The sequence below is a fragment of the Streptomyces sp. NPDC002144 genome (assembly GCF_053593695.1).
In genome coordinates this window covers 1-109,856 of sequence record NZ_JBSFDB010000027.1, presented here as the reverse complement: position 1 = coordinate 109,856, position 109,856 = coordinate 1, and the positions used below count along the sequence as shown (strand labels likewise).

The 109,856-nt window shown below is 72.1% G+C and carries 109 protein-coding genes and 1 tRNA gene (1 of these 110 running past the window's edge); 40 read left to right on the top strand and 70 right to left on the bottom strand.

The features are described 5' to 3' along the window. Window positions 1–768, bottom strand: partial view of a sulfite exporter TauE/SafE family protein gene (locus tag ACWCQ1_RS33880; RefSeq protein WP_451028102.1) — the 5' portion only. 6 nt of this gene lie to the left of the window's left edge; only the first 768 of its 774 coding nucleotides appear in the window; the start codon lies at window positions 766–768; its stop codon lies off the left edge, out of view. A 118-nt stretch (window positions 769–886) separates the two neighbouring features. On the opposite strand from ACWCQ1_RS33880, the gene ACWCQ1_RS33875 reads away from it, so the two are divergent. From ACWCQ1_RS33875 to ACWCQ1_RS33850, 6 genes are read left to right on the top strand one after another with little or no spacing between them, the layout of a single operon-like run. Continuing rightward, window positions 887–1,708: an alpha/beta hydrolase gene (locus ACWCQ1_RS33875; protein ID WP_451028101.1), complete on the top strand. Its 822-nt coding sequence runs from the start codon at window positions 887–889 to the stop codon at window positions 1,706–1,708. A 27-nt stretch (window positions 1,709–1,735) separates the two neighbouring features. Further along, the gene (locus ACWCQ1_RS33870; protein ID WP_358597290.1) at window positions 1,736–2,017 is read left to right on the top strand and encodes a WhiB family transcriptional regulator; all 282 of its coding nucleotides are present in this window, start codon (window positions 1,736–1,738) and stop codon (window positions 2,015–2,017) included. Beyond that, the gene (locus ACWCQ1_RS33865) at window positions 2,014–2,496 is read left to right on the top strand and encodes a Dps family protein (protein WP_133048044.1); all 483 of its coding nucleotides are present in this window, start codon (window positions 2,014–2,016) and stop codon (window positions 2,494–2,496) included. The genes ACWCQ1_RS33870 and ACWCQ1_RS33865 overlap by 4 nt, the downstream gene beginning before the upstream one ends. A 39-nt stretch (window positions 2,497–2,535) precedes the next feature. Beyond that, window positions 2,536–2,868, top strand: a complete 333-nt coding sequence (locus ACWCQ1_RS33860) for a DUF3140 domain-containing protein (RefSeq protein ID WP_451028100.1) — start codon at window positions 2,536–2,538, stop codon at window positions 2,866–2,868. Continuing rightward, the gene (locus tag ACWCQ1_RS33855) at window positions 2,865–3,512 is read left to right on the top strand and encodes an endonuclease (RefSeq protein ID WP_133048046.1); all 648 of its coding nucleotides are present in this window, start codon (window positions 2,865–2,867) and stop codon (window positions 3,510–3,512) included. The genes ACWCQ1_RS33860 and ACWCQ1_RS33855 overlap by 4 nt, the downstream gene beginning before the upstream one ends. Window positions 3,513–3,565: 53 nt before the next feature. Beyond that, window positions 3,566–4,378 carry an SAM-dependent methyltransferase gene (locus ACWCQ1_RS33850; protein WP_451028099.1) on the top strand — a complete coding sequence of 271 codons (813 nt, stop codon included), beginning with the start codon at window positions 3,566–3,568 and terminating at the stop codon, window positions 4,376–4,378. Here the strand turns inward: ACWCQ1_RS33850 and ACWCQ1_RS33845 are convergent. From ACWCQ1_RS33845 to ACWCQ1_RS33800, 10 genes are all read right to left on the bottom strand, one after another. Next, window positions 4,368–5,303, bottom strand: coding sequence for an NAD(P)-dependent oxidoreductase (locus ACWCQ1_RS33845; RefSeq protein WP_358597283.1), 936 nt, complete (start codon window positions 5,301–5,303; stop codon window positions 4,368–4,370). The two genes, ACWCQ1_RS33850 and ACWCQ1_RS33845, sit on opposite strands and share 11 nt — an antisense overlap. Continuing rightward, window positions 5,300–5,989 carry an SDR family NAD(P)-dependent oxidoreductase gene (locus tag ACWCQ1_RS33840; RefSeq protein ID WP_133048049.1) on the bottom strand — a complete coding sequence of 230 codons (690 nt, stop codon included), beginning with the start codon at window positions 5,987–5,989 and terminating at the stop codon, window positions 5,300–5,302. The genes ACWCQ1_RS33845 and ACWCQ1_RS33840 overlap by 4 nt, the downstream gene beginning before the upstream one ends. Beyond that, window positions 5,986–6,861, bottom strand: a complete 876-nt coding sequence (locus ACWCQ1_RS33835) for a cupin domain-containing protein (RefSeq protein ID WP_133048050.1) — start codon at window positions 6,859–6,861, stop codon at window positions 5,986–5,988. The genes ACWCQ1_RS33840 and ACWCQ1_RS33835 overlap by 4 nt, the downstream gene beginning before the upstream one ends. Next, a complete protein-coding gene (locus tag ACWCQ1_RS33830; protein ID WP_451028098.1) occupies window positions 6,858–8,210 on the bottom strand; it encodes an amidohydrolase family protein in 1,353 nt (450 codons plus the stop codon). Before ACWCQ1_RS33830 ends, ACWCQ1_RS33835 begins: the two co-directional genes overlap by 4 nt. Before the next feature lie 22 nt (window positions 8,211–8,232). After that, window positions 8,233–9,213 (bottom strand): alpha-ketoacid dehydrogenase subunit beta, encoded by a 981-nt coding sequence (locus ACWCQ1_RS33825; protein ID WP_358597276.1) that lies wholly within the window; start codon window positions 9,211–9,213, stop codon window positions 8,233–8,235. Continuing rightward, entirely contained in the window at window positions 9,201–10,178 is a 978-nt protein-coding gene (locus ACWCQ1_RS33820; RefSeq protein ID WP_133048143.1) for a thiamine pyrophosphate-dependent dehydrogenase E1 component subunit alpha, read from the bottom strand. The genes ACWCQ1_RS33825 and ACWCQ1_RS33820 overlap by 13 nt, the downstream gene beginning before the upstream one ends. Window positions 10,179–10,228: 50 nt before the next feature. Further along, complete coding sequence (locus tag ACWCQ1_RS33815) at window positions 10,229–11,554, bottom strand: M24 family metallopeptidase (RefSeq protein WP_358597273.1); 1,326 nt, start codon at window positions 11,552–11,554, stop codon at window positions 10,229–10,231. 52 nt (window positions 11,555–11,606) lie between these two features. Beyond that, entirely contained in the window at window positions 11,607–12,263 is a 657-nt protein-coding gene (locus ACWCQ1_RS33810; RefSeq protein ID WP_358597270.1) for a helix-turn-helix domain-containing protein, read from the bottom strand. Window positions 12,264–12,452: 189 nt separating this feature from the next. After that, the gene (locus ACWCQ1_RS33805) at window positions 12,453–13,886 is read right to left on the bottom strand and encodes a cytochrome (protein WP_451028097.1); all 1,434 of its coding nucleotides are present in this window, start codon (window positions 13,884–13,886) and stop codon (window positions 12,453–12,455) included. 105 nt (window positions 13,887–13,991) lie between these two features. After that, window positions 13,992–14,459 (bottom strand): potassium channel family protein, encoded by a 468-nt coding sequence (locus ACWCQ1_RS33800; RefSeq protein WP_451028096.1) that lies wholly within the window; start codon window positions 14,457–14,459, stop codon window positions 13,992–13,994. Window positions 14,460–15,515: 1,056 nt separating this feature from the next. Between ACWCQ1_RS33800 and ACWCQ1_RS33795 the strand changes: the two genes are divergently transcribed. The 5 genes from ACWCQ1_RS33795 (at window position 15,516) to ACWCQ1_RS33775 (ending at window position 20,392) form a co-directional block, all read left to right on the top strand. Beyond that, entirely contained in the window at window positions 15,516–16,346 is an 831-nt protein-coding gene (locus ACWCQ1_RS33795; RefSeq protein WP_451028095.1) for a hypothetical protein, read from the top strand. A gap of 114 nt (window positions 16,347–16,460) precedes the next feature. Continuing rightward, entirely contained in the window at window positions 16,461–17,273 is an 813-nt protein-coding gene (locus ACWCQ1_RS33790; RefSeq protein ID WP_358597258.1) for an SAM-dependent methyltransferase, read from the top strand. Between the two features lie 25 nt (window positions 17,274–17,298). Beyond that, window positions 17,299–18,702, top strand: coding sequence for a glutamine synthetase family protein (locus ACWCQ1_RS33785; RefSeq protein WP_451028094.1), 1,404 nt, complete (start codon window positions 17,299–17,301; stop codon window positions 18,700–18,702). A gap of 1 nt (window position 18,703) precedes the next feature. Next, window positions 18,704–19,840 (top strand): amidohydrolase family protein, encoded by a 1,137-nt coding sequence (locus ACWCQ1_RS33780; RefSeq protein WP_358597252.1) that lies wholly within the window; start codon window positions 18,704–18,706, stop codon window positions 19,838–19,840. A 15-nt stretch (window positions 19,841–19,855) separates the two neighbouring features. Further along, window positions 19,856–20,392, top strand: coding sequence for an NUDIX hydrolase family protein (locus tag ACWCQ1_RS33775; protein WP_133048061.1), 537 nt, complete (start codon window positions 19,856–19,858; stop codon window positions 20,390–20,392). Here ACWCQ1_RS33775 and ACWCQ1_RS33770 read toward each other — a convergent pair. Continuing rightward, a complete protein-coding gene (locus ACWCQ1_RS33770) occupies window positions 20,355–21,173 on the bottom strand; it encodes a DUF427 domain-containing protein (protein WP_358597249.1) in 819 nt (272 codons plus the stop codon). The genes ACWCQ1_RS33775 and ACWCQ1_RS33770 overlap by 38 nt on opposite strands. Window positions 21,174–21,191: 18 nt before the next feature. Here ACWCQ1_RS33770 and ACWCQ1_RS33765 point away from each other — a divergent pair, with 18 nt between their 5' ends. Next, window positions 21,192–22,133: a sigma-70 family RNA polymerase sigma factor gene (locus ACWCQ1_RS33765; RefSeq protein WP_451028093.1), complete on the top strand. Its 942-nt coding sequence runs from the start codon at window positions 21,192–21,194 to the stop codon at window positions 22,131–22,133. A 55-nt stretch (window positions 22,134–22,188) separates the two neighbouring features. Beyond that, entirely contained in the window at window positions 22,189–22,746 is a 558-nt protein-coding gene (locus ACWCQ1_RS33760; protein WP_451028092.1) for a dihydrofolate reductase family protein, read from the top strand. A gap of 137 nt (window positions 22,747–22,883) precedes the next feature. Here the strand turns inward: ACWCQ1_RS33760 and ACWCQ1_RS33755 are convergent, their stop codons facing one another. From ACWCQ1_RS33755 to ACWCQ1_RS33730, 6 genes are all read right to left on the bottom strand, one after another. Beyond that, window positions 22,884–23,690: a hypothetical protein gene (locus ACWCQ1_RS33755; protein ID WP_451028091.1), complete on the bottom strand. Its 807-nt coding sequence runs from the start codon at window positions 23,688–23,690 to the stop codon at window positions 22,884–22,886. Window positions 23,691–24,132: 442 nt separating this feature from the next. Continuing rightward, on the bottom strand, window positions 24,133–25,116 hold the full coding sequence (locus ACWCQ1_RS33750) for an aldo/keto reductase (protein WP_358597240.1): 984 nt from the start codon (window positions 25,114–25,116) through the stop codon (window positions 24,133–24,135). Between the two features lie 72 nt (window positions 25,117–25,188). Next, on the bottom strand, window positions 25,189–25,854 hold the full coding sequence (locus ACWCQ1_RS33745; RefSeq protein WP_133048066.1) for an NUDIX domain-containing protein: 666 nt from the start codon (window positions 25,852–25,854) through the stop codon (window positions 25,189–25,191). A 56-nt stretch (window positions 25,855–25,910) separates the two neighbouring features. After that, on the bottom strand, window positions 25,911–27,359 hold the full coding sequence (locus ACWCQ1_RS33740; RefSeq protein ID WP_451028090.1) for an alpha-amylase: 1,449 nt from the start codon (window positions 27,357–27,359) through the stop codon (window positions 25,911–25,913). Next, window positions 27,356–30,088 carry an MGH1-like glycoside hydrolase domain-containing protein gene (locus ACWCQ1_RS33735; protein WP_451028089.1) on the bottom strand — a complete coding sequence of 911 codons (2,733 nt, stop codon included), beginning with the start codon at window positions 30,086–30,088 and terminating at the stop codon, window positions 27,356–27,358. The genes ACWCQ1_RS33740 and ACWCQ1_RS33735 overlap by 4 nt, the downstream gene beginning before the upstream one ends. A 153-nt stretch (window positions 30,089–30,241) precedes the next feature. After that, entirely contained in the window at window positions 30,242–30,736 is a 495-nt protein-coding gene (locus tag ACWCQ1_RS33730) for a PaaI family thioesterase (protein WP_133048069.1), read from the bottom strand. A gap of 93 nt (window positions 30,737–30,829) precedes the next feature. On the opposite strand from ACWCQ1_RS33730, the gene ACWCQ1_RS33725 reads away from it, so the two are divergent. Beyond that, window positions 30,830–31,303, top strand: a complete 474-nt coding sequence (locus tag ACWCQ1_RS33725; RefSeq protein ID WP_133048070.1) for a winged helix-turn-helix transcriptional regulator — start codon at window positions 30,830–30,832, stop codon at window positions 31,301–31,303. Between the two features lie 5 nt (window positions 31,304–31,308). On the opposite strand, the gene ACWCQ1_RS33720 is transcribed toward ACWCQ1_RS33725, so the two are convergent. After that, a complete protein-coding gene (locus ACWCQ1_RS33720) occupies window positions 31,309–32,475 on the bottom strand; it encodes an acyltransferase family protein (protein WP_451028088.1) in 1,167 nt (388 codons plus the stop codon). A 191-nt stretch (window positions 32,476–32,666) separates the two neighbouring features. Here ACWCQ1_RS33720 and ACWCQ1_RS33715 point away from each other — a divergent pair, with 191 nt between their 5' ends. From ACWCQ1_RS33715 to ACWCQ1_RS33700, 4 genes are all read left to right on the top strand, one after another. Further along, on the top strand, window positions 32,667–32,915 hold the full coding sequence (locus ACWCQ1_RS33715) for a hypothetical protein (protein ID WP_208779198.1): 249 nt from the start codon (window positions 32,667–32,669) through the stop codon (window positions 32,913–32,915). 11 nt (window positions 32,916–32,926) lie between these two features. Next, a complete protein-coding gene (locus ACWCQ1_RS33710) occupies window positions 32,927–34,102 on the top strand; it encodes an SPFH domain-containing protein (RefSeq protein WP_133048072.1) in 1,176 nt (391 codons plus the stop codon). Window positions 34,103–34,177: 75 nt separating this feature from the next. Beyond that, entirely contained in the window at window positions 34,178–34,465 is a 288-nt protein-coding gene (locus tag ACWCQ1_RS33705) for a DUF1905 domain-containing protein (RefSeq protein ID WP_358597225.1), read from the top strand. A gap of 14 nt (window positions 34,466–34,479) precedes the next feature. Then, complete coding sequence (locus tag ACWCQ1_RS33700; protein WP_358597411.1) at window positions 34,480–35,481, top strand: glycoside hydrolase family 43 protein; 1,002 nt, start codon at window positions 34,480–34,482, stop codon at window positions 35,479–35,481. A gap of 58 nt (window positions 35,482–35,539) precedes the next feature. On the opposite strand, the gene ACWCQ1_RS33695 is transcribed toward ACWCQ1_RS33700, so the two are convergent. Then, a complete protein-coding gene (locus tag ACWCQ1_RS33695; RefSeq protein WP_358597222.1) occupies window positions 35,540–36,619 on the bottom strand; it encodes an endonuclease/exonuclease/phosphatase family protein in 1,080 nt (359 codons plus the stop codon). A 23-nt stretch (window positions 36,620–36,642) separates the two neighbouring features. Continuing rightward, window positions 36,643–37,320, bottom strand: coding sequence for a M15 family metallopeptidase (locus tag ACWCQ1_RS33690; RefSeq protein WP_358597219.1), 678 nt, complete (start codon window positions 37,318–37,320; stop codon window positions 36,643–36,645). 87 nt (window positions 37,321–37,407) lie between these two features. Here ACWCQ1_RS33690 and ACWCQ1_RS33685 point away from each other — a divergent pair, with 87 nt between their 5' ends. Continuing rightward, complete coding sequence (locus ACWCQ1_RS33685; protein ID WP_451028087.1) at window positions 37,408–38,103, top strand: response regulator transcription factor; 696 nt, start codon at window positions 37,408–37,410, stop codon at window positions 38,101–38,103. Next, on the top strand, window positions 38,096–39,229 hold the full coding sequence (locus ACWCQ1_RS33680) for a sensor histidine kinase (RefSeq protein WP_451028086.1): 1,134 nt from the start codon (window positions 38,096–38,098) through the stop codon (window positions 39,227–39,229). Before ACWCQ1_RS33685 ends, ACWCQ1_RS33680 begins: the two co-directional genes overlap by 8 nt. Here the strand turns inward: ACWCQ1_RS33680 and ACWCQ1_RS33675 are convergent. Genes ACWCQ1_RS33675 through ACWCQ1_RS33660 form a run of 4 tightly spaced genes read right to left on the bottom strand, consistent with a single transcriptional unit; the run spans window position 39,204 to window position 43,935 of the window. Next, window positions 39,204–40,604: an acyl-CoA reductase gene (locus ACWCQ1_RS33675; RefSeq protein ID WP_451028085.1), complete on the bottom strand. Its 1,401-nt coding sequence runs from the start codon at window positions 40,602–40,604 to the stop codon at window positions 39,204–39,206. The two genes, ACWCQ1_RS33680 and ACWCQ1_RS33675, sit on opposite strands and share 26 nt — an antisense overlap. Then, the gene (locus tag ACWCQ1_RS33670) at window positions 40,601–41,944 is read right to left on the bottom strand and encodes a hypothetical protein (protein WP_358597210.1); all 1,344 of its coding nucleotides are present in this window, start codon (window positions 41,942–41,944) and stop codon (window positions 40,601–40,603) included. Before ACWCQ1_RS33670 ends, ACWCQ1_RS33675 begins: the two co-directional genes overlap by 4 nt. Before the next feature lie 10 nt (window positions 41,945–41,954). Continuing rightward, the gene (locus ACWCQ1_RS33665; protein ID WP_358597207.1) at window positions 41,955–42,680 is read right to left on the bottom strand and encodes an ABC transporter ATP-binding protein; all 726 of its coding nucleotides are present in this window, start codon (window positions 42,678–42,680) and stop codon (window positions 41,955–41,957) included. Between the two features lie 16 nt (window positions 42,681–42,696). After that, complete coding sequence (locus ACWCQ1_RS33660; protein ID WP_358597204.1) at window positions 42,697–43,935, bottom strand: ABC transporter substrate-binding protein; 1,239 nt, start codon at window positions 43,933–43,935, stop codon at window positions 42,697–42,699. Window positions 43,936–44,061: 126 nt separating this feature from the next. On the opposite strand from ACWCQ1_RS33660, the gene ACWCQ1_RS33655 reads away from it, so the two are divergent. Further along, window positions 44,062–46,758, top strand: a complete 2,697-nt coding sequence (locus ACWCQ1_RS33655) for an ABC transporter permease subunit (protein WP_451028084.1) — start codon at window positions 44,062–44,064, stop codon at window positions 46,756–46,758. A 28-nt stretch (window positions 46,759–46,786) separates the two neighbouring features. On the opposite strand, the gene ACWCQ1_RS33650 is transcribed toward ACWCQ1_RS33655, so the two are convergent. From ACWCQ1_RS33650 to fabG, 5 genes are read right to left on the bottom strand one after another with little or no spacing between them, the layout of a single operon-like run. Next, window positions 46,787–47,581: an SDR family NAD(P)-dependent oxidoreductase gene (locus tag ACWCQ1_RS33650; protein ID WP_358597198.1), complete on the bottom strand. Its 795-nt coding sequence runs from the start codon at window positions 47,579–47,581 to the stop codon at window positions 46,787–46,789. Window positions 47,582–47,598: 17 nt separating this feature from the next. Further along, window positions 47,599–48,807 carry an acetyl-CoA acetyltransferase gene (locus tag ACWCQ1_RS33645; protein WP_133048084.1) on the bottom strand — a complete coding sequence of 403 codons (1,209 nt, stop codon included), beginning with the start codon at window positions 48,805–48,807 and terminating at the stop codon, window positions 47,599–47,601. Next, the gene (locus tag ACWCQ1_RS33640) at window positions 48,804–50,243 is read right to left on the bottom strand and encodes an OB-fold domain-containing protein (RefSeq protein ID WP_133048085.1); all 1,440 of its coding nucleotides are present in this window, start codon (window positions 50,241–50,243) and stop codon (window positions 48,804–48,806) included. The genes ACWCQ1_RS33645 and ACWCQ1_RS33640 overlap by 4 nt, the downstream gene beginning before the upstream one ends. Window position 50,244: 1 nt before the next feature. Further along, on the bottom strand, window positions 50,245–51,474 hold the full coding sequence (locus ACWCQ1_RS33635; RefSeq protein WP_133048086.1) for an acetyl-CoA C-acetyltransferase: 1,230 nt from the start codon (window positions 51,472–51,474) through the stop codon (window positions 50,245–50,247). A 33-nt stretch (window positions 51,475–51,507) separates the two neighbouring features. Next, the gene (gene fabG, locus ACWCQ1_RS33630; protein ID WP_358597191.1) at window positions 51,508–52,254 is read right to left on the bottom strand and encodes a 3-oxoacyl-ACP reductase FabG; all 747 of its coding nucleotides are present in this window, start codon (window positions 52,252–52,254) and stop codon (window positions 51,508–51,510) included. Window positions 52,255–52,378: 124 nt separating this feature from the next. Here fabG and ACWCQ1_RS33625 point away from each other — a divergent pair, with 124 nt between their 5' ends. Beyond that, complete coding sequence (locus ACWCQ1_RS33625; RefSeq protein ID WP_358597188.1) at window positions 52,379–53,605, top strand: acyl-CoA dehydrogenase family protein; 1,227 nt, start codon at window positions 52,379–52,381, stop codon at window positions 53,603–53,605. Here the strand turns inward: ACWCQ1_RS33625 and ACWCQ1_RS33620 are convergent. Together ACWCQ1_RS33620 and ACWCQ1_RS33615 are read right to left on the bottom strand one after the other, a co-directional pair. Next, window positions 53,592–54,164: a DUF2889 domain-containing protein gene (locus tag ACWCQ1_RS33620; RefSeq protein ID WP_133048089.1), complete on the bottom strand. Its 573-nt coding sequence runs from the start codon at window positions 54,162–54,164 to the stop codon at window positions 53,592–53,594. The two genes, ACWCQ1_RS33625 and ACWCQ1_RS33620, sit on opposite strands and share 14 nt — an antisense overlap. Beyond that, entirely contained in the window at window positions 54,161–54,988 is an 828-nt protein-coding gene (locus ACWCQ1_RS33615; RefSeq protein ID WP_133048090.1) for an enoyl-CoA hydratase-related protein, read from the bottom strand. The genes ACWCQ1_RS33620 and ACWCQ1_RS33615 overlap by 4 nt, the downstream gene beginning before the upstream one ends. A gap of 169 nt (window positions 54,989–55,157) precedes the next feature. On the opposite strand from ACWCQ1_RS33615, the gene ACWCQ1_RS33610 reads away from it, so the two are divergent. Both ACWCQ1_RS33610 and ACWCQ1_RS33605 read left to right on the top strand, forming a co-directional pair. Then, window positions 55,158–55,961 carry a FadR/GntR family transcriptional regulator gene (locus tag ACWCQ1_RS33610; RefSeq protein WP_358597184.1) on the top strand — a complete coding sequence of 268 codons (804 nt, stop codon included), beginning with the start codon at window positions 55,158–55,160 and terminating at the stop codon, window positions 55,959–55,961. A gap of 126 nt (window positions 55,962–56,087) precedes the next feature. Further along, entirely contained in the window at window positions 56,088–57,269 is a 1,182-nt protein-coding gene (locus tag ACWCQ1_RS33605) for an amidohydrolase family protein (RefSeq protein ID WP_133048092.1), read from the top strand. A gap of 50 nt (window positions 57,270–57,319) precedes the next feature. Here the strand turns inward: ACWCQ1_RS33605 and ACWCQ1_RS33600 are convergent, their stop codons facing one another. Genes ACWCQ1_RS33600 through ACWCQ1_RS33575 form a run of 6 tightly spaced genes read right to left on the bottom strand, consistent with a single transcriptional unit; the run spans window position 57,320 to window position 62,193 of the window. Further along, on the bottom strand, window positions 57,320–58,417 hold the full coding sequence (locus tag ACWCQ1_RS33600; protein WP_451028083.1) for a serine hydrolase domain-containing protein: 1,098 nt from the start codon (window positions 58,415–58,417) through the stop codon (window positions 57,320–57,322). Beyond that, window positions 58,410–59,900 (bottom strand): class I adenylate-forming enzyme family protein, encoded by a 1,491-nt coding sequence (locus ACWCQ1_RS33595; protein ID WP_358597180.1) that lies wholly within the window; start codon window positions 59,898–59,900, stop codon window positions 58,410–58,412. Before ACWCQ1_RS33595 ends, ACWCQ1_RS33600 begins: the two co-directional genes overlap by 8 nt. A 4-nt stretch (window positions 59,901–59,904) precedes the next feature. Continuing rightward, window positions 59,905–60,327, bottom strand: a complete 423-nt coding sequence (locus tag ACWCQ1_RS33590) for a MaoC family dehydratase (protein WP_451028082.1) — start codon at window positions 60,325–60,327, stop codon at window positions 59,905–59,907. Continuing rightward, window positions 60,324–60,776: an FAS1-like dehydratase domain-containing protein gene (locus ACWCQ1_RS33585; protein ID WP_358597174.1), complete on the bottom strand. Its 453-nt coding sequence runs from the start codon at window positions 60,774–60,776 to the stop codon at window positions 60,324–60,326. The genes ACWCQ1_RS33590 and ACWCQ1_RS33585 overlap by 4 nt, the downstream gene beginning before the upstream one ends. 18 nt (window positions 60,777–60,794) lie before the next feature. After that, complete coding sequence (locus ACWCQ1_RS33580) at window positions 60,795–61,643, bottom strand: enoyl-CoA hydratase-related protein (protein ID WP_133048096.1); 849 nt, start codon at window positions 61,641–61,643, stop codon at window positions 60,795–60,797. Between the two features lie 4 nt (window positions 61,644–61,647). Continuing rightward, entirely contained in the window at window positions 61,648–62,193 is a 546-nt protein-coding gene (locus tag ACWCQ1_RS33575) for a PaaI family thioesterase (RefSeq protein ID WP_358597171.1), read from the bottom strand. A 145-nt stretch (window positions 62,194–62,338) separates the two neighbouring features. Here ACWCQ1_RS33575 and ACWCQ1_RS33570 point away from each other — a divergent pair, with 145 nt between their 5' ends. Continuing rightward, window positions 62,339–63,535: a CaiB/BaiF CoA transferase family protein gene (locus ACWCQ1_RS33570; protein ID WP_358597168.1), complete on the top strand. Its 1,197-nt coding sequence runs from the start codon at window positions 62,339–62,341 to the stop codon at window positions 63,533–63,535. 151 nt (window positions 63,536–63,686) lie between these two features. Here the strand turns inward: ACWCQ1_RS33570 and ACWCQ1_RS33565 are convergent, their stop codons facing one another. Genes ACWCQ1_RS33565 through ACWCQ1_RS33550 form a run of 4 tightly spaced genes read right to left on the bottom strand, consistent with a single transcriptional unit; the run spans window position 63,687 to window position 67,275 of the window. Beyond that, entirely contained in the window at window positions 63,687–64,442 is a 756-nt protein-coding gene (locus ACWCQ1_RS33565; RefSeq protein ID WP_358597165.1) for an SDR family NAD(P)-dependent oxidoreductase, read from the bottom strand. Next, window positions 64,442–64,954: a nuclear transport factor 2 family protein gene (locus ACWCQ1_RS33560; protein WP_358597162.1), complete on the bottom strand. Its 513-nt coding sequence runs from the start codon at window positions 64,952–64,954 to the stop codon at window positions 64,442–64,444. The genes ACWCQ1_RS33565 and ACWCQ1_RS33560 overlap by 1 nt, the downstream gene beginning before the upstream one ends. Next, complete coding sequence (locus ACWCQ1_RS33555; RefSeq protein ID WP_358597159.1) at window positions 64,951–66,129, bottom strand: acyl-CoA dehydrogenase family protein; 1,179 nt, start codon at window positions 66,127–66,129, stop codon at window positions 64,951–64,953. Before ACWCQ1_RS33555 ends, ACWCQ1_RS33560 begins: the two co-directional genes overlap by 4 nt. Window positions 66,130–66,156: 27 nt before the next feature. After that, a complete protein-coding gene (locus tag ACWCQ1_RS33550; protein WP_451028081.1) occupies window positions 66,157–67,275 on the bottom strand; it encodes an acyl-CoA dehydrogenase family protein in 1,119 nt (372 codons plus the stop codon). 108 nt (window positions 67,276–67,383) lie between these two features. On the opposite strand from ACWCQ1_RS33550, the gene ACWCQ1_RS33545 reads away from it, so the two are divergent. Next, window positions 67,384–68,205: an enoyl-CoA hydratase/isomerase family protein gene (locus ACWCQ1_RS33545; protein WP_451028080.1), complete on the top strand. Its 822-nt coding sequence runs from the start codon at window positions 67,384–67,386 to the stop codon at window positions 68,203–68,205. A 25-nt stretch (window positions 68,206–68,230) separates the two neighbouring features. Continuing rightward, window positions 68,231–68,731: a MaoC family dehydratase gene (locus ACWCQ1_RS33540; RefSeq protein ID WP_133048103.1), complete on the top strand. Its 501-nt coding sequence runs from the start codon at window positions 68,231–68,233 to the stop codon at window positions 68,729–68,731. On the opposite strand, the gene ACWCQ1_RS33535 is transcribed toward ACWCQ1_RS33540, so the two are convergent. Together ACWCQ1_RS33535 and ACWCQ1_RS33530 are read right to left on the bottom strand one after the other, a co-directional pair. Then, complete coding sequence (locus tag ACWCQ1_RS33535; RefSeq protein WP_451028079.1) at window positions 68,710–70,110, bottom strand: family 1 glycosylhydrolase; 1,401 nt, start codon at window positions 70,108–70,110, stop codon at window positions 68,710–68,712. The genes ACWCQ1_RS33540 and ACWCQ1_RS33535 overlap by 22 nt on opposite strands. A 132-nt stretch (window positions 70,111–70,242) precedes the next feature. Next, complete coding sequence (locus ACWCQ1_RS33530; RefSeq protein WP_358597147.1) at window positions 70,243–71,109, bottom strand: crotonase/enoyl-CoA hydratase family protein; 867 nt, start codon at window positions 71,107–71,109, stop codon at window positions 70,243–70,245. Window positions 71,110–71,175: 66 nt separating this feature from the next. On the opposite strand from ACWCQ1_RS33530, the gene ACWCQ1_RS33525 reads away from it, so the two are divergent. From ACWCQ1_RS33525 to ACWCQ1_RS33515, 3 genes are read left to right on the top strand one after another with little or no spacing between them, the layout of a single operon-like run. After that, window positions 71,176–71,973, top strand: a complete 798-nt coding sequence (locus tag ACWCQ1_RS33525; RefSeq protein ID WP_358597144.1) for an enoyl-CoA hydratase/isomerase family protein — start codon at window positions 71,176–71,178, stop codon at window positions 71,971–71,973. Window positions 71,974–71,991: 18 nt separating this feature from the next. Beyond that, window positions 71,992–73,128 (top strand): acyl-CoA dehydrogenase family protein, encoded by a 1,137-nt coding sequence (locus ACWCQ1_RS33520; RefSeq protein ID WP_358597141.1) that lies wholly within the window; start codon window positions 71,992–71,994, stop codon window positions 73,126–73,128. After that, a complete protein-coding gene (locus ACWCQ1_RS33515) occupies window positions 73,125–74,147 on the top strand; it encodes an LLM class F420-dependent oxidoreductase (RefSeq protein WP_451028078.1) in 1,023 nt (340 codons plus the stop codon). Before ACWCQ1_RS33520 ends, ACWCQ1_RS33515 begins: the two co-directional genes overlap by 4 nt. Window positions 74,148–74,150: 3 nt before the next feature. Here ACWCQ1_RS33515 and ACWCQ1_RS33510 read toward each other — a convergent pair whose 3' ends face one another. The 10 genes from ACWCQ1_RS33510 to ACWCQ1_RS33465 all read right to left on the bottom strand — a co-directional run bounded on the left by ACWCQ1_RS33510 (window position 74,151) and on the right by ACWCQ1_RS33465 (window position 84,988). Then, window positions 74,151–74,927: a FadR/GntR family transcriptional regulator gene (locus ACWCQ1_RS33510; protein WP_133048109.1), complete on the bottom strand. Its 777-nt coding sequence runs from the start codon at window positions 74,925–74,927 to the stop codon at window positions 74,151–74,153. Window positions 74,928–75,013: 86 nt separating this feature from the next. Next, complete coding sequence (locus ACWCQ1_RS33505) at window positions 75,014–75,607, bottom strand: GTP-binding protein (RefSeq protein ID WP_133048110.1); 594 nt, start codon at window positions 75,605–75,607, stop codon at window positions 75,014–75,016. Continuing rightward, window positions 75,588–75,956: a DUF742 domain-containing protein gene (locus tag ACWCQ1_RS33500; RefSeq protein ID WP_451028121.1), complete on the bottom strand. Its 369-nt coding sequence runs from the start codon at window positions 75,954–75,956 to the stop codon at window positions 75,588–75,590. Before ACWCQ1_RS33500 ends, ACWCQ1_RS33505 begins: the two co-directional genes overlap by 20 nt. A 17-nt stretch (window positions 75,957–75,973) precedes the next feature. Next, complete coding sequence (locus tag ACWCQ1_RS33495; RefSeq protein WP_358597135.1) at window positions 75,974–76,408, bottom strand: roadblock/LC7 domain-containing protein; 435 nt, start codon at window positions 76,406–76,408, stop codon at window positions 75,974–75,976. 2 nt (window positions 76,409–76,410) lie between these two features. Then, window positions 76,411–78,975 carry a nitrate- and nitrite sensing domain-containing protein gene (locus tag ACWCQ1_RS33490; protein ID WP_451028077.1) on the bottom strand — a complete coding sequence of 855 codons (2,565 nt, stop codon included), beginning with the start codon at window positions 78,973–78,975 and terminating at the stop codon, window positions 76,411–76,413. Between the two features lie 132 nt (window positions 78,976–79,107). Beyond that, the gene (locus ACWCQ1_RS33485; protein ID WP_451028076.1) at window positions 79,108–79,527 is read right to left on the bottom strand and encodes a Zn-ribbon domain-containing OB-fold protein; all 420 of its coding nucleotides are present in this window, start codon (window positions 79,525–79,527) and stop codon (window positions 79,108–79,110) included. After that, window positions 79,524–80,684, bottom strand: a complete 1,161-nt coding sequence (locus tag ACWCQ1_RS33480; RefSeq protein ID WP_451028075.1) for a thiolase family protein — start codon at window positions 80,682–80,684, stop codon at window positions 79,524–79,526. The genes ACWCQ1_RS33485 and ACWCQ1_RS33480 overlap by 4 nt, the downstream gene beginning before the upstream one ends. Then, entirely contained in the window at window positions 80,681–82,255 is a 1,575-nt protein-coding gene (locus ACWCQ1_RS33475) for an AMP-binding protein (protein WP_451028074.1), read from the bottom strand. Before ACWCQ1_RS33475 ends, ACWCQ1_RS33480 begins: the two co-directional genes overlap by 4 nt. Window positions 82,256–82,280: 25 nt before the next feature. Then, window positions 82,281–83,771, bottom strand: a complete 1,491-nt coding sequence (locus ACWCQ1_RS33470) for an aldehyde dehydrogenase family protein (protein ID WP_358597120.1) — start codon at window positions 83,769–83,771, stop codon at window positions 82,281–82,283. Between the two features lie 74 nt (window positions 83,772–83,845). Continuing rightward, entirely contained in the window at window positions 83,846–84,988 is a 1,143-nt protein-coding gene (locus ACWCQ1_RS33465; protein ID WP_451028073.1) for an acyl-CoA dehydrogenase family protein, read from the bottom strand. A 100-nt stretch (window positions 84,989–85,088) separates the two neighbouring features. On the opposite strand from ACWCQ1_RS33465, the gene ACWCQ1_RS33460 reads away from it, so the two are divergent. Genes ACWCQ1_RS33460 through ACWCQ1_RS33435 form a run of 6 tightly spaced genes read left to right on the top strand, consistent with a single transcriptional unit; the run spans window position 85,089 to window position 90,440 of the window. Beyond that, window positions 85,089–85,844 carry an SDR family NAD(P)-dependent oxidoreductase gene (locus ACWCQ1_RS33460; RefSeq protein ID WP_133048118.1) on the top strand — a complete coding sequence of 252 codons (756 nt, stop codon included), beginning with the start codon at window positions 85,089–85,091 and terminating at the stop codon, window positions 85,842–85,844. A 10-nt stretch (window positions 85,845–85,854) separates the two neighbouring features. Then, window positions 85,855–86,625, top strand: a complete 771-nt coding sequence (locus ACWCQ1_RS33455) for an enoyl-CoA hydratase/isomerase family protein (RefSeq protein WP_358597113.1) — start codon at window positions 85,855–85,857, stop codon at window positions 86,623–86,625. A gap of 27 nt (window positions 86,626–86,652) precedes the next feature. Then, window positions 86,653–87,807, top strand: a complete 1,155-nt coding sequence (locus ACWCQ1_RS33450) for a CaiB/BaiF CoA transferase family protein (RefSeq protein ID WP_358597110.1) — start codon at window positions 86,653–86,655, stop codon at window positions 87,805–87,807. 34 nt (window positions 87,808–87,841) lie between these two features. Further along, complete coding sequence (locus ACWCQ1_RS33445; RefSeq protein WP_358597107.1) at window positions 87,842–88,753, top strand: SDR family NAD(P)-dependent oxidoreductase; 912 nt, start codon at window positions 87,842–87,844, stop codon at window positions 88,751–88,753. Then, on the top strand, window positions 88,750–89,268 hold the full coding sequence (locus tag ACWCQ1_RS33440) for a DoxX family protein (RefSeq protein WP_451028072.1): 519 nt from the start codon (window positions 88,750–88,752) through the stop codon (window positions 89,266–89,268). Before ACWCQ1_RS33445 ends, ACWCQ1_RS33440 begins: the two co-directional genes overlap by 4 nt. Before the next feature lie 14 nt (window positions 89,269–89,282). Then, complete coding sequence (locus tag ACWCQ1_RS33435; RefSeq protein WP_451028071.1) at window positions 89,283–90,440, top strand: acyl-CoA dehydrogenase family protein; 1,158 nt, start codon at window positions 89,283–89,285, stop codon at window positions 90,438–90,440. Between the two features lie 388 nt (window positions 90,441–90,828). Here the strand turns inward: ACWCQ1_RS33435 and ACWCQ1_RS33430 are convergent, their stop codons facing one another. From ACWCQ1_RS33430 to ACWCQ1_RS33395, 8 genes are all read right to left on the bottom strand, one after another. Next, window positions 90,829–91,266 carry a glutaredoxin domain-containing protein gene (locus tag ACWCQ1_RS33430; RefSeq protein ID WP_451028070.1) on the bottom strand — a complete coding sequence of 146 codons (438 nt, stop codon included), beginning with the start codon at window positions 91,264–91,266 and terminating at the stop codon, window positions 90,829–90,831. An 81-nt stretch (window positions 91,267–91,347) separates the two neighbouring features. Beyond that, the gene (locus ACWCQ1_RS33425; protein ID WP_358597095.1) at window positions 91,348–92,463 is read right to left on the bottom strand and encodes an acyl-CoA dehydrogenase family protein; all 1,116 of its coding nucleotides are present in this window, start codon (window positions 92,461–92,463) and stop codon (window positions 91,348–91,350) included. Next, window positions 92,460–93,683, bottom strand: a complete 1,224-nt coding sequence (locus tag ACWCQ1_RS33420) for an acyl-CoA dehydrogenase family protein (RefSeq protein ID WP_358597092.1) — start codon at window positions 93,681–93,683, stop codon at window positions 92,460–92,462. The genes ACWCQ1_RS33425 and ACWCQ1_RS33420 overlap by 4 nt, the downstream gene beginning before the upstream one ends. Before the next feature lie 16 nt (window positions 93,684–93,699). Beyond that, complete coding sequence (locus ACWCQ1_RS33415) at window positions 93,700–94,848, bottom strand: thiolase family protein (RefSeq protein WP_451028069.1); 1,149 nt, start codon at window positions 94,846–94,848, stop codon at window positions 93,700–93,702. Beyond that, on the bottom strand, window positions 94,845–95,288 hold the full coding sequence (locus ACWCQ1_RS33410) for a Zn-ribbon domain-containing OB-fold protein (RefSeq protein ID WP_358597086.1): 444 nt from the start codon (window positions 95,286–95,288) through the stop codon (window positions 94,845–94,847). Before ACWCQ1_RS33410 ends, ACWCQ1_RS33415 begins: the two co-directional genes overlap by 4 nt. A gap of 1 nt (window position 95,289) precedes the next feature. Further along, a complete protein-coding gene (locus tag ACWCQ1_RS33405) occupies window positions 95,290–96,201 on the bottom strand; it encodes an SDR family oxidoreductase (RefSeq protein ID WP_451028068.1) in 912 nt (303 codons plus the stop codon). 14 nt (window positions 96,202–96,215) lie between these two features. Continuing rightward, on the bottom strand, window positions 96,216–96,935 hold the full coding sequence (locus ACWCQ1_RS33400) for a hypothetical protein (protein ID WP_133048130.1): 720 nt from the start codon (window positions 96,933–96,935) through the stop codon (window positions 96,216–96,218). Further along, window positions 96,935–98,257, bottom strand: coding sequence for a phenylacetate--CoA ligase family protein (locus ACWCQ1_RS33395; protein ID WP_451028067.1), 1,323 nt, complete (start codon window positions 98,255–98,257; stop codon window positions 96,935–96,937). The genes ACWCQ1_RS33400 and ACWCQ1_RS33395 overlap by 1 nt, the downstream gene beginning before the upstream one ends. Before the next feature lie 158 nt (window positions 98,258–98,415). Between ACWCQ1_RS33395 and ACWCQ1_RS33390 the strand changes: the two genes are divergently transcribed. From ACWCQ1_RS33390 to ACWCQ1_RS33375, 4 genes are read left to right on the top strand one after another with little or no spacing between them, the layout of a single operon-like run. Continuing rightward, window positions 98,416–99,495, top strand: a complete 1,080-nt coding sequence (locus ACWCQ1_RS33390) for an amidohydrolase family protein (protein ID WP_358597078.1) — start codon at window positions 98,416–98,418, stop codon at window positions 99,493–99,495. A 23-nt stretch (window positions 99,496–99,518) separates the two neighbouring features. Beyond that, window positions 99,519–101,948, top strand: coding sequence for a bifunctional acetate--CoA ligase family protein/GNAT family N-acetyltransferase (locus ACWCQ1_RS33385; RefSeq protein WP_451028066.1), 2,430 nt, complete (start codon window positions 99,519–99,521; stop codon window positions 101,946–101,948). Next, entirely contained in the window at window positions 101,945–102,919 is a 975-nt protein-coding gene (locus ACWCQ1_RS33380) for an LLM class flavin-dependent oxidoreductase (protein WP_358597072.1), read from the top strand. The genes ACWCQ1_RS33385 and ACWCQ1_RS33380 overlap by 4 nt, the downstream gene beginning before the upstream one ends. 12 nt (window positions 102,920–102,931) lie before the next feature. Beyond that, a complete protein-coding gene (locus ACWCQ1_RS33375) occupies window positions 102,932–103,447 on the top strand; it encodes a PaaI family thioesterase (RefSeq protein WP_358597069.1) in 516 nt (171 codons plus the stop codon). On the opposite strand, the gene ACWCQ1_RS33370 is transcribed toward ACWCQ1_RS33375, so the two are convergent. From ACWCQ1_RS33370 to tdh, 8 genes are all read right to left on the bottom strand, one after another. After that, entirely contained in the window at window positions 103,441–104,592 is a 1,152-nt protein-coding gene (locus tag ACWCQ1_RS33370; protein ID WP_358597066.1) for an acyl-CoA dehydrogenase family protein, read from the bottom strand. The two genes, ACWCQ1_RS33375 and ACWCQ1_RS33370, sit on opposite strands and share 7 nt — an antisense overlap. Window positions 104,593–104,741: 149 nt before the next feature. Continuing rightward, window positions 104,742–104,815 (bottom strand) — tRNA-Pro (locus tag ACWCQ1_RS33365). Window positions 104,816–104,902: 87 nt separating this feature from the next. Continuing rightward, complete coding sequence (locus tag ACWCQ1_RS33360) at window positions 104,903–105,262, bottom strand: MmcQ/YjbR family DNA-binding protein (protein ID WP_358597063.1); 360 nt, start codon at window positions 105,260–105,262, stop codon at window positions 104,903–104,905. A gap of 46 nt (window positions 105,263–105,308) precedes the next feature. Beyond that, window positions 105,309–105,845, bottom strand: coding sequence for an N-acetyltransferase family protein (locus ACWCQ1_RS33355; RefSeq protein ID WP_451028065.1), 537 nt, complete (start codon window positions 105,843–105,845; stop codon window positions 105,309–105,311). After that, the gene (locus tag ACWCQ1_RS33350) at window positions 105,842–106,423 is read right to left on the bottom strand and encodes a helix-turn-helix domain-containing protein (protein WP_358597057.1); all 582 of its coding nucleotides are present in this window, start codon (window positions 106,421–106,423) and stop codon (window positions 105,842–105,844) included. The genes ACWCQ1_RS33355 and ACWCQ1_RS33350 overlap by 4 nt, the downstream gene beginning before the upstream one ends. Before the next feature lie 46 nt (window positions 106,424–106,469). Beyond that, window positions 106,470–107,399 carry a LysR family transcriptional regulator gene (locus tag ACWCQ1_RS33345; protein WP_358597054.1) on the bottom strand — a complete coding sequence of 310 codons (930 nt, stop codon included), beginning with the start codon at window positions 107,397–107,399 and terminating at the stop codon, window positions 106,470–106,472. 41 nt (window positions 107,400–107,440) lie between these two features. Beyond that, window positions 107,441–108,634 (bottom strand): glycine C-acetyltransferase, encoded by a 1,194-nt coding sequence (locus ACWCQ1_RS33340; RefSeq protein WP_133048149.1) that lies wholly within the window; start codon window positions 108,632–108,634, stop codon window positions 107,441–107,443. A gap of 67 nt (window positions 108,635–108,701) precedes the next feature. Further along, window positions 108,702–109,730, bottom strand: coding sequence for an L-threonine 3-dehydrogenase (gene tdh, locus ACWCQ1_RS33335; RefSeq protein WP_358597051.1), 1,029 nt, complete (start codon window positions 109,728–109,730; stop codon window positions 108,702–108,704). Window positions 109,731–109,856 lie beyond the last annotated feature (126 nt).

Below are 109,856 nucleotides of genomic sequence, written 5' to 3'. Positions count from 1 at the left end.
CAGGAGCAGCTGGAGGCCGCCGACGACCGTCGCCGCGATCACGAGTTGCTCGAAAAGGCGCTGGTTGATGCGGTTCACAGCCCATTTGCCGATCAACGCGCCGGGCACGACGAACACGGCGAGCGCGGCGTCCAGGAGCAGCGAGTGGCCGTCGATCAGGCCGAGACCGGCACTGAAGGGGACCTTGGAGACGTTGACGATCAGGAAGAAGAACGCCGACGTCCCCAGGAAGCCGAGCTTGCGGAAGCCGGCGGAGAGCAGGTACATCGACATCACCGGGCCGCCCGCGTTGGCGACCATCGTGGTGAAGCCGCCGAGGACGCCGTAGGAGCGGGCCTTGAGACGGCCGGTGCGGGTGCTCACCGAGTCCGGTTCGTCCTCGGTCTCCGCCGTGCGTCGCCGCCACACCGTCACCCCCGCCATGAGCAGCAGGATCGCGCCGATCGACGTCCGTACGACCTGGTCGTCGGCCCACACCAGGAACAGTGTGCCGACGACCACGCCCGCGGCGACCGCGGGGAACAGACGCCAGAGGGTGGGCCAGTGGGCGTGCCGGCGGTAGGTGAGGACGGCCAGGACGTCGCCGACGATCAGGATGGGCAGCAGGACGCCGGTGGAGGCCCGGGCGGGCAGCACCGCGGCGAAGATGGCGAGGCTGACCGTGTTGGCGCCGCTCACGGCAGTCTTGGAGAAGCCGACGAGGAGGGCGGCGCAGGCGAGGGCGGCGAACCCCCAGCCGGATATGTGCCAGAGCGTCATCGTGTTCATGCGGGGACCGATGCTATGTGCAGACAACCGGTGCGGTAAGTACCGTCTCGCTGGTTGGCACCCGACGTTCGATGCCGCCGATGAGGACGGGCACCCTGCCCCGTCAGCTGGAGGAGACATGGCCAATGCCCGCGAGCACGTCCTGGCCGGGAGCCGGGGCGCCCTCGTCGCCCGTGAGTGGCCCCATGAGCGGCCCCATGAGCGGCCCCGGTACCTGGCGCTGATCGCGCACGGCTACGGGGAGCACATCGGGCGGTACGAGGAGCCGGCCGGGGTACTCGGGCGGCACGGGGCCGCCGTCTTCGGACCCGATCATCTCGGGCACGGGAAGTCGGCCGGCGAGCGGGTGCTGGTCGAGGACTTCGAGGACGTCGTCGGTGACCTGCACGCGGTGGCCGAGCTGGCCCGGGGCGCGTACCCCGGGCTGCCCCTCGTGCTGGTGGGGCACTCGATGGGCGGGCTGATCGCCGCCCGGTACGCCCAGCGGTACGGCGACGAGCTCGCCGCCCTCGTGCTGTCCGGGCCGGTGATCGGGGCCTGGGAGCTGCCGGGGCGGCTGCTGGCGCTCGACGAGATCCCGGACGCGCCGATCAGCCCGTCCGCGCTGTCCCGGGACCCGGCGGTGGGAGCGGCGTACGCGGCGGATCCGCTGGTGTGGCACGGACCGATGAAGCGGCCGACCGTGGAGGCGTTCGCGCGCACGCTCCAGCGGGTGGCCGAGGGCGGTGACGTCGGCCGGCTGCCGGTGCTGTGGCTGCACGGCGACGACGACCGGCTGGTACCGCTCGCCGGGAGCCGGATCGGGGTCGAGCGGCTGAGCGGCGGCGACCTCACCGAGCGGGTCTTCCCGGGCGCCCGCCACGAGGTGTTCCACGAGACGAACAGGGCCGAGGTCTTCGCGGAACTCGTCCGTTTCCTGGACGGCGTGATCAAGGGCTGAGACGGACATACGCGGCGTTTGCTGCGCATGCCCCGGGGCACCCGCGCCCGCATGGAGTGGTTGCGCAGGGCGGCCTGCGTGGGTGAGGACCCCGAGCTGTTCTTCCCCGTCGGCACCGAAGGACCGGCGCTGCGGGACATCGCCGCCGCCAAACGTGTCTGCGCCCGCTGCCCGGTGGCCGTCGAGTGCCTCGACTACGCGCTCGGCAGCGGGCAGCTCTCGGGGGTCTGGGGCGGCACCCACGAGGACGAACGCCTCGCACTGCTCCGTACCGGCACGACCGACGCCAGAAGGAGAAGCACCGTATGACCGTGGTGAAGAGCACGCTGCCCGAGCCGGCCCGCGAGGTCGCCGGTGAGGCGCTGCAGAGCACACTCGTGGATCTCCTCGGGCTCTCACTGATCGGCAAGCAGGCGCACTGGAACATCGTGGGCCCGCGCTTCCGTTCGATCCATCTGCAGCTCGACGAGGTCGTGGACACGGCACGCACCTACGCCGACACGGTGGCGGAGCGGTCCGCCGCCCTGGGCCTGCCGCCCGACGGCCGGCCGGAGACGATCGCCGCGTCCTACACGCTGCCGGGCTCCAAGGACGGCTGGCAGCGCGACACCGAGGTCGTGCAGCTGGTCGTGGATTCGCTGGAGGCGGCCATCGGACGGCTGCGCGAGCGGATCGCCGCGACCGAGGAGCCGGATCCGGTCACCCAGGACCTGCTGATCGCCATCACCGCCGACCTGGAGAAGCAGCGGTGGATGTTCGCGGCCGAGAACTTCCCCCGCGAGGACTGAGCGGGGCGGTCGAACACATACGTACGGAAAGGGGACGTGATGACCGACGCCCTCGAACTCGACGCGCTGTGGGAGGACTTCCACCGCGTCGTGAACATGACCTCACAGGAGCTCGCCGCCTGGCTGCGGGTGAGCGACGCCGACGAGAGCCCCGAACCGCTGCCCGAGCACGCGGGTTCGCCGACCGGACAGCACGTCCTCGCGATCCTGCAGAAGCGGCGCACCGACCTCACCGAGGACGACATCCAGGTGATGTACGAGGTGGTGGACACCGTGACCGCGCAGACGGACGTGGAGAACGAGCCGGAGCCGGAGGACACCCGCCGCCGGCACCTGCTGATGTCGCTCGGGCACGACCCGCTCAGGCCATGACCGACCAACGGCGTCTGGTGCGGGAACTGGTGGGCGCGCACGGGCGGACGTTCGCCGAGGAGGCGGGCATCACACTGCGGAACACCCCGCAGCCGCTGTACCGGCTGCTGGTTCTCGCGCTGCTGCTCAGCGCCCGTATCCGCGGGTCGATCGCCGTCGCCACGGCCCGGGAGCTGTCCCGGGCCGGGCTGCGCGATCCGCGGCGGACCGCCGAGGCCGACTGGCAGGAGCGGGTCGACGCGCTGGGCCGGGGCGGCTACCGGCGCTACGACGAGCGCACCGCCACCCAACTCGGCGAGGGAGCAGAGCTGTTGCTCGACCGCTGGGGCGGTGATCTGCGCCGGATGCGCGAGGAGGCGGACGGCGACGTCGGTGAACTGCGGCGGCTGCTGCGGGAGATACCCGGTATCGGGCCGGCCGGCGCGGACATCTTCCTGCGCGAGGTCCAGCGGGTGTGGCCGGAAGTGGGACCGTACCTGGACCGCAAGGCGCTCGACGGAGCGGAGCGGCTGGGGCTGCCGAAGGATCCCGACCGGCTCGTGAAGCTGGCCGGGGACACCCAACCGGCCGTTCTGGCCGTCGCGTTGGTGCGGGCCGCGCTGGACAAGGAGGTGGCCGAAGACAGTCTCCGTCGCGCCGCGTGATCGTGCCAGACTGCTCGAACGTCCGTCGGACGACGCGAGCAGAGGAGCAGTACGTGACGGGGACCGAGCCGGCCGCCCAGCGCATCGACACCACCAGGCCGCACCCGGCCCGGGTCTATGACTGGTTCCTCGGCGGCAAGGACAACTACCCGGTCGACGAGGAGCTGGGCCGGCAGATCATCTCGATCGAGAGCGGTGCCCCCAGGGCGGCGCGGGCCAACCGCCGGTTCATGCGGCGGGCCACGCGGCTGCTCGCCGAGCAGTCGGGAATCCGCCAGTACCTCGACATCGGCACGGGCATCCCCACCCGGCCCAACCTCCACCAGATCGCCCAGCGCGGCGTGCCGGACGCCCGCGTCGTCTACGTCGACAACGACCCCATCGTCCTCGCCCACGCCGAGGCCCTGCTGCACGGCACTCCGGAAGGTGTGACGGAGTACCTCCAGGCCGACGCCCGCGATCCGGCCACGATCCTCGAACGGGCGGCCCGGGTCCTGGACTTCGGCCGCCCGGTCGCCCTGTCGCTGATCGCCCTGATGCACTTCGTCGCGGACGAGGACGGCGCCTACGACCTGGTGGGCACCCTCGTCGACGCCCTCGCGCCGGGCAGCTTCCTGGTGCTGTCCGCCCTGACCGCCGACTTCGAGCCGGAGCGGGTGCGCCGGGGCGTCGAGGCGTACGCGGCGGGCGGGGTGACCCTGGTGGCCCGGTCCCAGGACGAGACCGCCGGATTCTTCAAGGGACTCGAGCTCGTCGACCCCGGCATCGTCTCCCTGGTGGACTGGCGCCCCGAGCTCGCGGTGGACGAGACTCCGGACGGCGAGGGCCCGGTGCCGCTGTACGGAGGCGTGGGCGTCAAGCGCTGAGGCCGCCGCGCAGGAAGTCGGCGAGCGCGCTCAGGTCCCGCTCGCCGAACCCCTTCTCGACGGCCTCCCCCACCAGCTTCCGGTTGACGGCGGCCTGTTGCACCCGCGCTCCCACGCGCTCGGCCAGGGCGAGAGCCAGGTCGAGGTCCTTGGCGACGAGGTCGAGGGTGAAGGCGACCGGGGTGCCGCCCGGACGCAGATACGCGTCCTTCTTGTAGCGCACGAACGGCGCCCCGGCGGCGCCCGAGGCGAACACCTCGTACGCCGACTCCCGGGGGACCCCCGCCCGCTCGGCCAGGACGAGCGCCTCGGCGAGGGCCTGGTTCAGGCCCATGAGAAGGGAGTTGACCGCCAGCTTCATCGCGGCACCGGTGCCGACGGGTCCCAGGGGGACGACATGGGACGCCAGCACGTCCAGCACGGGACGGGCCCGCTCCAGGGCCGAGGTGTCACCCCCGACCATGACCGTCAGCGCGCCCTGCTCGACGACGCCGACGCTGCCGGAGACGTGGGCGTCCAGAAGGGTTCCGCCCGCCTTCCCGACCAAGGGCTCCAGCGCCGTCACCGTGTCCGGCGCCACCGTGCTGGTGTCCACCACCACCGTGCCGGCACGGACACCGGCGGCGATGCCGTCGGGACCGCCGTACGCCTCGGTGACGGCGCTGTCGTCGGCCAGCGAGACGAGGACGACGTCCGCCGCGGCGGCGGCCTCGCGGGGTGTGGCGGCGACGGCAGCCCCGGTGGCCTCGGCCTTGGCGCGGGTGCGGTTGTACGCCGTGACCGGGAAGCCGGCCGCCCGCAGCCGGACGGCCATGGCGGTGCCCATCCGGCCGGTGCCGATCACCGCGACCGCCGGCCCGGAGCGGGTCACGGCGACCGCCGGCTCGGTGCGGGTCACGTGGGCAGTGGGCGTGGTGCCGGTCATCCGAGCAGCCACCCCCCGTCCACGCTCAACTCCACCGCGTTGACCGACCGGTTGCGCAGCAGGAAGTCGACGGCGTCCACGACGTCCGCCATGGTCGCCAGCCGTCCGGTCGGGGTCTTGGCGCGCAGCGCGGCCAGCACTTCCGCGGGCTTGGCCTTCCAGTACGGGCTGTCGCCGACCACACCGGGGTGGATCGCGTTGACGCGGACGGGCGCCAGTTCGACGGCGAGGGTGTTCACCAGGCCCCGTACGCCCGCGTTGACCGTGGCCACCGTCGTCGCGCCCGGATAGGGGCGCTCCTTGGCCTGGCCGCCGAAGATCACGATGGCGCTGTCGTCTGTCATCCGGGGCCGCACCACGTGCACGACCTCGGTGTAGCCGACCAGTTTGAGGGTGACCAGGCGCAGGGCCGCGGTGATGTCGTAGTCGGTGGCCCGGTTCTCGTCCCGGGAGACGCCCGCGAGGACCAGGTGGTCGACGCGGCCGACGTCAGCCAGCGCCTCGGCGATCTCGCGCGGCCGGGACAGGTCGAGGGCGAGACCGCGCGCGCCGGTCTCCTTCGCGACCGTGGCGGCCCGCTCGGCGTCCCGGCCGGTGAGGACGACCTCGTCGCCCCGCTCGGCGCGGACCCGGGCGAACTCGCGGCCGATGCCCGACGTACCGCCCACGACGAGCACACTGCTCATGACTCCAGGGCCTCCCTCAGATACTCCCAGTCCCGGGTGAACCGGTACGAGTGGCGGGGCGGCGGCTGCGGTGCCTGGGTCTCCAGCCAACGCAGCGGTCCCACACCGGTGTTGGAGAAGCCGTGCACACAACCGGCGCCCGCCCAGGCGCAGTCGCCGGGACCGAGCCGGTGGATCTCTCCGTCGAACACCGCCTCGGCCTCCCCCTCCAGGAAGAAGTACGTCTCCTCGAAGGGGTGGTCGTGCGTGCCGGCGACCCCGTCCGGGGCGTACTGGACCATGAACATCGTCGAGGCGACCGCGCCGAGGTCGCTGTCGACCATCATCTTCACGGTGATGCCGCTGTAGACGAGCAGGGCGGTGCGCATGCTCGCCGAGACCGCGAGGAGGTCCTGCGACTGCTTGCCCGGGTCCATCTGGGCGGGCTCGAAGTGACCGAAGAGGCGGGTGCGCGGGTCGCGGACGTCGACGCGGACGGGGTCGCGCGCGGGCAGTTCGGGCACGGTCTGGGTGTCGTACCCGTAGCGGGCCCGTGGGACCGGCGCCAGCATGTCCGCCCAGCGGGCGACCGTGTCCCCGGCGCCGCGCCAGGCGTGCGGGACGCCGGTCGGCAGCAGTCCGTAGTCGCCCTCCTGAAGCAGGTACGAGCCCTCGGGCAGGTCGAGGATCACGGTTCCGTCGAGGAGGTGGAAGCTCTCCTCGTACGAGTGGACATGGGCCCGCACCCGGCCGCCGGGCCGCAGTTCGTTCAGCCCGAAGCCGGTGTGCACGCTGCCGTCCTCCTCGCCCACCAGCGTCGTCCGCCGGTGGTCGAGCCGGTCGAAGAGCGGTGTGGGCAGGTCGGCGGCCCGGCGCACCAAGTGCCGTGTCATGCCGTCTTCTTCGCCTCCTTCGCGGCCAGCAGCCGGTCACGCGACTCCTCGACCAGCCGCCGGGCCCGCGCCACGTCGGCCGTCAGCCTGCCGTCGCGCTTGCGGATCACACCGTCGACCATGACCAGGTCGACGTTGGAGACATCGGCCGACAGGGTCACCGCGGCGGCCGGGTCGTGCACCGGCGCGACGTTCAGGGCGGTGGCATCGAGGGCGACGACGTCGGCGCGCTTGCCGGGGGTCAGGGAACCGGTGCGCTGTTCCAGTCCCGCGACATGCGCGCCGTTGCTCGTCGCGATCTCCAGCATCTGACGTGCCGTCAACATCGTGCTCGGGACCGGCATGTTGGCCTGCCAGCAGTCCGCGTTGACCCGGGCCCGCTCGGCGCCGAAGGCCGCGCGGATCTGGGTGAACATGTCGCCGGGGACCGTGGTGACGACGTCGATGCTCAGGGAGGGCCGCAGGCCGTACTCGATCGCCTTCATCACGGGCGGCCAGCCGTGCCCCATCTGGGTCTCCACCTGCGGTGCGACGGACACCGTGCCGCCGCTGTCGGCGACCATCCGCCACTCGTCCTCGTGGAGGTAGCAGCAGTGGATGTAGGTGGTGTCCGGGCCGAGCAGACCGAGGTCGTTCAGCTGCTTCACCATGCCGAAGCGGCCGGCCAGGCGGCCCATCGCCACGTGCACGGTGATCGGGATGTCCAGTTCGCGGGCGAGGGCCCATTCGGAGGTGACGACGTCGTTCAGGCAGAAGCCGGGGCCGCGGGTGGCCAGGGCCATGGTGAGCAGACCCTCGTCGGAGGCGAAGTACTTGGCGCGGATCCGGCGGACGTCGTCGCCCGGAATCGCGATCTTGCTCTCGAACCAGTACTCGGCGAGGGAGGTGTTGGCGCTGCCGTACGCGTACTGGGCCCGGATGCCGGTCTCGGTGAGGGCCTGGATCGCCGCGTCCGGGTGCTCGGGGGTGTTGTTGATGTGGGACCAGTCGACGAGGGTGGTGATCCCGGCGTTGAGGCATTCCAGTGCGCCGGCGAAATTGCCCGCGTACACGTCCTCGGGGGTGTAGAGCGGGGCGAAGGTGTCGAGGATGTCGACGAAGTAGTCGTCCAGGGTGGCGTCGGGGGCGACTCCCCGGATCGACGCCTCCCAGGTGTGGCGGTGGGTGTCGACGAACCCGGGGATCACGATCCTGCCGGTCATGTCGAGCACCTCGGCGTCGGCGCTGATCTCCGGCTGTACGGCGGCGATCTCCCCGTCCTCGATGAGGACGTCCCCCCGCGGCAGATCCCCGACGGCGGGGTCCATCGAGATGACGTGCCCGGCGCGAAGGAGTGTCCGATCGGTCATCGCGCTTCCTCCTCAGGGGTGTTCAGTACGCGGCGAGGCTCCGGACGGCCGCCACGACCTTGTCCACGGTGGGGACGACTTGTTCTTCCAGGGCGTCCGCGAACGGCAGCGGGACGCACTCCGCCGCGATCCGGCGCACCGGCGCGTCCAGCAGCCCGAACCCCTCGTCGGCGACGACCGAGACGAGGGTCGCGCCCCAGCCGCCCTGGTACGGGTTCTCCTCGACGGTCATCAGCCGCGAGGTCTTTCCCAGGGAGGCGAGGACGGTGGCGGTGTCCAGCGGGATCAGACAGCGCAGGTCGACGACCTCGACGTCGATGCCCTCCTCGGCCAGCCGCGAGGCGGCCGCAAGGGCCAACGGCACCATCGAGGCGAGGGCGACCAGGGTGACGTCGGCGCCCTCGCGGACGACGGCCGCGCGGCCCAGCTCCACCACATGGCCGGGCGGCGGCGGGGCACCCTTGCTCGCCAGCAGCCCCTTGTGCTCGAAGAACACCACCGGGTCGTCGCTGCGGATCGCGGCCGCCATCATGCCGATGACGTCCGCGGGGGTGGCGGGGGCCGCGATCTTCAGGCCGGGGACGGTCAGCGCCCAGTTCTCGGTGGCCTGGGAGTGCTGCGCGCCGAAGCCGAGGCCGCCGCCGTTGGCGGTGCGCACGACGAGCGGGACCGTGACCTGACCGCCCGTCATGTACCGCACCTTGGGTATCTCGTTGGCGAGGTAGTCCCAGCAACAGGCCAGAAAGTCCGAGAACATGATCTCGGCGACCGGCCGCATCCCGGTCATCGCGGCGCCCATCGCCGCGCCCACGATGGCCTGTTCGGAGATCGGCGTGTCCCACACCCGCTCGGGCCCGAACTCCTTCAGCAGTCCGACGGTCGTCTTGAACACCCCGCCCGCCTCGGCGATGTCCTCCCCGAGGCAGACCACGGCCGGGTCCCGGCGCATCTCGCGGGCGATGCCCTCGGCGACGGCCTCGCGGTAGGTGATCACGTCCGCCATGCCGCACCTCCGTCCGCCCACACGTCGGTCAGCGCCTCGCGCGGATCGGGCGGCGGCGCGTTCTTCGCCGCGTCGACCGCCCGCTGTACGGCGTCACGGGCGCGTCCGTCGGCGGCGGTGAGCGTCTCCTCGTCCACGCCCAGCTCCGCGAGCCGTCCGCGCGCCAGGTCCAACGGGTCGTGCTTCAGCCAGCGTTCGACCTCCTCGGCCGGGCGGTAGGTGGCCGGGTCGGCGCGGCTGTGCCCGAAGTGCCGGTAGGTCTCGGCCTCGACGATCGCGGGCCCGTCTCCCGCACGGGCCCGCTCGGCGAGGGCGGCCACACTCTCCCGGACGGCGACGACGTCGTTGCCGTCGACGACCTCGCCGGGGACGCCGTAGGCGGGCGCCCGGTCGGCGGCGGGGCGGGGCACGGCCGTGACGTCGGCGATCGGCGTGTACTCCATGTAGAGGTTGTTCTCGCAGACGAACAGCACCGGCAGCTTCCACACGGCTGCCAGGTTGAGCGCCTCGTGGAAGGCGCCGATGTTGGTGGCGCCGTCGCCGAAGAAGGCGACCGCGAGCTGTCCGGTGCCCCGCAGCCGGGCCGACCAGGCGGCGCCGACGGCCATCGGGAGGTGGGCGCCGACGATGGCGTAGGAGCCGAGCATGTTCGCGGACGCCTTGGTGAGGTGCATCGAGCCGCCCTTGGCACCGCACAGCCCGGTGGCCCGGCTCATGAGTTCGGCGAGGCACTCCTCCGGGGTGGCGCCGCGGGCCATGGCGTGGTGGTGGCCGCGGTAGGTGGCGAAGACGTAGTCGTCGGGGCGCAGGGCGGCGCTCGCGCCGACGGCGATCGCCTCGTGCCCGGCGGCCAGATGAGTCGTGCCCTTGACCAGGCCGGACAGGAAGAGGTCGTGCGCGGCCTTCTCCGTACGGCGGATGAGGGCCATCCGCTCGTACAGCGCGAGGAGTTCGGTCGCTTCCATCATTCGGTCGCTTCCATCATTCGGTCGCTTCCATCATTCGGTCGCTTCCATCAGCGGTCCCCGGTGTTGAGATGGGACTGGGACTCGCGCCGGGTGTTCAGTTCGCCGCCGACCGTCCAGTACTTGCGGCCGGCGACGAGCAGTTCCTCGGCCGGGAACTTGGTGATGACCTCGCAGCCGTCGGCGGTGACGACCAGCTCCTCCTCGATCCGTGCCGCGGACCAGCCGTCGGCGGCCGGCCAGTAGGTCTCCAGGGCGAACACCATGCCCTCTTCGAGGACTTCGGGGTGGTCGAGGGAGACCAGCCGGCTGAAGATGGGCTTCTCCCAGATCGACAGGCCGACCCCGTGGCCGTACTGCAGCGCGAACGCTGCGGTCTCGTCGGCGAAGCCGAACTCCTCGGCGCGCGGCCAGACCTGGACGATGTCGGCGGTGGTGGCGCCGGGGCGGACGAGGGCGATGGCCTGGTCCATGTACTCCCGGCAACGCACATACGCGTCCCGTTGGGCGCGGGAGGCGCTGCCGACGGCGAAGGTGCGGTAGTAGCAGGTGCGGTAGCCGAGGTGGCTGTGCAGGATGTCGAAGAAGGCGGGGTCGCCGGGGCGGATCAGACGGTCGCTGTAGACGTGCGGGTGGGGTGAACAGCGCTCGCCGGAGATGGCGTTGACGCCTTCGACGTACTCGCTGCCGAGGTCGTACAGCACCTTGCTCACCAGTCCGACGCACTCGTTCTCCCGCACCCCGGGGCGCAGATACCCGTAAAGCTCCTCATAGGCCGCGTCGACCATCGCGCAGGCCTGGGTGAGCAGGGAGATCTCGTCGCCGGTCTTGGTGCGGCGGGCCTCCAGGAAGACCTGCTGGCCGTCGACGACGTCGATGCCCTCGGCGCGCAGGGCGGCGAGGACCGGCATCTCGGCGACGTCGATGCCGAGCGGCTCGTCCGCGAGGCCGTGCTCGCGCAGCTCGGTGGCGATCTTGCGGGCCACGTCCTCGGCGATCCCGGCGCCCGGGTGGAAGGCGCCGCGCAGGGTGGAGATCCCGGCCCGGGCGCCGGTGGGCGGCCCGCCCTTGCCGTCGCTGTAGTCCAGCCACGGGTTGTAGAGCTGGTGGTGGCGGGCCGCCGAGCCGAAGTCCCAGACAATCGGCTCGCCGCCGCGCACCAGCAGGGCGAAGCGGATCAGCTTGTCCATCGCCCAGGTGCCGATGTGCGTGGCGGTCATGTAGCGGATGTTGGCGAAGTCGAAACTGAGCACCGCGCCCAGCGAGGAGCGGTTCAGGGTGTCGTTCAGCCGGGCCAGGCGCTGCCTGCGCAGCCGCTCCAGGTCGATGCGCTCTTCCCAGTCGACGGCATTGGGTCCATATGTGCGGATCGCCATGGCGACCACCCCCACTGGGGAGTAGACGACCGCCGCCCGCGACTGTCAAGTGTTACTGAACACCCTGGCTGAACACGAACCAGACGCCGACGGCCGGCTCAGCTCCATCATTGCGGTAACGGTGCGGGGTCGTCGACTCGAAGCAGACGGCGTCGCCGGGGCGCAGGGTGTGCTCGTCGAAGCCGAGGGTCAGGACGAGCTCGCCGGAGACGAGATAGCCGTACTCGGTCCCGGCGTGCCGCATCAGACCGCCGGAGCTGGAGGAGGAACCGCCGGGCCGGTAGGTCACCCGCAGGAAGTCGACGTCGGTGCCGGGGACATGGCCGAGGCGCTCCCACACCACGCCCGAGTCCAGCTCCAGCGTCTCGCGCTCATCGCCGGTGACCAGCGGGCCGATGCGGCGGCCGGGGTCGGCGGCGAAGGCGGCGAGGGCGTGCAGGACGGTGGCGGGGGTGGCGGACGCGGTCGCCGCCGGGGCGAGGGCGCCCTGGTCCTCGTACGCGTCGAAGAGCGCCTCGACGGAGATCGACAGTGCGGTGGTGATGGCGTAGAGCGTGCTCACCGAGGGCTGGCTCTTGCCGGTCTCGATCTGGGAGACGAGGCTGGCGGAGACGCCGATCTCCCGCGCGAGGGCCCGCAGGCTGACGCCCTTGGCCAGGCGTGCCTGCCGGATGCGCGCCCCGACGGGCGGCACGGCGGCGGGGGACACGGCGGCTCCTCTCGGGCGCGGAATGTGCAGCACCATTGAACAGCCCCGGCCGCTCACAGCACCAGGGGCGACCGTTCCATGCGTAGGGATCGGCCGTTCGGTTGAGCGGCGGGACGGCGACGGTGTTCGGCCGAGGTGCGCGCCCGGGCCCGGGGCTGAGGGTGGAGCCGCACCGTCGGCCCCGGCGGATCAGTCGTTCGAGCGGATCAGGCCGGCCAGGTACCGCCACAGCGAGGACCGCCGCTTGGCCGCCTGGTCCGGCACCGCAGGCGCGTCGGGGACGTCGGGGGTTCCCGGAACCGCCGGGACGTCCGCCACGGGGGCGGGCGGCCGGGTCGGCACCGGCCCGGCGAGGTCGTAGCGCACCGGCAGGGAGCGCAGGCCGCGCATGAACGGCGAGGAACGCCAGGGGAGTTGGTCGACCGGCAGGGCGAGTTCCAGATGGTCGAAGCGTTCGAAGACGCGGCTCACTCCGGCCATCGCGATGGTGGAGGCCAGCTCGCGCGCGGGGCACTGGCGACGTCCCGCGCCCCAGGAGAGATGGGCCCGGCTGCTGATGCTGGAGCCCGTGGTCATCTGCCCGGCGAACAGCGGGTCGGCGTGCGCGGCGGCGGAGGACACCCACACGGGGTCTCCGGCGCGGATCGTGTACTTGCCGAGCCGGGTGTCCTCGGCTGCGAACCGCGGCACGAAGTTGACCAGCGGCGGCTTTCGCATGACCACCCGGTTCATGGTCTCGCGGACCATCCCCGCGGACAGCGCGGTGCGCACCCCGCCCTCCCGGTCGCCGGAGATCACCTCGACGACGGTGTTGGAGATGAGGATGCCGACGTGGTCGGAGGTCATGCCGAGCAGCATGAACAGTTCCCGGGCCAGCGCGTCGACCGGGAGGTCGGGGTGGGCGGCGACCAGGAGGGAGGGGAAGTCGTCGCCCGGCTTCTCGATCTTGGCGGCGGCGAGGTCGCCTAGGGTCACCAGGAGGCGTTCCAGGGCGGGTTCGGCGTCCGGTCCCGCGTCGAGGACCCGCCACATGTCCATCAGGGCGTCGTCGCCCTGGGAGCCGGGGAAGCCCAGCAGATGGCTCGCCGCCATCAGCGGCAGCGGGCGGGAGAACTGCGCCGAGAGGTCCGCGTGGCCGGTGCGGCCGCCCTGCGCGAGGAGGCTGATCAGCTCGTCGGCGTAGCCCGTGACGGCGTTCCTCAGGCGCTTGGCCTGCGGCTGGCGCGGGTCCTGGAAGGGGCGCAGGGCGGTGTCCCAGGCGGAGCGGAGGGCGGGGTAGGCGGGGCCGCCCTGGATCAGGACGTGGTTGACCTCCAGGGAGGGGCCCAGCGGCCAGTCGGCGGGCACCCGGCCCTCGGAGCGGGCGCGCCAGTTCTCCAGCCCCTTGGGCCAGGCGGCGTCGTCCTGGAGCACCTCGAGCGACTCGCGGTAGCCGAGCACCAGCCAGGCGGGCACCCCCAGCAGGTCGACCGGGGCGACCGGGCCGTGCAGGTCCCGCAGCCGCTCGTAGACGAGCGCGGGCCGGGTCTCGTAGTCCCGGGTCAGCAGCGGCTGCGGGGCGAGTTCCTCGAGCCGCGCCTCGCCCGAGGCCGCGCCGCCTATGTCGACCAGGTGGGATTCCATGGCTCCGTGGCCCCCTTTACGACTGTCGCCCGTAGACCGCAGGGACCTTACCTCACGTGTCCCGTCCGTCACAGGGTGGGGTACTCGCCGGTAGCCCGGGCGTTTTCAGCCCCGTTCGCCCTTCCCCGCCATCAACCGCTCCAGCCGGTCGAAGCGTTCGTGCAGGGCATGGGCGGTCTGCTCGCCCAACTCCTCGGCGCCGCGGGCGAGATGGTGGCGCCGCTGCTGCTCCCGTCCGACGAACCAGGTGGCCAGGGCAGCGGTGACCATGCCGTACGTGGTGATGCCGACGATCATCACGACGGCGGCGATGATCCGGCCGCCGAGGGTCACCGGGTAGAAGTCGCCGTATCCGACGGTCGTCGCCGTCTCGATCGACCACCACAGCGCCTGCGGGTACGTCCTCAGGTTGGCGCGCCGCGCGCCGTCCTCGGCGGCGACGACGGCCCAGGAGCCGATCAGCATCACCACCGCGAGCACGACGGTGGCGCCGCCGGCCGCCCGCAGGTGCAGCGAGCGTCCCTGGCGGCCGAGCAGCAACTGGACCGCACGGGCGAGGAATCCGGGGAGCACGCATCACTCCGTGGGAGGGGTCGGCATGGGGTCAGTGTCGCCGCGCACGGATGTCCGGGCATGCGGGGCGCGGCGTTCGGGTTGCGGCGAACACCACCCACCGTCCGGCCCGGTGCGCCGGTGGGCGACGGGCCGCACCCACCCGTCCGGCCCGGAGCGCCCGTGAGCGACGGGTGGCACCCACCCGTCCCTCCCGGTGGCCCGGTCGGCGGCGGGCCGCACCCATCCCATCCCGCCCGGTGGGCGGCGCGCGCCACTCACCCGTCCGACTCGGAGCCCCGTGGGCAACGGAGGGCACCCACCCGTCCGGCCCGGAGCCACGTGAGCGGCGAGCCGCACCCACCCGTCGGGCCCGGGGGTGCCGGTGGGCGCCGGACGGCCCCCACCCGTCCCGCCCGGAGCCCCCGCGGGTGGCGGAGGGCACCCACCCGTCCCGCCCGGTGCGCCAGTGGGCGACGGGTCGCACCCACCTGTCCCACCCGGTGGCCCGGTGGGCGGGGGACGGCCCCCACCCCTGCGGCCCGGAGCCCCCACGATTGGCGGGCCGCACCCACCCATCCGGCCCGGAGCCCCCACGGGCGGCGGACGGCACCCACCCATCCGGCCCGGAGCGCCAGTGGGCAGCGGACGGCACCCACCCATCCCGCCCGGAGCGCCCGTGAGCAGCGGACGGCACCCACCCATCCCGCCCGGAGCGCCCGTGAGCAGCGGACGGCACCCACCTGTCCCACCCGGTGGCCCGGTGGGCGGGGGACGGCCCCCACCCCTCCGGCCCGGAGCCCCCACGGGCGGCGGACGGCACCCACCCATCCGGCCCCAGGCACCCGTGAGCGGCGGACGGCACTCGCCCATCCGGCCCGGAGCCCCCACGGGCGGCGGACGGCACCCACCCATCCGGCCCGGAGCCCCCGTGGACGGTGAACCGCATCCACCGTCCCGCCCGGTGCGCCGGCAGGCGGCGGGTCGCGCTCACCCGTCCGGCCCGGTGCGCTGGTGGGGCGGTGTGGGGGGTGGTGCGCTGGACGCGACACGCTCGCCGTTCAGGAGGCCTTCGCCATGATCCGACGTCCGTCCCGGCCCGTCCGTGTGCTCGCCCAGGCGCTGGTCGTGGGCGCGCTGCTGACCACCGCGGGCTGCTCGGACGGCGGCGACAGGGCGGACGCGGGTGCCACGCCCACCGACCTCGGCGCATCGCCCCTCGCCCGGGCGTCCGCGGCCACCTCGACGCCGGCCGCCCGGCTCACCCAGGCCGGCGCGCAGGCGGCGCTGATCACCATGACGGACCTGGAGGGCGGCTGGACCCCGGTCAAGGGCGCCGAGCACTGGGACGACACCCTCCTCGTCGGCAAGGTCGACGTCGCCGCCTTCCTGACCGCGAAGACGAACGCCGCCGACTGCCAGCGGCTCCTGGACGCCCTCTACGACGACGATCTGCTGGGCAAGCCGACGGGCGCCTCGGCGCTGGCCGGGTTCCAGCAGGGCGACTCCCGGCTGCTGTACCAGGTCGCCGCGTACAACCCCGTCCGGCTGAGCGCCGCACTGGGCTGGATGAAGACGCTGCCGGTCAAGTGCGACCAGTTCACCGCGACCGACGCCAAGGGCGGCAAGCGGACGGTCCAGGTGACCACCGCCTCGGTTCCCACCCAGGGCGACGCCCGGCAGGGCCTGCACGTGACGGTGCAGGGCACCACGAACGGCGAACCCGCCACGCTCACCCTCGACGTGGCCGCCGTCCGCGTGGGCAACGACGCGATCACCGTCACCGCCGGCGGTCTGGCCGGCGGTGCGCACGACTCCCTCGAACTGGCCGTCCGGGAGGGTGCCCAGCGGCTCAAGCAGGTCCAGGCGGGCAAGACCCCGGCCCCCGGCCCCGGCCGCACCCGCTGACGGACGGCGACTGGCCGATTCCGCACGCCTGATCAGCCGATTCCCGGGACAGTGTGATCACCGGGCGGCACAATGGCGGCGACAGCCGCGGGCGGTGCGATAAGGAGCTGAGTCGTGAGTGAGAGCCACACCCCTTCGGGCGGGTCGGCCAGGCTGAACACCGGTGTGGCGCACAACGCGCGCGTGTGGAACTACTGGATCGGCGGCAAGGACAACTACGAGGTCGACCAGCAGGTCGGCGAGCAGGTCGCCGGGATGTTCCCGATCATCCGGGAGATCGCCCGGGCGGACCGCTGGTTCCTTCGCCGGGCGGTGCGGTTCCTCGCCGAGGATCGCGGGGTACGGCAGTTCCTGGACATCGGCACCGGACTGCCGACCGCGGACAACACCCACCAGATCGCCCAGCGCATCGCGCCGGACGCGCGGATCGTCTACGTCGACAACGACCCCATCGTGCTCGCGCACGCCCGCACCCTGCTGACCGGCACCCACGAGGGCGTCACCGACTACATCGAGGCCGACGTCCACGACCCGGCCGCCATCGTCGAACGCGCCGCCGCCACCCTGGACTTCACCAAGCCCGTCGGGGTGATGATGCTCGGCATCCTCAACTTCGTGCTGGACACGGAGAAGGCGCGGGAGATCGCCCGCCAGATCATGGCCGCGGTCCCCGCCGGCAGCTACCTGGCCCTCACCCACCCGACCACCGACGAGGAACTCGGCGGCGAGGGGCAGATCGCGGCGATGAGGTTCTGGAACGAGAACGCCACCCCGCCCATCACCGCCCGCAGCGGCACCGACATCGCCGCCTTCTTCGAGGGACTCGAACTGCTGGAGCCGGGCCTGGTGTCGTGCTCCCGGTGGCGCGCCGACGCGGACTCCCCCGCCGCGGTCCCGCAGTACGGCGCGGTGGCCGTGAAACCCTGACGGACGTCTCGACCGTGGAGGACGTATGACCACCCTCGCCGATCCCGTCCCCGGCGGCCGCCCCGGCGACGTCGACCGGGCCAGGGCCCTGAGCGGTGAACTGTCCGGGCAGGGCGTGCACGGCATCGTGCTGTCCTACGTCGACACCGCCGGCATCGGCCGGGTGAAGACGATCCCCACGGCCAAGCTCGCCTCCGCCGCGGCCTGGGGCGTCGGCATGTCACCGGTGTTCGACACCTTCCTGGCGAACGACTCCATCGTCACCACGGACGTCCTCGGCTCCCCCGACGGCGATCTGCGGCTCTACCCCGACCTCGACCACCTCGTCGTCCTGGCAGGGCAGCCCGGGTGGGCGTGGGCGCCGGTCGACCGGATCACGCAGGAGGGCGAGCCGCATCCGGGGTGCTCACGCACGGTCCTGCGCCGACTGGTCACCGAGGCCGCCGAACGGCACGGGCTGTCCTTCGAGGCGGGCATCGAGATCGAATGGGCCGTCGGCCAAGGCCCGTCCGCCACCGGGGACTTCGTGCCGGCGCTGCACGGACCGGCCTACGGGGCGGCCCGGCAGGTCGAGTTGAGCGACTACGGCGCCGATCTGCTGGCCGCGCTGGCGGCGCAGGACGTCGACGTCGAGCAACTCCATCCCGAGTACGCGGCCGGGCAGTTCGAGATCTCGGTGGGCGCGCTCGACCCGGTGGCCGCCGCCGACCGCAGCGTGCTGGTGCGGCAGACGATCCGGGCGGTCGCCGGGCGCCACGGGCTCGTGGTGTCGTTCGCCCCGGCGGTCTTCGCGCAGGGCGTCGGCAACGGCGGCCACATCCATCTCTCCGCCTGGCGCGACGGCGTCAACCTGCACTCCGGCGGTCAGGGCCGGCACGGAATGACCGCCGAGGCCGAGTCCTTCGCGGCGGGCGTCCTCACCCACCTCCCCGCGCTCACCGCCGTCACCGCGCCGAGCCCCGCCAGCTATCTGCGCCTCAAACCCTCCCAGTGGGCGGGGGTGTTCACCGCCTGGGGCCGCGAGACCCGCGAGGCCGCGGTGCGGATCGTCACCGGCACCGCGGGCCTGCGCGAGCGGGCCGCCAACCTGGAGGTCAAGCCGGTCGACCTGGCCGCCAACCCCTACCTCGCGCTGACCTGCGTGATCGCGGCCGGCCTGGACGGGCTGACCTCGTCCACGCCCCTCCCGGAGGAGATCACCGGCGACCCGGCCCGTCTCGGCGAGGCCGAGGCGGCGGCCCGGGGTGTGCGCCGGCTGCCGGCCTCGCTGCCGGAGGCCGTGGAGGAGTTCCGCAAGGACGAGCGGCTGCGGGCCGCGCTCGGGCCGGTCCTCGCGGACGCCGTGATCGCCGTACGCCAGGGCGAGATCGCCGCGGTCGAGGGGTACGACGACGAACAGGTGGCGGCCGCCTACCGCTGGAAGTACTGAGATGCCCTCCGGTCCCGTCGAGGAGGCGCTCGACGCCCTGCCGTTGGTGGACCACCACTGCCACGGTGTGGTCACCGGCGACCTGGACCGGCAGGCCTTCGAGAGGCTGATCACCGAGGGCGGGGTCTGGCCCGGGATCTCCACCTTCGACAGCCCGGTGGGCGTCGCGATCCGCCGCCACTGCGCTCCCCTGCTGGACCTCCCGCGCCACGCGCAGCCCGACGCCTACCTCGCCCGGCGCGCCGAGCTGGGCCCCGGCGAGGCGCACCGCCGGTTCCTGGCGGCAGCGGGGACCGAGGTGTTCTGTGTGGACACCGGGTACGCCCCGGAGCGTCTCACCACACCGGCCGAACTGGTGGAGCCCGTGGGCGGGACGGCGTACGAGATCGTGCGGCTGGAGAGCGTCGCCGAGGAGGTGGCGGCGCAGGGGGTCGAGCCCGGCGAGTACGCGGACCGCTTCCGGGTGGCCGCGCTGGAGGCGGTACGGCGGCCGGGCGTGGTCGGCGTGAAATCGGTGGCCGCCTACCGCACCGGCTTCGACCTGGACCCGGCGCGCCCCTCCGACGCGGAGGTCACCGAGGCGGCCCGGCGCCTGCTCGCGGGCGGTTCCGGACGGCTCGCGGACCCGGTGCTCGTACGGCATCTGCTGTGGACGGCCGTCGACCTGGGCCTGCCGCTCCAACTCCACGTCGGCCTCGGCGACAACGACATCCGGCTGCACCGCTCGGACCCCGCCCACCTCACCGACTGGCTGCATATGACCGCCGGCACGATCCCGGTGCTGCTGCTGCACTGCTGGCCCTACCAGCGCCAGGCAGCCCATCTGGCCGCGGTCTTCGAGCAGGTGTACCTGGACGTGGGCCTCGCCCTGCACCACGTCGGCCCGGCGCGGGCACGGGCCGTGCTGGAAGAGGCCCTCGAGATCACGCCCTTCCGCAAACTCCTGTACAGCTCGGACGCGTACGGTGTGGCCGAGTTCCACTGTCTGGGCGCGCTGTCCTTCCGCCGGGCGCTGGCCGGTCTTCTTCAGGAGCGGGTGGACGACGACGAACTGGACCTGCCGGACGCGCTGCGCCTGGCGGAGTGGGCGGGAGCACACAACGCACGCCGGGTATACCGCCTGCCCGGCGCCTCCTGAAAGTATGATCAAGCAATGTCTGACATGACCGATACCACGCCCGGCTGGCTCTCCCCCGACGAGCTGGAGATGGCGCGTGCCAGGATGCCGATCCTGTACGTCGAGGCCGTGCCCGTGCGCGTGGACGACAGCGGCGAAGTCACCAGCGTCGGCCTGCTGCTGCGCATCGGGCCGGACGGGACGGTCAGCCGGACCCTGGTCTCCGGCCGGGTGCTGCACCACGAGCGCGTCCGGGACGCCCTGCTGCGCCACCTGGAGAAGGACCTCGGCCCGGTGGCGCTGCCCCGGATCCCGGCCTCGCTGCAGCCCTTCACCGTCGCCGAGTACTTCCCGACCCAGGGCGTCACGCCGTACCACGACCCGCGTCAGCACGCGGTGTCGCTGGCCTACGTGGTCCCGGTGACGGGTGACTGCCGGCCCCGGCAGGACGCCCTGGACCTGGTCTGGTTCAGCCCGCAGGAGGCCGTGTCGGAGGCGGTGCAGAGCGAGATGCCGGGCGGGCACGGGGTGCTGCTCAGGCAGGCGCTGGCCCACGTGGGCTGCTCGGTGTGAACAGCGCGCTGAACGGTGTGACGGGGCGCTCCAGCCGCTCCCCGTCCACGGTGATGTCGACCGCCTCGTTGAAGAAGGCCAGCAGTCCCTTGATCGCGCCGACGGCCGGCAGCGGATCCGGGTAGCTCCACACGAGGTTCGCCCCGCCGGGCGTCGACCAGTACTCGGCGGTGCCCTTGTAGGGGCAGCCGGTGTGGTGGTCGGTGGCGGTGAGCAGGTCCATGCGGACGTCCTCGCGCGGGATGTAGTAGCGGGTCGGCAGGCCGGTCTCGAAGAGCAGCACGGGCCGGCGGGTGTCGGCTACGGGCGTACCGTCGACCGCGACCTGGACATGGCGGCCGCTCACGAGGGCGTCGACGCGTTTGTGCGGGTCCCGGGGGTGGACGAAGATCTCTTCCTCCTCCTCGTACCAGTGGTCGAGGCCCTTGCCGCTGCGCCGGAACCACTCGAAGGCGATGTACTCGGCGAGGTCGGCGGAGGGGAAGGTCCAGGCGGCGTTCTCCAGGAGCTCGCCGTCGATCTCCAGGTCGTAGAAGACCGTCGATCCGGTGTGGGACCCGGTGCGAGGGCGTTTCGCGGGGCGCAGGAGGTCCTCGCGTACGTCGCCGCGCGGGAAGGCGTACTGCGGTACGGGCAGTGACGGTTCCCAGACGAGGACGGGGTGCCGGCTGTCGACGACGGTGACGTCGCCCTTGCGGCCTCGCACCCTGCGCTCGCTCGGCTCCCACAGGAGGCCTTCGGGGGTGGTGCGGACGGACTGTGCGGTGGGGAGTCCACTCATGGGTCCATGATGAACCTCATGGACCTTGAGCCGTACCGGGGCGAGTTGGTGGCGTACTGCTATCGGATGGTGGGCTCGTTCCACGAGGCCGAGGACCTGGTGCAGGAGACCCTGCTGCGGGCCTGGAAGGCCCGTGACCGGTACGACGCCGCCCGCGCCTCGGTGCGGACCTGGCTGTACCGGATCGCGACCAACGTGTGTCTGAGCGCACTGGAGGGGCGGGCGCGACGCCCGTTGCCCTCGGGGCTGGGCGCGCCGAGCGACGATCCGGGGGTCCCGCTGACCCCGGCCTTGGACATTCCCTGGCTGCAGCCGTTCCCCGACGGCCGCTACGACGTCGAGGCGCGGGCCGATCTGCGGCTGGCGCTGGTGGCGGCCATGCAGGTGCTGCCGGCCCGGCAACGGGCCGTGCTGGTGCTGCGGGAGGTGCTGGAGTTCAGTGCCGCCGAGGTGGCCGAGCAGCTTCAGACGACGGTCGCCGCCGTGAACAGCGCGCTGCAGCGGGCCCGGGTCGCGCTGGCGGGCGTGGGCGATCCCGGCGAGGTGACCGAGCCCGACGACGCCGGGGCGCGGGAGGCCGTGGGGCGGTACGCGCGGGCGTTCGAGGCGGGGGACGTGCCCGGGCTGGTCCGGCTGCTGACGCACGACGCGATCCTGGAGATGCCGCCGGTGCCGCTGTGGTACCGCGGGAGCGAGCGGTACGGGCTGTTCATCGAGCGGGTGTTCGCGATGCGCGGCACGGGCTGGCTCAGCCGGCCGCTCACCGCGAACGGACAGCCGGCGCTCGCCGCGTACGCGCCCGGGGCGGAGGGCGGGCCGCACCGGCTGCATTCGCTGCAGGTGTTCACGGTGACCGGTGGTCTGGTCGCCCGCAACGTGGTGTTCGCCGATCCGCGGGCCCTCGATGCCTTCGACCTGCCCCGGGAGATTTTCTTCGACGGGTTTCCCGGCGGGCGATGAGTCCGGCCGGTGTCGCCGGTACGTACCGGCGACACCGATCGAGAGGACATCGGACATGAGCGTCATCGTCATCGCGTACACCACCCTGGACGGGATCGTCACCGACCCGGACGGCTCCGAGGGGACACCGGGCGGCGGCTGGCTGTTCGGACACGGCCCGGAGGTGGTCGCCGGGGACAGGTTCAAGCTGGGGGCCAGCCTGGACGAGGGGGTCCTGCTGCTGGGGCGGACCACCTGGGAGCAGTTCTCGCGGCTGTGGCCGCAGCGCGACACCCCCTTCGCGCTGCGGATGAACGCCGCGTCGAAGCTGGTCGCCTCGCGCACCCTCACCGACGTCTCGGCCTGGTCCAACTCCCGTCTCCTGGAGGGCGACCTGGTGGACACCGTCAAGCGGGAGCAGCGGGACGTGGTCGTCATGGGCAGTCTCGGCGTCGCCCGCGCGCTGATGGCCGAGGACCTGGTCGACGAGTACCGGCTCGTCACCCTCCCCACGCTGGTCGGCACCGGCGGCCGTCTCTTCCCGGCCGACACCTCACCCGTCCACCTGGAGTGCCTCTCGGTGGAACGAGCCGGCCCCGCCGTCCTCACCCGCTACGGGAGGACCCAGGCCTGAGAAGGTCGCGTCCGCACGCGTAACGACCGGTCCCTCACCCCAGCAGCGAGGGACCACCCGCGCTCGTGGACGAGGGACCAGGCGGCTCCACGCTCGTAGACCAGGGCGATGGCGGCCGCGACCGCGCCGCCGCGGCCTCACGGTAGCAGTGAGGGGCGGCCGGTCGTGGGGCACGGGGTCGGGACGGAGCCGGGGGTGGTCGGGGAGGACGGTTTGGCGGTGCGTCGGCGGGTGTGCTCGTGGACCAGGGCCAGGACGATGGCGGCCGCGACCGCGATGAGGTGCTCGCGGCCCGCCAGGTTGGGGACGGCGATCGACTCCCAGACCATCGAGCCGCCGGTCAGCGTGAACACGATGGGGGCGCGGCGGACGACGGAGATGTACGTGAACAGGCCGACCACCGCCGCCGACGGGCCGGTGTCGAGGACCTGCCCGATCTCCGGCGGCAGTCCGATGCCGTGCCAGCCCGGCCCGATCGCGAGCATCACCCGGACCGTGAGGGTGCCGGCCAGGGTGGTGACGTAGGAGATGAGGAGGGTTCTGGCGCGGCCGAGGGCGAGTTCGGCCAGGGCGAAGGCCAGGAACAGCTGGGTGATGCCCGCCCACACCGGCAGGTCGAGGGCGGGCACGTACAGCGACACCGGTGTGCGCAGCAGTGCGAGCCACAGCGGCAGGTCGGCGTAGACGCCGCCGAGCAGCCGCACGGCGGTCGCGCCGGCCGGGTGCTGGGCAATCGCGTGGAAGAAGATGACGCCGAAGGCGGCGAGGAAGGCGAGCGACAGCGCGGGCAGCCCGCGGCGTCTCAGCTGCCGTACCGGGTCGACGATGATGCCGTTCCACTCGCCGCGCAGTGTGCGCCACAGGAACAGCAGAGTCCGCCACCACCACACGGCCTGGGGCTGTCCCTCACCCCGTTCGACCAGGTCGGTCCCCCTGATAAGCAAGATTCCCCCGTCTCTCGAGCACGGCCCCCACCGTATGGACCGGAAATCCGCGCGGGTCGTTCATAACCCTTGGCTAAAGCTTCAGTGAATTTTTCGGGGCTGTCACGTGTACGACCATCGACTTGTCCTGCGTGTACCCAGGAGGGCCGATCTCTTGCTCGTCCTCTTGCTCGTCCTCTCGTTCGCCGTGGGCTCCGCCGCGATGCCCGGCTTCGCGCTGCTCCCGTCCCTGGGCGGCTTCGCCGGCGGCTCCTGCGCACGCGCTCCTCCACCTCGACCTGCCGGCCCACGCGGGCCTGCTAGACCGGCGGTCGGTATACGGCCCTCGCGGGCTACGCGCTCACGGCCGGCCTGACCCTGGCGGCCGTCGTGGCGCTGCTCGCGCGTTCGCCTGCACCACCGCGGGCGGCGCGCGCGCCGTCAACGCCCTCGCCGCACGGGCTCAGTGCGCCGCGTCCAGCCTCGCGCGCTGAGCCGTCGTCAGTTCCAGGTCGACGGCGGTGAGGTTCTCCTCCAGCTGGGCGAGCGAGGAGGCGCCGGCCAGCGGGACGATCGGGACGTCCGCGCCCAACTGCCAGGCGAGGACGACCTGGTTGACGCTCGCGCCGGTCTCCTCGGCCACCTCGCGCAGGGCCGCGAGCCGGGGCGGGGTGCCGGGGTGGTCGTAGTCGTGCGGCAGCCGTTCGGGGCGGACGTAGGCGCCCTTCAGCAGGGGTGAGTAGGCGACAAGGGTCAGGCCGGGTTCGGCCCGCAGATAGCTCAGCAGCTGCGGGCCGACGGCGCCGAGACTGCCGTCGGGGAACATGTCGCTCGGCACGTCCGTGCGGGGGCGCAGATAGCTGTGCTGGTACTGGAGGACCTGGTAGCCGGGCAGCCCGGCCGCGGCGGCGATCGCCCGGGCCCGCTCCACCCGCCACACGGCCTGGTTGCTCACCCCGAGCAGACCGACCGTGCCCTCGGCGACGAGTTCGGCGAAGCCCTCGACACTCTCGCGCTGCGGAACCGTCGGGTCGTCGATGTGCGCGTACAGCAGGTCCAGCTTCTCCACGCCGAGCCGTTCGCGGCTGCGTTCGGCGGACTCGCGGATGACCTTCGCGGACAGACCCTCGGGGTTATCGACGTAGCTGGTACCGGGGGCGAGGGGGCGGGCGCCGAGCTTGGTCGCGATGACGATCTCGTCGCCGACGCCGCGGCTGCGCCGCCACCGGCCGAGCAGTTCCTCGCTCTGGCCGCCCTGGCCGCCGTCCTCCCAGAAGGCGTAGTTGTCGGAGGTGTCGATGAAGGTGCCGCCCGCCTCGACGAACCGGTCGAGCAGGGCGTACGACGTCTTCTCGTCGGTGCGGGAGCCGAACAGCATGGCGCCCAGCGCGAGGACGCTGACCTCCCGGCGGTGCGCCGGGTCGGTCCCGATCGTGCGGTACTTCATGGGTGTGTCCTCCCGTTCGCGCCCGGATGGGCGGTTACGAACGGGAGTCTTCCTCTTGAAGTGCGCTTGAGGTCAACCCTTCGCGAAGGGTCCGTCGAGGGCGGCCCACTGCAGCAGCATGATGGTCTTGGCGTCGTTGATCTCGCCGGTGCGGATCATCTCCAGGGCGCGGCGGAAGGGCAGTTCGACGATCTCGATGTCCTCGCCCTCCTCCTCCAGGCCGCCGCCCTCGTGGGTGTGGGTGGAGGGTCCGTAGGCGGCGGCGAAGAAGCTCACGCGCTCGGTGACCGAACCGGGGCTCATGTAGACGTCGAAGACGTGCTCGACCTCGCCGATGGTGTGCCCGGTCTCCTCCACCACCTCGCGGCGCGCGGTGAGTTCGGGGTGCTCGTCATCGTCGTCGAGCAGTCCGCCCGGGGTCTCGATCAGCATGCCGTCGGGGTGGCCGTTGACATAGACGGGGAAGCGGAACTGCCGGGTGAGCAGGACGGTTTCGCGGTCGGTGTCGTACAGGAGCATGGTGGCGCCGTTGCCGCGGTCGTGCGTCTCGCGCTGCTGGCTGCTCCAGGTGCCGTCGGCGTGCTGGAAGTCGAAGGTGGTGGCGCGCTCCACGTACCAGTGGCTGGAAAGCAGTTTCACCTCGCGCACCCGCACGCGCGGGTTTCCGGTCAGGTCGAGCCCGGTTCTGTCCAGCCCGGTGCGGCCACGGCGGTCCGGGGTGTCGATGCCGGCGGTCACAGGTCACCGCCGGTCGTGCGTGAGCAGGTCATGGTCGCTGTCTATCACGGCCCCCGTCAGGCCGCGCTCAGGACGTGGGAGTGCCAGGCGGGCAGGTCGACGAAGAGCCCGGGGGCGAGCAGCGCGTCGCCGTCGCGGTCGTACGTCAGGTCCGTCAGCAGGTCGGTGAGCCGGTGCGGGGCTCCGGCCAGGTCGGGCCAGGGCAGCGGGATCTGGCCCTGGGCGGGGGCGTCGGAGTAGTTGACGACGACGAGGTGGCGGGCGCCGGGGCCGGTCCAGGACCAGGCGAGCAGATTGCGGTGGGTGTCGTTGTCGGGCCAGCCGGTGACGGGGAGCAGGCGCCACTCGCCGTCGCGCACGGCGGCGGCCGCCGGGATCAACCGGCCGTAGAAGGCACGGAGTTGTTCGTCGGCCGGCTCCTCGGGGCGGCGGGAGAGGAACACCGGTGGGCGGACCCTGCGGCCCTCGAACTGGCCCTCGTGCCAGAGGGTGGCGCCCGGCAGGGTGGCGACGGTGACCGCCGCGGCGCGTTCCCGGTCGCCGGGGAGGGTGGCGGCGGCGCGGGGTTCGTCGTGGTTCTCCAGGAAGCGGACCAGGCCGCGCTGGTAGTCGAGGCCGGCCTGGAGGTGGCCGCGGACCGCGTCGGCGTCCTCGTGCAGGAGGCGGTCGTAGAGGCGCTTGTCGTAGCAGTGGTCGAAGCCCTGCTGCTGGAGCGCCCATTCGAGGTCCCAGTAGGCCTCGGCGACGAGGAGCAGGTCCGGGTGGCGGGCGCGGACGCGCGGGACGACGTACGGCCAGAAGTCCTCGGCGGGCGGCGGTCCCGCCTTCTCGCCCCAGGTCTTGGCGAAGACGTCGTTCATCAGCAGCATCGCCATGTCGCAGCGCACGCCGTCGGCCTGGTCGCCGATGGAGACGAGGGTGTCGACGGTCGCCGCGCGCAGGTCGTCGCTGAAGGCGTCGAGTTGGACGACGTCCGGCCAGGGCGCGAAGTAGGGGTCGCGGCCGCGGGCGTAGATCTGCCCGGCGGCCTCCAAGTAGGCCTCGGGCGACCGGGCCAGGTCGTCCTCGCTGCCCCGGATCAGGCAGTGGGGGCGTTCGGCGAGCCAGGGGTGGTCGGGGGCGACGTGGTTGGGGACGTAGTCCAGGATCAACCGCAGGCCGCGCGCGGCGAGTCGGGCGCGCGCCTCGGCGAGGCCCTCCGGGCCGCCGAGGGAGGCGTCGACGACGTAGTTCCGTACGCAGTACGGCGATCCGGCGATGTCCGCATCGGTGAGGTCGGGCAGGGCCTGGACGAAGGAGGCGAGCAGGGACTCGTCGCGCAGGGCGATCGCGAGTCCGGCGGGGCTGCGCTCCCAGACGCCCATCAGCCAGACGGCGTCGACGCCCGGCACGGCGACCTCGTCCCAGGCCTCCTCCGGTACGTCGCCCAGGGTCACCGGACGGTCGTAGCGGGTGCTCAACTCGCGCAACCAGACGAGGGTGTTGATCTCGTACATCACCGTCATGAGAAGGGCTCCTCCTCGTCGGTCCTGAACCGTTCGTCCCGGGGCCGCAGGGAGTCGCGCCCGCCGCGCCGCCAGTCGTCGGCGCTGATCGCGTGGAACACGGTGGCGGTGGCCGCGACCAACCCGGTCCAGCCGGTCTGGTGGGAGGCGCCGAGGCCCGCGCCGTTGTCGCCGTGGAAGTACTCGTAGAAGAGGATCAGGTCCTTCCAGTGCGGGTCCTTGGCGAACTTGGGCTGCGCTCCGTGCACGGGCCGGTGGCCGTCCTCGCCGCGCAGGAAGGTGGCGATGAGGCGGTCGGAGATCTCGCGGGCGACCTCGTAGAGGTTCAGCTGCCGCCCGGAGCCGGTCGGGCACTCCACGGTGAAGTCGGGCCCGTGGTAGGCGTGCAGGTTCAGCAGGGCGCGGATCAGCAGGAGGTTCATCGGGAACCACACCGGGCCGCGCCAGTTGGAGTTGCCGCCGAACATGCCGGAGTCCGACTCGGCGGGCAGATAGCCGACGCCGTAGGTCTCGCCGTGCACGTCGAAGGTGTACGGGTGGGCCGCGTGGTAGCGGGAGAGGGACCGGATGCCGTGCGGGCCGAGGAACTCCTCCTCGTCGAGCATGCGGGCCAGGATGCGGCGCAGCCGGTCCTCGCCGAACAGGGCGAAGAGGTAGCGGCCGTCCGGATCGGGCTCCGCGTGGACGTTCTGGTCGACGAAGGCCTCGACGGCCGGGTGCCGCTTGATGAACTCCTTCGCTCCCTCCACCAGTTCGGGGAAGACACGGTGGGCCCGGCCGCCGATCACACTGGTCGCCGCCAGCGGGATCAGACCGACCAGCGAGCGCACCTTCATCGGCTGCGCGCTGCCGTCGGGCAGCCGCAGCACGTCGTAGAAGAAGCCGTCCTCCTCGTCCCACAGGCTGGCGTTGTCCTTGCCCATGCGGTTCATGGCGACGGCGATCCAGGCGAAGTGCTCGAACAGCATCTGCGCCTGCTCGACGTAGACCGGGTTGTCGACGGCGAGTTCGATGGCGATCTCCAGGAGGTTCTGGCAGTACAGCGCCATCCAGGCGGTGCCGTCGGCCTGGTCGATGTGACCGCCGGTGGGCAGCGGGGCGCTGCGGTCGAACACGCCGATGTTGTCCAGGCCAAGGAAGCCGCCCTGGAAGACGTTGTTGCCGTCGACGTCCTTGCGGTTGAGCCACCAGGTGAAGTTCTTCGTCAGCTTCTGGAAGGCGTTCTCCAGAAAGGCGCGGTCGGCGTTCCCGGTGCGGTGCTTCTCCAGTTCGTAGACGAAGAGGGTCGCCCAGGCGTGCACGGGCGGGTTGACATCGCCGAAGTTCCATTCGTACGCGGGGATCTGGCCGTTGGGATGCAGGTAGAGGCGGCGCAGCAGCAGTTCCAGCTGGGACTTGGCGAAGCCGATGTCGACCATGGCCAGGGCGATGGTGTGGAAGGCGAGGTCCCAGGCCGCGAACCAGGGGTACTCCCAGGTGTCCGGCATCGAGATGACCGCGTCGTTGACCATGTGGTACCAGGCGCTGTTGCGCAGACGGGGGTCGGCGGCCAGGGGGTCCACCCCGTGCTCGGCGAGCCAGCGCTCGACGTCCAGGTAGTAGTACTGCTTGCTCCACAGCATCCCGGCGAGTGCCTGCCGCACGACCCGCCGCTCGTCCTCGCCCATGCCGTCGGGAAGGACGCTGTCGTAGAAGGCGTCGGCCTCGGTCCGCCGCGCGTCCATCGTCGCGGCGAAGTCGCCGAAGGGGTCGGTGAGTTCACGGTCGCTGAGTCGCAGGCGGACGGTCACGCCGTCACCGGCGGGCACGGTCAGGACGGTGTGCAGGGCGGCCTTGGTGCCGGTCTGTACCGGGTTGACCGCGGCGGTGTCGCCGTGGACGACGCAGCGGTCGATGCCGTCCTTGACGTAGGGCGTGGTGTTCGGACTGCCGAAGATGCGCTCGTTGTTGGTCTCGTTCTCGGTGAACAGGGCGGTGGCGTCGGTGTCGTGGTAGAGCCAGCGCGGGCCCAGTTCCTCGTGGTCGGCGCGGATGGCGTCGGGGGTCTTCGTCAGGCTGGGTACGGCGGTTCCGCCGGCCCAGGACCAGGTGTGCCGGAACCAGAGGGTCGGCAGCAGGTGCAGGGTCGCCTCGTCGGGGCCGCGGTTGTGGACGCTGATCTCGATCAGCAGGTCCTCCGGGCCCGCCTTGGCGTATTCGACGAAGACGTCGAAGTAGCGGTCCTCGTCGAAGACCCCGGTGTCGAGCAGTTCGTACTCGAAGTCGTGGCGGGTTCGGGCCCGGTTGGTGTCCACGAGGTCGGCGTAGGGGAACTCGCCCTGCGGGTACTTGTAGAGGTACTTCATGTAGGAGTGGGTGGGCGTGGAGTCGAGGTGGAAGTAGTACTCCTTGACGTCCTCGCCGTGGTTGCCCTCCTGGTTGGTCAGGCCGAACATCCGCTCCTTCAGGATCGGATCGCGGCCGTTCCACAGGGCCGGCGCGAAACAGAGCCGCTGCTTGTCGTCGCTGACACCGGCGATGCCGTCCTCGCCCCAGCGGTAGGCGCGGGAGCGGGCCTGGTCATGGGTGAAGTACGACCAGGCGTCGCCGCCGGGGCTGTAGTCCTCCCGTACGGTCCCCCACTGGCGTTCGCTGAGGTAGGGCCCCCAGCGGCGCCAGTCGGCCCGGGACGCGTCGGCGTCCGCGAGCCGTTGCCGCTCGGCGCCCGTCACACCGCTGTCCGCCGCCATGACCGCCTCCTCGTAACCGGGCAACGCACCCAGCCTCGACGGTCCCGGCCGACGCCGCAATGCCTGAGCGGCGGAGGGGGGACTTCCCCCTGCCGATCGGTGCCGGTGAGCGTCGTCAGCCCGTTGGAGGGGTCACTGGCGAGGCTTTGTCTCTCAGGCGGCCGGTACGGGGAACAGCATGCAGCTGCTCGTCGCGTGGGCGAGGAGGCGGTCGGTCGGGTCGAGGAGTTTCGCCTCGGCGAGGGCGGTGCGGCGGCCGCTGCTGACGATGCTGCCGACGGCACGGACCTTGCCCGTCTCCGCTGTGACCGGGCGCAGGAACTTCACCGTCAGGTCCAGCGAGGTGTAGGCCATGCCCTGCGGCAGGATGGACTGCACGGCGCAGCCGGTCGCGGAGTCGAGCATCGTGGCGTAGACACCGCCGTGGACGCTGCCGATGGGGTTGTAGTGCTCTTCTCCCGGCTCCAGGGAGAACACCACGTGCCCGTGGTCCACCTCTTCCAGGGCCATGCCCAGGGTGGCCGCGATCGGCGCGGCGGGCAGGCGCCCGGCGAGGATCTCCCGCAGGAACTCCAGCCCCGAGCCGCGTCCCACGGCTCCCGCCGAGATCGCGGGATCCTCCCAGTCGTACGTCCGCGTGCGTTCCATGCGCCTGCACCATCTCCCTGACTCTTTCCCCCGAAGCTAGCCGTGCGTCGAGCTGGCTGTCAATGACAGAGTCAGGGGCCTACCATGGCCGCTATGAAGTGGCTGGAGATGAGCACGGAGAACTGCACCGTCCAGCGCACGCTCGACCTGGTCGGCGAGAAGTGGACGCTGCTGATCCTGCGGGACGCCTTCAACGGAGTGCGCCGGTTCGACGAGCTGCGCCGCCATGTCGGTCTCTCGGACGCCGTCCTCTCCGACCGGCTGCGCAAGCTGGTCGCCGCCGGGATCCTCAACACGGTGCCCTACCAGGAGCGGGGCAGCCGGACCCGGCACGAGTACCGGCTCACCCCCAAGGGCCGCGATCTGTGGCCCGTCCTCGTCGCGCTGCGGCAGTGGGGCGAGACGTACGTCGCCAATCCGGAGGGCCCCGTCATCGAGATCCGGCACCGCGACTGCGGCGCCCCGGTGCGGGTCGTGGTCGAGTGCCCCGAGGAGCACACCGCCCTCGCCCCCACCGAGGTCAGCGTCCATCCGGGACCGGCCGCCCGGCCCGTCCCGCGGCCGTAGGCGCCCTACCGTTCGAGTGCGGGCCGCCCGACGGCGGGCCGCTTGCTGAGCAGCAGGCGGCGCCCCGGTACCTCCACCGCCTCGTACAGCACCCAGGCCAGCCCCAGCGACACGGTGAACGCGACGGCCGTGGTGGCCAGGCCCGCGGTCACACCGAAGCGCGGGGAGGTGCCGAGCAGGCTGGTCGCGGCCCGCAGGACCAGCAGGTGGATCATGTAGAAGGCGAAGGACAGCTCCCCCAGCCGCACCAGCCATCGGCGCCGCCACAGCGAGGGCTGACCGCGCAGGTCCGCGACGGCCGCGGCCGGGATCAGCAGCGCGAAGCCGATCACCGTGCAGGTCGTGGCGGGGTATCCGGCGGTGACCTGGGGCACCAGGAAGTAGCCGATGAGCGCCAGGGCCAGCGAGGCCTCCAGACCGGGCCCGCGCCAGCGGTCGAGCAGCACCAGCCGGGCCACGGCGGCGCCGATCACGAACTCGGGCAGCCTCGCGGCCGGGAAGGAGTACAGCGGCTGGTCCGCCCAGTGGTGCGCGTCCGCCCGGGCCAGCACGAACACCGCCAGCAGCGCGAGCCCGGCCAGGGCCGCCGAGCCCCGGGCGCCGAGGCGGCGCAGCAGCAGGGCGAGCAGGGGGAAGGTGCCGTAGAAGAACGCCTCGCAGGCCAGCGACCAGCTGACGGGGTCGAGGGTCTGCCACCAGGGGCGCCACCAGGAGTGCACCAGGAAGGCGTTGGCCAGGCCCGCGGTGAGGGTCGGTCTGTGCTGGTGGGCCAGGGTGAGGGCCATGACGAGGGCGACGGCCGCGGTGACCAGGTGGACGGGCAGGATGCGGGCGGCGCGGCGTCTGAAGAACGGCCAGGCGCGGTCGCCGGGCCGCGCGGACCACATCAGGACGAAGCCGGAGAGCACGAAGAAGAACGACACTCCGTTGGCTCCGGCGCCGAAGGCCCACGTCATCACGCGCTGGCCGGTGCCGTCGAAGTAGTGGAAGTTGTGCACGTGCAGTCCGAAGACCAGCAGCGCGGCGATCCAGCGCAGTCCGGTCAGGGACGGCAGCGTGGGCGCCGCGGCGGGGCGGGGAATCCGGTTCTTCGGTGTGCCGGTGGTCTCGGTGGCGGTGGTCTCGGTGGCGGTGGCGGGCGGTGTCCCGGGCGCCCTGGTCGCCGTCGTCATCGGGTCGCCCTTCCGGGGATGTGCGTACGGGGCATGAAAGGGAGCGTTACCTCTTCGTCATCTTCCAATCGGTCCCGTGGACAACGTCACACCGATGGCGCTGGTTACGAGATCCGTCCTGGTGTTAGGCAGCGGTTACCGGTGGGTCTATCGTCGGAATCGTGGGCCACAGCATGGGAGGTCGGCCGGTGATGCCGCAGGACGAGGCCGTGATCGGCTGCATCGGGAAGGTGCTCATCGGAACCCGGGGAACCGCGGGCCCCGGTGAGGTCCTGGTGCCGGTCCGGGGCGGCTCGGAGACCTTCATAGCCTGGTCCGACGAACCCTTGCCGACGGGGGCGACGGTGCTCGTGATCGAGTCACGTGGGTGTCGTGAGGTCGGCGTCATCGAGTGGAGGGATCCACTCGGAGCGATCGGCGACCGTGCCGACGCGGACTGAGGAGTAGCAGAATGTTCGGTTACCGCGTTCCCGCTCCCGACGAGGCGATGCTGATCTCGGGTGGCAGGCGGGGACTGGGGGGCGCGCCGTTCCGGGTGGTGACGGGGCACGGCAAGTTCGTGCTGCCGTTCTTCCGAAAGACCCGCTTCCTCACACTGGCGATGTGCGAGTCCGAGGTCACGGAGACCTGTGTGACCCGGCAGGGCATCGCGTTGAACGTACGCGCCGTCATCGCGTTCAAGGTCGGCAACGACACCGAGAGCATCATCAACGCCGGACAGCGTTTCCTCTCGGACCAGGAACAGATGTCGGTGCTGACCGGCCGGATCTTCGCCGGTCATCTGCGGGCCATCATCGGCTCGATGACGGTCGAGGAGATCGTCACCGAGCGGCAGAAGCTCGCCGCGGAGGTGCTGGACACCTCCAAGACCGAGATGGCGAAGATCGGTCTGATCGTGGACTCGCTGCAGATCCAGTCGATCGACGACGGCGACGCCGGCTACATCGACGCCATGTCCGCGCCGCACCGGGCGGCCATCCAGCGGCAGGCCCAGATCGCCCAGGCGCAGGCCACCCAGACGGCGGCCGAGGCGCAGCAGGAGGCGGCGCGCAAGCAGGCCGAGTACGCCCGGCAGACCGCGGTGGTCAAGGCGGAGTACTCGGCCGAGGTGGACCGCGCGCAGGCGCAGGCCGCGCAGGCAGGACCGCTGGCGCAGGCGCACGCCCAGCAGGAGGTGCTCGCCGCGCAGACCGAACTGGCCCAGCGGCAGGCCAAGTTGCGCCAGCAGCAGCTGGTGGCGGAGATCGTGAAGCCGGCCGAGGCGGAGGCCGAGCGGATCCGGCTGCTCGCCCAGGCGGACGCGCAGCGCATGAAGATCCAGGCCGAGGCGGCCGCGTCGTACGACCGGGTGGCGCTGGACCGGATGCTGATCGACCAGCTGCCGCAGATCGTGAAGGAGGCCGCGGGCGGTCTGGCCGGCGCCAACGTCAACGTCCTCAACGGCGCGGACGGCCTCGGTGAGATCGCCGCCGGTCTGGTCTCGCAGGGTCTGACGATCCTGGACTCCGTCCGGCAGAACCTCAGCGGCGGACAGGACGGCGAGAGCCGCCCGGCCGGCAACGGTGTGCTGGAACTGCGCGCGAAGAACGAGCGCAAGTCCGACGACGGTCCGGTCAACGTCGACTGATCCGCTCCGAGGTCCCCGTCCCCGACGGGGACCTCGGCGTATCCGACCCCCCTCTGGAGAAGCGGAGTCGAACGGGTGGAACTCGCCTTCACGGGCCGGGTGATCGAGTGGCGCGGTCCGGCGCCCTACTACTTCGTGCCCGTGCCGGACCAGGAATCCGCCGACATCCGCGAGGTGGCCGCACTGGCCTCCTACGGCTGGGGCGTGATCCCGGTCGAGGCCCGCATCGGCGGGACGGCCTTCGCCACCTCGCTGTTCCCCAAGGACGGCGGCTATCTGCTGCCGCTCAAGAACGCCGTGCGCGTGCCGAGCGGGCTGTCCGCGGGAGACGACGTGGCGATACGGATGACGGTGCGGCTGTGACGCTGCTTCCCGCCATGCTGCTTCCCGACATGCCGTTGCACGATCCGTTCGTCGTCGCCGACGACACGTCCCGTACGTACCACCTGTACACGTCCAACGACCCGTCGGTGTCGGGTGTGGAGGGCGTGGGCACGATGGTGTACCGCAGCCGCGACCTGCGTGAGTGGCAGCGGCCCGTCGTGGTCTTCCTGGCCGGCGAGCAGCCGGGGATGTGGGCGGGCGACGGCGGTTGGGCCCCGGAGGTCCATCCATGGAACGGCCGTTACTACCTGTTCACCACCCTGCACGACGAGAACAGGCCCCTTCCCGTCCCCCCGCCCAACCGGTGGGGCACGCCCTTCCAGCTGGCCAACCACCTGCGCGGCACCATCACCGCCGTCTCCGACTCGCTCCTCGGTCCCTTCACCGTCGTCGACGCGGCCCGGCCCACCCCGCCCACGCACCTCATGACCCTCGACGGCACGCTGCACGTCGATCCGTCCGGACAGCCCTGGATGGTGTACGCGCACGAGTGGCTGCAGACGGTCGACGGCACCATGGAGGCGATCCGGCTGGCCCCCGATCTGTCCCGGACGATCGGGGACCCGGTCTTCCTGTTCAAGGCGTCGGACGCGTCCTGGCTCGGCGAGCAGATCCCGGCGGGCGTGCCCGCCCAGCTCCCGCCGTACATCACCGACGGCCCCCAGCTGTACCGCACGCCCGACGGCTCGCTGCTCATGCTGTGGTCGACGTACGAGAAGAACTCCGTCGGCCCGGACGGGAACATCAGCGGCGGTTACGTCCAGACCTACGCCGTCTCCAAGTCCGGTGACCTGACCGGCCCTTGGGAACAGCGCCGGCCCCTGGTCCGGGACGACAGCGGGCACGGCATGCTCTTCCGCACCTTCGAGGGCGAGCTGATGATGATCCTGCACCGCCCTTTCGACAACGCCCGCGGCAAGCTGTACGAGATGCGGCTGCACGGCCATGAGCTGCGAGTACTGCGCCAACGCACGGACCTCGACGGCGGCGGCTGAACGTCGGCGTCTCCCGGCAGGTTGCGGGTTGCGGCCGTTGAGGAACTCCGGTCCGCGGTCACCAGCTCACCCGGGCCGCCACCGGCAGGTGGTCGCTGCCGGTGGGCGGGAGCACCCAGGCGCTGTTCGGCCGCACTCCCCTGACCAGGATCTGGTCGATGCGCTCCACCGGGAACCTCGCCGGCCAGCTGAAGCCGAAGCCGGCTCCGGCCTCCTCCTGCGCCGAGCGCAGCTGAGAGGTGAGGCCGGTGAAGGCGCGGTCGTCCATGGTGCCGTTGAGGTCGCCGAGCAGCACCACCCGCCGGGAGGGCTCGGCGGCGACGGCCTTGGCGAGCGCCTGCGCGCCTCTGTCCCGCGAGTCGGTCCAGAAGCCGACCCTGGGGTTCACGCGCACGGACCCCAGATGGGCCACGTACACCGCCAGCGGCCCCTGCCGGGTGGTGACCGTGGTGCGCAGTGCCCGGTTGTAGGTCAGTTTCTCGGCGGCCGGCTTGGTGGCCGCAAGCGGCCCGTAGTCGGTCGCGATGTCGACCGGCCGGGTGTCCGACAGGGGCAGCCTGCTCCACAGCCCGACCGTGCCCAGCACCGTGTGGTACCGGTAAGCCTTCGCCAGCTCCTTCTCGTACGTGCCCCGGTCCTGCTCGGTGATCTCCTCCAGGGCCAGCACGTCCGCGCCGGAGGCGGCCAGGTCGCGGGCAGTGGCGGCCGGGTCGGGGTTGTCGGCGGCGACGTTGTGGCTGACCACGGTGAGGTCGCCGCCCGGGTGGGACTTGTCGGTGAGCAGCCCGCCGAAGAGGCTCAGCCACACCGTGACGGGAAGCAGCAGCGCGGTCGCCGCCGAGAGGGAGCGACGCCAGAGGGCGCCGGCGAGGAGCACCGGGACGAACAGGCCGAACCACGGCAGGAACGTCTCCGCCAGACTGCCGAGATGGCCGATCCGGTTCGGGATCCTCCCGTGCAGCAGCATGAGCAGACCGAGCAGCAGCGCCAGGGCCGCGAGCACCGGGCCGCGCTTCCAGGGCTCCGGCCGGGTGCATCCGCGGATCGCCCGGCGGACGCCGGCGTGCCAGGGACCGGTGCCGGTGTCCTGGTGGTCGGGGCCGGTCCGACCGGTCCCGGCCGTGTCGGCCTGCGTCATCGTCGGTCCTCGCTCGCTGTCGGTCACTTCTGCATCCTGGGGTCCTGGGTGGGGTCGGCGTACATGTGCGGACAGCCGTCGTCGACGGCCTCGGTCCGCAGTTCGTAGTGCCAGGGTTCGTTGCGGTAGATCCGGCACAGCCCGTACGCGGCGCCGTGCTCGGACAGCCATGCCGTCGCGTCGGAGGGCCCGATGTCGACCGCGTCCCCGGAGACGTGCGGGGAGGTGGCCGCGGTGGCGACCCAGCGGGCGGCCTCGGTCTCGGAGCCGTACTTGGCGACCGCCTCGCCGAACAGCCGGTTCTGGTAGGCCGGCGAACGCCAGCCGCTGTTGACACGGAACTCGAGCCCGTCGTCCCCGGCGTCCGTGGCGGCCCGGCGGAGGGCCCTGAGCAGGTCCGGATCGAGCTTGGCCACCGCGGGAACCGTGTCGTCGAAGACCGTCACGCCGTCGGGGACGACACCGTCCGCCTCGCCCAGCGCACCGCCGTGCCCACCGCGACGCGGAGCCGAGAGCGAGGCGTGCGAGGAGAACGAGGATGAGGCGGACCTCGGTAACTGGTAGCAGAGGGCGGCGATGACCGCTGACAGGACGACGACCGCGAGGACGACGGCGAGGAGCCGGTGGATGCGGCGGGGCGGCGTGTGGGTCGAGCGCGGGGTTGTCGAGCGTGGATCCGTCGATCGTGGCGTTTCCGTCATGCCGCCAGTCAAGGCCGCGCGGTGTTGCCGGCCCGTATGCGGTTTTCGATATGCCGGCGATATGCGCCGGCTCCTAGCATCGAGAGCATGCGTGTGCTGATCGTGGAGGACGAGCCCTATCTGGCGGAGGCCATCCGCGACGGTCTGCGCCTGGCGGCGATCGCGGCCGACATCGCGGGGGACGGCGACACCGCGCTGGACATGCTGCGCGTCAACGCCTACGACATCGCCGTGCTCGACCGGGACATCCCCGGCCCCTCCGGTGACGAGATCGCGAAACGCATCGTGGCCTCCGGCAGCGGCATGCCGATCCTCATGCTGACCGCGGCCGACCGTCTCGACGACAAGGCCTCCGGGTTCGAACTGGGCGCCGACGACTACCTCACGAAGCCCTTCGAACTCCAGGAACTCGCGCTCAGGCTCAGAGCACTCGACCGCAGGCGCGCGCACAGCAGGCCCCCGGTGCGGGAGATCGCGGGTGTGCGGCTGGACCCGTTCCGCAGGGAGGTCTACCGGGACGGCCGCTATGTGGCGCTGACCAGGAAGCAGTTCGCGGTGCTCGAGGTCCTCGTCGCCGCCGAGGGCGGGATCGTCAGCGCGGAGGAACTGCTGGAGCGGGCGTGGGACGCGAACGCCGACCCGTTCACCAACGCCGTGCGGATCACCGTCTCGGCGCTGCGCAAGCGACTCGGGGAGCCCTGGGTCATCGCGACCGTGCCGGGCGTCGGCTACCGCATCGGCCCGCAGGCGGCGGCCGGACACGAGAGGGGCGGGCATGCGTAGGGCACCCGGGTTGAGCGTTCGCGTCAAACTCACCCTCAGCTACGCCGGATTCCTCATGCTGGCCGGTGCCCTGCTGATGGCCGCCGTGTGGGTGTTCCTCCTGCGGTACGTCCCCGACCGCGCGATGCTCATCAATCCCGACGACGGCCTCGACGGCAGCGTCTTCCCCATCCGGTCCGCCCTGTTGGGGGTCTTCGCTCCGCGGGCGGCCGCGGTGCTGGCGTTCCTGCTGCTCTTCGGCCTCGTGGGCGGCTGGATACTCGCCGGCCGTATGCTCGCCCCCCTCACCCGCATCGCGGACGCCACCCGCATGGCCGCGAACGGGTCGCTCTCGCACCGGATCCGGCTGCCGGGCCCGACGGACGAGTTCCGTGAACTGGCCGACGCCTTCGACACGATGCTCGCGCGACTCGAGGCGCACGTCGCCGAACAGCGCAGATTCGCGGCCAACGCATCGCACGAACTGCGCACCCCGCTGGCGATCTCCAAGACCCTGCTCGACGTGGCCCGCACCGATCCGGACCACGACACCGAAGAGATCATCGACCGGCTCCACGCCGTCAACACCCGGGCGATCGGCCTGACCGAGGCACTGCTCCTGCTCAGCCGCGCCGAGCAGCGGTCCTTCAGCCGGGAGGACGTCGACCTGTCCCTCATGGCGGAGGAGGCGACCGAAACCCTCCTCCCCCTCGCGGAGAAGCACGGCGTCACGATCGAGACCCGCGGCGAGATCGCCCCCGCGACCGGCTCGCAGGCGCTGCTGCTGCAGCTGACCACGAATCTCGTGCACAACGCGATCGTCCACAACCTGCCGGAGAAGGGCACCGTGTGGGTCACCACCGATGTCCGCCCCGGGGCCGTGGTCCTCACGGTCGAGAACACGGGCGACACGCTCACCCCGGAGCTGGCCTCGACCCTCACCGAGCCGTTCCAGCGCGGCACCGAGCGCGTTCACACCGATCACTCGGGCGTGGGTCTCGGCCTGGCCATCGTCAGGACCATCGCCGAGGCCCATGACGGGACCCTCGCCCTCACCCCGCGCTCCGCGGGCGGGCTCCGGGTCGCCGTGGAGCTGCCCTCGCGGGCTTCCGCCGGGGTCGTCACTCGTCGTTCACCCAGCGCATGAGCCGCTGCAGCGGGTAGAAGCCGTCGTGGGACAGGCCCGGTGGCATGCCGCCCGCCCCGCCGAGGGACACCACGCGCTGGACGCCGGCGCAGGCGAGAGCGTCGCGCAGGCCCGCCTTGCGGGCGTCGGGGTACACGCCGACCGTCTGCGTGGCGACCCCCGCATGCCCGACGGCGTCGGTCAGCGCGACGACCGGGACGACGTTGACGATCTTTCCGTCCGGGTGGAAGTCCACCGGTTCCGGGGAGCGGATGACCAGGCCCGTGCCGTCGTAACCGCCCCACACCCGGTAGTCGGGCGCGAGGGAGCGCAGTACGTCGATCTCCTCACGCAGTTCCGAGGCGACCCGCGGGCCGCGCTCCGAGCTGAACTCCCTTGCCACGCCGAGGCGTTCGCACAGCAGTGCGGCATAGCGGTCGGCGTCCTCGGGTGATCCCTCGACGAACTGGAAGCGGCTGGCCACACACGCCTGCTGGTTGAAGAAGGTGGCGTCGGCGGCTCCCGCCTCCGCGGCCTCGGCCAGGTTCTCGGGGGACGCGAAGGCCTCGCGGCCGATCAGCGAGATGGAGGTCTTCGGGTCGAAGGAGACCAGTTCGAAGCCCGGGCCGACGTAGCGCAGCGCCCCGCGGATCGTGCCCTCGCCGCCCCAGGCGACGAGCTTGTCGAAGAACTGGGGGCGGAACAGCACGCTCTCCACCGCCTCGTCGCCACCGCGCCAGTAGGCGGCGGAGAACGAGCGCACCACGGGGTGGCCAGGGGCGACGGAGGCCATCGTGCGCAGGATCGCGGTCGCCGTGAACAGGTCGTTCGAGGGCAGCTTCAGCAGGTTGACGCCCTTGGTGAGGGCGCCGCGCACCACGGACATCGCCGCGACGCCGGGCGCGTTGCCGGCGATGATGTGCACCAGGCGTGGCGGGTAGGCGCGGGTGGCCGCGATGCGGCCCTCGGGCAGGCGCACCTCGCGCCAGCCGTCGAGGACGTCGGCGCCGCCGAGTTCATGGTCGATCTGGGCGTACAGGGCGGGCCTGCGGAAGCTGCGCCACAGCACGGCGTAGGCGCGTTCGAGGACCTCGGCGGGGAGCGGGCTGACGGCTGTCATCCGCTCCAGCGCTTCGGCGAGCAGCCCGTCCCGGTCCGCCTTGAGGGCGTCGCCGGTCGCCACCAGCAGGTCGACGATCTCGGCGGTGGGTGTCTGGAAGGCGGGTCCCGGTTCGGTGCGGGGCCATACGAGGCGGTCGAGGTCGAGGGCGGGGGCGGTGAAGGCGGCTCCGGGGCGGCCGTGGGCGATGTGCGGGCCTTCGTCGACCTCGCCGCGGATGACGTGGACCACGGCCACCGGGGCGGTCGCGGTGCTGTCGAGGGCCGTGCCGGTCATCCGTGGATCATCCCTCGCACATAGGAGTCGAGTGTCGCCGCGCAGGTGATCTTGTCGTCGCCGCCGAGGTCGCCGTAGCGCTGGATGTCCGGCAGGACGGCGGGGCCCGGCCGGCCGCAGTCGCAGGGCGAGAAGTCGACGAAGACCCGGTCGCCGCTGATCAGTCCGCCCCAGCGGCCCTCCAGGGAGACGTCCAGGAACGCGAACCGGCCCTCCACCACGCCGTGTTCGGGGTTGAGCAGGGTTTCGCCCTGCTGGTCGAGGACCAGCGGGATCACCCACGGCGGCACGTGGTAGTGGCCCTTCTCGCAGGCGAGGCAGGAGCCCTGGAGTTCCGTCATGCCGTAGCTGCGCACCCGCCGTACGCCGTCGTAGAAGGCGGCGAACTGCCGCTGGTAGTCCTCGGGCAGGGCACGGCCCTTGTTGCCGCCGCCGCTGAGCACCAGCGTGTCCGGGTGCAGGCCGCCGTCCGGGACGCCACGGGCGCGCAGGGCCTGGATCAGGGCGAACTGCTGGTTGTTCATGCCGGCGATGAGCAGCGGTTCGTCGCGGTGGGCGGCGATGTCGTCGACGATCGCGCTCACGGCCGCGTCCATCTCCGCCTCGCGGGCCTCGGAGGCGGTCTCGTGGGAGCTGATCTCCTGCGGGGTGGCGGTGCCCTCCGCGATCCTGCGGCGCAGCAGCGCGCTGCTCATCAGTTCCGACACCCGAAGCGGTTCGTCGGTGAGCAGTCGGGTCTCACCGGGGCGGGCGAAGACCTCGGCGTGCCACCGGAAGCCGTCGATGGAGCGCATGGGGCCGCTCGCGGGGGCGAGCAGATAACCGCGGCGGGTGGGTTTCGGCGGCAGGGGGTCGGGCCAGCAGGTGAGGTGCTCCAGGATGTCGTGCAGGAAACTCAGGTCGCTCGCCGCGCAGTTGAGGAAGGAGACCTTCCCGGAGGTGCCGCTGGTGATGTACGGGCGGTGGCCGGCGGCCGTGATCCGCTCGGTCCACTCGTCGATGTCGCGCACACCGTCGAGGTCGACCTCCCCGGGTTCGACCGTGGAGACGGTCGTGTACCAGCGCAGCAGCCGGTCCCATCGGCCGGCGGTGATGAGGGAGACGGGGTAGGACTTGTAGCTGGTGTGCGAGAAGAGCAGGGGGACGAGATCGTCGAGGGCCGTGACATCGCCGACGCCGGTCTCCTCCGCGCGGGTGCGCAGCAGCGGGATGCGCTCGCGGTGGGCGGTGAAGGCCTCCCGCGCGGCTTCGAGCTGCAACTCCCTCGTCTCTTCCGCTGGTTGGTCGAAGGTGTCGCCGGACAGGACCAGGGATCGGATCTGCGCGCGTGCGCCGGACACTGCACCCACCTCAATCGGTTGCATAGGTTGTCTTTTCCGTAGTCGTCCCTGCGGTGAGGTACGACGACTCGATCGCGTCGAGGTCGCCGCGGAGTTCCGCCGGGGTACCGGTCATGGCGACGCGGCCGCGGTGCAGGACGTACACGCGGTCGGCGATGTCCAGCACCCTGCGCACGTGCTGTTCCACCAGCAGCGCCCCGAGGCCCCGGTCGGCCGCCCCGCGCACGGCGCGCAGCAGACGGTCGACGACGAGGGGGGCGAGCCCGAGGGACAGTTCGTCCGCGAGCAGCAGCCTGGGCGAGCGGCTCAGCGCGCGCGCCAGCGACAGCATCTGCTGCTCGCCGCCCGAGAGCATGCCCGCGCCGGTCCTCAGGCGCTTCTCCAGTTCGGGGAAGAGCTCCAGCGCCTGCTCGGGGGTGACCCGGCCGACCCGGAGGTTGTCCGCGGTGTCGAGGCCGGTGAAGACCGCCCGCTCCCCGACGTAGGCCAGGCCCTGGCGGGCGCGGCGGTGCAGGGGTGCGCGGGCGGTGCCGCCCAGCCAGCGCACCTCGCCGCCCATCGGGGCGAGTTCCCCGGACAGCGCCCGAAGCGTGGTGGTCTTGCCCGCGCCGTTGGGTCCGAGCAGGGCGACGACCTCGCCGGGGCGGACCTCCAGGTCGAGGTCGCGCAGGACGGGTTGGCTGCCGTAACCGGCGCTCAGGGCACGGGCTTGGATCAAGGGCTCGGTGTCGTGCACGGACCTTCCCCTTCGGTCAGCCGGCCGGTGTGGACGTCAGCACCTTCCGGACGTCGACGAAGGTCGACCCCGCCTTCGCCCATTCGATCTGCCCGCCCCGTATGGTCAGTTCGGTGGCGGTCGTGTTGTGGATGCGGTCGAGGCCCTTGATCGGCAGGGCTGTCGAGGCGTTCCAGGTCAGCGCGGGGGTCAGTCCGCCGGTGTCGATGCCGGAGGTGGTGTTCAGCTCCTTCACCAGGGCTCCCGCCGAGATCGTGGGCAGCTGCTTGACCGCCTCGGTGAAGACCTTGAACGCCACCCAGGTCGTCTCGTTGGCGCCGTTGCTGGTGTCGATGCCCTTGTCGCCCTTGGCGGCCGCGAGGAAGTCCTTCCAGGCCGGGTCGGAGGTCGGCGGGTAGTAGCCGGTGATGGCCGCCCCCTCCAGCGGGCCGCCGCTTCCGCCGGTGCTCGCGGCCAGTTGCGGGGTGAGGTTGCCGACGACGCTGCCGAGCTTCGTCTTCGCGCCGGACTGGACGTAGGACTTCACGAACAGGCCGGAGGCGGTACCGAGGATGACGCTCACGCAGTCGCTGCCCTTGGTGGCGGCGGCGACCTGCGGGGCGAGGTCGGTGGCGGTGAGCGGCACCTTGATGTCCTTGGGCACGGCGCCTCCGGCGGAGGTGGCCCCGAGGGTGAGGAACTGCGAGACGATCGCGGCGGCCGCGAGGTCGTAGCGGACGCCGGCGATCTTCTTGCAGCCCTCCTGCACCAGTTGCCGGCCGTGCGCGGCGAACACCGCCGGGGTGCCCCCGTTGACCGGAAAGGACAGCGGGTTGGAGAACTCCGCGGCCGAGACGCCGGTCCCGCCGAGGTAGGGGATGCCGGCCTTCTGCAGGATCGGCATGTAGCGGTCGCCCGCGAGGCTGTACGACCCCACGACAGCGACCACCTTGTCGGCCACCGCCTGCTGGGCGCACTTCTCGGCCTCGTCGGGGTCGTTCTTCTCGTTGCAGGTCAGCACCTTCAGCGGACCGCCCTTGATCCCGCCGTTGGTGTTGATCCACTTCTCGTAGGCCTGGGCGGTGAGCCGCACCCCCGGCTGGGCGCTGCCCTGGGTGTCCTCCGGGTTCCAGACCATCACCTTGACGGGCGCGCCCTTCAGGGAGGTCTGGGTCGAGCTGCCGGACGCCTTGCCCCCGCAGCCTGCCGCCAGCAGGGCTGCGGTCACCGCGAGACAGGTCGCTGCGGCACTTCTGCGTCGGTGTGAGTCGTTCATGGCCCCTCCGCGGGCTCGTCGTCGAGATGGCGAACAGCATGGGGTGCGTTTTTGGGTTAGTGAAGTACTCTCGGCATAATTATTTAAATAAATGCGCTGTCTGGCTGACCTCCGGGAGGTTCCCCGATGGACGACATCCTGCGTTTCGCCCTGCTCGGCCTGGGGCTCGGCGCCCTGTACGCACTCACCGCGCACGGCATCGTGCTGGTCTACCGGGGCTCCGGTGTACTGAACCTCGCGCACGGCGCGATCGGGATGGCGGGCGCCTATGTGCAGTGGGAGCTCGCCGTCAACCACGGCGTGCCGTACTGGCCGGCCGTCGCGTGCGGGGTGCTCGCCTCCGCGCTGCTGGGCGTGCTCACCCATCTGCTGGTGCTGCGGCCGCTGCGCCGGGCGTCCACCCTGGCCCGGCTGGTCGGCACGCTCGCGGTGTTCATCGTGCTCACCGCCGTGGCCGTCAAACGCTACGGCGACAGCCTGCAACTGGTGCCGGGCAAGCTGCCGACCCGACTGCTGACGATCGCCGGGGCCACCATCTCCGAGGACCGCGTCTGGCTGCTCGGCATCGCGCTCGCCGTCACCGCGCTCCTCCATCTCCTCTACCGGCGCACCCTGTTCGGCCTGGGCACCACCGCCGTCGCCGAGAACGAGCACGCCGCCGCCTCGCTCGGCTGGTCCCCCGACGTGATCGCCACCGGCAACTGGGCCCTCGGCTCGGCCCTCGCGGGACTCACCGGCATCCTGATCGTGCCGGTCATCGGCCTGTCGGTCTCCGGGCTGACCACCCTGCTGCTGAGCGCGCTGGCCGCCGCGCTGGTCGGCAGGTTCTCCTCCTTCCCCGTCACGCTGGCGGGCGGTCTGGTCATCGGCCTCGTGCAGTCCGAGCTCACCCGGTTCGGCTCCGGCGTGACGGGACTCGCCTCGTCGGTGCCGTTCCTGTTCATCGCCCTGGTGCTGGTGGCCCGCGGCCGGGCGCTGCCGCTGCGCGGCACCTTCCTGGACCGGCTGCCGGCGCTGGGCAGCGGACGGGTCCGCCCCCTGCCGCTCGCGTTCGCCGCCGTGGCCGGGCTGATCCTGGTGGGCGTGTCCACCCCGCTGTGGGCCGACGCGATCACCAGCACCCTGGTGCTCTCGCTGATCATCCTGTCGATCGTCGTGGTCACCGGGTACGCGGGACAGGTCTCGCTCGCGGCCTACGCCCTCGCCGGCACCGGCGCCTTCATCGCTGGGCACGCGGCGGCGGACTGGGGCTGGCCGTTCGAACTGGCCCTGGTGGCAGGCGTGTTGGGGACCGTGCCGATCGGCCTGCTGTTCGCCCTGCCGGCGGTCCGCACCCGTGGCGTCAACCTGGCGATCATCACGCTCGGCCTCGGCACCACGCTGGAGGCGATGGTCTTCCAGAACACCGGTCTGTCGACGACCCCCGGCAGCGACGGCATCGCGGTGGGCCACCAGACCCTCTTCGGGATCAGCATCTCCGGAGTCGACCATCCGCAGCGCTACGCCGCCGTGGTGCTGGTGCTGTTCCTCGCCGCCACGCTGGTGGTCGCCAACGTCCGCCGCGGCAGGACCGGTCGCCGGCTCGTCGCCGTACGGGCCAACGAGCGGGCCGCCGCCGCGCTCGGCATCGACGTCCGCGCGGCCAAGCTCTACGCCTTCGGCCTGTCCGCGGCCATCGCCGCCCTCGCCGGTGTGCTCATCGGCTTCCGCTCCACCTCGGTGGTCTTCTCCGACTTCGCCAGCTTCGACTCCATCACCGCGCTCGGGCTCGCCGTCATCGGCGGTGTCGGCTTCCTCGTGGGGCCGCTGTTCGGGGCGATGTTCGCCGTGGGCACGGTCGGCGCGCGCATCGGGGACTGGGTGCTGCCCGGGCTGAGCGCGTGGATGCCGCTGATCGGCGGGGTCGTCCTGGTGCTCACGCTGGTGGGCAACCAGGACGGCATCGGCAAGGACGCCGGCCGGCCCGCGGCACGTGTCCGCAACCGCCTGCCTCGCAGGGACACGGCGCAGACGGGCGAGGGCGAGCCGGCGGCCGTGGCGGACGTCTCCCGGGCCGCGCCGCTGGCCCTCCACGTTCGGGACCTGACCGTGCGCTACGGCGGTGTCGTCGCCGTCGACGGGCTCTCGCTGGACGTCGAGCCGGGCCGGATCGTCGGGCTCATCGGGCCCAACGGCGCCGGCAAGACCTCCGCCATCGACGCCGTCACCGGCTTCACCCGGGCCGTGTCCGGCAGCGTGCGGCTCGCCGAACGGGACGTGACCCGGCTGCCGGTGCACCGGCGGGCCTCGGCCGGACTGAGCCGGTCCTTCCAGTCGCTGGAGCTGTTCGAGGACATGACCGTCCGGGACAACCTCGCCGCGGCCTGCGAGCGGCCCGGCCCGTGGGCGTACCTCACGGACCTGATCCGCCCGGGCAGCCGTCCGCTCCCCGGTCATGTGCTGGTCGCGGTAAGGGAATTCGGGCTCCAGGACAGCCTCGACCGGCCCGTGGCGGAGCTGTCGTACGGGGAGCGACGGCTGCTGGCCATCGCCCGCGCGGTGGCGGCCTCCCCCTCGGTGCTGCTCCTCGACGAGCCGGCCGCCGGGCTGTCCGACGACGAGACGCGGGAACTCGCCCATCTGGTACGGCGGCTGGCCGAGGACTGGGGCATGGGAGTCCTGCTCGTCGAGCACGACGTCGACATGGTCATGAGCGTCTGCGACGAGATCGTGGTGCTGGACTTCGGACGCCGGATCTGCGCCGGCACGCCCGAGGAGGTGCGCCGGGACCCGGCGGTGCGGGCGGCGTACCTGGGCGACCTGGAGCCGGAGGCGCTCGCGTGAGGAGCCCCTCCGGCCGCGGGCCCGGGCGTCAGGCGTCCCGCAGGTCGGCGACGTAGGGCTGGTGGGAGAGCAGTCCGCCGTCCACCCGCAGGGTGTGCCCGGTGATGAAGGCGGACTCGTCGCAGGCGAGGAAGACGACCGCCGCGGCGACGTCCTCCGGCCGGCCCAGGCGCGGGGTGAGGTGGTGGCGCAGCATCGCCTCACGGATCGCGCCGTGGGCCGAACCGGCGCTCGCGGGCGTGACGATGAAGCCGGGCGCGATGGCGTTGCAGCGCACGCCCTGCTTGCCGTACTGGGTGGCGACGTACTGGGTGAGGTTGATGAGCGCGGCCTTCGAGGCGCCGTAGGCGGGGTTGCGCAGATCGCCCGCGAGGCCGGACCCGGACGAGGTGTTGATGACGGAGCCGCCGCCCCGGGCGATCATGTGCGGGACGGCGGCCTGGATCGCGACCATGGTGCCGCGCAGGTTGATCCGCATCGTGTCGTCCCACACGGCCGGATCGGCCTCGGCGACGGCGAGGTCCCGGTGGGCGGCCAGACGGGTGGCGGCCGCGTTGTTGTGCAGCACGTCGAGGCCGCCGTAGGTGTCGGCCGCCGCGGCCACCATGGCCCGTACGCTGTCGACGTCACCGAGGTCGACCTCGACCGCCGTCGCGGACCCGCCGGCGGCGCGGATCTCCTTCGTCACCGCCTGCGCGCCGTCGAGGTTCAGATCGGCGACCACCGTGTGCGCACCCTCGGCCGCCACCCGACGCGCCGAGGCGGCGCCGATGCCCGACGCCGCCCCGGTCACGACGGCCACCTTGCCGTCGAGTCGTCCCATGTCCCGAACCGCCTTTCCTACTCGGTGAGTTCACTGCCGACGATGGACACGAAGGAGACGCATTCGCCGGGCCCGCCGCCCAGGTTGTGGGTGAGGGCCAGCGAGCGCCCGCTTGCCACGGACGGCACCGTGCGCTCCGGGGGTGCCTCGCCCCGCAGTTGCAGCCACGCCTCGAACATCATCCGCAGGCCGGAGGCGCCGATGGGGTGGCCGAAGGCCTTGAGACCGCCGTCCGGGTTGACCGGCAGCGAGCCGTCGAGGTCGAACGCCCCGTCGCTGACGTCCTTCCAGGCCTGTCCGCGTGCGGAGAAGCCGAGGTCCTCCATCAGGACCAGCTCCGTGGGCGTGAAGCAGTCGTGGACCTCGGCGAGCGCGAGTTCGGTGCGCGGGTCGCTCACGCCCGCCTGCCGGTAGGCCTCCTGGGCGGAGGCGACGACCTCGGGGAAGGTGGTGAAGTCGTACTCCGGGTCGAGGAGCCCGTCCGCGGGGCCGGCGACGAAGGACAGCGCCTTCACGAAGACGGGCTTGTCGGTGTAGCGGTAGGCGTCCTCGGCCCGTACGACGATCGCCGCCGCCGAGCCGTCCGAGACGCCGGAGCAGTCGAACACGCCGAGCATGCCCGCCACGATCGGGGCCGAGCGGATGCGGTCCAGCGGCACCTCCTTGCGGAACTGCGCGCGGGGGTTGCGGGCGCCGTTGACGTGGTTCTTCCAGGCGATGCGGGTGATGACGTCCTTCAACTCCTCTTCCGCGAGGCCGTACTTGGCGGCATAGGCGGGGGCGAGGAGGGAGAAGTTGGCGGGGGCGGTGATCTCGCCGCGGCTGTCGTCGCCCGCGCCCGGGATCGCGGTCCCGGACAGCCCGGACATGCCGGAGTCCTTGAGCTTCTCCACGCCGACCGCCATGGCCACGTCGTAGGCGCCGGAGGCGACGGCGTAGCAGGCGCCCCGCAGAGCCTCCGAGCCGGTGGCGCACATGTTCTCGACGCGGGTGACGGGCTTGTTCGGCAGGCGCAGGGCGCGGCTGAGGGTCAGGCCGGAGACACCGGAGGCCTGGGTGCCGAACCAGAACGCGTCGATGTCGTCGAGAGTGACGCCGGCCGAGGTCACCGCCTCCCCCACCGCGTCGACCAGCAGGTCGTCGGCCGACCGGGTCCAGTGCTCGCCGAAGGGCGTGCAGCCCATGCCGACGATCGCGACCCGGTCCCGGATTCCGTGTGAGCTCATCCCTGTGTCTCCTCGGTCTCGCCGGTGCGCACCGGGCGGGCCTTCCAGAAGTAGTTGTGGATGCCGGATGCCGTGACCGTGCGCCGGAAGGTCATCTCCACCCGGGCGCCGATGACGGCGTCGGCCTCGGTGGCGTCGGTGAGCTGGCAGCGGAAGCGTCCGCCGCCGTCGTAGTCGACGACCACGACGAGCATCGGCGGGCTGGGCGTGTGGGCCAGCCGGTCGACGGTGAACGTGGCGACCGTGCCGCGTACGTGCTCCATCGGCTCGTCGGCCATGGCGTCGACGCTGTGGCAGCCGGTGCACACCCGGTCCGGCGGGAGATGCCGGGTGCCGCACTTCTCGCAACGGGCCGCGACGAAGCCGTACTTCCAGGCGGTGCGGCGGTGCGCGGGCGGGGCGTAGGGCGGCTCGGGGTCCGGGCGGCGGGGCGGTTCGCGGTCGAGCAGGCCGCGCCAGGAGAGGTAGGTGGCGTACGGCATCGGGGCGCTGCCCGCGGCGATCTGCGCGGCGACCGGGCGGGCGCTGCGGTGCACCGGCAGCGCGTCGGTGGTGCGCAGCAGCAGGACTCCGGCGCCGTCGCCGAGCACGACGAGGGCGATGACCTCGCCGGGCGCCGCGCGGTCGAGGACGTCGGCGAGGAGCAGGCCGGGCTGGGCGGTGCCGGCGTTGCCGATGGCGTCGGTGAGGTCCGGAACCACCGCCTCGGGACGGGTGCCGGCGCTCCGCCGTACCGTCGCGCAGGCTCGCGCGTGCAGGCCGGAGACGACGAGATGGTCGACGGCGCCCCGGTCCAGTCCGGCCTGGTCGAGGGCGGCGCTCAGGGCCTTGTCGGCGAGGGACACGTAGATCTCCTCGGCGAAGCGTTCCTCCCAGACGCGGGAGGCGGGGGCGCCCGGCAGCCGCCAGCGGTCGAGGAGTTCGTCGCTGACGGTGTCGTGGGCCAGCAGCTCCGCGATGACCGGCGCCCCGTTGCGGTGGCCGCCGAAGACGAACGCCGCCGCGCCGTCGCCGCCCAGGACCTCCTCGCCGCCGCCGGGCAGGCCGGTGCGCAGGTCGGACAGGACGGCCAGGGTGGGGATCGGGGAGCGGGCGGCGGTGACCAGCGCGCCGAGGCCGGAGCGGACCGAACCCGCCATGTCGGCGGCGAGGACGTGCTCGTCGAGGCGGAGCGCGGCGTGCACGGCGGTCGCGTTGGTCTTGTCGAGGTAGGCGGGCGCCGCGGTGGCGAGGAAGAGCTGGCCGATGCGGGCGCGCAGCCCGTCGCGGGCCAGGGCGGTGCGGGCCGCCTCGACGGCCATGGACGTGGTGTCCTCGTCGTAGCCCGCGACCGCGCGGGTGCCGCGTCCGGGCGCCGTCCCGAGGGCGGCGGCGACATCGGCGCGGGCCAGGCGGTGGTACGGCACATGGGCGCCGTAAGCGATCAGTCCGGCCATGTCAGCGTCCTCCAGTGGCGTTGCCGGTGCGTTCGAAGATGGCTGCCAGGCCCTGGCCGCCGCCGAGGCACATGGTCTCCAGGCCGTAGCGGGCCTGGCGGCGGTCGAGTTCGCGCAGCAGGGTGGCGAGGATGCGGCCGCCGGTGGCGCCGACGGGGTGGCCCAGCGAGATGCCGGAGCCGTTGACGTTCAGCCGCTCGAAGTCGGCCTCGGTGAGGGCCCATTCGCGGGTGCAGGCGAGGACCTGCGCGGCGAAGGCCTCGTTGAGTTCGATCAGGTCCATGTCGGCGAGCTTCAGACCGGCACGCTCCAGGGCCCGGGCCGTGGCGGGCACGGGTCCGATGCCCATCGTCTCGGGCGGTACGCCGACGACGGCCCAGGAGACCAGGCGGCCCAGCGGGCGCAGGCCGAGTTCGGCGGCGCGTTCGGGGTGGGTGACCACGCAGAGCGCGGCGCCGTCGTTCTGGCCGCTGGCGTTGCCGGCCGTGACGGTGGCCTCCGGGTCCTGGCGGCCGAGCACCGGTCGCAGCCCGCCGAGCTTCTCCAGCGAGGAGTCGGCGCGCGGGTGTTCGTCGGTGTCGACCACCGTCGCGCCCCGCCGGGTCCGCACGGCGACCGGCACGATCTCGTCGGCGAACCGGCCCTCCCGCTGGGCGGCGACGGCCTTCTGGTGCGAGCGCAGGGCCAGTTCGTCCTGTTCCTCGCGCGGGATGCCGTACTCGCGGCGCAGGTTCTCGGCGGTCTCCAGCATCCCCCCGGGGACGGGGTGGTTGACGCCGCCGGAGGTGACCCGGCCCCGGGCCAGCCGGTCGTGCAGGGTGGTGCCCGCACCGCGCACCCCCCAGCGGACGTCGGTGGTGTAGAACTCGGCCCGGCTCATGGACTCGACGCCCCCGGCGAGCACGAGGTCGCTCGCGCCCGTCTGCACCTGCATCGCGGCGGTGATGACCGCCTGCAGTCCGGAGCCGCAGCGGCGGTCGACCTGGAGCCCGGGCACCTCCACGGGGAGTCCGGCGTCCAGTGCCGCCACGCGGCCGATGGCGGGGGCCTCGCCGTTGGGGTAGCACTGGCCGAGGAGCACGTCGTCGACGGCCGTGGGCGGGATTCCGGTGCGGTCCAGCAGGGCCCGGACGACGGTGGCGGCGAGCTCGGCCGCGGTGACGTCGCGGAAGGCTCCGCCGTAGCCGCCGACCGGGGTCCGGATCGGTTCGCAGATCACCGCGTCACGCATCGGTCATGCCTTTCGTCAGCGGGTTCGGCGGGCTCACATGTACCGGCCACCGGTCACCTCGACCACGGCCCCGGTGATGTAGCTCGCCATGTCGGAGGCGAGGAAGAGGACGGTCTGGGCGACCTCGGCGGGTTCGCCCGCGCGGCCCAGGGGGATCTCGGCGAGCTTCGCGTCCCAGGCGGCCCGGGGCATCGCCTCGGTCATGGCGGTACGGATCAGGCCGGGCTGTACGGCGTTGACGCGCACGCCCGCCTTCGCGAGCTCCTTGGCGGACGCCTTGGTCAGGCCGACCAGGCCGGCCTTGGCGGCGCTGTAGTTGGTCTGGCCGAAGTTGCCGACCTTGCCGGCGATGGAGGAGATGTTGACGATGCTGCCGCCCCGCCCGTGCGCGCGCATGGCCTCGGCGGCGTGCCGGGTGCCGTTCCAGGCGCCGGTGAGGTGGACGTCGAGGACGGCGCGGAAGTCGGCGAGGGGCATCTTGCGCAGGGTCGCGTCCCGGGTGATGCCGGCGTTGTTGACCATGACGCCGAGCGGGCCGAAGGTGTCGGCGCAGTGCGCCACGAGGGCGGCGACCTCGTCCTCGTCGGTGACGTCGCAGCGCAGCGAGGTGGCGGCCACGCCCTGGTCGGCGAGGCGTTTCGCGGCGTCGGCCGCGGCGCCCTCGTCGATGTCGCCGAGGACGACGCTCGCGCCCGCGCCGCCGAGGACGCCGGCGATCTCGAAGCCGATGCCCTGTGCGCCGCCGGTGATCACCGCGTTCCGGCCGTCCAGCAGTCCCATGTCAGCCCGCTTCCGACTCGAACCTCTTCACTTCACTTCCGCGTTAAATAGATAACCTATTATGCTGAAACAATCAATACAGCGATCAGCTGTGCGGGCGGCGCCGGACGAGGAGTGCACGCAGGTGGACATCAGCTATCCCCCGGAGACGGAGACCTTCCGCGCGGAGGTCAGGGCCTTCCTCGACGCGTCGCTGCCGGCCGGCTGGAGCGGCATCGGCGCCCTGGACGAGGAGGCCGCCTGGGCCTTCGCCCGAACCTGGCGCCGGCGGCTCGTCGAGCGCGGCCATCTCTCCCTGACCTGGCCTGAGGAGTACGGCGGCCGTGGCCTGTCCAAGCTGCACCAGGTCGTCCTGATGGAGGAACTCGCCCGGGCGGGGGTGCCGTTCGGGCTGCCGCAGGACACCTTCGGCGTGAAGATGCTGGCGAACACGCTGCTGCGCTGGGGCACCGAGGAGCAGAAGAGCCGTTTCCTGCCCCGCATCCTCAGCGGCGAGGACACCTGGTGCCAGGGGTACTCCGAGCCCGGCGCGGGCTCCGATCTGGCCTCCCTCAAGACCCGGGCCGTACGCGACGGCGACGAGTGGGTGATCGACGGCCAGAAGGTGTGGACCTCCGGCGCCCACCACAGCGACTGGATCTTCGTCCTGGCGCGGACGAACCCCGAGGCCCCCAAACACCGGGGCATCTCCTTCCTGCTGGTCCCGCTCGACCAGCCCGGCGTCGAGGTACGGCCGTTCCGCATGATGAGCGGGCAGCTGCACTTCAACGAGGTCTTCTTCGACGGCGCCCGCACCCGCGCCGACCTCGTGATCGGCGGCGTCGACAACGGCTGGACGGTCGCCCAGAGCCTGCTGGGCGTGGAGCGCGGGGAGGAGGCGGCGACCAACCCGATCCTGTTCCGGGCCGAGGTGGAACGCCTCGTGGAGCTCGCGCGACAGTACGGCAAGGACCGGGACCCGGTCGTCCGGCAGCGGATCGCCTGGTGCTGGTCCAAGGTCGAGATCATGCGCTGCCTCGGCTACCGGATCCTGACCGGCTGGCTCAAGGGGGCTCAGCCGGGTCCCGAGTCCTCGATCGCCAAGCTGTACTGGAGCGAGTACCACACCGAGGTCACCGATCTGGCGATGGACATCATGGGCATGCACGGACAGGTGCCGGCCGGCCGGCCGCCCCTGCGGACGTACCGCACGGACGACCCCGGCGCGGCGAACTCCTCCGCGTCCTGGTCGACGACGTATCTGATCGCCCGCTCCGGCACGATCTACGCGGGCACCTCGCAGGTGCAGCGCAACATCCTCGCGGAGAAGGTGCTGGGGCTGCCGCGCGAGCCCCGGCTCACGAGTCCCTAGACGCCTCGAAGACGCCGAGCTCCGGGACCGGGCGCGGACCGGGGCCCGGCGTCCAGCCCGCCTCGATCTTGCGCAGGCCCACACCGTCCGGCGCCCAGACGTGGCAGCTGTTCAGCACCCAGGCGGTGGCGCGCGGATCGTGCGAGGCCGGGCCGCCCGCGCGGTTGCGGGCCGAGATGGCGGCCTGGACGACGGCCGGCCCGAGCGCGCGGGTCAGTTCGTACAGGTGGGTGCAGCCGGACACGCCCCGGAACCGCTCCTGGATGGCCCGGTTGTAGCCGCCGGCCACGCTGAGCCCGACCAGAGATTCGAAGGCGGGCGCGATCCGCGGGCACTCGGCGTGCGGGAAGTCCTTCATGCCGGCCTCGGCCGCCACGACCACCATGTCCGCGAGCCGCACCCGCACCGCCAGCACCATACGGTGGACGGTGCCGCCCGGCGGCCGCTCCCAGGGGCGCTCGTCGCGCAGTTCCGCCTCGACCGAGATCTCACCCACGCCCTCCTCGAAGGCGGTGACAGTGATCGTGCGGCGGTGCAACGGCAGTTCGGTCCGGGTCATGACGAGGTCCCCTCCAGCTGCGACGCGTCCTCCCCCAGCGCCGGGAAGGCCGGTGGGCGGCGCTCGATGAAGCTGAGCACGCCCTCCCGGTAGTCCGGGGCGCGCTTGGCCACCGCCAGCAGCTGCGCCGCCCTCTCGCTGCTCTCGGCGAAGGTCCGCGCCTGGTCGTCGGCGAGCTGCCGCTTGATGAGGGACATCGCGTAGGGGCTCGCCGAGCGGGCCAGCCCGGTGGCGTAGGCGAGGGCCTCGGGGAGCAGGTCGTCGGGCTCGACCAGGCGGTTGACCAAGCCCATCGCCAGGGCCTCCGTTCCGGTGATCCGGCGCGAGGACAGCAGCAGGTCGGCGGCGTTGCCGTGCCCCACGAGCCGGGGCAGGATCCAGGACACCCCGTCCTCGGCCACCAGTCCGCGGGCGCTGAAGGCGGCGGCGAACTTGGCCTGCGGCACGGCGAACCGGACGTCGCACATCACCGCCTGGTTGAACCCGATGCCCGCGCAGGCACCGTTGACGGCCGCCACCACGGGCTTGGGGAATGTCATGGGGCGGGTGCGCGGGGGCAGCTGTCCGGTGGGCCAGGGCCGGGCGCCGGAGGAGGCCCCGTCCAGCACGCTCATGTCCATCCCGGGACAGAAGCTGCGTCCGGCGCCGGTCAGCACCACGGCCCGCACCCGCGGGTCCGTCTCCGCCCGGTCGAACAGCTCGTTGTAGAGCAGTTCCATCTCCAGCGTCCAGGCGTTGTGCCGCTCCGGCCGGTTCAGGGTGAGGATCATGACCCCGTCGTCGGTGAGTTCGGTGAGGATCACCGGGGTCGCCTGCTCGGTCATCGAGGTCACTCCCACGGGCCGGAGACGTTTAATAGATAGATGAATCATCTATATCTCAGGGAGTGGCGTCGGCGCCAGACCGGGTCGCGCACGGACATGATCAACCATCTCTTGACCTGGTACCCTCGATGCACTAAGACGATTCATTTTGCTATATGAGGAGCCCACCGTGGCCGAGGCAGCACGCGCAAGTGAAACGGCGGCCGTGCCCGCCCCCGCCCGCAGCCGCGTCGGACGTCAGGTGCGGGTACCGAAGACCGCCGAACTGGTCGCCGCGCACCTGCGCCGCCAGATCGTCCGGGGCGAACTGAAGCCGGGGGACGCGCTGCCGCCCGAGTCGGGACTGATGGAGCAGTTCGGCATCTCACGGCCGACCCTGCGCGAGGCCTTCCGCGTCCTGGAGTCGGAGTCCCTGATCACGGTGCGCCGCGGCGCCCACGGCGGCGCCCGGGTGAGCGCGCCCGACGCGGACGTCGCAGCCCGCTTCGCCGGCCTGATCCTCGAGTACCGCGGCGCCACACTGGGCGACCTCTACCGCGCGGCGGCGCTCATCGAGCCGCCCTGCGCCCGCCAGCTCGCCGCGAAGCACACCGCGGCCGACATCGACCGGCTGCGGGAGGCGGTGGCCGCCGAGAAGGCGGTCCTGGACGACCCGCTGGCCCTGGTCGAGGCGCAGGACGCCTTCCACGCCCTGCTGGTCGAGCTCACCGGCAACCAGACCCTGATCCTGCTGTGCGGCATGGTGCGCAACATCATCGACCGGGCCAACGCCTCCTACACCGCGGCCGCCACGGACGCCGAGACCCAGAAGGCGCAGGCCCTCAAGGGCCACCGGGCACACGTGCGGCTCACCGGCCTGATCGAGTCCGGCAAGGCGGACGAGGCGGAGAAGCTCTGGCAGCGGCACATCTCCAGCGCGGACGACGTGGTGAACGCCGCCGGACCCAAGACGGTGCTGGAGCTCATCGACTGATCCGCCGGGCCACCCCGACGAGCCCGTCCGGGAGAACCCCTTGCCTCCGAGAAACAGTTAGATAATTATAGAAGGAGCACTGAATACGCTGCATTGAACTGAACCTGGGGTCCGGAGGCGACGGCCATGGCCGAACACCGCAAGCGCATCTTCGACTGCGACCAGCACATGTACGAGGAGCGGGACTCCTTCACCCGCTACCTTCCCAAGGAGTTCCTCGGCGCGGCGGTCGCACCGGTGACCCTGCCGGACGGGCGGGAGGTGATCCTCGCCGGGGACCGCATCGTCGTGTGCCTGGAGCCCGAGTTCGGGCAGGTCTACCGTCCCGGCTCGCTGAAGGAGATGCTCAAGGCGATGGCCTCGGGCAATCCGGAGGAGACGTACCAGTTCGAGCCGATGCACGAGTCGTACCAGAACCGTGAGTCACGGCTGCGGGTCATGGACGAGCAGGGCCTGGATCAGACGATCATGTATCCGGGCGGCTGGGCGCTGGTGGCCGAGGAGTACGTCAAGGGCGTCGAGCCGCTCTACGCCAACTACCACTCGTTCAACCGCTACATGAACGAGGTGTGGGGCTTCGACCACCAGGGCCGCATCTACGCCCCGGCCCTGCTCTCCCTGCGCGATCTGCCCAGCGCGGTCAAGGAGCTGGAGTACGTCCTGGAGCAGGGCGCCCGCTTCATCCTGCTGCCCACCGGACCGGTCTACGGCCGCTCGCCGGGCGACCCGTACTTCGACCCGTTCTGGAAGCTGGTCAACGAGGCCAAGGCGAGCGTCTGCTACCACATCAGCGAGTTCTACTACAACTCGCAGGTCGCCCCCTCCTGGGGCTTCGACCCGAACCCGATCCACTTCCGGATGTCGGCCTGGCAGTGGCAGAACACCTACGGCCAGCGTCCCATCGAGGAGACACTGTCCGCGCTGATCTTCGACAACCTCTTCGGGCGCTTCCCGGACATCAACATCCTGGTCTCCGAGTTCGGCTCGGAGTGGGTGCCCCACTTCGTGCGCCACATGGACAAGAGCCGGGGCATGGGCCGCAACGGCCCCTGGGTCGGCGGGCAGCTGGACGAGCGCCCCAGCCAGGTCTTCCGCAAGCACGTCCGGGTGGTGCCCTACCCGGAGGACGACATCGTGGACGTCGTCCGGCGGCTGGGCTACCACGAGTCCATCGTCATGGGCTCCGACTTCCCGCACGCCGAGGGCCTCGCCGCCCCGGCCGACTTCCGCAAGCTGATCGCGGAGCTGGACGAGTCCGCGCAGGACGACATCATGTTCAACAACGCCCAGCAGCTGATCAGCCGCTGAACCTCGCTGGACCCCGCCTGGCGGCGGGCCCGGCCGGTAGGACAAGGACCCTAACCGACCAGGCCCGCCGCCAGGTTCGCGATGTCGTCGAGCAGGGCGGTGCCGTGCGGGGAGTGGTCGTAGCCGGCGAGCGGGTAGCCGTTGCACAGGCAGGCGAAGGACAGGTCCGACTCCGGGTCCATGAAGCCGAGTTGGTAGGCGGCTCCGGCGCTGCCGAAGAGCGCGGGCGAGCCGGCCGACGGCAGGTTGCTGCCGGCGTCGGGACCGGCCACGGTGACGAACAGCCCCATGCTCGTACGACGTCCTCCGCCGCCCCCGTAGATCCGCTCCCCGTGAGGGTGGCCGGTGAACCGGATGCGGATGCCCTCCGCGACCGCCTCCGGCTTCCACAGGCCGGAGTGGAAGAGCGCCTGGAAGTACAGGGCCACGTCGGCGGCGGTGGCGACCAGGGCGTGACTGGGCTCTCCGGCCGCCAGGACCTTCGGGTCGGACAGGTACCACGGCCCCCAGGGGTCGGGCTCCTGCGTGTCGTCCGTGCGGTCGGTGGCGAGCATCGGGGCCACGGAGCCCGGCTGCCGGTCCACGGGCACGCCGAGCTCGATCGACGACAACCCCAGCGGCTCCACGATCCGTTCACGCAGGTAGTCCGCGAAGGCCAGACCCGTACGCCGTTCGACGATCTCGGCGATCAGCCAGGCGGAGGAGGTGAGATGGAACTGGAAGCGGGTGCCGGGCGGGTAGTCGAGCCGCCAGCGTCCGAAGGCGGCCAGCCGCTGCTCCCGGTCCACCGCCTTGGAGAGTCCGAGGGGCGCGAAGGGGAACCCGGCGGTGTGCGTGAGCACCTGCTCGACGGTCACCGCCTCCTTCCCGTTGGGCGCGAACTCCGGGATGATCGCGGCCACTTGTTCACCGACGTCCAGGAGCCCGTCGCCGATCAGCTTCCACACCGCACCGGCGACGACCGACCGTCCGACGGACTGCAGGACGTAGCGGGTGCCGGGGTGGGCGTCGCCGTAGGTCTCGAAGGCCACCAGCCGCCCCTCGTGGGCGACGGCGACCTGCGCGGACGGCAGGGGGCCGTGCTCGACCTCCCGCCGGATCCGGTCCAGCAGGGTGTCGAGGCGGCTCGGGTCGACGGGCTCAGGCATGGGGTTCTCCTTCGTACGGCTCCCGCAGGTCACGACGTACGACCTTGCCGTTGGCGTTGCGCGGCAGGTCGTCCACGAACCACCAGCGCACCGGGACCTTGAACCCGGACAGCCGGGCCCGGGTATGGCTTCTGAGCGCCGCCGGTTCGGGCGGGGCGCCGGGGTCGGACGGCACGACGAAGGCGACGACCGTCTGACCGAGCCGCTCGTCGGGTACGCCGGTCACCGCCGCGTCCGCCACACCGGGATGCGCGGACAGGACCGTCTCGACCTCCAGCGGATGGACGTTCTCGCCGCCCCGGATGATCATGTCGGTGCGGCGGCCGAGGAGGTAGAGGTAGCCGTCGTCCGCGATCCGGCCCAGGTCGCCGCTGTGCAGCCAGCCCTCGGCGTCGACGCGGAAGAAATGGCCGGCGCGGGCGTGGATCTCGCCGACACCGTCCGGTCCGGCGCGGTCGACCCTCACCTCGACGCCGGGGGCGGCCCTGCCGACCGAACGCAGCAACTCGGCGCGGCCCGCCACCGCGTCCCGGTGGTCCTCGGGAGTGAGCACGCTGATCGGCGAACCCTCCGTCTGTCCGAACATGTTGAGCATGCGGACGCCGGGCATCGCCTCGTACGTCCGCCGCAGGGTGCCGGGACGCACGGGCGCGCCCCCGTACTGGAGGGTCCGCAGGCTCGGGTGGCGTGCCTCGCCCGCGGCCAGCAGCGTCTCCAGCATCGCCGGGACCATGCTGGTGTGGGTGGTGCCGAGGTCTCGCAGCAGGGTCCAGCCCCCGACGCTGAAGCGGGGCAGGCCGGTGATCAGCGCGCCGGCGGCGAGGGCGACGGCGATGTTGCCGAGGCCCGCGATGTGGTGGAAGGGGGCGCTGCCGCCGTAGAAGCTGTCGGGGTCCAGCCCGCACAGCCGCCCGTTGACCCGGGCCCGGGCGGCCAGCCGCCGCTGGGTCATCGGGACGGGCTTGGGCAGGCCGGTGGTGCCGGAGGTGTGGAGTACGGCGGCGAGTTGATCGGGCTCGGCCGCCAACGACCGTGCTCTGCCGCTCAGTTCGGGCACCATGGCGACCCGTCGGCCGGACAGCTCGGCGACCTGTCCGGCGAGGTCGGCGAACTCGGGCTGCGCCAGCAGCGTCCGGGCCGGCATCCCCTTGACCACGGCGGCGATCTCGTGCGCGGTCATACGGACACCGAGCGGCGCGAGCGGATGCCCGCAACCGGCCCCGCCGATCACCAGCGCGAGGGCATCGGCGGAGGTGGCGACCAGCGCCGGGAGGGGGGTGCCGGGCTCCGGAGCGAGCGAGTCCAGCCAGTCGGCCGCTCCCCCGGCCCGATCGAGAAGCTCGCGGCCGCTCCAGACCAGGTCACCGAACCGGACGGCGGGGCGATCATGGTCGTAGGCACGGCTCACCATGGCGGTCCAGGTGGCCTCCTGCCCGGACTGCCGCACGGTGGCCGTCTGCCCGGACCGCTGCGCGGTGGTCACCGGATCAGGGGTCCAGGCGGGCCGTCGCGGTGCCGGTGACCACCTCGACGCCGTCCTGGTTGACCGTGCGCAGGGAGAAGCGGGCGACCGGGGCGTCCGGTGCGTCCTCGATCGACTCGACGGTGGCCGTGGCGGTCAGGGTGTCGCCGGGCCAGACCTGCGCCTTGAAGCGCACGCCGTAGCGCAGCAGCGACTCGGGGCCGACCCAGTCGGTCAGGACCCGGCCGGTCATGCCCATCGTGAGCATGCCGTGGGCGAAGACACCGGGGTATCCGGCCGCCTCGACGGCGAACCGCTCGTCGGTGTGCAGGGGGTTGAAGTCCCCGGAGGCGCCCGCGTACTGCACGATCCGGGTCCGCTTCAGGTCCTCGACGAGGACGCTCTCCCGCGTCTCGCCGACCTTGATGTCACTGCTGCTCAGGCTCATCGGTCATCCTTCGGGGTGGCGGGGCCCTCGGGCACGACGGCCACGGTCACGGCGCTGACCACCGGTTGCCCGTCGGCGTCCCGGTACTCGGTGACACGCTCGCTGAACAGCAGCCGGCCGCTGCGGCCCTGCTTCTCCCAGCTGCGCCCCGGGACGGTGTGCGCGTACAGCGTCTCGCCGGCGCGCACCGGGCGGTGGTACTCGAAGTGCTGCTCGGCGTGGAGTCCGCCGCCGCCCTCGGCCATCACACCGGGTCCGCCGCCGGAGCCGAACCACTCCTGGTCCGCTTTGGGCCGCAGGTGGTAGCCGGGGTCGTAGTGCGCGCTCGCCATGGTGAAGGTGGGCGGAGCGAGGGCCGACTCGCCCTGGTACGCGGGGTGTTCGTCGCCGATGGCGCGGGCGAACATCATGATGTGCCCGGCCTCGACGGGGAACGGCTGCCCTGTCATCCTCGAAAACCTCCTCGGTCAGTACGGCAGGAACGCGTCGCGGGTGGCCTCGTCCGGGTCGAAGTCCGGCGGCAGGCCCTCGAACTTCGGCTCCCGCTTCTCCATGAAGCTCGCCACGCCCTCCCGGAAGTCGGGCGAGCCCGCGAAGAACTCCATGGCGGAGTAGGAACGGGCCAGTGCGTCGGTGAAAGTGCGGTCCAGGTCGCCGTACACCTGGTGGCGTACGACGGCCATGGCGCGCGGGGAGCAGTTGCGGGCGATGTCCCGGGCGTAGGCGCGGGCGGCCTCCAGCAGGTCCTCGGGTTCGACGACCCGGCTGACGAGGCCGAGGGCCTTGGCCTCGTCGGCGTCGAAGACCCGGCCGGACAGCAGCAGGTCGAGCGCGTTCTCCAGGCCGATGACGCGCGGCAGCACGTACGGCAGGTTGTACTCGCCGGCCAGACCGCGCCGGGTGAAGGCGGTGGTGAAACGGGCCCCGCGGGCGGCGAAGCGGACGTCGCAGATCAAGGCCTGTACCAGTCCGATGCCCGCACAGGCGCCGTTGACGGCGGCGATCATCGGCTTGGGCAGGGTGCGCCTGCTGTACATGGGGACACGGGCCTGGAGGTTGAGGGACTGGCCCGGCTGGGCGTTCTGTTCCAGGCGCTGTACGTCCATGCCGGGACAGAAGGCCTTGCCCGCGCCGGTGACGATCACGACCCGGACGGCCGGGTCCTGGGCGGCCTCGTCGAGGAGCGCGAAGAAGCGGCGCTCCATGGGGATGCTCCAGGCGTTCCTGCGCTCGGGCCGGTTGAGGGTCACGGTGGCGACACCGTCCTCGTCGACCTCGTACAGCACCAGGTCGTCCTGGCCGGGCTCCTCGGTCATGCGGTCACTCCTCCGTCAGGGAGTCGATGGGGGCGAGGTGGTCGAGGGAATCGAGGGGATCGGAGGGATCGAGGGGATCGATCGGGTCGCCGACGCCGGGCCGCTCCCCGGAGATGCTCACCACCACCTGGCCCCGCGCGCACAGGCGCCCGTCGGCCAGCACGTCGACGTCCGCGAAGTGCAGCCTGCGGCCGCGCCGCACGCAGCGCGCGTGGGCTACGGCCTCCTGGCCGCGGGCGGGGGCGAGGTACTGCACGGACATCGTGACGGTGCTGAGCCGGCTCCCGTGGGTGAAGTCGTGTCCGGCGATGACGGCTCCGGCGCCGGCGGTGTCGATGAGCGCCGAGATGACCCCGCCGTGGAAGACGTCCTCGTGGGCGGAGAGGGATTCGGCGTAGGGCAGCACGATCTCCACGGCCTCCGCGTCCCAGCGGGTCACCCGGATGCGGCAGTGCCGGTTGAAGGCGACCCCGCGCTCCCAGCGGGCCCGGAACCACACCCGGCGTTCGCGCTGTTCCTGTTCGGTGAGGGTCCTCGCCGCGACGGTCATCAGCACGCCCTCCGGTCCCGGCCGGTCGGCCGATCCATATAGTTACATGATTTGGATATTTGAGCAATCAAGCGGGTATCACTTCAACCGCCAGATGTATTATTTATATAACTCATTGACTGTCTGTGAACAGAGGGGGACCTCGATGCCGTCGACCGCCCTGGCCGGGATCCGCGTCCTGGACCTGTCCCGCGTCCTCGCCGCTCCCCTGGCCACCCAGTTGCTGGCCGACCTGGGCGCCGAGGTGATCAAGGTCGAGCGCCCCGGTACGGGTGACGACTCCCGTACGTACGGGCCCCCGTTCGCCCCCGGCACGGACACCGCCGCCTTCTACCTCTCCTGCAACCGCAACAAGCGGTCGGTCACCGTCAACCACGCCACCGCCGAGGGGCAGGAGGTGATCCGTGCCCTCGCCGCCCGGTCGGACGTGCTGGTCGAGAACTTCCGCACGGGCACGCTGGCGAAGTACGGCCTCGACGCGGAGAGCCTGCGGGAGCTGAACCCCCGGCTCGTCTACCTCTCGGTGACGGGCTTCGGCCAGACCGGTCCGTACGCCTCACGCCCGGGCTACGACGGCATCTTCCAGGCCATGTCGGGGATGATGAGCGTCTCCGGGCACCCCGACGAACCGATGAAGGTCGGCGTCAGCATGGTCGACATCCTCACCGGCCTGTACGCCGCGACGGCCGTGCTGGCGGCCCTGCGGCACCGGGACGTCACGGGCGAGGGCCAGTTCATCGACCTCTCCCTGCTGGACTGCGGACTGGCCTCGCTCTCCCACTTCGCGATGAACTACCTGGTCTCCGGTGAGGTACCGGCCCGGCGCGGCAACGGCGGCTACGGCGGCATCCCCTCCCAGGCGTTCCAGTGCGCGGACAAGCCGCTCTTCCTGGTGGCCGGCAACGACAAGCAGTTCGCCGCCTTCTGCGCGGCGGCCGACCGCACCGATCTGCTCCAGGACCCCCGGTTCGCCACCACGTCCGCGCGCATCGCCCACCGCGAGGAGATCCTGCCGGTGCTGGAGGCGGTCATGCGCACCCGGGCCCGGGACGAGTGGCTGGCCGTGCTCGACGAACACGACGTCCCCGCGGGGCCGTACAACGAGATGCCCGAGGTCTTCGCCGATCCGCAGATACGGCACCGGGAGATGCTGGTCGAGGTCGAGGACCCGGTGTCGGGGCGGCTGCCGCTGCTCGCCAACCCGATCCGGTTCTCGGCGACACCGGTCGAGGGGTACGCCCCGCCACCGGCGTTGGGCGAGCACACCGCCGAAGTGCTGGCGAAGGTTGCGGGATTGACGGAGGATCAGATCCACGGGTTGCGCGGCCGGGGCGTCGTCTGACGCGCCGCCCCCAGGGCCTGTTGCGAAGGTACCGCCTGCCCCGCGACGCCCGGCACGCTCCCCCACGCTCGAACCACCTCGCGCGGGGGGACCCCCCGTGACGCCGCAGGGCCCGCCCTCCGGGCGGACGGCGGGACTTTCGCAACAGGCCCTAGCCGATCAGGGTCCGGCCGCCCTCCAGCATCAGCGTGGCACCGGTCAGATAGGCCATGTCGTCGCTGACCAGCGCGGCCACCGCCCGCCCGATGTCCATCTCCGGATCGCCCATCCGGCCCAGCGGGATGCCGGCCACCACCTGCTCGGCCTTCTCCGGATGGGCGTCGAAGTACTCCTGGGCCGCCGGGCTCAGCGCGGCCGGGCAGACGACGTTCACCCGGATCCCGTACGGGCCCCACTCCCGCGCGGCGACGCGGCTCAGCCCCCGGATGGCCTCCTTGGCCATCGCGTAGGACGCGAACCCCGCCTCGCCCAGCACCGCGGCCGACGAACCGAGGTTGACGACGCTGCCGCGGACCTCCTTCAGATGCGGCAGCGCCGCCCGCATCGCGTGAAAGGCCGCCAACGGGCCGCTTCGGTAGGCGAGTTCGACGTCGTCGTACGACGTCTGCTCCAGACGGCGCTGTACGGAGCTCTGCGCGTTGTTGACGAGCACGTCGAGGCCGCCGAACTCACGGACCGTCTCCGCCACCATGCGCTCGACGTCGGCCCGTTCCCCCACGTCCCCGACGACGGTGTGCACCCGCCCGCCACGCTCGGCGATCACCCGCGCGGTGTCCTCGAGTCTGCCCTCGGTCCGGCCCGTGATCACCACGGCCGCCCCCTCGGCCGCCAGCGCGAGCGCGATGCCCCGGCCCACGCCCTGTCCGCCGCCGGTGACCAGGGCGGTCCTCCCCGCCAGCCGCCGCATCACGACTCCTTCCAGAAGGGTCTCCAGGAGGGGAAGGCGTCCGGCAGCGCCGGTTCCCCGGCGCCCTCCCAGCCGGCGAATCCCACCTGCTGCGGGCGCTCGGTCACGTCGGCCGCGTACCAGTGCTGCTCGCGGCGCCGGGAGAAGTACCACTCGCCGTCCACGCGGGCGTAGTCGTCGAGGTAGCGGATCGCCATGACGATCCACCGCTCCCCCACCTCGTGCTCGGCGCGGCAGTAGACCGAGCCGGTGGCCGTGTCGCGGCCGGTGAACTCGATCCGGTGGCCGCAGACCTGGTGGACGGACCGGCGAAAGCCCCGGACGAGGGGCTCGATGTACGTCCGCAGCGCCTCCCGCCCGTGGCCGTGGCGCCCCATGTCCACGTCGGGCCGGAAGCAGCCGGTCCAGGCGTCGAGGTCGCGGGCGTCCACGGCGAGCGCGTACCGCACGGGCAGTTGCTGGATGGCGAGGTGGGACTCGACGCGGTCGAGACGGTCCTCGATCGGCGTCATGGCCGCGGCTCCTTCGGCAGGCCCAGGATCTGCTCGCCGATGATGTTGCGCTGGATCTCGCTGGACCCGCCGTAGATCGTCTCCGCCAGGGACAGCAGGAAGGAACGCTGCCGGGTGTCCAGGCCGTAGTCCGCGCCGACGATCTGTCCGGCCGGGCCCGCCAACTCCTGTGCCAGGTGGCCGAGTCGCTGGTGCCGGGTCGACGCGTACAGCTTGGCCGTGGTGGCCTGGGCGCCCGGGGTGCGGCCCGCGGTGAGTTCGGCGAGGGTGCGCAGGTTGGTGGTGCGCATGACGCGCACGGAGATCCAGGCGTCGACGATGCGGCGGCGCAGCATCGGGTCGCCGAGCGCGCCGCGTTCCCGGGCCAGCTCGATCAGCGACTCGGCCTCCCGCTCGAAGGTGAGCTGCTGGGGCAGGAGCGTGGTGCCGCGTTCGATGCCGAGCGTGGCCATCGCGGTGCGCCAGCCCTGGCCGACCTCGCCGACGACCATGCCGGCGCCGGTGCGCGCGTCGGAGAGGAACACCTCGGCGAACTCGTCCTGGCCCGCGAGGTTGCGGATGGGGCGGATCTCCACCCCGGGCTGGTCGGTGGGCAGGAGCAGCATGGTCAGCCCCTTGTGCCGGACGGAGTCCGGATCGGTGCGGGCGAGGACGTAGAGCCAGTCGGCGTGCATGCCGAAGGACGTCCACACCTTCTGGCCGCTCACCACCCACGTCTCGCCGTCCCGCTCGGCGCGGGTGCGCACCGAGGCCAGGTCGGAGCCGGCGCCGGGTTCGCTGAAGCCCTGGCCCCACAGTTCCTCGACGGCGAGGATCGGCGGCAGGAACCGCTTCTTCTGCTCCTCGCCGCCCACCTTGAGCAGCATGGGGCCGAGCAGGTCGAGAGCGTTGCCGGTGGCGCGGTAGGGGGCGTTCGCGCGGGCGTACTCGTACTCGAAGACGATCTCCTCGAGGAGTCCGAGCCCTCTGCCGCCGTACTCCCGCGGCCAGCCCACGCCCAGCCACCCACCGGCGGACAGTTCGCGGTCCCAGGCCAGGCGGACCTCCCAGGCCGCACCGTCGGTGGGGCCGCCGACGCCCCGGTGCTCGGCGAACTCCCCCACCAGGTGGTCCGCCAGCCAGTCGCGCAGTTCCTCGCGGAAGTCACGCACGGCGGGTCCGAAGTCCAGCTCCATGTCCGCTTCTCCCTTCTCCTGGAGATCTCAGATGCCGAGCCGGGCGGCCAGCAGCTCCCGGTGGTACGACGGTGTGCCGAGCAGCACCTCGGAGCTCTTGGCGCGCTTGAAGTACAGGTGCGCGGGGTGCTCCCAGGTGAAGCCGATGCCGCCGTGGACCTGGATGCTGTCGCCGGCCACCTTGGTGAACACCTCCGAGCAGAAGGCCTGCGCCAGGGCGGCGGCGACGGCGGTCTCCGTGTCGTCTCCGGCGTCCAGCGCCCACAGCCCGGCGTACGCGGCCGAGCGGGCGGACTCGATCTCCACCAGCATGTCGGCGCACTTGTGCTTGATCCCCTGGAAGGAGCCGATGGGCCGCCCGTACTGCACCCGGATGCGCGCGTAGTCCACGGCGGCGTCGAGCGCGGCGGCCGCTCCCCCGACCTGTTCGGCGGCGAGCAGGACCGAGGCCGTGGCGAGGGTGCGTTCGAGAACGGGCCACGCCGTGCCCTCGGCACCGATCAGCCGGGCCGGGGTGTCGGCGAACTCCAGTCGGGCCTGTTTGCGGGTCTGGTCGAGGGTGGGGAGAACGGTGCGGGTGAGGCCGGCCGCGTCGGCGCCGACCGCGAAGAGGCTGACGCCCGCGGGAGTGCGGGCGGCGACCAGGAGCAGGTCGGCGAGCAGGCCGTCGGGGACGTAGGTCTTGGCGCCGGCCAGCCGCCAGCCGCCGGGGGTGTCGTGGGCGGTGAGGCGGATGCCGGGCTCGTCCCAGCGGCCGGTGTCCTCGGTGAGCGCCAGGGTGGCGATCGTCGCGCCGGAGGCGATGCCCGGCAGCAGGTCGGCCCGTGCCCGGTCGTCGGCGCAGCGCAGCAGCGTCTCGGCGGCCAGGGCGACGGTGGCGAAGTACGGCTCGCACAGCAGCGCGCGGCCCGCCTCCTCGAAGACGACGCCGAGTTCGACATAGCCGAAGCCCGAGCCGCCGTACTCCTCCGGTACGGCGAGCCCCTGCAGGCCCAGCTCGCCTGCCATCCGCCGCCAGACGACGGCGTCGTGGCCGCGCGGGTCGGCGGACAGCCGGCGCACGGCCGCCTCGTCGGAGTACTTGGCCAGGAAGGACCGTACGACCGTGCGCAGTTCGTCCTGTTCCTGGCTGAAGGTGAGATCCATGCCGGGCTTCCCGTCCTCGCTGCGAAGCGTCTGCCGATCGCTTGCCGCTCTCCGCTCGATACAGTTAGATAATTATAGTATCCGCACTGATTACGCCAGGAGCGCGACGTGACCGATCCCTATGCCCCGTTCACGAGCCTGACCTTCGAGCGGCCCGCGCCCGGCGTGCTGCGCGTCGTGCTCGACGCCCCGAACCTCAACGCGGTGGACCCGCGGATGCACGGCGAACTGGCCGACATCTGGCCGGTGATCGACCGGGACGAGCAGGTCCGGGCGGTGCTGGTCCAGGGGGCGGGCCGGGCGTTCTCCGCGGGCGGGACCTTCGACTCGATCCAGGCCCTGACCGAGGACCACGCGGTGCGCGCCCGGGTGATGCGCGAGGCGCGGGACATGGTGTACGGGGTCATGAACTGCTCCAAGCCGGTGGTCTCCGCGATCCACGGGCCGGCCGTGGGGGCGGGGCTGGTCATCGGCATGCTGGCGGACGTCTCGATCGCGGCCCGCACGGCGAAGATCGTCGACGGACACACCCGCCTCGGGGTCGCGGCCGGGGACCACGCGGCCATCTGCTGGCCCCTGCTGTGCGGCATGGCCAAGGCCAAGTACTACCTGCTGACCTGCGAGGCCCTCACGGGCGAGGAGGCCGAGCGGATCGGACTGGTGTCGAAGTGCGTGGCCGACGAGGAGGTGCACGCCGAGGCGCTGCGGGTGGCCGAGGTCCTGGCCGCCGGTCCCGCGAGCGCCATCAGCTGGACCAAGCGGTCCCTCAACCACTGGTACCGCAGCGCCCAGCCCGCCTTCGAGGCCTCGCTCGGCCTGGAGTTCTTCGGGTTCGCGGGCCACGAGGTCGTCGAGGGCCTGGCGGCCCACCGCGACAAGCGCGCCCCCGACTTCGTGGCCGTGGCCGAGAAGCACCCGCTCGACCTGTGACGACACCACCGAAAGGAAGCCGCACATGACCGCGCAGGACACGACGACCGCCATCCCGCCCCTGGTGAAGGGGCTGACCTACGAGGAGATGCCGGTCGGGCAGGTCTTCCGGACCGCCCGCCGGACCGTCACCGAGACCGACCTGGTCAACTTCGTCACCTGGGGCGGCTTCACCGAGCCGCTGTTCTGGGACGCCACGCACGCGGCGGAGGGCGGCTACACGGGCCGGCTGGTCCCGGGCGGTCTGACGTACTGCCTCGCCGAGGGCCTCGTCCTGCAGACGAACGTCCTGCACGGCACGGGCCTCGCCTTCCTGCACATGGAACTGACCGTGCACGGACCGGTGTACGTCGGCGACACGCTGTACGCCGTCGTCGAGACCACCGGCTCGCGCCCCTCCAGCAAGCCCGGCCGGGGCGTGGTGACCAGCCGGGTCACGGTGCGCAACCAGCGGGACGAGGACGTGCTGGTCTACTGCCCGGTACGGCTGATCCGCGGCCGGGACTACGAGGCGCCGACGCCCTGAGCGGGGCTCACCAGGGTCAGACCGGTCCGCGTGCCGTCGGCGGGCGGGGCGGCGAAGGCTCCGGCGCGCACCCAGTCGGAGGGCATCGCGGGCCGGGGCGCGAGCTCGTGGTCGGGGACGGCCATCGCGTACAGGCGGGTGTAGCGGAACTTGGCCTCCAGGTTGTCCAGGACCGACCAGTACTCGTAGCCGCACACCTCCACTCCGGCGTCGACGAGCCCCGCCAGCCAGGAGAGCCGGGCGCGCAGCAGGGCCTGACGCCGGGTGTCGTCGCGGCGCCCGGCGCCGTCGACCAGGTCCAGGTCGCCCATGCCGTTGTCGACGACGGACAGCGGGGGCAGCAGGTCCCCGTACAGGTCGCACAGGCCCGCGACGGCGTCGGCGAGCCCCTCGGGGATGATGGGCCAGCCGTAGGCGGTGGTCTCCACCTCGTCGAAGGGGACGATCGCGAAGCCGAGGCCGACGAGCAGCCGGTTGACCTCGTTGAGGGCGCTGCGGCACTTCGTGCTCGGCAGCACCCGGGGCAGGTTCTCGGGCGCGGTGACGCGGAACGGCGTGTGCCAGGAGACGGCCAGCAGGTCCTGGGCGGTGGTGATGACGTCCAGGTCGCCGGGGCGTACGCAGCCGGTGGCCGCCACGGGCGCGAGGTCGTCCTCGGTCACCATGTGCTCGCCGAGCAGCAGCGGGTCGAGGAAGATGCGGTTGGTCCAGCTCTCCAGGCGCTCCAGGGCGAGCCGGTCGTAGGGGTCGTCGGTGGCCGGGTAGCCGCCCACGAGGGTGACCGTGGTCCCGATCCGGCCGGCGGCACCCGCGGCACGCAGGGCCCGGGTGGCGAGTCCGTTGGCGAGGAGGATGTGGTGGACCGCGGGGAGCCCTGCGCGGCCCGCGCCGCGGCCCGGTGAGTACATTCCGGCCACATGGTCGGCGAGGGTGGGCCCGGCCAGGTCGGTGGAGGTGATCCAGCGTTCCACCCGGTCGCCGAGGCGGCGGCCCAGCTCGCCGGCGTACGCGGCGAAGTGCTCGGCGGTGTCGCGGGCGAGCCAGCCTCCGGCGCCGTCCAGCCAGGGCGGCAGCGTGCGGTCGACGAGGGTGAGGGCGGGCCGCTTCCCCTGGGCGAGCAGGGCGTCGAGCGCGCGCTCGCAGCGGTCCAGCGCCCGCCGGTCCCAGCTGCCCGGGCCGTCCGGCTGGAGCAGCGGCCAGCCCGCGACCATGCGGTGGGTGTCGGCGGTGACGCCGAGCAGCTGCCGCATGTCGTCGGTCCACTGCCCGAAGTGTCCGCCGCGCTCCTGAGCGGGCGGCGGCGGGGCCGCGACGGTGTCCGCGGTGGCGACCCCCCAGTCGACCCCGCGCAGCGATTCATGCAGGAAACCATCGCTCATGGTTACCGTCCAGGCGGTGAATGGTTTAGCGCATTCAACTGAATGTCCGCCGACCGGACGCTAACACTTCATGCAAACCACGACAATGTTTCGGCCACATCTCGTCGGTATGTAAAGGGTGTGGCCGGCCCGCTACTCCCCGAACGGCCGGAACTCCTCCTCCTGCCACCAGGGGTACACGGCCGGCATGTCCTTGCTCACCAGGCCGGGGAAGGCGGGCGGCCGCTTGGCGAGGAACGACTCGACACCCTCGACGGGGTCCGGGCCGCCACCGATCTGACTCATGATCCGCGAGTCGAGCCGGTGCGCGGTCATGGGGTGGGGCTCGCCGAGCATGCGCCACATCATCTGGCGGGACAGGGCGACGGAGACGGCCGAGGTGTTCTCGGCGATCTCCCGGGCCAGCGCGTACGCCGCCGGGAGCAGTTCCTCCGGTGCGTGGACGGAGCGGACCAGCCCCGCCGCCAGCGCCTCCTCGGGGCCGAAGACGCGGCCGGTGGCCACCCACTCCATGGCCCGCTGCATGCCGACCGCCCGGGGCAGGAACCAGCTCGCGGCGGACTCCGGCACGATGCCGCGACGGGCGAAGACGAACCCGAACTTCGCCGTGGTCGACGCCAGCCGGATGTCCATGGGCAGCGTCATGCTGGCCCCCACGCCCGCCGCCGGGCCGTTGATCGCCGCGATGACCGGCTTGGTGCTGGCGAAGATCCGCAGCGCGACCCGGCCGCCGGTGTCCCGGTGCCAGGCGCCCGCCTTGCGGTGGTCGAACGACGAACCGCCGGAGCTGACGTCGGCGCCCGCGCAGAAACCGCGTCCGGCGCCGGTCACCACGATCACCCGCACCCCGTCGTCCGCGTCCGCCGCGTCCAGGACGTCGAGCAGGTCCTGCATCATGCGCGGGTTGAAGGCGTTGAGCTTCTCCGGCCGGTCCAGGGTGACCGTGAGGATCCGGTCGGCCAGCTCGGCCCGTACGGTCTCGTACTCCTGCTGCGGCATGCGCGTCCTCCGTCACTCCGCGACCCGGTTTCCAGAAAGCTTAATTAGTTATAGCATTCAACTCTAATGACGGACCCCTGGACGAGGGCGGCGGAGATGACGGATCTGGTGGTGACGGCCGTCGGGCCCATCCGGCTGGTCGAGCTGAACCGGCCCGAGCAGCTGAACGCGATGAGCGACGAGCTCCACACCGGCCTCGCGTCGGTGTGGGACGAGCTCGCCGCCGATCCGGAGGCACGGGTGATCGTCCTGACGGGGCGCGGCCGGGCGTTCAGCGCCGGCGGCAACCTCGACACCATGACCCGCGTCCAGCGCGACGGCGCCTTCCGGCAGCGGCAGGTCGACGAGGCGCGCGCGATCATCACCGGCCTGGTCCGCTGCCCCCTGCCCGTCGTCGCGGCGGTCAACGGCCCCGCCGTGGGCCTCGGTTGCAGCCTCGCCCTGCTCAGCGATCTCGTGCTGATCGCCGACGACACCTATGTCGCCGACCCCCACGTCCAGGTCGGACTCGTCGCGGGCGACGGCGGCGCGTACGTGCTGCCGCTGCTCGTGGGCCTGACCCGGGCGAAGGAACTGCTCTTCCTGGGCGACCGGGTGAGCGCCGAGGACGCGGTCCGGCTCGGCATCGCCAACCGCGCCGTGCCCGGGGACAAGCTCATGGACGAGGCCATGGACCTGGCCGGACGGCTGGCGGCGCTGCCCGCGCAGGCGCTGCGCGAGACCAAGCGCGCCGTCAACCGGCATCTGGAGCAGTCCCTCGACACGGTGATGGAGCCGGCCCTGCTCGCCGAGCGGGACACCATGCACGCGCCGGACCACATCGCCGCCGTGGAGCGGATCATCGCCGCACGCGGCCGCCGCTGAACCGCAGAGGAGCACGGGATGGACTTCGCGTTCAGCGAGGAGCAGGAGGAACTCGGCCGCACGGTGCGGGCGTTCCTCGCGGCCACCTCGCCGGAGACCGAGGTACGGCGTCTGATGGAGACCCCCGAGGGCTTCGACCGGGCGCTGTGGCGCCGGATGGGCACGGAGCTGGGCCTGCAGGGGCTCGCCGTGCCCGAGGAGTACGGCGGGGCCGGGTGCGGGCCGGTCGAGATGGGCGTGGTGATGGAGGAGACGGGCCGCGCCCTGCTGTGCGCGCCCATCCTGTCCTCCGCCGTCCTGGCGACCACCACGCTGCTGCGCTGCGCCGACGAGGAGGCCCGCAAGCGTCTGCTGCCGGGGCTGGCGGCCGGAGAGCTCGTCGCGACACTGGCCCTGACCGAGGACTCGGCACGATGGGACGCGGCGGGGGTCGGACTCACCGCCCGTGCGTCCGGCGGCAGTTGGCTGCTGACCGGGCACAAGACCTTCGTGCTCGACGGGGCGGCCGCCGATGTCGTGCTCACCGTGGCGCGGGCCGCCGACGGGATCGGCGTCTTCGTGGTGGACGGTGACGCGCCCGGCCTGACGCGTGCGCCGCTGCCCACCCTGGACCCGACCCGCCGGCAGGCCCGCCTGGAGTACCTCGAGGTTCCGGCGACACGGCTGCGGACGCACGGCGACGGCTGGGACCTGGTCGCCCAGGTGCTCGACCGGGCCGCCGTCGCGCTGGCCGCCGAACAGGTCGGGGTGGCGTCCCGCGCGCTCGACATGGCGGTGGAGTACGCCAAGGTCCGCCATCAGTTCGGGCGGGCGATCGGCTCCTTCCAGGCCGTCAAGCATCTGCTGGCCGACGTCCTGCTGGAGGTCGAGTCGGCGCGCGCCGCCGCGCACTACGCCCTGCTCGCCGCCGAGAACGACGCCCCGGACCTGCCCGCCGTGGCGAGCCTGGCCAAGGCGTTCTGCTCCGACGCGTGTGTGCGGGCCACGGCGGACAACATCCAGGTCCACGGCGGTATCGGCTTCACCTGGGAACACCCGGCCCACCTCTATCTGAAGCGGGCCAAGACGTCACAGCTGCTGTTCGGCGATCCCGCGTACCATCGCGAACTGCTCGCACAGCGCATCGGCATGGAAGCGGGCGAAGGAGCGGCATGAAGGTCGACGGCAAGCTCAACGTGTGGAGCACGGCGGAGGTCGTGGAGGAGGCCCGCCATCACGAGAAGGCGGGATACGACGGGCTGTGGGCCTCGGAGTCCAAACACGACCCCTTCCTGCCCCTGCTGCTGGCCGCCGAGCACACCGGCCGGCTGGAGGTCGGCACCGCCATCGCGGTGGCCTTCGCCCGCTCCCCCATGCAACTGGCGTACACCGCACACGACTTGCAGACGTACTCCGGCGGGCGCTTCTCGCTCGGCCTGGGCAGCCAGATCAAGCCGCACATCGAGCGGCGCTTCGCGATGCCGTGGAGCCGGCCCGCCGCCCGTATGCGGGAGTACGTCAGCGCGCTGCGCGCCATCTGGGCCGCCTGGAACGAGGGCGAACGGCTGGACTTCCGCGGCGACTTCTACTCGCACACGCTGATGTCCCCGTTCTTCTCCCCGCCGCCCGCCACCGGCGGCGCGCCCAAGGTGTTCGTGGCCGCCGTCGGGGAGGCGATGACGCGGGTCGCGGGCGAGGTGTCCGACGGTCTGCTCGCCCACGGCTTCACCACCGAGCGGTATCTGCGCGAGGTCACCCTGCCGACCGTCGACGCCGGACTGGCGTCCTCGGGCCGCACACGCGCCGACTTCTCCGTCTCCCATCTGCTGCTGACCGCGACCGGCGGGACGGAGGAGGAGATGGCCCGCGCGATCGACGGCACCCGCGCCCAGGTCGCCTTCTACGGCAGCACGCCCGCCTACCGCGGGGTCCTGGAACTGCACGGCTGGGGCGAACTCGGCGACGAACTGCACGCGTTGTCGACCTCCCGGCGCGAGGACAAGTGGGAGGCGATGACCCGGCTCGTCGACGACGAGGTCCTGAACACCTTCGCGGTGGTGGCGGAGCCGGATCGGGTGGCGGGCGAGATCCGGCGCCGGTACGGGGCGCTGGTCGACCGCGTGTCCTTCTACACCGCCTACGAGACCCGCGCCGAGGTGTGGGAGCCGATCGTGGCGGAGCTGCGCGAGAGCTGACCGTCAGCCGAGCAAGTCCAGGACGGTGGTCATGGACCTGCTCTGCAGCAGATAGTCCTCCGCCTCCTGCAGATGCACGCGCCACAGCTCCTCCGCGGCCTCGGCGCGGCGCGCGGCCACCAGGTCCACGAGCGCGCCGTGGGCGCGGAAGCCCCGGCGGTTGGCCCGGACGTTCTCCGGGCTGCCGGCGTCGAGGTCGACGTGGGACCAGTTCGCCTGGTCGATGATGTGACGGACCATGCCGTTGAGGACGCCGAGCGTCTCGTTGCCCGCGAGTTCCACGACCAGGGCGTGGAACTCCATGTGGGCGCGGATGAAGGCCGAGGGGTCGTCCATGAGCCGCTCGGCCCCGGCGACGGCGGCCCGCAGTCTGCGCAGGTCCTCGTCGGTGCGCCGCTCGGCCAGCAGACCCGCGCACGGCGCCTCGATCACCGTACGGGCGTCGTACACGTCCTTCAATGTCGTGCCCCGGTACTCCAGCACCAGACCGGCGTAGCGGGCGGCCACCGTGCCCTCCGGGACCTGGACCCGCGCCCCGCCCCGGGCGCCCCGACGCACGTCGATCAGCGACTCCGACTCCAGCACCCGGAACGCCTCGCGCAGGGTGGGCCGGGAGACGGCGAACTCCTCCATCAGCGCCGTCTCGGACGGCAGCGCGTCGCCCTCCACGAGCTCACCGCGCACGATCATGCGGCGCAGCCGTGCCGCGACCAGTTCCGCCATCTTGGGGACCCGGACCTGGGCGCCGCCGATCCCGCCGCGTCTCCCGTTCTCACTCATCGCGGGGACCACCTCCGTCCGGCCGGCAGGCGCGCGGCGCGCCTCAACCCGGTGGACCCCATACTAGAACTAGATAACTATTTAAGCTAGGTAATCGAGTTCGTCCGAATGAGGTGATCGGCCAGCGTCACCAACAGATCGCGGCCGACGGACCGTTCGCGCATGTCACCCATCATCAGCGGGACGCCGGGATCGAGGTCGAGCGCCTCGCGTACCTCCCGCTCACCGCGGTCCCGGCGCCCGTGGAAACAGTTGACACCGACCACGAAGGGGATGCGGCGGCTCTCGAAGAAGTCGATGGAGGCGAAGCTGGTCTCCAGTCTGCGGGTGTCGGCCAGGACGACCGCGCCCAGGGCGCCGTGCACCAGGTCGTTCCACATGAACCAGAAGCGCTCCTGGCCGGGCGTGCCGAAGAGGTAGACCACCAGCCGGGGACTGACCATGATGCGGCCGAAGTCCATGGCGACGGTGGTCGTCGACTTGCGCTCGACGCCCTCGACGTCGTCGACGCCGACACTGGCCACGGTGAGGTACTCCTCGGTGCGCAGCGGCGCCACCTCACTCACCGCGCCGACCAGGGTCGTCTTGCCGACGCCGAAGCCGCCGGCCACGAGGATCTTGACGGCCGCGGGAGCCGCGCCCAGGGTGCGCGGGGCGAGGTCAAAGTCTGCGGAGGCCATCCCTCACCGCCCGAAGTAGGTTCATGTCCATGGTGCTTCCTGCCGCGACTGCGAGCGGCGGACGGGTGGCCACCCTGCCGAGGGCCACCAGGTCGTCGATCAGAATCTTCGCCACCGAGATCGGCAGATCCAGCGCGGAGGCGATCTCGGCCACCGCCGCCGGCGTGCGGCACTGCCGCAGGATGGCGCGGTGCTCGGGTTGCAGACCGCGCGAGGACCGGCCGGGAGCCTCCGGCTCGACGGTGGTCACGAGCGTGATGAGGGTCAGGTCGTCACGGGCGGGGGCGGTGCGGCCCTGGGTGATCGTGTAGGGCCGGACGGACTGGGTGTCCGCGTCGTCCGCCTCCATGCCGTCCGTCCAGTGGCTCACTCACGTACACCGCCCTCGACGCTGGGCATGACGACGCGTGCCTCCGCGCCGAGGCGCCGGCCCACCTGCTGCATGAGGGTGTGCATGGCCACGGCCATCAGTTCGGCGTCCACCTCCTGGGAGGCGACGACGGCCAGATGTGTGCCCTGGCCCGCGGCGGAGACGAACAGCCACAGGTCGGCCAGCTCGACGATCACCTGGTGCACCGGCCCGCCGTCGAAGAGCGTCCCGACCCCGCGGGCCAGGCTCTGCTGGCCGGTCGCCACGGCGGCGAGGCGCTCCGCGTCGCCACGGGCGATGGTGCTGGACTGGCTCACCACCAGACCGTCGTCGGACAGCACGATGGCGTGCCGGGTGCCCGGAACCTGTTCGACGAGGCCGTCCAGCAGCCAGTCGAGATCCTGATGAGTGGCGGTCGTACGCAGTGTCATGGTCAGTCTTCCGTCGGGAAACTTCTGCGGGTCGGCAAGGTGTCTGCGGGGCCGAGGGCTGGGGGACTCGCACTCCTGGCCATACGGGACTGGCGTTGGAAGGCGCCGACGGTGGCGCCGGAACGGGCCGGCGTGGGCCTGGGGCCCGCCTCCCGCTCCTCGGGTCGCTCCCGGGCTGCGGCGCCCGGGTCGCGCAACTCATCGACGAGGCTGGCCTGGCGCACGCGTTTGGGCAGCGGTTGCACCACGCCGGGGGCGACGGACCTGGCCTGCGCGCCGGACGGGTCCGGTGCCGCGTGGCCGGGGGGCGGGCCGAACGGCTGGGAGGGCAGACGCCTCCGTGGTGGGCCGCCCGTGCCCGGTCCGCCGTTCGTGCCCGGTCCGCCGTTCGTGCCCGGTCCGCCGTTCGTGCCCGGTGCGCCCGGCTGCCGCCCCCCGGGATGGGCACGCGGCATGTCCCGCAGGGCAGCCGGGCCGGACGGTACGCCGTCCGCGACCGGCCGGTGCGCGCCCGGGTCCGGGCCCTGCGCAGGATCCGGTACGGCCTCGAAGGCCGACGCGGCCGGGAGGGGCGCCGGCGGCCAGGAACCCACGGTCTCCTCCGGCGGCCCGGAGGCGTCGACGACGACCAGTTCGTCGGGGATGAGGACGACCACCCGGGTCCCGCCGAACGCCGAGGGCCGCAGGTCCACCTGGATACCGAGGCCCTGCGCCAGCCGGGCGACGACGTACAGCCCGAGCCTGACGTCGTCGGCCCGCGACATCACGTCCATGCGGGGCGGGTCGGCCATCATCCGGTTGACCGCCTCGTACTGCGCCTCGTCCATGCCCACCCCGCGGTCCTCGATCTCCACCGCGAGACCGCGCCCGACCCGGGCGGCGTACACCTCCACCGGGGTCGGCGGCCGGGAGAAGCCCACCGCGTTCTCCATGAGTTCGGCCAGGACGTGGATGACGAGACCGACGGCACGCTCGGACAGCCAGACCCGGCCCTGCACCTCGATCTGGATCCGCCGGTAGTCCTGCACCTCGCTCTGGGCGGAGCGCAGCACGTCCAGCACCAGCACCGGCTTGCGCCAGCGCCGTTGGGGCTGGCCGCCGCCGAGGATGACCAGGTTCTCCTCGTAGCGGCGCAGCCTCGCGGTGAGGTGGTCGAGGTCGAACAGGTCCTCCAGCACCTCGGGGTCCTCGTGCTTGCGTTCCAGTTCGCTGAGTTTCTTCATCTGCAGGCCGATGAGCAGCTGGGTACGGCGGGCGATGCGCTGCAGCAGCTTCTCGAATCCGTGGAGCTGGCCCACCTGGGCCACCGTGGTGTCGAGGGCGGTGTGCCGGGCGAGGTTGAGGGCCTGGCCCAGCTGCCCGAGCTCGTCGCCGCTGTGCCGGATCGCCGGGAGTTCGGCGTCCGGGTCGACGACCTCGCCCCGGCGCATGCGGTCCACCACGTCCGGCAGCCGGCTCTGCAGGTCCAGTGCCGCGGTGCGCAGGGCGGAGATCCGGCGGCGCAGCACGCGGGTGAACAGGACGGTGATCAGGGCGACCACGAACACGGCGACGGCGTTGCTGACGCTGGTGACGATCAGCCGGGTCTCCATCGCCCGCAACTGCTTGTCCGTGGCGGCCGTCAGGGTCTTGGCGTAGGCGGCGTTGCGCTGCTGAAGCCCCGCGGTGACCTGCTGGACGCTGTCGCGCCAGGTCCGGCCGAGCCCCTTGGAGAACGGGTCCGAGTCCTTTCCGGAGGCGGAGTCCGCGAGCACGGCCTGTTCGACGGCGGTCTTCTTCTTCCACCCGCTGCCCGCCATGAGCTCGCGGAACTGCCGCGCCTCGTCGTCCGAGAGCAGCGGCACGACCTTGTCGTCGAAGATGAACTGCTGGGCGCCGATCAAGGCGGCGAGCTGTGCCCGGTCGGTCCCGGAGAGCCTGCCGGTGACCGAGGCCCGGGTGAGCAGCGCGTCCTGCCGCGAGATCATCTCCATGCCCCAGTCCTCGTCGATGACCGGGCGGACGAGGTGGTCGATGCCGGGCAGACCGACGGTGCTGAGCGTGTTGAACACCTTCAGGTGCAGGGAGACCAGACCCGTGTAGCGGTCGAACGTCTGCTGCGGCGAGGAGGTCCGCCCGTCCACGCCCGCGCGGTAGTCGGCCAGGTTCCGCAGGGCCCTGCTCAGGTCGACGACGTCGCCGCGGATGTCGGCCGGCGCGTTCCACCCGCTGCCGGGCAGCGCGTCGACGGCCTTGACGGCCGCGTCGGTACGGGCCCGCTGCGCGCGCAGCTGCTGCTGGAACGCGGCGGGGTCGGCCAGGGCCGCCTCGCTGAGCCGGCGTTCCTCCTGCAGGGAGAAGAAGGCGCCCAGGACCGGCCGGGCGGCCTGTGTGGACACGTCGTTGCGGTCCTGCTGGCGCCGCCAGTCGCTGTAGAGCTGCGCGGAGTCGACCGCCCACAGCGCCACCAGGGTCACGATGGGCACCAGGGCCAGGACGAGCAGGACCGTACGCAGCGCCGGCTGCCGTTCGGCTCCGGGTTCCCGCCTGCCGCCCTGTCTCTTCGACGCTCGCGCATGCACTGCCACTTCAGGTCCTCAGCGATGCTCACAGAGGCGGGTCACCCCAGCGGTGCCCGCGATGCGGGTGATGCTATCGCCGGAAACCGCTAACCAAATACACTGAGAGCAATCAGTGTTTAAATTATGACGAGCTGGCAGTCATTCTGTGATCGACGGGGACGGCCGGTTCTCCGGTACGAAGTACGGCAACGTGATCTCGTCGGTGAGGGCGCGGAATTCCACGTGGACGCGCAGTCCGATGACGACGTCCCCGGGGTCGCCCGCGTCCACGTGCGCCAGCAGGGTGGCCCCGTCGTCGAGGTCGATCACGGCCAGCGCGAACGGGGTGTCGAAGCCGGGTCCGGGTGCGCGGTGGACGACGGTCACCGAGTAGACGGTTCCCCGGCCCGCGCTGGGCGCGTACCGCCAGTCGCGCGCCATGCAGCCGGGGCAGGCGGGTTCGGGGACGAAGAAGCGCAGACCGCAGGTCGGGCAGTGCGGGACGACCAGCTCGCCGCGCCGGGCCGCCTCCCAGAACGGCCGGGACAGCGGCGTCGGGACGGGTACGGGCCGGCTCATCGCATCCTCCCCAGCACGCTCATCTCGTAGTGCTGCGCCCCCGAACCGGCGTTGCCGACGACCGCCAGCTCCGCGCCCTCCACCTGGTGCACGGCCGTGCCGCGCAACTGCCGTACCGCTTCGACGACTTTGAGGGTCATCTGCTGGGTGCCGTTCCAGGCGTACGCCAGGCAGCCGCCGTCCGGGTTGACCGGGTGCTTGCCGCCGACGGCGATGGCGCCGCTCGCGGCCAGCGGGCCGCCCTCGCCCTCGCCGCACAGGCCGAGGATCTCCAACTGGCGGATGATCTCGAAGGAGTTGGGGTCGTAGAGGGAGAAGACGTCCACGTCGTGCGGGCCGATGCCGGCCATCGCGTAGGCGCGCTCGGCGGCCTGCCGCCCGAGCCCGCCGACCTCCCGGTACAGCGCCGGGTTCGCGTACGCGGCCTGGTGGTACTGCATGCCGCCGCCGAGGACGGCGACGGGCGGGTGCGGCAGGTCCCGGGCCCGCTCGGCGGTGGTCACGACGAGCGCCGCGCCGCCCTCGCCGACGATGCAGCAGTCCAGCAGATGGAAGGGCGTGGCCACCATGCGGGAGGCGAGCACGTCGTCGGCGGTGTACGGGCCACGCCCGTACATCATCGCCTCCGGGTTGGTGGTGCCGTTGTTGCGGATGGTGGCGGCGACCTCGGCGAGCTGGCGGGAGGTCGTGCCGTACTCGTGCATGTGCCGGGCGGCCACCAGGGCGAACTGGGCGACGACATAACTGCCCCACACGTCCGCGAACTCCAGGGCCACCCCGGCCCCGACGGGGCCGGTCCCCCGCGAGACCAGCTTGCAGCCGCCGACCACGACGGTGTCGGCGAACCCCGCCCGCACGGCCGCCGCCGCCTTCAGCAGGCCGCGCGAGCCCGCGTTGTCGAGCATCGAGTCGCTGGTCCAGCTCAGGTCCCGGCCGAACATGCGCGCCCAGGAGCTGCCCTCGCCGGGCACACCGCCGGGGCCGGGCCAGTCGACCTGGGCGCCGTCGACGTCCGACGGCGCCAGCCCGGCGTCCACGAGCGCGCCGCTCACCGCTTCGAGCGCGAGGTCCATGGCGTCCCGGTCCGGGAGGGACAGCGCCTGTTCGGTGGCGTACACGCCGACGACGACCGGCCGGCGGCGGTCCGCGGGGTTCACCGTCCCGCGCCGAGCGTGTCGCCGCCCGGGTAACCGCCGCCTCCGAAGCGCTCGTCGAGCGCCTCGTAGTCCTTCGCGAAGTCCTTGGTGCGGGGCAGCGCGTCGAGGAACTCCACCGTCTTGGGCTTCTTGTACGAGGCGATCCGCGCCCGGCAGTGCTCGACCACGTCCTCGGCGGTGACCGGTCCGGCGTCGGCGTGCAGCACCACGACGGCCTTGACGTCCTGCGCCCAGCGCTCGTTGGGCACGCCGATCACGGCGGCCTCCTTCACCGCCGGATGGGACTCGATGCAGTTCTCCACCTCGGCGGGGAAGATGTTCTCGGCGGCCGACTTGAGCATGCGGGTGGTCGTGCCGAGGAAGCTGATCGTGCCGTCGGCCTCGCGGCGGCCGAGGTCGGTGGTGTGCCACCAGCCGAAGCGGAAGCGCTCCTCGTTGATCTCCGGCCGGTTCCAGTAGCCGAGGTGCACGAGGTCCCCGCGGACGCAGATCTCACCGGCCACCCCGGTCGCGCACTCCGCGCCGGTGCTGTCGAGGACGCGTACGGCGGTGCCGGGGCCGGGGCGTCCCGCGTTGCCGGTGCCCGTACCGCCGTAGGCGCCCGTCACGGCGAAGCCGGTCACCTCGGTCTGCCCGTAACCACGGCCCTCGCCACCGCCGTTGCGGGTGAAGCGGCTGGTGTCGGTGGGCACGGTGCCCTGCCACAGGGGGGCGGCGACGCTCGCCCGCAGATGCGAGAGGTCGTGCCCGGCCTCGCGGTTCAGCGCGACGAGCTGCGCGATGGTCGGCGGCATCAGATAGGCGTGGGTGCACTTCTCGGCGGCCAGCAACGGCAGCAGCTCGTCGGCGACGACCCGGCGCACGATGACGTTCTTGCCGCCGTGGACGAAGGCCGGGACGCCCCAGAACTGGTAGTTGCCGATGTGGAACATGGGCCCGGCGCCGAGGAAGGCGGTCTCCGTGCCGATGTCCCCCATCCAGGCGGCGCCCGCGCCCATGGCGAGGAGGTTGCGGTGCGAGAGCATCGAGCCGGACTGGCGTCCGGAGATCGCCGCGGTGTAGATGACGAGCAGCGCCGCGTCGGGATCGACGTCGGCATCCGGGTCCTCGGGTGAACCGGCGGCCAGGAAGGACTCGTACGAGTCGGGCCCCTCGGTGTCGTGCCGCAGCCACAACGCCCGGTGGTCACTGCCGAGTTCGGCCCGCGCCTTGCCGACGGTGTCGCCGATCTCCTCGTCCTGCCAGACGATGACCCGCGGGTCGAAGTCCTCGACGGCGAAGGCCATTTCGGGGGCGGCCCAGCGCCAGTAGCCGGGGCAGACCATGGCACCGGTCTTCGCGGCGGCACCGAGCAGCTCCCAGATGCGGAAGGAGTTCTGGCCCAGCCACAGGATGCGGTCGCCGGGGCCGACGCCCGCCTCGGTGAGGGCGTTGGCGAGGCGGTTGGTGCGCTCGTCGAGCTGCGGCCAGGTCAGCCGGATGTCGCCGTCGACGAGGGCGACACCGTCGGGGTAGGACCTGCGGTGCTCGCGGATGAGGTCGCCGAACGTCAGGCGGCGGGCGGGATTCACGGTGGTTCGCTCCTGTGGGATCTCGTCAGACGCGGCCGACGCCGACGCCCTTGACGTGGATGAACTCCTCCAGTCCGGCCCTGCCGCCCTCCCGCCCGAACCCGCTGAGGCCGACGCCCCCGAAGGGCGTGGCCGGCGAGGTGATCGGGTTCGGGCCGGGGTTGACGTACACCGTGCCGGCCTTCAGGCGCGGCACCAGGCGGTTCACGCGGGCGATGTCGCGGGACTGGACATAGGCGGACAGGCCGTACTCGGTGTCGTTGGCGAGGGCGACCGCCTCGTCCTCGGTGTCGAACGGGGTGAGGGCGAGGACGGGACCGAAGATCTCCCGCTGGGCGAGGTCGCTCCTGTTGTCGACGTCGGCGAAGACGGTCGGGGAGACGAACCAGCCGTCGGCGTCGATGCGTTCACCGCCGTACACCAGCCGTCCCGCGCCGTCCTGCACCGCCCTGTCGATCACGCCCCGGACGCGGTCGCGGGCGGCTGCGTTGATCAGGGGCCCGATGTAGGTCGTCGGGTCGAGCGGGTCGCCCACGGGGAGATGGGCGACCACCCCGGTGACCCGGGCGACCACCTCGTCGTAGATCGGCCGCTCCACCAGCAGGCGGGTGGGCAGTGCGCAGCCCTGGCCGGTGTTGCTCATGGCGAAGGCCGCGCAGTACGGCACGACGGTGTCGAGGTCGGTGTCGGCGAAGAGCAGGTTGGCGGACTTGCCGCCGAGTTCGAACAGGACGGGCTTGAGGCTGAGCGCCGCGTCGGCCATGATGCGGCGCGCGGTGGCGGGGCCGCCGGTGAAGGAGATCTTGTCCACGCCGGGGTGCGTGACCAGGGCCGATCCGGCCTCGCCGAGGCCGGTGACGACGTTGATCACGCCGTCGGGGATGCCCGCCTCACGGGCCAGGTCGGCGAAGAGCAGCGCGGAGAACGGGGTGGACTCGGCCGGCTTGATCACCACGGTGTTGCCGGCGGCGAGCGAGGGCGGGACCTTCATCGCCAGGGACAGCGCGGGAGAGTTCCAGGTGATGATGTGACCGATCACGCCGTACGGCTCGGCCAGGGTGTACTCGACGTTCTCGTGGGGGCTGTGGGCCGCGCCGACCATGCCCTCGATCTTGTCGGCCCAGCCCGCGTAGTACTCGGTCCACTCGGCGATGTGCGTTCCGACGTTCTCGGCCCAGCCGCCGACGCAGACGCCGTTCTCCAGCGGGCAGATCGCCGCGAAGTCGGGAATGTGGTCCCGGATCAGCTGTGCGAAGCGGGTGAGCAGACGGCGCCGCTCGGCCGGCCGCATGCCGCCCCAGACCTCGAACGCGGTCCGGGCCGCGGCGACGGCCTGGTCCACCTCGCCGGGGCCCGCGAGCGGGATCTCGGCCTGGACGAGACCGGTCGCCGGGTTGACGTGCTCGAAGAGCCCGCCGCTGGTGTCGGACAGCTCCTTGCCGCCGATGACGAGGCGTGGGCGCGGCAGAACCTGCTCGGCCCGCTGTCGGTGCAGTGCTACGTCGACGGTGACCACAGTTGCCTCCTGTCCATACACTTCGCTTAAATAGCTAACCTATTTATCGGTGTCAGTCAATGACAGTGCCGGTGTCACAGACCCAGCGAGCGGCCGACGATCTCCTGCATGATCTCCGAGGTGCCGCCGAACACCCGCTGCACCCGGCTGTCACGCCAGATGCGGGCGATCTCGTACTCGTTGACGTAGCCGTAGCCGCCGAAGAGCTGCATGCAGCGGTCGATGACCGCCCAGCCGGTCTCCGTGGTCCAGTACTTGGCCGCGGCGGCCTCCTCGGCCGTCAACTCGCCCTGGACCAGGGCCATGATGCAGCCGTCGACATAGACCCGGGCGGCGGCGAGCTTCGCCTTGATGTCCGCGAGGGCGAACCGGTTGGCCTGGAACTCGCCGATCGGCCGGCCGAAGGCGGTGCGCGTCCTGGCGTACTCCAGGGTCACGTCGAAGGCCCGCTGCGCGGAGGCGAGCGCGGCGACGGCGATGGCGAGCCGCTCGGTGGGGAGGTTGCCCATCATGTGGTAGAAACCGCGCCCCTCCTGGCCGATCAGGTTCTCGGCGGGGACGCGCACCTCGCGGAAGAAGAGTTCGGCGGTGTCCTGGGCCTTCATCCCGACCTTGTCGAGCTTGCGGCCGCGCTCGAAGCCCTCGGCGCCGCGCTCGACGACGATCAGGCTGATGCCCTTGTGCCCGGCCGCCGGGTCGGTCTTGCAGGCGACGATGACGAGATCGGCGAGGATGCCGTTGGTGATGAAGGTCTTGGAGCCGTCGATCACCCACGCGTCGCCCTCCCGGCGGGCGGTGGTGCGGATGCCCTTCAGGTCGGATCCGGCGGCGGGCTCGGACAGGGCGAGCGCGCAGATGGTCTCGCCGGCGATCACCCCGGGCAGCCAGCGGGCCTTCTGCTCCGGGGTGGTGAGGTTCATGAGGTAGGGCGGGACGACGTCGTTCTGCAGGCCGAGCCCGATGCCGACGGCGCCGGTGGCGGCCATCTCCTCCGCCATGATGGCGTTGTAGCGGAAGTCGCGGACGCCCTGCCCGCCGTACTCCTCCGGGAACTCCCAGCCGATCAGTCCGGCCTTGCCCGCCGCCTCCCACGCGGCCCGGCCCACCTGTCCCTCGCGCTCCCACTCCGCGCTGTACGGGACGCATTCCCGCAGGTAGTACGAGCGGGCGGTCTCGCGGAACAGGTCGTGCTCCTCGGCGAAGATCGTACGGCGCATCTCGACTCCACTCCTGCGTCCCACATGCTCTGCATCTCGCTTATTTAGCTGAAGTAGTTATACGATAGCGCTGTTTTAGGAGCCGGGACAGGGAGGGCGCGTGAGCGTACGGGACAAGGTGGCGCTCGTCACCGGAGCGGGACGCGGCATCGGCGAGGCGATCGCCGACCGGCTCGCCGACCGGGGAGCCGCGGTCGCCGTCTGCGACCTGGACCCCGAGGCCGCGGGCAAGGTGGCGGCGCGGCTCGCGGAGCGGTACGGGGTGCGCGCGGCCGGCGTGGGCGCGGACATCTCCGACCGCTCGGCCGTGCACGCGGCCGTGGAGCGGGTGGCGGCCGAACTCGGCCCGGTGGACGTGCTGGTGAACAACGCGGCCGTGGACGTCATCGGGCGGTTCGTGGACAGCGACGAGGAGACCTGGGACCGGATCATCGCGGTCAACCTGCGCGGGACGATCACCGTGACCCGGGCGGTGCTCGATTCGATGATCGAGCGCGGCGGCGGCCGGATCGTGCACATCGCCTCGGACGCCGGCCGGGTCGGTTCCTCCGGGGAGGTCGTGTACTCCGCGACCAAGGGCGGTGTCATCGCCTTCGGCAAGGCCCTGGCCCGCGAGGTGGCCCGGCACGGCATCACCGTCAACAGCGTCTGCCCCGGGCCGACCGACACCGCGCTGCTCGGGCAGGTCGCCGAGTACAGCCGGAAGATGTACGACGCGACCGTGCGGGCCATCCCGCTGCGCCGCGTCGCCCAGCCCGCCGAGATCGCCGGCGTGGTGGCCTTCCTCGCGTCCGACGACGCCGCCTACATGACCGGGCAGACGCTCTCGGTCAGCGGCGGCCTGACGATGGTCTGAGGTGATCGCCGTGCTGCGTGTCGAACTACGCGACCACATCGCCGTGTTGACGCTGGACCGGCCCAAGCGGCTCAACGCCGTCGGCTCCGAGACGGCGGACCGGCTCACCCGCGCACTCGAGGGGATACGCGGCAACGACGACGTGCGCGCCCTCGTCGTGACCGGGGCGGGCCGCGCCTTCTCGGCCGGTGCCGACCTCGGCGAGATCGAGTCCTTCACCTCCCCCGGGCAGTTCCGGGCCTTCGTGGGGCGGTTGACGGAGGCGTTCGCGCTTCTGGAGGACTTCCCCAAGCCGTCGGTCGCGGCCGTTCACGGGTTCGCGTTCGGCGGCGGTCTGGAGCTGGCGCTCGCCTGCGACCTGCGGGTGGCCGAGCGCGGGACGCGTCTGGGGCTGCCCGAGATGAAGCTGGGCGTGCTGCCGGGCGCGGGCGGCACCCAGCGGCTCCCGCGTCTGCTGCCGGCGGCGGTCGCCAAGCAGATGATCCTCACCGGGGAACCGATCGACGCGGAGCGCGCCTGGCAGCTGGGCCTGGTCAACGAGCTGGCCGAACCCGGCGGGGCGCTCGCCGCCGCCGAGAAGCTGGCCGGTGGTCTGACGGCCGGGGCACCGCTCGCGCTCGCCGCGGGCAAGCGGCTGATCGACCAGGGGCTCGCCATGAGCCTCGAGACGGCGATCGCCTACGAGCGGGAGACCGTCTCGGTGCTGTTCTGCACCGAGGACCGCATCGAGGGACTCAAGGCCTTCCGCGAGCGCCGGCCCGGCGCGTTCCGCGGCGTGTAGGCCTACCGACACACCTGGAGGTGGGCCGTGCGGCCACTGGAAGGCATTTCCGTCGTCGAGCTCGGCATGTGGGTGGCCGCACCGGCCGCCGCCACCATGCTGGCCGACTGGGGCGCCGACGTGATCAAGGTGGAGGCACCCACCGGCGACCCCAACCGCTACACGCTGCGCCACGTCGGCCAGGACATCGACAGCGCGCCTCCGTTCGAGACCGACAACCGCGGCAAGCGCGGCATCGTTCTCGACCTGCGCTCCGAGGACGGCAAAGAGGTCCTGGAGCGGTTGCTGGAACGCGCCGACGTCTTCGTCACCAACCTCCGGCCCGGTGCCCTGGAGCGGCTGGGGCTGGACCCGGAGGAGTTGCGGGAGCGCCATCCCCGCCTGGTCGTCGGCACGCTGACGGGCTACGGCTGGGCGGGCGCCGAGCGCGACCGGGCCGGTTACGACGTCTCCGCCTTCTGGGCCCGGCCGGGCATCGCCGCCATGCTCAACCCGGCCGGCGAGCCGCCGCCCGGCATCCGCCCCGGCCTCGGCGACCGTACGGCCGCCGCCAACCTGGTCGCCGGGGTGCTGGCCGCGCTGCTGCGCCGCGAACGCACCGGCGAGGGCGGCGTGGTGGACGTGTCGCTGCTGCGGTCCGGGACGTACGCGAACGGCAACGACCTCGCCCTGCAGAACTTCTTCGGCAGGCGCGGACGCACCCACCCCCGCACCGAGCACGAGTCGCCGCTCTACAACTGCTACCGGGCCGCCGACGACCGCTGGTTCTGGCTGGTCGGTCTGGAGGGCGGCCGGCACTGGCCCGGTGTGGTCAAGGCGCTCGGCCGGGAGGACCTGTCGGACGACGAACGGTTCGCCACCGGCAAGGCCCGGCGGGGCCACGTACGGGAGCTGATCGCCGTGTTCGACGAGGAGTTCGCCAGGCGGCCGCTCAAGGAGTGGGCGGAGCGGTTCGACGCCGAGGGCGTGTGGTGGGCGCCCGTGCAGACCCTCGCCGAGGTGTCCGCCGATCCGCAGGCGGAGGCCGTGGGGGCGTTCGTCGAGCAGCCCGGCATGGGCGACGCGCCGCCCCTGCGCACGGTGGCGACCCCGGTGCGCTTCTGGGGCGTGGACGAGAAGCCGCGCACCGGCGCGCCGACGCTCGGCGAGCACACCGACGACGTACTGCGCGAACTCGACTGACCCGACACATCAGCTCTTCTTCTGGAGGTACGGCGTGGGCATCCTCGACGACAAGGTCGCCATCGTGACCGGCGGTGGCCGGGGGCTGGGCCGGGCGCACTGCCTGGCGCTCGCCGAGGCCGGTGCGACCGTGGTGGTCAACGACCTCGGCTCGGGCGTGCACGGCGAGCGGACCGGGGACTCCCCCGCCGACGACGTGGTCGCGGAGATCACCAAGCTGGGCGGCCGGGCGGTCGCCAACCACGCCTCGGTCACCGACTGGGCGGCCACCGAGGCGATGGTGGCGGACACGGTCGCGGAGTTCGGCCGGCTGGACGTCGTCGTCAACAACGCGGGCATCGTGCGCGACCGGATGCTGTTCTCGATGACCGAGGCCGAGTTCGACTCGGTGATCGCGGTGCATCTGAAGGGCACCTTCGCCCTCACCCGGCACGCGTGCGCGTACTGGCGCGAGGCGTCCAAGCGGGGTGAGCACGTCACCGGCCGGGTCATCAACACCACGTCCGGGACAGGACTGTTCGGCAACCAGGGGCAGTCCAACTACGGTGCCGCGAAGGCCGGGATAGCCGGGCTGACCGTCCTCACGGCCCTGGAGATGCGCAAGTACGGCGTCACCGCGAACGCCATCTCACCCATCGCGGCCACCCGCATGACGGACGGGCTCGAGGTCGGCGCCTCCCTCGCGGCCACCGACGGCTTCGACCCGCGCGATCCCGCCAACGCCTCCGGGGTCGTCGTCTACCTCGCCTCCGACAGCGCGGCCTGGCTGACCGGCCAGGTCCTGCGCATCGAGGGCAACCGGCTGAACCGGCTGACGGGCTGGACCGTCGCCGCGGTCCACCCCAGCCGGTCGGGACAGGCCCTCACGTACGACGAACTCGTGGACGCCGTACCGCAGTTGTACGGTGTCGCACCCGCGGGCCGGGCCACCGGGGCGGGCCAGTGACAGGCCACGACGCTGCCGCGCTCGTACTCCGGGCCACCCTCGGCCCCATGCTCTTCGCCCACGGCTGGAACAAGGTCGCGGGGCCGGGCGGGCTGGAGGGCACGACGGGCTGGTTCGAGGCGCTCGGTCTCCGGCCGGCCGCCGTGCACGCCCGGATGGCGGCCGGGACCGAGATGGCGGCGGGCGTGGGCATCGCCCTCGGCGCGGCGGGTCCCCTGCCCGCGGCGGCGGCCGTCGGACTGATGACCGTGGCGGCCCGGACCGACCACCGCGGCAAGGGCTTCTTCGTCTTCAAGGGCGGCTGGGAGTACGTCGGCGTGGTGGGCGGCGCGGCCGTCGCCCTGGCGGCACTCGGCCACGGCCGGTACTCCCTCGACGGGCTGCTGCGCCGCGAACGGGCGGGCGCTGGAGCGGCGTTGCTCGCCGCCGGACTCGGCACGGCGAGCGCGGCGGCCCTGCTCGCCGCCTGCTACCGGCCGAAGCCGGTAGCGGACGAGACACCAACGGATCACTAGACAAGGGAGTCGACATGGACGCGGCTGACTTCAGCGCGGTGCTGTCCGAGGTCCGGCGTTTCGTCCGGGAACGCGTCGTGCCGCTCGAGGCGGAGATCGACGAGAAGGACGAGATGCCCGCGGACATCCGCGAGGCGGCGAAGAAGATGGGGCTGTTCGGCTTCGCGCTGCCCGAGGAGTACGGCGGGCTGGGTCTGTCGATGCACGAAGAGGCCCGGCTGATGTTCGAACTGGGCTACACCACACCGTCGTTGCGCTCCATGTTCGGGACGAACAACGGTATCGCCGGGCACGTCCTGATGGTCGGCGGCACGGAGGAACAGAAGGCCGAGTGGCTGCCGCGGATCGCCTCCGGCGACGTCCTGGCGTCCTTCGCGCTCACCGAACCCGAGGCCGGGTCGGACCCGTCGACGCTGACCACCCGCGCGCATCTCGACGGAGACACCTGGGTGATCAACGGCGCCAAGCGGTACATCACCAACGCCCCGCTCGCCGACGTCTTCATGGTCTTCGCCCGCACCGACCCCGACGCACCGCGCACCCGGGGCATCTCCACGTTCCTCGTCCCCGCCGGCACGCCGGGTCTGACGGTGGCCGCCCGGGACCACAAGATGGGCCAGTTCGGGGCCTGGACGGCGGACGTGTACTTCGACGACGTACGTGTCCCGGACTCCGCGCTGGTCGGCGGTGAGGCGGGGCTCAACCGGGGCTTCTCCACGGCCATGGGCTGCATCGCGCACGGCCGCGTCCACATCTCGGCGCTGATGGTCGGCATGGCGGAGCGGCTGGTCGACGAGTCGGTCGCGTACGCGAGCACCCGCAGGCAGTCCGGACAGCTCATCGGCTCCTTCCAACTGGTCCAGGGCCTCATCGCCGACTCGCAGACCGACTACTACGCCGGCCGGGCCACGGTCCTGGAGGCGGCCACCGCCTTCGACGCGGGGACCGACACCAAGATCGGCCCGTCCTGCGCGAAGTACTTCGCCAGCGAGATGGTCTGGCGGGTCGCCGACCGCGCGGTGCAGATCCACGGCGGCGCGGGCTACATGCGCGGCGTCGCCGTCGAGCGCTTCTACCGCGACGCCCGCCTGTTCCGCATCTACGAGGGCACCAGCCAGATCCAGCAGGTCATCATCGCGAAGGCCCTGCTGGGCGAGGCGGCACGCGGCTGAGTCGGCGCCGGCGGCCGCGCGGTCCCGGGCCGGCGGTCACTCGACACGCGGCTGCCCGGACCTGCGGCCTGGCGGCCACCCGGACGCGAGGCTTGCACCGGCCCTGCGGCCTCGCGGGCACGCGGCCGCCCAGCCACGCGGCCGAACCGGACCTGCGATCACGCGGGCACCGGGCACCCGGCATCGCAGTCACCCGACACGCGGCTGAACCGGACAGGCGGCCACTCGGGCACCGGGCACGCGGAACGCGGCATTGCGGTCACCCGACACACGGCAGAACTGGCCCTGCGGCCTCGCGGGCACGCGGGCACGCGGGCGGCCAGCCACGCGGTCCCCCGGCCACCCGGCTGAACTGGACGTGCGGGCACGCGGGCAGCCGGCCTCCCCGTCACGCGGAGCGGGCGAGTTGGTCGCGTACCCACGTGGGGTCGGGGTTGGTGTGGGGGCGGCCGGCCACGACGACGGTTGGCACGGTCTCGTTGCCGTCGTTGGCCGCCCGCACCGCCGCCGCGCCCTCGGGGTCGCGCCAGATGTCGACCCAGTGCGCCCGGCGGGCCACGCGGCCGAGCCGCATGCGCAGCCGGAGGCAGTACGCACAGCCCGGCCGCCAGTAGACGACCGGGCGGCCGTCGGCCGCGCTGCGGCGCAGCGCCTCCGCGGCGTCGATCGACCTGGGGAAGACGAGGGGCGAGTTGAGTCCTGCGAGCAGGACGAACATCAGGAAGAGGACCACGGCGGTGCCGGGGTCCTGGTCGAGGAGCAGCCCGGCCGCGAGGCCTGTGCCGCAGAACAGGAACAGGACCGGCGGGAGCCAGACGCGCGTCATGGGAACGAAGGCTATGCGACGGGGCGTCGAGAAGGCCCCGGGGACGTCCGATGCCCCGGAGCCCTCTCGGCGGCTCGGTCGTCAGATGCCGAGCCGGTCCAGGAGGCGTTCGTGGTAGATCGCCGGCCCGCCGAAGAGCAGTTGGGAGGACTTCGCCCGGCGGAAGTACAGATGCGCCGGGTGTTCCCAGGTGAAGCCGATGCCGCCGTGGACCTGGATGTTCTCCATGGCGGCGACCATGTAGGCCTTCGAGCAGCTCGCGTGGGCGACCGCCGAGGCCACGGGGAAGTCGGCGGAGCCCTCGGCGGCCAGCAGCGCGGCCTCCCGCGACGCGGCCTCGGCCAGTTCGACCTGGACGAGCATGTCCGCGCACTTGTGCTTGACCGCCTGGAAGGAGCCGATCGGCCGGCCGAACTGGTGCCGGGTGCGGGCGTACTCCGCGCTCATCTCCAGGCACCGCCGCGCCCCGCCCGCCTGCTCGGCGGCCAGCCCCACCGACGCCACGTCCAGGACCCGGGCCATGACACGCCCGCCCGCCCCGTCCGTGCCCACGAGCACCGCGGGCACGGCGTCGAACGTCAGCCGGGCCATGGCCCTGGTGGCGTCCAGGGTGGTGAGCGGCTCCGCGGACAGACCCGTCGCCGACCGGTCGACCGCGAACAGGGACGGACCGGCGACCGTGCGGGCGACGACCAGGACCAGGTCCGCCGTGGTGCCGTCGATCACGAAGCACTTGCGGCCGGTCAGCCGCCATCCGCCGTCCTCGTCGGGCCGGGCGCGCACGGTGATCAGGGCGGGGTCCCAGGAGCCGTCGTCCTCGGCGACGGCGAGGGTGGCCGTGGTGCGGCCCGCGGCGATGCCCGGCAGATGGCGTGCGCAGGCGTCCCGGTCGCCGGAGGCCACCAGCGCCTGGGCGGCCAGCAGGACGGTGGAGAAGAAGGGCGCGCAGAACAGGGCGCGGCCCATCTCCTCGAGGACCACGCCGAGTTCGACGAGGCCGAAGCCGTCGCCGCCGTACTCCTCGGGGATGGCCAGCCCCGGCAGCCGTAGCTGGTCGGACGCCTGCGCCCACACCTCGGGGTCGAAGCGCGGCTCGCTGTCCATGAGCTTGCGCACGGCCTCCTCCGCTGACTTGGCCTCCATGAACTCCCTGACGGAGGACCGGAGTTCCTTCAGCTCGCTGTCGTCGGCGATCATGCGCGTGCCTCCTTCGGCAGGCCGAGGACACGTTCCGCGAGGATGTTCTTCATGATCTCCTCGGTGCCGCCGAGGATGCGCAAGGCCGGGGTGGCCAGCAGGAGTTCGGCCCAGGAGTACGTCCCCCAGCGGCCGGTGTCGGCGATGATGCGCGGGCCGAGGCACTCGGACACGAAGTGGGCGGCGCGGGTGAGGTTCTGACCGTACATCAGCTTGGCGACGGACCTCTCGGGGCCGGGTGCGGTACCCGCTCGCAGGGTGCGCTGGGCGCGGGTGTTGAGGTAGCGGGTGGCCATGGCGTCGACGAGCAGTTCGGCGAGGCGTGCGCGCAGGGCGCGGTCGTCCCAGGTCCAGGTCGCGCGCATGAGCGCCGAGAGGTGGTCCGGGGACAGGGCGGCGGCCACCGGGCCCGCGCCCTCGCTGCCGACGGTGTCACGCTCGTTCATCAGGGTGGTCAGGGCGACCGTCCAGCCGCCGTCGACCTCGCCGAGACGGTGGTCGTCGGGGATGCGGACGTCGGTGAGGAAGACCTCGTTGAAGTCGGCGCCGCCGGTCATCTGCCGCAGGGGCCGCACCTCGACGCCCGGGGCGTCCATGGGGACGAGGAAGGCGGTGATGCCGCGGTGCTTGGGAGCGCCGGGGTTGGTCCGGGTCAGCGCGAGGCCGATCTGGCTGTGGTGGGCGACCGAGGTCCACACCTTCTGCCCGTTCAGCACCCACTCCTCGCCCTCGCGGACGGCCCGGGTCGCCACGCTCGCCAGGTCGGATCCGGCGCCGGGCTCGCTGAACAGCTGGCAGGCGATGGCGTCCCCGCGGTACATCGCGGGCAACCAGCGTTCCTTGATGTGCGGTTGGGCATGGGCGAGGATCGTCGGCCCGATCATGCCGAGTCCGACCACGCCGAGCACACCGGTGTCCGGGACGTCGTACTCGGACTCGACGGACGCGTAGAGCAGTTCGTGGACGGGGGTCAGGCCCCGGCCGCCGTACTCGGGCGGGCCGGTGATCCAGCCGAAGCCGTTCTCGTGGCGGACGCGCTGCCAGGCGCGGGCCCGCCGCACCTGTTCCGCCTCCTCCTCGGGCGGGAGGCTGCTGAAGTAGGCCATCGAGTCGTCGCCCTCGCCCCAGGCGACGGTGGCCCGGTCGGGGGCCTTCGCCGCGTGCGCGTCGAGGAAGCGGCGCGCCTCTGCGGCGAAGTCCTGCGGGTCGTCGGATGTCATCGCGTTCGCTCCGCTGTCAGGTCGACAGGATCGTCACCGCCGACGCGCCCGGCGCGCCGTACAGGTGGGTGTAGCCGACGCGGGGGGTGCCGGGGATCTGCCGGGTCCCGGCGGTGCCGCGCAGTTGGAGGACGATCTCGTGGATCTGGCGCAGTCCGGAGGCGCCGATCGGTTCCCCGTTGCCGAGCAGTCCGCCGTCGGTGTTGACCGGGATCCGGCCGCCGATCTCGGTCGCGCCCTCGGCGACGAGACGTTCCTGTTCGCCGTCCTTGCACAGACCGTTCTCGGCCATGTGGATGATCTCCGACCCGGCGTCGGTGTCCTGCAGTTGAGCGACGTCGACGTCCTCCGGGCCGATGCCCGCCAGCTCGTAGGCCGCCCGGGAGGCGTCCACGGTCGGGCTGTCGACCGGCTCACCGACCGGGAACGACGGGCTCTGCACCTCGAAGGCGCCGAGCCGGCGGCTGCGCAGGGCGGTGGAACGGACCCGTACCGGCTTACCGGTGTACTGGTGGGCCTGGTCGGCGCGGCACAGCACGAGGGCCGCGGCACCCTCGTTGGGACCGCAGTACATGAACTGGCGCAGGGGGTAGTTGAGGACCGGTGAGGCGAGAACCTCCTCCGGGGTGAGGGGAGTGCGGCGCCAGGCCTTCTCGTTCGCGGCCGCGTTGCGGAAGTTCTTCGAGGCCACGCGGGCCAGCGTCTCGTGGGAGATGCCGTGCTCGTGCATATAGCGGTTGATCTTCATGCCGAAGAAGTGCGTGGTGAGGAAGAGCCCGGTCTGCCCGTACCAGGAGGGGATGCCCGCCACGGAGGGATCGGCCGCGAAGGCGCCGCGCGGGTGCTTGTCCAGGCCGATCGCGACGGTCAGGTCGTGCTCGCCGGTCTCGATGGCCCGGGCGGCCAGCGCGAGGGCCGTGCCGGCCGTGGCGCACCCGTTGAACACCCCGCGCAGCGGGACGCCGGTCAGGCCGAGGCGGCCCACGATGGCGTCCGGGTTGGCGACCTCGTAGCTGCCGATGTAACCGCCCTGGATCTGCGGCCAGTCCACGCCGGCGTCGGCGAGCGCGAGCCGTACCGCGTCCGCCCCCATGTCGAGTGCCGGCTTGCCGGGGAAGCGGCCGAAGGGGTGGAGCCCGACTCCGATGATGACGGCCTCGGTCACGGTGTCTCCTCCTCGGCCGGGGCGAACGCGAACGTGACGACCTCGGTGCCGTCGTCCTGGGTGGTGTAGGGCACGAGCGTGAGCCGCATGGGCTGCCCGATGCGCAGCTTGCCGGGGTCGGGTTCGGTCAGGCGTGCCTCCACCAGCAGCTCGCCGGGGAGTTCGACGTACCCGACCGCGTAGGGCTCGAAGCTCTCGGGGCCGTCGTACGGCGGGGTAGGCGGCCGGAAGTTCTGGGTGGTGTACGTCCACAGCGTGCCGCGGTCGGCGAGCAGCCGGCGCTTCGACTCCGTGCTCGCGCACCGCACACAGTCCGGGGCGGCCGGGAAGCTCACCAGGCCGCAGTCCGCGCACTCGGAGCCGATGAGCCGGGGCGGGTCGTCGGGGCCGGCCGGCCAGGTGAACAGGTCCTCGGCGACCGGGGTCTGCGTCGTCGTCATCTCACGCCCCGTTCCGGTTGCCGAGCGCGTCGGCGTTGGGCGCGGCCTTGGCGACCAGGTTCGGGACGACCGAGGACAGCTCCCCCGGTGTCCAGCGGGTCTCGGCGCTCACGCCGGGGCCGTTGACCCAGCCCTCCAGCACGGTGATGCGGTTGCCGACGACGCCGAAGACCCGGCCGGTGACCTCGCGCGAGGCCGCCGAGCCCAGCCACACCACGAGCGGCGAGATGGCCTCCGGGGTGAGGTCCTGGCTCTCGGCGGCCTGCCGCATCATCTCGATGTCCTCGGTCAGCCGGGTGAGCGCGGTCGGCGCGATGGCGTTCACCGTGACGCCGTAACGGGCGAGTTCGGCGGCGGCGATGATCGTGAGGCTCGCGATGCCGGCCTTGGCCGAGCCGTAGTTGGACTGTCCGGGGTTGCCGAAGATGCCGGACGGGGAGGTCGTGTTGATCACCCGGGCGTCGTTGGCGTGACCGGCCTTGGCACGCTCGCGCCAGTACGCGGCCGCGTAGTGCAGGGTGGCGAAGCTGCCCTTGAGATGGACGGCGAGCACGCTGTCCCAGTCCTGCTCGGTCATCGACACGATCATCCGGTCGCGCAGGATGCCGGCGTTGTTGACCAGCACGTCCAGACCGCCGTAGGTGTCCACGGCGTGCCGGACCAGGTGGCCGGCGCCGTCCCAGGTGGAGATGTCGTCGGTGTTGGCGACGGCCTCGCCGCCCGCCGCGACGATCTCGTCCACGACGGCCTGCGCGGGGCCGGCCGAGGCTCCGGCGCCGTCGCGCCCGCCGCCGAGGTCGTTGACCACGACCCTGGCCCCGTGCGCGGCGAAGGCCAGGGCATGGGCCCGGCCGATGCCGTTGCCGGCTCCGGTGACGACCACGACCCGGCCGTCGACCACTTCTTCGGACATCCTCAACTCCTCGATCAGGAAGGCCGGTCGGTCTCGGCGAGCAGCACGCGCGGGTCCTCGCTGCCGCAGCCGCACCGGCCGGAGACGACCCTGCCCGCGATGCCGAGCGGGGTCTCGGGCAGGGGCGATGTGCGCTGCTCCCCCGCGGCCACGAACAGTTCCCCGTCGCGGTCGCCCACCCGCCATTCGGCGCCGTTGACATGCGCGCCGCCGCGCTCGGGGCACTCCAGGGCGAGGGCCGGTCCGACGGGCGAGAGCAGACAGGCGGACACGCCCACCCCCCGCAGCACCGGCACGGCGGCCGGCCGGGCCAGCACGACCGGTGTCGCCCGGAACATCTCCCCGATGTCGGCGCCCCCGGCGAGGCCCTCCAGGGTCTCGGCGGACAGTCCGATCACGGCGTGCGGGCGCAGCTCGCGGTGGAAGACGGAGGCACGGCGGTGGTCCCAGCCCATCGCCTCGGCGATGCCGTACGTCACCTTCAGCGCGCGCAGGGCGCCGATCACGGCGTGGCCCCAGAAGCCCTCGAAGCCGGACGCGGTCAGCAGGGCCCGCTGTCCGGGGGCGAGGCCGTGCTCGCGCAGGCGGGCGGTGGCCCAGTCGGTGTCCCGGGCGAGTTCGGCCCGGGTCAGCTCGGTCTCCCGGGTGCCCCCGGCGGCGAAGAAGCGCACCACGTAGGCGAGTTCGGGCCGGTCGAGCTCCCTCGCCCGGGCCAGGGTGTCGGCGCGGGCCATCAGCTCTTCACCACCCGGGGGAACTTGGCGACGCTGGTCATGGTCTTCAACAGGTCCTCCTCGGGGCGCAGGTCGAGCACCGGCTTGACCCCGGTGCGTTCGCGCACGGCCTCGGTCAGCCGGCCGGACAGTGCGTCGACGTCGCCGGTGAGCGAGGGGTCGTAGCCGACGCGCAGCCGCAGTTCGTCGACCTCGCGTCTCTCGCGGACGATCTGGAAGACCCCGGCGACGGTCTCCGGCTGGTCCTCGACCGCCTGCCAGATGTCCCGCAGCACCACGGACCGTCCCCGCACCAGCGTCTCGTCCCCGCGTCGTCCGGCCACCCACATCCGGGCGTGGGTACGGCCGCAGCCGCAGGTGTCGCCGGACAGCCGGACCAGGTCCTCGCTGCGGTAACGGATCAGCGGGGCGGCCCGGTTGTCGAGGTCGGTGGCGACCAGTTCGCCGAGCTCGCCCTCGGGGACGTCACGCCAGCCGTCCTCGGTCACCTCGACGCACTCCGCGAAGACGGTGTCCTCCCAGAGGTGGAAACCGTCGTGCTCTCGGCACTCCCAGGCGGTGCCGGTGTCGGCGGCGCTGGTGTACTCGTAGACGTCGATGCCCCAGTCGTTGCGGATGCGCTCGCGCATCCTCCGGCTCAGCGGCTGTCCGGCGCAGGAGGCGCCCTTGAGGGAGGAGAAGGCCTCCTTCAGGTCCGTCTTCTCCGCCAGGTGCTCCAGCTCCACCATCTGCGGATACATCATCTGCAGATAGGCCGGCCGGTAGGTGCGCAGCGCCTCGACGACCTCGTGCATCTTCCCCATCCAGGTGTCCACCTCGATCACCACGGCGCCGAGCGCCTGGTAGCCGGGGTCCATGAGGTTGCGGAAGGTGCCGGGCGGACTCAGCACCCGGTCGCCGGGGCGGAGGCCGAGTTCCCACAGGTCCCGCACCTGGGCGGTGACCAGCGGCGGGGCGTCCTGCCAGATCTCGGCGAAGAACTCCGGGTCGCCGGTGGTGCCCGAGCTGGAGGAGACCGAGGTCAGCTCCTCGGGCGGCACGCACAGCAGGCCGCCGAAGGGGTCGCCGGTGCGGGCCCGGTAGGCGCGCACCATGTCCTTGGTGATGAACGGGACGCGTGCCCGGAAGTCCTCGAGGGACGTGACGTCCCGCGGGTGGACCCCGTGCTCGTCCCACAGCTCGCGGTAGAAGGCCGAGCCCGCGTAGGCGTACTCGACGAGCTCCAGGACGCGTTCCTCCTGCCGTGCCCGCAGTTCCTCGCGGGGCATGGTCTCCACCTGGGGCTCGAAGTACCTGTCAGGGGTGTCCCTGTCACCGGCCATGGCGCCTCCTCGCGGCTCAGTGCCCAGATCTTGCAGCTATTAGCGTAATCAGTCAACTATTTCGACGGATTCAACCCGAACGTCTGCGCCGCCTTCCCTTCGGCGCCCCATACACCTAAAATCGCTAACTGATTACATCCATTGTGCCGAGGAGTGTCATGACGAAGATCTGGGTCAACTCCGGGGACTCCCATGTGATGGAACCCGCCGACGTGTGGACCGAGCGGCTGCCCGCGCGACTCGGCGCCCGGGCCCCGCGCAGCGAGCGCGGGGAGAAGTACGAGATGCTCTACATCGACGGCGAGCGCATCGACCGCCAGCTCGGCGACTTCATGGACGCCATGCGCCCGCCGGGCGCCTGGGACCTGAAGGTCCGGCTGAAGGACCTCGACCAGGAGGGCGTCTGGTCCCAACTGGCCTTCCCCTCCATGGGCTTCTGGCTCGTGTCGATCACCGACCGGGAGCTGGCCCGGGAGACCGTGCGCGCCTGGAACGACTGGGCGTACGACGAGATCCTCAGCAAGAACAAGCGCGTGATCACCACCGCCTGTGTCTCGACGGCGGACATCGGCGACGCGGTCACCGAGCTGGAGCGGGCGGCCGAGATGGGCTTCAAGGCCGTCTTCCTGCCCTGCTCGACCCGGGAGGGCGAGGAGTACGCCCTCGACCGCTGGGAACCGCTGTGGACCGCGGCCGAGCGGGCGGGCATGGTGCTCGGCTTCCACATCGGCACCGGCGGCCAGAACGTCGTCTTCCGCGGGCCCGGCGGCGCGGTCGTCAACTACATGGAGACGACCTACCCGGGCATGCGGGTGGTCTCCCACCTGGTCGCGGGCGGCGCCCTCGACCGGCACCCGGACCTGAAGATCCTCATCGCGGAGGGCGGCGCGGGCTGGGTGCCGGCCATCGGCGACCGCATGGACGAGGCCTACCGCCAGCACGGCATGTTCGTCCGGCCGAAGCTGAGCCGACTGCCCAGCGAGATCATCCGGCAGCAGGTGTACGCGTCCTTCCAGCACGACAAGAGCTCGGTGGAGATCGTCGAGTCGACCGGCTACCGCAACGTGATGTGGGGCGACGACTACCCCCACCTGGAGGGCACCTACGGCCACACCCAGTCCACGCTGCACGACCTGTTCGACGGCGTGCCGGACGACGTCCGCGACCGTGTCACCCGCGGCACCTTCAACGAGCTCTTCGGCCTGCCGGACCCGACCCCCCAGGAGGCGGCCGTCTGAGCGGCGCCGGCGACGGGACACCGGTGAGCACTCCCCCGTACCCCTCGTACCCGGACGACCTGGAGCGGCCCGGGCTGGTCAGGACCGGGCGGTCGACCTTCGTGAGGCCCATCCGGCCCGAGGACTCCGACCGTCTGGTCGCCTTCGTGGGCGGCCTCTCCCGGGCGACCCTGGCCTACCGCTCCCTGGGCCCGGTGGTCCGCGCCCGCGACGACGTCATCCGGCGCGGCGCCCAGGTGGACTACCTCAACGAACTGGCGCTCGTCGCCCTGGCCGGCGACGAGATCGCCGGCCTGGTCCGCTATGTCCGCGACCCGGCCGAACCGGAGCACGCCGAGGTCACGTTCACCATCCGGGACGACCACCAGAGCGAGGGGTTCGGCCGGCTGCTCCTGGAGCACATCGCGGCCGCCGCGCGCGCCCGCGGCATCCGGGTGCTGGAGGCCGACGTCCTCGCCGACAACACCCGGATGATCAACGTCTTCCTCGGCTCCGGCTACCGGGTGGAGGCCGGACCGCCCGGCCAGATCATCCACTTCGAGATCGCCGTCGACCCGCAGGCCCAGGCCCTCGCACGCGCCGAACGCCGCGAACACACAGCCGTACGACGCTCCCTGCGGCCCCTGCTCGAACCACGCTCGGTCGCCGTGATCGGCGCCAACCGCCGCCCCCTGACGATCGGCCACGAGATCGTGGCCAACCTGCTGCGGGGCGGCTTCGACGGCGGCGTCTTCCCCGTCAACCCGCGGGCGGAGCGGATCGCCGGGGTGCGCGCCTACCCCGGCGTGCGGGACCTTCCCGAGCCGCCGGACCTGGCGCTGGTGGCCGTACGCGCCGAGGCCGTGCCCGAGGCCGTACGGGAATGTGCCGCGGCCGGGGTCAGGGCGGTGGTCGTCGTCTCGACCGGCTTCGGGGAGACCGGGACCGAGGGACGCTCCGCCGAGCTGGAACTGGCCCGCTTCGCCCGCGCGTCCGGGATGCGCCTGGTGGGCCCCAACTGCATGGGCGTGCTCAACACGACGCCCGCAGCGCGGCTGGCCGCGACCTTCTCGCCCGCCCTGCCTGCGCCCGGCCGGGTGGCGATGTCCAGCCAGTCCGGGCCGCTGGGACTCGCGGTCCTCGACCACGCCCGGCGGCTACGGCTCGGCTTCTCCGGCTTCGTGTCGGTGGGCCACGCCGTGGACGTCTCCACCGACGAACTGCTCCAGTGGTGGGAGGAGGACCCGGCGACCTCGGTGATCCTGCTGCACGTGGAGACGTTCGGCGATCCGCGCCGGTTCGCCCGCGTCGCCCGCCGGGTCGCCCCGCGCAAGCCGATCGTCGCCGTCCACCCGGGCCCCGCCGACTCGGTGGCGAGTTCGCTGTTCGCCCAGTCCGGGGTGATCCGCACCAGCAGTCTGCAGGAGCTGTTCGACGTCGCCCTGCTGCTCGCCCACCAGCCTCCGCCGCCCGGCGACCGGGTCGCGGTGATCACCAACGCGGGCGGCCCCGCGGCCCTGACGGTCGGGGCGTGCACGGCGAACGGTCTGCGCGTGCCCGCGCTCGGTGAGCGCACCCGGCACACGCTCCGCGCCTCCCTCGCGCCCCACGCCGAGGTAGCCAACCCGATCGACCTGACCCCCATGGCCACCGCCGCGCACTACCGGCGGGCGCTGGAGGCGGCCCTGGCGGACGACGGCGTCGACGCGGCGGTCGTCCTGTTCATGCCGCCGCTCGCGGACAAACCCGACGAGGTGGCGGCCGCCATCCTCGACGCGGCCGCGACCGCCCCGGACAAGCCGGTGGTGACGAGCTTCCTGGGCGGCGCGGGGGTCGCCGACCTGCTCCACCGGGACGAACTCGTCGTGCCCACCTACACCTTCCCCGAGGCGGCGGCCGCCTCGCTCGGGCACGCGGCGGCCTACCAGGCCTGGCGCAGCACCCCCGCGGGCGTCGTCCCGGACCTCGCGGGAGTCGACGCCGAGCGCGCCCGGTCACTCGTCGCCCCCTGCGCCCCCGGCCCGGTCGCGGACGCGGTCGCCGTGGAGTTGCTGGCCGCTTACGGGATCGCCGTACGGGACGTACCACCGGGCCCGGGGCCGGACGCGTTCCTCTCCGTCGGCGCGGACCCGGTCTTCGGGCCGGTGGTCTCCTTCGGTCTCACCGGGGACTACGCCGACCTCATGGCGGACGTGGCGCACCGCGTCACCCCGCTCAGCGACCGCGACGCCCGGGAGATGGTCCGCTCGCTGCGCGCGGCCCCGCTGCTGGACGGCCGGGCGGGCGGGCCCGGGGTGGACCTCGCGGCACTGGAGGAGACCGTCCTGCGGGTCTCGGCGATGGTCGACGACCTCCCCCGCATCGAGGCCCTGGAACTGCGTCCGGTACGGCTGCTGCCGCCCGGGCACGGGGTCGCCGTCACGCACGCGGCGATCCGACTCGCGGACGACACCCCAGGAGGCGGTCCGGCGTGAAGGTGGGCATCTACTTCGACCTGCGCAACCCGCCGCCCTGGCGGCAGAGCTGGTCCCGGGTCTACGGGTTCGCCCTGGAGATGTGCGAGGAGGCGGACCGGCTGGGCCTGGACTCGGTGTGGTTCTCCGAGCACCACGGCTTCGAGGACGGGTATCTCCCCCAGCCGCTCACCATGGCGGCGGCGGCCGCGGCCCGTACCCGCCGCGTGCGGCTGGGCACCGCGGTCGTCCCGGCGCCCCTGCACGCGGCCCCCGAGCTCGCCGAGCAGGCGGCGGTCGTGGACATCATCAGCGACGGCCGCCTGGACCTCGGCCTGGGCACCGGCTACCGGGTGCCCGAGTACCGGCTGTTCGGCGCCGACCTCGCCAGGCGCTACACCACGACCGACCAGCGGGTGCGGGAGATCCGCGGCCTGTGGGCCGAGTCCCTGGTCACCCCGGGTCCCGTCCAGGACCCGCTGCCGATCTGGCTCGGCTACCAGGGCCCCCAGGGCGCCCGGCGGGCCGGCCGGCTCGGCACGGGGCTGCTGTCCCTGAACCCCGCCCTGCTGGCGCCGTACCGGGAGGGCCTCGCCGAGAGCGGGTACGACGCCTCGGCGGCCCGGATGCAGGGTTCGTTCACCACGTTCGTCACCGAGGACCCCGAGGGGGACTGGCCGGTGGTGCGCAGACACCTGTCATACCAGTGGGACAGCTACCGCCGGTACATGGTGGAGGGGACGGACCGGCCCGTGCCGCGCCCCATCGACCCGGAGAAGTGGCGGGAGAGCGGGCTGAGTGCGAGCGGCGTCGGACAGTTCCTGTACGGCACCCCGCAGGAGACCGCCGAGGCGGTCACGGCGTACGTGGCAGGGTTGCCGGTGGAAGGGGTGTTCCTGTGGGCCTCGCTGGCCGGGATGCCCGAGGAGATGGTGGCCCGCCAGGTCCAGCTCATCGCCGGGAAGCTGCGTCCGCTGCTCGCGGATGTGTGACAGGAGGAACGGATGGCGAACACGACGGGGAGCTGGGCGGGCGCGGACTTCCAGGAGCCGCCCCGCAGCCCCGGCGGAGTGGCGCTGTGCGGAGCCTGCCGGAGTTCCGGTTCCTGCCGGCTCGGCGTGCGGCGGGAGCGTCTCGACGACCACGGTGTGGCGTGGTTCGAACTGGCCTGTCCGCGCGACCAGGAGGGCGGCCCCGATGTGGCGCACGGCGGCTGGACGGCGGCCGTGCTGGACGACTGCCTCGGGCATCTCCCGTTGCTGCACCGGGTGTTGAGCGTGACGGCGGAACTGACGGTGAGCTTCGTCAAGCCCGTGCCGGTGCAGCGGCCGCTGGAGGTCAGGGCCTGGGTGGACCGGCGCGAGGGCTCACGCTGGTACATCAAAGGCGAGATGGTCCTGCTGCCGGCCCGGGCCGTGCTGGCCCGGGCCTCCGGGATCTGGGTGACCCGGGACCGGGGCCATTTCGCCCGGCACGAGGAGTGGCTGGCCGGGCAGGACGCGGCCGGGGGCGGTCAGTAGGACCGCAGCCCCATGCTGCGGGCGATCCCGTTGCGCTGGATCTGGCTGGTCCCCCCGGAGATCGTGGCGACGATCGACTCGCGATAGCGGAAGCTCATCACGCTCTCGGTGGAGAAGCCGTGCCCCGCGCAGACCTGCATGCCGAGGCGGGCGGCCGCCACATAGGTCTCCGAACCCTTCAGCTTCGCCATCGAGCCCTCGCGGGTGCACGGCTTGCCCTGGGCGAGCAGCCAGGCGGCCCGGTAGGCGAGCAGCCGGGCCGAGTCGATCTCGGTCTGCAGGTCGGCCATGGCGTGGGCGAGGGACTGGAAGGTGCCGATGGGGCGGCCGAAGGCGTGGCGGGTGCGGGCGTAGTCGAGCATCTCGTCCAGGGTGGACTGGGCGGCCCCCAGATAGCCGCCGGTGATGATCACCTTCTCCAGTTCGATGTTGGAGAGCATCACCTTCCAGCCGTCGTCGCGCGGGCCGACGAGGTTCTCCTTCGGGACGCGGACGTCGTTGAAGAAGACCTCGTTGGTGCCGAGGATGTGCCGGGCGAGCGTGGGGGTGCGGCGGACCTCGACGCCCTGCGTCGCCGGGTCGACGAGCAGCAGGCTGATGCCGCCGTGCTTCGGCTCGCGGGGACCGGTGCGCACGTAGGTGGCGATGGTGGTGTCCGGCAGTCCGGCGCCCGTGCACCACGCCTTCTGCCCGCGCACCAGGAAGTGCTCACCCCGGTCCTCGGCGGTGGTGCGCAGCGCGGCCGCGTCGGAGCCGCTGTCGGGCTCGCTGAGGCCGACAGCGAGCCGGTGGCGGCCGGTCATGACCTGCTCGCGGATGAACTCGCGCTGCGCCTCGCTGCCCCACCGGAAGACCGTGATCCCGGGGATGAGCACGCCGATGTAGCACATGGCCACGTCGAAGCTGGCCCGTCCCAGTTCCTCGGCGATCAGCACGAGCTCCAGCGGCCCGCCGCCGTCGCCGCCCTCCTCCTCGCTGAACGGGAGGGCGAACCACCCCATCTCGGCCATCCCGCGGAACAGCTCGGGCGGTACGGCCCCCTCCTCGTCCCACCGCTTGGCCCGTTCGGCCGGGCACACGTCGGCGACGAACTGCCGTGCCGTCGCGCGCAACAGGTCCTGCTCGTCGGTCAGCCCGAAGTCCACGGCCACTCCTCGCCACCCAGTCGCTCATTTATCTATCTAATTATTCTATGTTAGCGGATAGGGGGGCGGGTGAGCCGGTCCGAGGAGTCTTTTAGGGAAAACGCAACCAGCGGGTCTGCCATAGTCGGCAAACCCGCTGGTGAACACCGTCGGGACGACAGGATTTGAACCTGCGACCCCTTGACCCCCAGTCAAGTGCGCTACCAAGCTGCGCCACGTCCCGGTGTCTGTCTGACCTGGGGTTTCCCCTGGCCGGACGCGTTAGGAAACCATACCGCACTCGGGCCGCTGATCGCGCACGGCTTTTGTCTCAGTCGCCGGCCGGCAGCCCCAGCTCGGGGTAGGCCTCCAGCAGCCGGGTCGGGGCCGCCTGGCGCCAGGAGTCGGCGAGGATGTCCCGCAGCTCCCCCTCGTCCTCCAGCGCGGCGAGGCGGACCCGCACCCAGGCGAACTGCGCCTCGTGATCGGCGATCCAGAACTTCTCCGGCTCCGCCAGCACCAGCTCGTCGCGCTCCTCCTTGGGGCAGCGCACGGCGATGGACGTCTCGTCCTCGGGCAGCGTGGCGAACATCTTCCCCGCGACCCGGAACGTGGGCATGCTCCAGGCGACCTTCTCCGCCGTGTCCGGCAGGGCAAGGGCGATACGGCGTACGTCTTCGGCATCCTGCATGCCCCGCACGGTAGCGGCTGCCACTGACAACCACCTGGTGAGGACGTCAATCGTCGGCTTCTCCGGGACCCGCGAGCCGCTTGTAGTAGATCGACGTCGGCCGCAGGACGCCGTCAGGGGTGGCCGCGTAGTCCGGTATCGCGCCGACGCGGGTCCACCCGGCCGTGTCGTAGAGCCGCTCGGCGAGGCTGTCGGTCTCGGTGTCGAGGTGCAGCATGGTGACGCCCTCCGCGGCCGCCGCGGACTCGGCGGTGGTCAGAAGCGTGCGGCCGAGGCCTCGTCCGCGGGCGTCCCGGTGCACCATCAGCTTGACCAGTTCGGCGCGGTGCCGGCTGTTGGGCTTGTCCGGGAAGGCCAGGCTGACGGTGCCGAGCGTGCGCCCGCCGTCCCGCGCCGCCCACACCGCGAGCCGCCCGGCCGCCACGCCGGCCACCCGCTCCTTCCACCAGGCGAGGGCCTGCGCGCGGTCCAGCGGCGCGAGGAAGCCGATCGACGCTCCGCCGTCGACGGTGTCGACCAGCAGGTCGGCCAACTCCTCCACGCGCGCGTGCAGTTCGGTCACGTCCAGTCGCTCCACCCTCACGGCAGCACCACCGCCAGCACGTACCGGACCTCCTCGGAACCGGCGCACCTGAACCGCGTCGGACCCCACACCCGCAGCCGCAGACAGTCCCCGGTGCCGAGCCGGTGTTCCACGTCCTGTGCCGTCACCTCCAGCGCCCCCTCAAGGACCCAGATGTGCTGTTCGAGACCGGCCACCGGCGGCCGGTCGTAGGCGATGTCGGCGCCCGCCGCGAGCCGCCCCTCGACGAGCTCGCCGCGCAGCCCGGCGTGCGGCGGTGACACCGAGCGCCGTACGAAACCGGAGGCGCGGTCCTCCCACACCGGCTGCTCGGCGGCCGGCACCAGCAGCGCGGGCTCCGCCTCGACCTCACTGAGCAGCCGGGACATGGTCCGGCCGTAGACATGACACAGGCGGTTCAGGAGCGCGGCGGTCGGGCTGATCTCCGCCCGTTCGGCCCGCGACAGCGTCGACCTGCTGATCCCGCTCCGCTCCGCCAACTCCCCCAGCGACCAGCCCCGTTCCGCCCGCAGCTCGGCGAGCCGCGTGGCGAGCCGGGTGTCCACCGGGTCCGGGGCGACCTCTTCGATGCCTCTCATATCCGGGACGCTATCCCGGATATGAGACACGCGGGTTACGGAAGCCTCACCGCTTCGCCGTCACTCGCGGGGCGTCCGGCTCTGCCGCCTCCCCCAGCGCGTCCAGCACCGGTCGGATCAGCGGATGCTCCTCGGCGCCCCGGCGCACCGCCGCGAAGACCCGCCGGGTCGGCGCGACCCCGTCGACGGGACGGACGACCACTCCGGCCAGGTCCATGCCCTGCAGCGCCGACCTAGGTACGAGCGCCACTCCGGCGTCGGCCGCGGCGAGGGCGACAACGGCGCGGAAGTCGTCCGAGGAGTGCTCCAGGCGGGGCTGGAAGCCGGCCGTCTCGCAGGCGAGGACCACCACGTCATGGCAGGGGTTGCCGGGGTAGGGGCCGATCCAGGGGTCCTTGGCCAGGTCGGCCAGCGGGATCTCGGCGGCCTCGGCCAGACGGTGACCGACCGGCACCACCGCGTCGAAGGGCTCCGCGTACAGCGGGACGTGCGCGAGGCGCGGGTCGTCGGCCGGCGGGGCCCCGCGGTACTCGACGGCGACGGCGACGTCCACCTGGCGGTCCAGGACCATCGGGAGGCTGGCGTCCCCCTCGGCGTCCTGGACGCGCAGGCGGATGCCGGGCGCCGTGACGGCGAGGCGGGCCACCGCCGGGGCCACGACCTGGGCGATGCCGGTCGCGAAGGAGGCGACGGTGACCGTGCCGGCGGCGCCCGAGCCGTACGCGGCGAGCTCGGCCTCCGCGCGCTCCAGCTGGGCGAGCACGGCGTTGGTGTGGCTGAGCAGGATCTCACCGGCCGGGGTGAGCCGCACGCCCTTGGCGCCGCGCTCGACCAGGCGGTGGCCGGTCTCCTGCTCCAGGGCGGTGAGCTGCTGGGAGACCGCGGAGGGGGTCAGATACAGCGCGGCGGCAGCCGCCGTCACCGTGCGGTGGTCGGCCACCGCACGGAGGATGTGGAGCCGCCGCGCTTCGATCATGGGATCGATTATCGCAATATGTCCCGGACGGTCGGGCCGGGTCAGCCCTCCAGCTCGGCCCGGGCCGCCACGAAGGCGTCCACGGCGCGGTTCACGTCGTCCGTCGAGTGCGCGGCGGACAGCTGGACGCGGATGCGGGCCTTGCCCTGCGGCACCACCGGGTAGGAGAAGCCGATCACGTACACGCCCCGCTCCAGCAGCAGCTCCGCCAGCCGGGCGGCCTTCGCCGCGTCACCGATCATCACGGGCGCGATCGGGTGGTCGCCGGGGAGGATCTCGAAGCCCTCCTCGGTCATACGGCGGCGGAAGAGCGCGGTGTTCTCGGTGAGGTGGACGCGCAGGTCGTCCGCCGCCTCCAGCAGGTCGAGCACCTTCAGGGACGCGGCGGCGATCACCGGGGCCAGCGTGTTGGAGAAGAGGTACGGCCGGGAGCGCTGGCGCAGCAGGGCGACGATCTCGGCGCGGGCGGCCACGTAGCCGCCGGAGGCGCCGCCGAGGGCCTTGCCGAGGGTGCCGGTGACGATGTCGACGCGGTCCATGACCCCGTGCAGTTCGGGGGTGCCGCGGCCGCCGGGGCCGACGAAGCCGACGGCGTGCGAGTCGTCGACCATGACCATGGCGTCGTAGCGGTCGGCCAGGTCGCAGATCTCCCGCAGGGGTGCCACATAGCCGTCCATGGAGAAGACGCCGTCGGTGACGATCAGCTTGCGCCGCGCACCGGCCGCCTCCTTCAACTGGCGCTCCAGATCGGCCAGATCGCGGTTGGCGTAGCGGAAACGGCGGGCCTTGGACAGGCGGATGCCGTCGATGATCGAGGCGTGGTTGAGGGCGTCGGAGATCACCGCGTCCTCGGCGTCCAGCAGGGTTTCGAAGACGCCGCCGTTGGCGTCGAAGCAGGAGGAGTACAGGATCGTGTCCTCCTGGCCGAGGAACGCCGACAGCCGCGCCTCCAGCTCCTTGTGGACCTCCTGCGTGCCGCAGATGAAGCGGACGGAGGCCATGCCGTAGCCCCAGCGGTCCAGGGCCTCGTGGGCGGCGGCGATCACCTCGGGGTGGTCGGCGAGGCCCAGGTAGTTGTTGGCGCAGAAGTTGAGGACCTCGCCGGGTCGGCCGCCCGCGGTCACGTTCACGGTCGCGGACTGCGGGGTGCCGATCACCCGCTCGGGCTTGTGCAGACCGGCGGCGCGGATCTCGTCGAGGGTGACGCGCAGGTCGTCGCGCACGGAGTCGAACATCATCAGTCCCTAAAGAGGTTCAGTCCCTGAGGAGGTCGGGGGCGGTCGGGGGGCGGTCGGAGGAAACTCAGAGGGTCCAGTCCAGGATGACCTTGCCGCCGCGGCCGCTCGCCGCGTCGGCGAAGGCCGCCTCGAAGTCGCGGTGGCCGTACCGGCCCGTGATCACGGGAGCGAGGTCGAGGCCGCCCTCCAACAGCACCGACATCGCGTACCAGGTCTCGAACATCTCCCGGCCGTAGATGCCCTTGAGGGTGATCATCGAGGTGACGATCCGCGCCCAGTCGACGGGGAACTCCTCGGCGGGCAGGCCGAGCATGGCGATACGGCCGCCGTGCGTCATGTTGGCGATCATGTCCCGCAGCGCCTCGGGCCGTCCGGACATCTCCAGACCGATGTCGAAGCCCTCGCGCAGGCCGAGCTCCCGCTGTCCGTCGGCGATGGCGGCCCGCGACACGTTCAGCGCCAGGCTCACGCCGATCTTGCGGGCCAGTTCCAGCCGCTCCTCGCTGACGTCGGTGACGACGACGTTGCGGGCGCCCGCGTGCCGGGCGACGGCGGCGGCCATGAGGCCGATCGGTCCGGCGCCGGTGATCAGCACGTCCTCGCCGACCAGCGGGAAGGACAGCGCGGTGTGCACGGCGTTGCCGAACGGGTCGAAGATCGCCGCGACATCGAGGTCCACGGGCACCCGGTGGACCCACACATTGGCGGCCGGCAGGGCGACGTACTCCGCGAAGGCCCCGTCGCGGCCGACGCCGAGCCCGACCGTGGCCCGGCACAGATGGCGCCGCCCGGCGAGGCAGTTGCGGCACTTGCCGCAGACCAGGTGGCCCTCGCCGCTGACCCGGTCACCGGGCTTGATGTCCGCGACGTCGCGCCCGGTCTCCATGACCTCGCCGACGAACTCGTGGCCGACGATCAGGGGGGTGCGGATCGCCTGTCGCGCCCAGCCGTCCCAGGACCGGATGTGCAGGTCGGTGCCGCAGATGCCGGTGCGCAGCACCTTGATGAGGACGTCACCGGGTCCGACGGCGGGCTCCGGGACGTCCGCGAGCCACAGACCGGGCTCCGCCTTCTGCTTGACCAGCGCCTTCACGCCATGGCTCCTGTGCTCGGGGCCCCGGACGCGGCCGCCGAACTGGCCCCGCTGCTCGACTGGTTGCGCGCCGGCCGCCCCGCCGGTGAGCGGCTGGACTTCACCGCGGGCACGGCGCTGCCCGAC

Bases quoted from the DNA above. Each gene is read 5' to 3' on its own strand.
- ACWCQ1_RS33720 (WP_451028088.1), bottom strand. From the start codon at position 32,475: ATGACGACGGCGACCAGGGCGCCCGGGACACCGCCCGCCACCGCCACC.
- ACWCQ1_RS33560 (WP_358597162.1), bottom strand. From the start codon at position 64,954: ATGACGCCGATCGAGGACCGTCTCGACCGCGTCGAGTCCCACCTCGCC.
- ACWCQ1_RS33645 (WP_133048084.1), bottom strand. From the start codon at position 48,807: ATGAGCTCACACGGAATCCGGGACCGGGTCGCGATCGTCGGCATGGGC.
- ACWCQ1_RS33875 (WP_451028101.1), top strand. From the start codon at position 887: ATGGCCAATGCCCGCGAGCACGTCCTGGCCGGGAGCCGGGGCGCCCTC.
- ACWCQ1_RS33835 (WP_133048050.1), bottom strand. From the start codon at position 6,861: ATGACACGGCACTTGGTGCGCCGGGCCGCCGACCTGCCCACACCGCTC.
- ACWCQ1_RS33500 (WP_451028121.1), bottom strand. From the start codon at position 75,956: ATGGAGGCGGACGACGCGGACACCCAGTCCGTCCGGCCCTACACGATC.
- ACWCQ1_RS33505 (WP_133048110.1), bottom strand. From the start codon at position 75,607: ATGGCCTCCGCAGACTTTGACCTCGCCCCGCGCACCCTGGGCGCGGCT.
- ACWCQ1_RS33420 (WP_358597092.1), bottom strand. From the start codon at position 93,683: ATGACATCCGACGACCCGCAGGACTTCGCCGCAGAGGCGCGCCGCTTC.
- ACWCQ1_RS33760 (WP_451028092.1), top strand. From the start codon at position 22,189: ATGAGCGTCATCGTCATCGCGTACACCACCCTGGACGGGATCGTCACC.
- ACWCQ1_RS33825 (WP_358597276.1), bottom strand. From the start codon at position 9,213: ATGGCGGACGTGATCACCTACCGCGAGGCCGTCGCCGAGGGCATCGCC.
- ACWCQ1_RS33565 (WP_358597165.1), bottom strand. From the start codon at position 64,442: ATGCGGCGGCTGGCGGGGAGGACCGCCCTGGTCACCGGCGGCGGACAG.
- ACWCQ1_RS33700 (WP_358597411.1), top strand. From the start codon at position 34,480: ATGCTGCTTCCCGACATGCCGTTGCACGATCCGTTCGTCGTCGCCGAC.
- ACWCQ1_RS33690 (WP_358597219.1), bottom strand. From the start codon at position 37,320: ATGACGGAAACGCCACGATCGACGGATCCACGCTCGACAACCCCGCGC.
- ACWCQ1_RS33360 (WP_358597063.1), bottom strand. From the start codon at position 105,262: ATGCAGGATGCCGAAGACGTACGCCGTATCGCCCTTGCCCTGCCGGAC.
- ACWCQ1_RS33390 (WP_358597078.1), top strand. From the start codon at position 98,416: ATGACGAAGATCTGGGTCAACTCCGGGGACTCCCATGTGATGGAACCC.
- ACWCQ1_RS33515 (WP_451028078.1), top strand. From the start codon at position 73,125: ATGAAGGTCGACGGCAAGCTCAACGTGTGGAGCACGGCGGAGGTCGTG.
- ACWCQ1_RS33795 (WP_451028095.1), top strand. From the start codon at position 15,516: ATGATCCGACGTCCGTCCCGGCCCGTCCGTGTGCTCGCCCAGGCGCTG.
- ACWCQ1_RS33715 (WP_208779198.1), top strand. From the start codon at position 32,667: ATGCCGCAGGACGAGGCCGTGATCGGCTGCATCGGGAAGGTGCTCATC.
- ACWCQ1_RS33870 (WP_358597290.1), top strand. From the start codon at position 1,736: ATGCCCCGGGGCACCCGCGCCCGCATGGAGTGGTTGCGCAGGGCGGCC.
- ACWCQ1_RS33495 (WP_358597135.1), bottom strand. From the start codon at position 76,408: ATGACACTGCGTACGACCGCCACTCATCAGGATCTCGACTGGCTGCTG.
- ACWCQ1_RS33785 (WP_451028094.1), top strand. From the start codon at position 17,299: ATGACCACCCTCGCCGATCCCGTCCCCGGCGGCCGCCCCGGCGACGTC.
- ACWCQ1_RS33615 (WP_133048090.1), bottom strand. From the start codon at position 54,988: ATGACCGAGCAGGCGACCCCGGTGATCCTCACCGAACTCACCGACGAC.
- ACWCQ1_RS33805 (WP_451028097.1), bottom strand. From the start codon at position 13,886: ATGGAATCCCACCTGGTCGACATAGGCGGCGCGGCCTCGGGCGAGGCG.
- ACWCQ1_RS33575 (WP_358597171.1), bottom strand. From the start codon at position 62,193: ATGACCGTCGCGGCGAGGACCCTCACCGAACAGGAACAGCGCGAACGC.
- ACWCQ1_RS33845 (WP_358597283.1), bottom strand. From the start codon at position 5,303: ATGACCGGCACCACGCCCACTGCCCACGTGACCCGCACCGAGCCGGCG.
- ACWCQ1_RS33350 (WP_358597057.1), bottom strand. From the start codon at position 106,423: ATGAGAGGCATCGAAGAGGTCGCCCCGGACCCGGTGGACACCCGGCTC.
- ACWCQ1_RS33775 (WP_133048061.1), top strand. From the start codon at position 19,856: ATGTCTGACATGACCGATACCACGCCCGGCTGGCTCTCCCCCGACGAG.
- ACWCQ1_RS33635 (WP_133048086.1), bottom strand. From the start codon at position 51,474: ATGCGTGACGCGGTGATCTGCGAACCGATCCGGACCCCGGTCGGCGGC.
- ACWCQ1_RS33535 (WP_451028079.1), bottom strand. From the start codon at position 70,110: ATGAGCGATGGTTTCCTGCATGAATCGCTGCGCGGGGTCGACTGGGGG.
- ACWCQ1_RS33590 (WP_451028082.1), bottom strand. From the start codon at position 60,327: ATGAGCCTGAGCAGCAGTGACATCAAGGTCGGCGAGACGCGGGAGAGC.
- ACWCQ1_RS33750 (WP_358597240.1), bottom strand. From the start codon at position 25,116: ATGAAGTACCGCACGATCGGGACCGACCCGGCGCACCGCCGGGAGGTC.
- ACWCQ1_RS33425 (WP_358597095.1), bottom strand. From the start codon at position 92,463: ATGATCGCCGACGACAGCGAGCTGAAGGAACTCCGGTCCTCCGTCAGG.
- ACWCQ1_RS33570 (WP_358597168.1), top strand. From the start codon at position 62,339: ATGCCGTCGACCGCCCTGGCCGGGATCCGCGTCCTGGACCTGTCCCGC.
- ACWCQ1_RS33695 (WP_358597222.1), bottom strand. From the start codon at position 36,619: ATGACGCAGGCCGACACGGCCGGGACCGGTCGGACCGGCCCCGACCAC.
- ACWCQ1_RS33555 (WP_358597159.1), bottom strand. From the start codon at position 66,129: ATGGAGCTGGACTTCGGACCCGCCGTGCGTGACTTCCGCGAGGAACTG.
- ACWCQ1_RS33655 (WP_451028084.1), top strand. From the start codon at position 44,062: ATGGACGACATCCTGCGTTTCGCCCTGCTCGGCCTGGGGCTCGGCGCC.
- ACWCQ1_RS33675 (WP_451028085.1), bottom strand. From the start codon at position 40,604: ATGACCGGCACGGCCCTCGACAGCACCGCGACCGCCCCGGTGGCCGTG.
- ACWCQ1_RS33485 (WP_451028076.1), bottom strand. From the start codon at position 79,527: ATGAGCCGGCCCGTACCCGTCCCGACGCCGCTGTCCCGGCCGTTCTGG.
- ACWCQ1_RS33815 (WP_358597273.1), bottom strand. From the start codon at position 11,554: ATGGCGATCCGCACATATGGACCCAATGCCGTCGACTGGGAAGAGCGC.
- ACWCQ1_RS33860 (WP_451028100.1), top strand. From the start codon at position 2,536: ATGACCGACGCCCTCGAACTCGACGCGCTGTGGGAGGACTTCCACCGC.
- ACWCQ1_RS33730 (WP_133048069.1), bottom strand. From the start codon at position 30,736: ATGGAACGCACGCGGACGTACGACTGGGAGGATCCCGCGATCTCGGCG.
- ACWCQ1_RS33685 (WP_451028087.1), top strand. From the start codon at position 37,408: ATGCGTGTGCTGATCGTGGAGGACGAGCCCTATCTGGCGGAGGCCATC.
- ACWCQ1_RS33765 (WP_451028093.1), top strand. From the start codon at position 21,192: ATGGACCTTGAGCCGTACCGGGGCGAGTTGGTGGCGTACTGCTATCGG.
- ACWCQ1_RS33710 (WP_133048072.1), top strand. From the start codon at position 32,927: ATGTTCGGTTACCGCGTTCCCGCTCCCGACGAGGCGATGCTGATCTCG.
- ACWCQ1_RS33640 (WP_133048085.1), bottom strand. From the start codon at position 50,243: ATGGCCGGACTGATCGCTTACGGCGCCCATGTGCCGTACCACCGCCTG.
- ACWCQ1_RS33855 (WP_133048046.1), top strand. From the start codon at position 2,865: ATGACCGACCAACGGCGTCTGGTGCGGGAACTGGTGGGCGCGCACGGG.
- ACWCQ1_RS33680 (WP_451028086.1), top strand. From the start codon at position 38,096: ATGCGTAGGGCACCCGGGTTGAGCGTTCGCGTCAAACTCACCCTCAGC.
- ACWCQ1_RS33740 (WP_451028090.1), bottom strand. From the start codon at position 27,359: ATGACGGTGATGTACGAGATCAACACCCTCGTCTGGTTGCGCGAGTTG.
- ACWCQ1_RS33520 (WP_358597141.1), top strand. From the start codon at position 71,992: ATGGACTTCGCGTTCAGCGAGGAGCAGGAGGAACTCGGCCGCACGGTG.
- ACWCQ1_RS33430 (WP_451028070.1), bottom strand. From the start codon at position 91,266: ATGACGCGCGTCTGGCTCCCGCCGGTCCTGTTCCTGTTCTGCGGCACA.
- ACWCQ1_RS33530 (WP_358597147.1), bottom strand. From the start codon at position 71,109: ATGCCGCAGCAGGAGTACGAGACCGTACGGGCCGAGCTGGCCGACCGG.
- ACWCQ1_RS33405 (WP_451028068.1), bottom strand. From the start codon at position 96,201: ATGTCCGAAGAAGTGGTCGACGGCCGGGTCGTGGTCGTCACCGGAGCC.
- ACWCQ1_RS33735 (WP_451028089.1), bottom strand. From the start codon at position 30,088: ATGGCGGCGGACAGCGGTGTGACGGGCGCCGAGCGGCAACGGCTCGCG.
- ACWCQ1_RS33510 (WP_133048109.1), bottom strand. From the start codon at position 74,927: ATGAGTGAGAACGGGAGACGCGGCGGGATCGGCGGCGCCCAGGTCCGG.
- ACWCQ1_RS33525 (WP_358597144.1), top strand. From the start codon at position 71,176: ATGACGGACCCCTGGACGAGGGCGGCGGAGATGACGGATCTGGTGGTG.
- ACWCQ1_RS33395 (WP_451028067.1), bottom strand. From the start codon at position 98,257: ATGGCCGGTGACAGGGACACCCCTGACAGGTACTTCGAGCCCCAGGTG.
- ACWCQ1_RS33770 (WP_358597249.1), bottom strand. From the start codon at position 21,173: ATGAGTGGACTCCCCACCGCACAGTCCGTCCGCACCACCCCCGAAGGC.
- ACWCQ1_RS33585 (WP_358597174.1), bottom strand. From the start codon at position 60,776: ATGACAGGGCAGCCGTTCCCCGTCGAGGCCGGGCACATCATGATGTTC.
- ACWCQ1_RS33400 (WP_133048130.1), bottom strand. From the start codon at position 96,935: ATGGCCCGCGCCGACACCCTGGCCCGGGCGAGGGAGCTCGACCGGCCC.
- ACWCQ1_RS33410 (WP_358597086.1), bottom strand. From the start codon at position 95,288: ATGACGACGACGCAGACCCCGGTCGCCGAGGACCTGTTCACCTGGCCG.
- ACWCQ1_RS33820 (WP_133048143.1), bottom strand. From the start codon at position 10,178: ATGGAAGCGACCGAACTCCTCGCGCTGTACGAGCGGATGGCCCTCATC.
- ACWCQ1_RS33435 (WP_451028071.1), top strand. From the start codon at position 89,283: ATGGACGCGGCTGACTTCAGCGCGGTGCTGTCCGAGGTCCGGCGTTTC.
- ACWCQ1_RS33725 (WP_133048070.1), top strand. From the start codon at position 30,830: ATGAAGTGGCTGGAGATGAGCACGGAGAACTGCACCGTCCAGCGCACG.
- ACWCQ1_RS33620 (WP_133048089.1), bottom strand. From the start codon at position 54,164: ATGACCCGGACCGAACTGCCGTTGCACCGCCGCACGATCACTGTCACC.
- ACWCQ1_RS33660 (WP_358597204.1), bottom strand. From the start codon at position 43,935: ATGAACGACTCACACCGACGCAGAAGTGCCGCAGCGACCTGTCTCGCG.
- ACWCQ1_RS33600 (WP_451028083.1), bottom strand. From the start codon at position 58,417: ATGCCTGAGCCCGTCGACCCGAGCCGCCTCGACACCCTGCTGGACCGG.
- ACWCQ1_RS33345 (WP_358597054.1), bottom strand. From the start codon at position 107,399: ATGATCGAAGCGCGGCGGCTCCACATCCTCCGTGCGGTGGCCGACCAC.
- ACWCQ1_RS33580 (WP_133048096.1), bottom strand. From the start codon at position 61,643: ATGACCGAGGAGCCCGGCCAGGACGACCTGGTGCTGTACGAGGTCGAC.
- fabG (WP_358597191.1), bottom strand. From the start codon at position 52,254: ATGGGACTGCTGGACGGCCGGAACGCGGTGATCACCGGCGGCGCACAG.
- ACWCQ1_RS33830 (WP_451028098.1), bottom strand. From the start codon at position 8,210: ATGACCGATCGGACACTCCTTCGCGCCGGGCACGTCATCTCGATGGAC.
- ACWCQ1_RS33340 (WP_133048149.1), bottom strand. From the start codon at position 108,634: ATGTTCGACTCCGTGCGCGACGACCTGCGCGTCACCCTCGACGAGATC.
- ACWCQ1_RS33780 (WP_358597252.1), top strand. From the start codon at position 18,704: ATGCCCTCCGGTCCCGTCGAGGAGGCGCTCGACGCCCTGCCGTTGGTG.
- ACWCQ1_RS33650 (WP_358597198.1), bottom strand. From the start codon at position 47,581: ATGGGACGACTCGACGGCAAGGTGGCCGTCGTGACCGGGGCGGCGTCG.
- ACWCQ1_RS33465 (WP_451028073.1), bottom strand. From the start codon at position 84,988: ATGCGCCGTACGATCTTCGCCGAGGAGCACGACCTGTTCCGCGAGACC.
- ACWCQ1_RS33550 (WP_451028081.1), bottom strand. From the start codon at position 67,275: ATGGATCTCACCTTCAGCCAGGAACAGGACGAACTGCGCACGGTCGTA.
- ACWCQ1_RS33865 (WP_133048044.1), top strand. From the start codon at position 2,014: ATGACCGTGGTGAAGAGCACGCTGCCCGAGCCGGCCCGCGAGGTCGCC.
- ACWCQ1_RS33840 (WP_133048049.1), bottom strand. From the start codon at position 5,989: ATGAGCAGTGTGCTCGTCGTGGGCGGTACGTCGGGCATCGGCCGCGAG.
- ACWCQ1_RS33540 (WP_133048103.1), top strand. From the start codon at position 68,231: ATGACCGCGCAGGACACGACGACCGCCATCCCGCCCCTGGTGAAGGGG.
- ACWCQ1_RS33605 (WP_133048092.1), top strand. From the start codon at position 56,088: ATGGCCGAACACCGCAAGCGCATCTTCGACTGCGACCAGCACATGTAC.
- ACWCQ1_RS33375 (WP_358597069.1), top strand. From the start codon at position 102,932: ATGGCGAACACGACGGGGAGCTGGGCGGGCGCGGACTTCCAGGAGCCG.